The organism is Tenacibaculum sp. (assembly GCF_050290165.1).
Taxonomy (GTDB): domain Bacteria; phylum Bacteroidota; class Bacteroidia; order Flavobacteriales; family Flavobacteriaceae; genus Polaribacter.
In genome coordinates, this window is sequence record NZ_JBNKHD010000004.1 from 57,672 (window position 1) to 173,014 (window position 115,343).

Consider the following 115,343-nt stretch of genomic DNA (forward strand, 5'->3'; position numbering starts at 1 on the left):
GCTGCTTTAGAATTGTTAAAAGAGACGGATCAGTATCATATTATTGATGAAGTGTATCAAAAGTGTAAGCAGCAAGAACATAGTGAAGATAAAGATGTGGTGAACTATGTAAAAGAAGTTTATGCTCCGTTTACTGATGAAGAGATCTCAGCTAAGATTGCTCAGATGTTAAAAACAGAAGAAATCAAAGCTGAAGTAGATGTAATCTTCCAGCCAGTAAGTGAATTACACAAAGCATGTCCAGATAACTTAGGAGATTGGTATTTTACAGGAGATTATCCGACCGATGGAGGTCATAGAGTGGTAAATCAAGCCTTTATTAATTTTTATGAAGGAAGTGATGCTAGAGCTTACTAAGAATAAGTATTCTAGTTATAAATAAAAAAAAGAGCAATCACTGATTGCTCTTTTTTTTATGATATATATGGTGTTTTTTACATAGGAACAACGATAGCACCTGAGAATTTTTCGCGAATTTCATTTAAGGCTCTATCTGCAAGTAAACGTGTTTTATAATTCCCTACCTGTATTTTCCATTCAGGTGCTTTATAGGTCAATTTAGTATAAACACCAGGGTACTCAATTTGAAACCTATTACGTAAACTTTTAGCTGTTCTTTCAAGTCCGTTATATAGCTGAATTCTATATCCGGTACCATTATTTTTGTTGTATTCTCGCTTCTTCTCTAATAAAGAGATGATATCTTTATTATTAGTGTAATTTGTCTGTGCATTTAAACTGCAAATACCTGTAGCAAAGACAATTAAAAAAGTAATAAATAAACTGCTTTTTTTCATTTTGTTTAATCTTTTTACAAAAGTAACGACTTGTCAGTTAATAGATTGTTAAGGGTTGTTATTTAGAATAAATATAAATTATAAATTAGCAATCTCTTAACATTTCACAATTTAGACAGAAGTAGTACTTTTGTGCAACTTTCTGTATACTGTTTTTTGAATAGTGTAATAGAAACAATTGTACCAAAATAGATACAAAACTTATATTTTATAGTATGAAAAGTGTGAAACATCACAGCAGATTAACCAGAACACTCGTACAGAGTCTAGCTTTCCTTTTAGTTTTCTTAGTAAGTTTTTCGGCGTTTTCGCAAGATATTGACGAAGCACGCCAAAAAGAAGGAAAAAAATTATTCAAATCTCTTTGTGCTTCTTGTCACAAGTTAGATAAAAAACTTGTAGGGCCAGCTCTTGGTGGAGTTGAAGATAGAAGAGCTAACGACTGGTTAAAGTCTTGGATTAAGAACAATGCTGAGTTTAGAGCTTCTGGAGACAAAGATGCGATTGCGATTTTTGAAGAGTATAACGGTTCTAATATGACGGCTTTCCCTCAGTTGTCAGATCAAAATATTGATGATATTCTTTATTATACAACTGTAGGAGAGGTAAAGAGTGCTGCTGATGCAGGTGCTGCGGTTGCTACAGAAGGTAGTAGTAAAGATAGTGCTCCTAAATGGGTGTTGTACATTTTAGCAGCAGCTATAGTAGTAGCATTTTTAATTATCGGTAGTTTATTAAAAACTATTAGTGAATTAAAAGGTGCGCCAAAAACTCCAGGTTTAATGGGGCAAACAGCAGAGTTGTGGGAAGGGATCAAGAAAAACACATTCTTACATGTGTTAACAGTGATTTTTGTGGCTTTAGTTGCGGCTTACTTCTTGTTTGGAACATTGTTTAAAGTTGGTGTTGATCAAGGGTATCAGCCAATTCAGCCAATTGCTTTTTCACATAAAATTCACGCAGGTGATAACAAGATTGATTGTCAATACTGTCACTCGTCTGCAAAACATAGTAAAACATCTGGAATTCCTTCAGTAAATGTTTGTATGAACTGTCATAAAAACATTTCAGAAGTAGCTGATGATACTAAAGTAGTAATGGATGACCATACTCTAGTAAAAGCAGACTTAGATAAGGAGATTGCTAAAATTTACGAAGCTGCAGGATGGGATACTGAAAAATTAGCATATACTGGTAATACAAAGCCTGTAAAATGGGTGAGAGTACATAATTTACCAGACTTCGCATATTTTAACCACTCACAACACGTAACAGTTGCAGGTGTGGCTTGTCAAAAATGTCATGGCCCTGTTGAGGAAATGGAAGAAGTATATCAATACTCTCCATTAACAATGGGATGGTGTATTGACTGTCATAAGGCAACAAAAGTTGACTTAAAGGGTAATGAATACTACGCTAAAATTCACGAAGAATTAGCGAAGAAGTATGGTGTTGAGCAAGTAACTATTGCGCAATTAGGAGGAAAAGAGTGTGGTAAGTGCCACTATTAATCAATTAGAAAGTAGAAAAACACGTATATAAATGGCTTCAAACAAAAAATACTGGCAAAGTGTTGAAGAACTAAAAGGTAGTTCTATTGTTGAAACGCTACGTAATAATGAGTTTGTACAAGAGATTCCTACAGATGAGTTTTTAGGTGACAAAGAAACTTTAGAAACATCATCTACTTCACGTAGAGATTTCTTGAAATATGTTGGATTTACCACTGCCGCTGCTTCTTTAGCTGCTTGTGAAGGTCCAGTAAGAAAATCAATTCCTTATGTAGTGCAACCAAATGATATCGTAGTAGGTGTTGCTGATTGGTACGCAACTACAATTGCAGATGGTTTTGATTTCGCAAACGTATTAGTTAAAACACGCGAGGGACGTCCAATTCAAATCATGCCAAATAAAGAGGCAGGTGGAGTAACAAGTGCACGTACTCAAGCATCAGTTTTATCATTATATGATGAAAAATTACGTTTAAAAGAACCAAGAAAAGGAGAAACTCAAATTTCTTGGGCTGATGCTGATAAAGAAATCGTAGCTAAGTTAAACGAGTTAAAAGATGCTAACGAAGCGGTAGTATTATTAACAGGTACCCTAGCGAGTCCTTCTACTGAAAAAGTAATAGCTGATTTTGTAGCAGCGTATCCAAATGTTAAGCATGTAATTTACGATGCTATTTCAGAAAGTGGTGCAGCTGATGCTTTTGAAGCTATGTATGGTAAAAGAGCTTTACCAAACTACGATTTTAGCAAAGCTGAAGTTATCGCATCTATTGGAGCAGATTTCTTAGGAGATTGGCAAGGTGGATACGAAAAATCGTATGCTGAAGGTCGTAGAGTAGAAACTGGTAAAATGTCTTACCATGTTCAGATTGAAAGTAACATGTCTTTAGCAGGTGCAAATGCCGACAAAAGAATTGTTGCTAAACCATCTGAGCAAGTTTTTGCTTTAATCAATTTATATAATGCAATAACTGGTAGTTCACTTCCTACGAAAGCAACTAAGTTTGATGCTGAAGTTAAAACTTTAGCAAACGATCTTAAAAAAGCTGGTTCAAAAGGAGTTGTTGTTACTGGATTAAATGATAAAAATGCTCAGTTAATTGCATTAGCAATCAACAAAGCATTAAATAGTGAAGTAATCGATACCCAAGCATTGAACTTAAAACGTCAAGGTAACGATACTGAAGTTGCTCAATTAGTAGCAGATGTTAAAGCTGGAAAAGTAAAAGGTTTAATTACTTATAATGTAAATCCTTTATACAGTTTAGCAAATGCAGCTGATTTAGCAGAAGGAGTTAAGAATTTAAAATTATCTGTAGCTATTTCTATTCAAGATGACGCTACAGCTAATGCTACACAATATACGTTACCTGCACCTCACAACTTAGAAAGTTGGGGAGATGTTATGGTAAAAGAAGGTATGTATGGTTTAATGCAGCCTACTATTCAACCATTATTCAATACACGTCAGTTACAAGATGTGTTATTAAAGTGGACAGGTAGTACTGTAAATTACTATGATACTTTAAAAGAGTTTTGGAGTACTAATGTGTTAGGAGGAACTTCATGGAATCAAGCATTACATGATGGATTCTTTAAAGCTGAAGTTGTTGCGGGAGAAACTACTTTTGAATCGACAGCTGATGTAAACGCAGCAGCAGTTCAATTAGTAAGAGCAGCAAGTAATTCTTCAAAATTCGAATTAAATTTATATTCATCAACAGGTTTAGGAGACGGTAAGCAAGCAAATAACCCTTGGTTACAAGAATTCCCAGATCCTATTACTCGTGCTTCTTGGGATAACTACTTAACAGTGTCTATGTCAGATGCTAAAGAGTTAGGTTTTGAAAATCCAGTACAAGATAATGGAGCTATTGATGGAAATTATGCTAATGTAACGGTTAATGGAGTAACAATTAATAACATTCCAGTAATCATTCAACCAGGTCAAGCTAAAGGATCAATTGGTTTAGCATTAGGATATGGTAGAAAGCAAAACTTAAAAGCAGAAATGCAAGTAGGGGTAAATGCTTATCCATTCTACCAAAACGGAAACAATATTCAGTATAACGTTTCTATTGAAAAAGCTTCTGGATGGCATAAGTTTGCTTGTATTCAGGTACAAAGTACACTAGCTGGTCGTAATGACATTTTAAGAGAGGCTACGTTAAAAGAAATAAACGATAAACATTTAGATCCTAAACATACTTGGAACAAACCATACATGGTTTCTTACGATCATCAAGAAAAAGAAGGTAGTAAGATTGATTTATGGGATGATCATGATAGAAGTTTAGGACATCACTTTAATTTATCTATCGACTTAACATCTTGTACAGGATGTGGAGCTTGTGTAGTAGCATGTCACGCTGAAAACAACGTTCCTGTTGTTGGTAAACACGAAGTACGTGTAGGTAGAGATATGCACTGGTTACGTATCGATCGTTACTATTCTTCTACTGTTGAAGATAAGCAATTTGACGAGAATGTTGTAATGACTATGGAGCAGTTTAAAGCTGAGAATCCTAAAATTGCTGAGAAAGACATCGAAAGACGTTATACAGAGAAAGTTTTAAAACTAAGCAAAGGAGATTTATTTGATGCATTAGAAAATCCGGCTGAAAACCCACAAGTGGCTTTCCAACCAATGATGTGTCAACACTGTAACCACGCACCATGTGAAACAGTATGTCCTGTAGCTGCAACATCTCACGGACGTCAAGGTCAAAACCAAATGGCTTACAACCGTTGTGTAGGTACTCGTTACTGTGCAAACAACTGTCCATATAGAGTTCGTCGTTTCAACTGGTTTAACTACGCTGAAAACAACGAGTTTGACTTCAATATGAATAACGAATACGGTAAAATGGTATTAAATCCAGACGTAGTTGTTCGTTCTCGTGGAGTTATGGAAAAATGTTCTATGTGTATCCAAATGACACAAGCTACTATCTTAAAAGCTAAGAAAGAAGGTAGAGCTGTTAGAAAAGACGAGTTTGAAACAGCTTGTTCTGCAGCATGTTCTACAGGAGCAATGGTGTTTGGAGATGTAAATAACTCTGAAGATACAGTAGCAGCATTAAAAGAAGATAGAAGAGCTTTCCACGTGTTAGACTATATTGGTACAAAACCAAATGTAGTATACCAAGTGAAAGTAAGAAATACAAACGAAGCTTAATAGTAAAATTAATAAGTATATAGATTTATGTCGTCTCATTACGAATCATCTTATAGAGAGCCTTTAGTGTTAGGTAACAAAAGTTATCATGATATCACTGAAGACATTGCCAAGCCTATCGAAGGTAAAGCAAACAAAAATTGGTATATAGCATTCTATATCTCTTTAGCAGCAATGTTATGGGGATTTGGATGTATCTTTTACACCGTAGGAACAGGAATCGGTGTATGGGGTTTAAGTAAAAACATCGGTTGGGCATGGGATATTACCAACTTCGTATGGTGGGTTGGTATTGGTCACGCAGGAACTCTTATTTCTGCAGTACTATTATTATTCCGTCAAAAATGGAGAATGGCAATTAACCGTTCTGCTGAAGCGATGACAATTTTTGCGGTATTCCAAGCAGGATTGTTCCCAATTATCCACATGGGTCGTCCATGGAACGGATACTGGGTATTACCAATTCCTAACCAATTCGGATCATTATGGGTTAACTTTAACTCGCCATTATTATGGGATGTATTCGCAATTTCTACGTATTTATCGGTATCATTAGTATTCTGGTGGACTGGTTTATTACCTGATTTTGCAATGATTCGTGATAGAGCAGTAAAGCCTTTCCAAAAGAAAATTTACGCTTTATTATCTTTCGGATGGTCTGGTAGAGCTAAAGACTGGCAACGTTTTGAAGAAGTGTCGTTAGTATTAGCAGGTTTAGCTACTCCATTAGTACTTTCTGTACACACAATCGTATCGATGGACTTCGCTACTTCTATCAACCCAGGATGGCACTCAACAATATTCCCTCCATATTTCGTTGCTGGAGCGATCTTCTCAGGATTCGCAATGGTACAAACCTTATTAGGTATTATGCGTAAGGTTACAAATATGGAAGCATATATTACACGTTTACACGTAGAGTATATGAACATCGTAATTATCTTAACAGGTGGTATTGTAGCTGTAGCTTATGCAACTGAATTTTTCATCGCATGGTATACAGGATCACCTTACGAAAATTACACTTACTTATCGTTTGGAGCTGAAGCAGGAGCTTACGGATGGGCATTCTGGTCATTATTAATCTGTAACATTTTCACTCCTCAATTATTGTGGATTAAGAAAATAAGAAGAAGCTTCATTTGGTCTTTTATCATTTCAATTGTAATTAACATTGGTATGTGGTTCGAGCGTTTCGATATTATCGCAATTGTATTAAGTAAAGGTCAATTACCATCAACATGGTGGCGTTTTGAGCCTACGTATGTAGATGTAGGTATCTTCGTTGGAACTATAGGATTCTTCTTTGTATTATTCTTATTATATGCAAGAACTTTCCCAGTAATAGCACAAGCAGAGGTTAAAACAATCTTGAAATCTTCAGGAGAGAATTTTAAAAAATTAAGAGACGAAAACGATGAGCACTAATAAAGTAATTCACGCATTATATAATGATGATGATATCTTAATGGATGCCGTTAAGAAAGTAAAAGCAGAACATCATCATATCGAAGAAATATTTTGTCCATTTCCAGTTCACGGACTAGACAAAGCAATGGGATTAGCACCAACACGTATAGCCATTACGTCTTTCTTATATGGTATTACAGGTTTATCAGTAGCAATTTGGTTAACTTGGTATACAATGATTGCTGATTGGCCACAAGACATTGGAGGTAAACCAAATTTCTCTTGGGGAGTTAATATGCCTGCATTCGTGCCTATCTTATTCGAATTAACAGTGTTTTTTGCAGCGCACTTAATGGTAATTACTTTTTATATGAGAAGTAAGTTATGGCCATTTAAAGATGCTGAAAACCCAGATCCAAGAACGACAGATGATCACTTCTTAATGGAAATTCCTGTACACGGAAATGAAGAGGAGTTAAAAGCGTTGTTAGAAACAACAGGAGCTGTAGAAATTAACGTAGTAGAAACGCACTAATAAAGAGATATGAAGAGTTTTAAAATAATTATCGCTTTAGCAGTAGTTGCAAGTTTAGCTTCTTGTAACAATAAACGTAAACCACAGGTACAATATATGCCAGATATGTACGTGTCTGTACCTTACGATGCTAACGGAGTTGAAGGAATCAACAAAGAAATGGTAAACAAATTACCAGTAGCTGGTACAGTAAGTAGAAATGGTGTGGTAGCTTATGATATTCCTGATACTAATGAAGGATACGAAAAAGCAAAGGCTGAGTTAAAAAATCCATTACCAGCAACTGAAGCTAATTTAGAAAAAGGTAAGGAGTTATTTGGAATTTACTGTGCTGCTTGTCATGGGACAAAAGGTGATGGTAACGGAGTTTTATCTCAGAGAGATAAATTCAACGGTATTCCAAATTACAAAGACAGAGATATCAATGAAGGAACTATTTATCATGTAATTATGTATGGTAAAAACTTAATGGGATCTCATGCCTCTCAGTTAAGATACAATGAGCGTTGGCAAGTTGTACAATACGTAGAAAAATTAAGAAGCGAATTAAAATAAGTCTATAATAGATAGTTAAGATATGTACCAGTTTTCAGGAAAATTAAAAATGCTTGCTATTGCTCTTATGATCTTAGGGGCTTTAGGTACTGCCTATAATTTTATGTCGGCACCTAAAACAATAGAAGAAGCAAAAGAAATTTTAGCAAAACAAGATGCTCATCATGGAGGTCATGAAGCTGCAACAGCTACGCATGCAGCAGAAGAAACTCATGCTGAAGAGGCTAAAGTTGAAGAACATGTAGAAACTGTAACTACAGAAGAGCACGAAGTAGCTCAAGATAGTACTGCAGCACATGTTGAAGAAAACCATGCTAATGAGCAAGAGCATGCTGAAGAAGTTGCAGAACATGCACAAGATACAACAGCTGTTCATACAGAAGAGAATAAGCACGAAGAGGCTGCTGCTGAAGAAGCACACGAAACAACAAATGAAGAGCATGCAGAAGTTGCACAAGCACATCACGGTGAAGACCATGGTGATGCCCATGCAGAACACGCTTTACACCAAATGCAAAACAGACCTTGGTCTGCATTTTATGTAGCTTTATTATTCTCGTTAGGAATTACATTATTAGTATTAGCATTTTACGCTTCACAAAGAGTAGCACAAGCTGGTTGGTCAGTAGTGTTATTTAGAGTAATGGAAGCTATTACTAACAACATTTACTTTGTAAGTGCTATTATGTTAGCATTTTTAGTGATTACTTTTATGCACGGTAACCACTTATTTCCATGGATGGCAGAAGGAGTTGTAGATCCTGCAAGTCCTAACTACGATGCTATTATTGATGGAAAAAAATGGTTTTTAAATACTCCAGGATGGTTAATTAGAGGTATTATCTATTTAGCAGGTTGGAATGCTTACCGTTTTTTAATTAGAAAAGGATCATTAGCTCAAGAGAATGGAGATTTAGGTCTGCACAAGAAAAACTACAATATGTCTGTTATCTTTATTCTATTCTTTATGATTACTGAAAGTATGGCATCTTGGGATTGGATTATGGGAATCGACCCACACTGGTTCTCTACATTATTTGGATGGTATGTATTAGCTACTTTCTTAGTATCAGCTTTAACAGTAATTGCTATGGTAACTATATACTTACGTTCAAAAGGAGCTTTACCATTAGTTAACGATAGTCATATTCACGATTTAGCGAAGTTTATGTTTGGTTTCTCTGTATTCTGGACATACTTATGGTTCGCTCAATTCATGTTAATATGGTATGCAGATATGCCAGAAGAAACTACCTATTTCTTATTACGTTTCAACGAATATAAAGTACCTTTCTTAGGAATGGTAGTGTTAAACTTTGTATTCCCAATCTTATTATTAGTCAATAGCGATTTCAAGAGTATTCCTTGGTTAGTAATTATTGGAGGTGTTGTTATCTTAATAGGTCACTATGTTGATTTATTCATCATGGTAATGCCAGGAACTGTAGGTGCTCAATGGGGATTCGGAATTGGAGAAGCAAGTGGATTGTTATTCTTTATCGGATTGTTCATTTATGCGACATTTACTGCATTTGCTAAGGCAAGCTCAGTAGCAAAAGGTAACCCATTCTTACATGAGAGTGAAACCTACCATTACTATAATATCGAACATAGAGGAGAAGATAGTAATCATCATTAATAAAAAGAATTAATAAACAAATAGTTTAGATAATATGCTCGCTTTATTTTATATTTTCATAGCAGTTGCAATTGGAGTAAGTTTTTGGCAAATTACTCGTATCATGAATTTACGTTCTGTAATTGCCACAGATAAAGACAACGAAACACAAGGTAAATTAGCATTAGGATTTTTAGTTTTCCTTTATGCAATGATGATTTACTGCTTAATAGCCATGAACGTAATTATGTTACCAGAATCTGCTTCTATCGAAGGAGAACATGATGATAATTTATTTACAATCACATTCTGGTTAATTGGAATTGTTCAGTTTGCAATGCAATTCTTAATTTTCTTCTTTACCTATAAGTATAGAGGAAACAAGAATAACAAAGCATTGTTTTATGCTGATAGCCACAAATTAGAATTAATTTGGACAACAATTCCTGCGGTAACAATTGTATTGTTAATCGGATACGGTTTATGGGCTTGGAACAACGTTATGTATGTTGGTAGTGAAGAAGATCCAATCGTTATTGAGGTGTATGCTCAACAGTTCCGTTGGGATGCGCGTTACGCAGGAGAAGACAACCAATTAGGGTTAGGTAACGTAAACTACATCAAAGGAATCAACACTATGGGAGTTGACATGTCAGACCCAAGTGCACAAGATGATAAACAAGTAACTGAGTTATATTTACCAAAAGGTAAAAAAGTATTATTCAAGTTCCGTTCACAAGACGTGTTACACTCGGCTTATATGCCTCACTTTAGAGCACAAATGAACTGTGTTCCAGGTATGGTTACACAATTTGCGTATACACCTAAGTATACTACTGCAGAAATGCGTGAGAATGCCGAAGTTAAAGCTAAAGTTGAAGGAATCAACAAAATTAGAAGCGTAAAAGGAGAAGATCCTTACGAGTTTAATTATTTGTTATTATGTAACAAAATTTGTGGGGCATCTCACTATAACATGCAAATGAAAATTACTGTTGTAGAAGAAGCTGAGTACAACAAATGGATGTCAGAACAAAAAACATTAGCTCAAGTTATTAAATAAGATATTTTTTAAAGCATATAAAATATAGATTATGTCAGATCATCATCACAAAGAAACATTTGTAACTAAATACATCTTTAGTCAAGATCATAAAATGATCTCTAAACAGTACCTAGTTACAGGTATATTTATGGGTATCATAGGAGGTTTTATGTCTATGTTATTCCGTTTACAAATTGCATGGCCAGATACATCGTTTTCAATTGTTGAAGCGTTTTTAGGAAGCCATCAAACAGATGGAATTATGAACCCAGATATGTACTTGGCATTAGTTACAATTCACGGTACAATCATGGTATTCTTTGTATTAACGGCAGGATTAAGTGGTACATTCTCAAACTTATTAATTCCGTTACAAATTGGAGCCCGTGATATGGCTTCAGGATTCTTAAACATGGTATCATACTGGTTATTCTTCCTATCATCAATAATCATGGTTATTTCATTATTTGTTGAAGCAGGACCAGCATCTGCAGGATGGACAATTTATCCTCCATTATCTGCGTTACCACAAGCGATTCCTGGTTCAGGAACAGGTATGACATTATGGTTAGTATCAATGGCGATATTCATTGCATCTTCATTAATGGGATCATTAAACTATATTGTTACCATTTTAAACTTACGTACTAAAGGAATGAAAATGACAAGATTGCCATTAACAATGTGGGCATTCTTCATTACAGCTATTATTGGTGTAATTTCATTCCCAGTATTATTATCTGCAGCATTATTATTAATTTTTGATAGAAGTTTTGGTACGTCTTTCTACTTGTCAGATATTTTTATTTCAGGAGAAGTATTACACTACCAAGGAGGATCACCAGTATTATTTGAACACTTATTCTGGTTCTTAGGTCACCCAGAGGTATATATTATCTTATTACCAGCATTAGGAATTAGTTCAGAAGTAATTTCTACGAATGCTCGTAAGCCAATTTTCGGATACCGTGCAATGGTTGGATCTATCATGGCAATTGCGTTCTTATCAACAATTGTATGGGGTCACCACATGTTCGTATCAGGAATGAACCCATTCTTAGGTTCTGTATTTACATTTACTACGGTATTAATTGCAATTCCATCAGCAGTAAAAGCATTTAACTATGTAACTACGTTATGGAAAGGTAACTTACAATTAAACCCAGCAATGTTATTCTCTATCGGATTAGTATCTACATTCGTAACTGGAGGTTTAACAGGATTAGTTTTAGGAGACTCTGCATTAGATATTAATGTACACGATACGTACTTTGTTGTAGCGCACTTCCACTTAGTAATGGGTGTATCTGCCTTATTAGGAATGTTTGCTGGTGTTTATCACTGGTTCCCTAAAATGTACGGTAGAATGATGAACAAAACATTAGGATATTGGCACTTCTGGTTAACTATTATTACTGCTTATGGAGTATTCTTCCCAATGCACTTTATAGGGTTAGCTGGTTTACCACGTCGTTACTATACAAACACAAACTTCCCAATGTTTGATGATTTAGCTGATATTAACGTGTTTATGACGGTAATGGCTATTATTGGAGGAGCTGCTCAGTTAATATTCATTGCAAACTTCTTTATCTCTATTTACAGAGGTCAAAAAGCATCTCAAAACCCTTGGAATGCAAATACTATGGAATGGACTACCCCAGTAGAGCATATTCACGGTAACTGGCCTGGAGCTATTCCAGAAGTTCACAGATGGGCTTACGATTACAGTAAAACAGATGAAAATGGTGAGTATGTACACGGACAAGATTTTGTTCCACAAACAACACCTTTATTAGATGGAGAAGAGCCATCTTAAGATATAATTCAATAATAAAAAGCCTTCCAATTTTGGAAGGCTTTTTTATTTGTTGTAAAGTTTTATTTTAGAGTTTTAAATTTGCGACATGAAAAAGAAAAGCATTATCTTATTAATAATAATATTAATAGTTTTTTCCACATGGGTATATAAATCAGAAGAAAAATACATACCAACAGATTATGAAATAAGTGTAATAAATTATTTTAATGAGATTGCTATTAAATCTGAGTATTTTGATAATCCTGAAAGAGTTACTAAGTGGAGAAAACCGATGAATCTCTTCATTTATAAAGAAGCAGAATTAAGTAAGCAAATGGAATTAATTTATTCTACTATTAAAACCATAAATAGTATTGCTTCTGATGGCTTTAAAATTGAAATAATAGAGGATTATAAGGATGCTTCCGCTGTTTTATACTTATGTGATAAAAATAAAGTAAAAGAACTGGCTCCTAACTTTTATAAATTAATAGAAGATTCTGTTAACTATGAATATACAGGATTCTCCTATATTGAATTTAAATTGACAAACTTTGTAATAAATAAAGCTTTGATTTTTGTTGATACAGAAGTTTCAATTAACGAACAAAAGCATTCTATAGTAGAAGAATTAACACAAAGCCTAGGTTTATCAAATGATTCTAATAAATACTCAGATAGTATATTTTATGAGTCAGATAGCATACAAGAAAAGACAGGTTTTAGTTATTCTAAAATGGATATTGCCTTAATAAAATATTTATATGCCCCAAAAATGAAGCCAGGGTTTAAAGAAAAATCGGCTGAAATTGTGATTAAAAAAATTATGAAATCTGAAAAGAATTTAGAATAATTCAAGTAAAGATGCCATGCAAAAAGGTACAGCTTCTGTAAAAAAGAATGCACCAAATGCTATTGTAGAAGAGATTTCTTAGTAGTAAATTAAATAGTTAAAACAAGCAAGAAGATGGACTTAGGTTCATCTTTTTGTTTTACGAGTTATTTCAACTCTTCATAATATGTATCTTAGCTATTTAAAATTGGCTAAGTAACAATTATTACATAACAAGCGTTTTATTTCAAGTATATTTGCAATAGTATGAATGAAAACTTAAACCCTGAGAATACCCATTATTCAAATGAAGAATTAGATGTAGAAAAAAAACTACGTCCACTCTCGTTTGAAGACTTTACGGGGCAAGATCAGGCAATAGATAACTTGAAAATTTTTGTTGAAGCAGCCAATCAAAGAGGAGAAGCTTTAGATCATGCACTGTTTCACGGACCTCCTGGGCTAGGAAAAACCACGTTGGCTCATATTTTAGCGAATGAGTTAGGAGTGGGAATCAAAGTTACCTCTGGGCCTGTATTAGATAAACCAGGAGATTTAGCAGGGTTATTAACCAATTTAGACGAACGCGATGTGTTGTTTATTGATGAGATCCATCGATTAAGCCCCGTTGTTGAAGAATATTTGTATTCGGCTATGGAGGATTATAAAATCGATATTATGATTGAATCTGGTCCCAATGCTCGTACAGTTCAAATCAACTTAGAACCTTTTACTTTGGTGGGAGCCACCACACGTTCAGGTTTGTTAACAGCACCTATGCGTGCACGTTTTGGTATCAGTAGCCGACTACATTATTATTCAACAGAACTGTTAACGAACATTGTACAACGAAGTGCTTATATTTTAAAAGTACCTATTTCTATGGAAGCAGCTATAGAAATAGCAGGAAGAAGTAGAGGTACGCCTCGTATCGCCAATGCATTGTTACGACGAGTACGCGATTTTGCACAAATAAAAGGCGATGGAACCATTACCATTGAAATAGCCAGATATGCCTTAAAAGCATTAAATGTAGATGCACACGGATTGGATGAAATGGACAACAAAATTTTAGCTACGATTATTGATAAGTTCAAAGGAGGTCCTGTAGGAATTACGACTTTAGCAACAGCTGTAGCTGAAAATGCTGAAACTATTGAAGAAGTTTATGAACCTTTTCTAATTCAGCAGGGATTTATTATGCGTACACCGAGAGGAAGAGAAGTAACGGATTTAGCATATAAACATTTAGGAAGAATTAAAGGAACCACACAAGGAGAGCTTTTTTAAAAAATGAAGCTATTAAAGAAACTCATACCAATATTAGAATGGTTGCCCAACTATAAAAAATCGCAATTAAGAGGCGATATCATAGCGGGTATAACCGTAGCAATAGTACTGATACCACAAGGTATAGCCTATGCGTTAATTGCTGGTTTGCCGCCAATTTATGGGTTATATGCAGCGTTAATGCCTCAAGTTATGTATGCCATTTTTGGTACGTCACGTCAAGTAGCTATTGGTCCTGTAGCCATGGACTCGCTTATTGTTGCCACTGGGGTTTCTACACTTGCATTAACAGGTTCAGAAAGTTATATATCCATTGCTATTTTCTTGGCATTGATAGTAGGTTCGATGCAGTTTTTAATGGGGATTTTCCGTCTAGGATTTATAGTAAACTTTTTATCAAGACCTGTAATTACTGGGTTTACATCAGCAGTTGCTTTGATTATTGGATTGAATCAATTTAGAAATTTATTTGGAGTTGAGTTTTTACAAAGTGACCAGATTCACATTTTATTGGAAGATATTTTTGAAAGAATAAAGTATTTCAAAATCCATACAACAATTATAGGCTTACTTGCTTGTGTTATCATTATAGTTTTTAGGAAAATTAATAGAAAGATTCCAAATGCATTAATAGTAGTGGCATTAGGAATTATAACCATACGTCTTTTTGGGACACAACTTTCAGATGTGGCTATTGTAAAAGATATTCCTTCGGGTTTACCTAAATTTTCAATGCCAGTTATTGATATAGCTTTGATACGAGAGTTAATGCCTATCGCAGCTACCTTGGTAATGGTAGGATATTTAGAAACCATATCTATAGGTAAAACCTTGGAGGCGAAACAAGATGATTATAGGATAAGACCAAATCAAGAGTTAGTAGCGTTAGGGTTGAGTAATATTGCAGGATCTTTATTTCAAACCTACCCATCAGCATCGAGTTTTTCACGTTCGGCAATTAATCAAGAATCAGGAGGAACTACAGGAGTTTCAGCAATTGTTTCTGCTATTTTGGTAGTTTTTACATTACTTTTTTTAACTCCCGTTTTTTATCACTTACCAAAAGCCATTTTATCAGCCATTATTATAGTAGCAGTGTTTAATTTGATAAATGTACGAGAAGCAAGAAGGTTGTGGAAAGCTAATAATCTAGATTTCTGGTTGTTATTAGCGACTTTTTTAGCGACTATTATTTTTGGAATAGAGTATGGGATTTTAATAGGCGTAGGTTTATCATTAGTCGTTTTAATTTTTAGAACATCAAGACCGTATGTTACCGAACTAGGAAAAGTACCAAATTCTGATTTTTATCGTAATAAAAATAGGTTTAAAGAAGTTATTATAGACGATGAAATTTTAGTGTTCCGTTTTGATGCGCAGTTGTTTTATGCCAATTCCAATTATTTTCGTGATAAACTGGATGAAATGGCAGAAGAAAAAGGGAAAGCACTAAAACTAATAGTACTAGATGCAGAAAGTATTAATAGGGTAGATAGTACAGGAATAGAGATATTAAAAGAACGCATTCGTTATTACAACAAACATAAAGTACAGTTTTATTTTGCGGGAGTTAAAGGTCCTGTAAGAGATGCGTTTTTTAGAGGAGGTTTATTAGAAGTAGTAAGCTTAGATCATTTTTTTATGCGTGCCAATGGCGCCGTAAATTTTTTTAAAACAGGAGATAATCAAAATCAAAAGAAATACGCACAATACATACATCAAGCGTATAAATAATTTAATATTATGAAAATAGAGCAAATTTATACAGGTTGTTTAGCACAAGGAGCCTACTATATTGAAAGTGAAGGAGAAGTAGCAATTATTGATCCATTGCGTGAGGTAGCTCCATATATAAACAGAGCTGAAAAAGATGGCGCTAAAATCAAATATATTTTTGAAACTCACTTTCATGCCGATTTTGTAAGTGGTCATGTTACCCTTGCTGAAAAAACAGGAGCAACTATTGTATACGGACCTACAGCAAAAACCAATTACGAAGCTCATATAGCTACAGACGGTGAAGTGTTTACCTTAGGAAACATAACGATAACAGTGTTACATACTCCTGGACACACTATGGAGAGTGCATCGTTTTTACTAAAAGATGAAAATGGTAAAAACCATGCGATTTTTAGTGGAGATACCTTGTTTTTAGGAGATGTTGGTAGTCCAGATTTGGCACAAAAAGCGACAAACTTAACACAAGAAGAGTTAGCAGGATTGTTATATGATAGCTTACGCACAAAAATAATGACTTTAGAAGATGAAGTAATTGTGTATCCAGCTCATGGGGCAGGTTCGGCGTGTGGTAAGAATTTAAGTAAAGAAACGGTAGGTACTATTGGAGAGCAAAAGAAAACCAATTATGCACTTCGCGCGAATATGACCAAAGAAGAGTTTATTAAAGAAGTTACAGACGGATTATTACCTCCACCTGAGTATTTCCCTCTAAATGTGAAAATGAATAAAGAGGGATATCAACCAATTGATGAAGTGATCAAAAGCGGAGCTAAAGCCTTATCTGTAGCTGATTTTGAAAAGATAGCCAACGAAACGGACGCGTTAATATTAGATGTACGTCACCAATCAGAGTTTATCCAAGGTTTTATACCTCAATCAATTTTTATTGGTTTAGGAGGTACTTTTGCCCCATGGGTAGGAGCATTGATTAAAGATGTGACACAACCTATTTTATTGGTAACTCCTGTAGGAGAAGAAGAAACGACTATTACACGTTTATCACGTGTAGGTTTTGATAATGTTTTAGGGTATTTAGAAGGAAGTTTTAATAGTTGGAAAGAAGCAGGAAAAGAAATTGATACATTGCGTTCAGTTTCTGCAGAAGATTTATCCAAAGCGATAAAAAATAATGCCCCTGTTTTTGATGTTCGTAGACCAGGAGAATATGCTAGTGAGCATATAATAAAAGCACCAAGTACACCGTTAGATTTTTTAAACGAGCATATTGAGGAATTTCCGACGAAAGAAGATTTTTATGTACATTGTGCAGGAGGATATCGTTCGGTAATAGCATCCTCTATCTTAAAAGCAAGAGGCTATCATAATGTGATTGATGTAACAGGTGGATATAAAGCTATCAAAGAAACGGATATTCCTAGAACTGATGAAGTGTGCCCATCAACTTTAAAATAAGTAAGATGAAGAAAAGTGTTTTTTTAATAGGACTATTTTTGACCATGGTAATGGCATGTAAGCCACAAGCCAAAGAGGTGAAAAACATTACGGTGGAAGATTTAAAGGTGGTCTTAGCAAATGAAGATAAGGTACAGTTGCTAGATGTTCGTACTCCTAAAGAATGGGAAGAGGGAGCTATTGAAAATTCAATTAAAATAGACATAACTGCTGGTAATTTTGAGAAAAATGCATTAGAGAAGCTAGATAAAGATCAACCAGTATATATTTATTGTCGTTCTGGAGGTAGAAGTAGACTAGCTTCTGAAATGTTGTTAGAAAAGGGATTTCAACCCTATAACATTGTTGGAGGTTATCTAGAATGGAAAGAAAAAAACAAAGAGTAAGTTCAAACATAAAAAAACCGAGACAAGTGTCTCGGTTTTTGTTTTTCTAGCATTTTCCCACTTAAAATTTTAACGTTGCACCGACTAAAAAGTTTCTAGTAGCTTGTGGGTAGTAACCTTGTACTTCAAAAGAAGCTGGTCCTGTCCAGTAATCTAAATATGTGTATCCTCTGTCTACATATTCTTTATTAAATAAGTTGTTAACCAGTCCAGTAAATACAATTGACTTGAAAATTTTATTCATTTCAAGTTCATAACTAACATTAAAATCACTTATGTAATAGCTATCTAACTTTGAAGCTTCAGTATCAGTATTACTCAAATATTGTTCGCCTACAAACTTAGTCAGTAAAGCTAACTGCAGTCCTTTTGCTGGTTTGTAAACCAAAGCATTACTAGCAATAATGTTAGGAGAAAAAGCAATATTCGTAGTGCTAATATTACGTTGAACCCCATCACGGTCTAAAATAAAATTCTTGATTTTATTGCTACTTACCGTTAGGTTTTGATTAATACTAAACTTGTCTGAAACATTAAAGTTGGCATCAATTTCTATTCCTAGACGATAACTGTCTTTAACGTTTTTTCGTAAGTATTCCCCTACATCATTTAATCCACCAGTTTGAATTAATTGATTGTCGTATAACATGTAGTAGATATTAGTATTCAACTGAACTGTTTTATTTTGTAAACGCCACCCCAATTCAAAATCATCTAAAGTTTCGTGTTTTACGTTAGTACCATTTTGGAAGTCATCACGATTAGGCTCTCTGTTAGCACGAGCATACGATGCATATATACTATTTTCTTTATTGATAGTATAAGTAACACCTAACTTAGGATTAAAGAAGCTAAAAGAGGTATCAATGTTTAAAGGATTTCTGTCAGAAGTTAACCCGTTAGTTTGGTAATCGATAAATCTACCTTGTAAATCAATAAAAGCTTTTAGGTTATCTAAAACATTAAATGTTGCCTTAGAAAAAACACTAAAATCATTCTTTTTAGCATCACTAAAATAATAGCGATCTCTAATGTTAGCTCCATCTGCAAATTCTTTAGCCCAAATAACCTCGCCAAAATGATCTCCAGTGTAGTTACTATATGAAGCACCTGATATTAACTCAAACTTTTTGATTTTATAAGTAACATTAATATTAGCTACATAAAAGTCATTATCTAACCAACGGCGAACAATTAAATCTGTAGCAGGAGAACCATACCAGTCAGTTCCAGTAGCTTCAACAATACCATTATATTTTGATACGGCACTATCTTCTTTAAATTGTTCAAAATATCCTTTACCTTTAGTGTAATTCACCCCAAGGTTTATTGACCAATTCTCAGATAATTTCTCATTCCAATGTAATTGGTAGTGATCTTGCCAATAGTTATCTGTTTCATTATCGTAGGTGTACGGATTTTGACGGCGGTCTTCTTTTAACTCTTCAGCGGTTAACCCGTACCAAGCTTGATATGTTTTCTCTTTTCCTCCAAAAGCTAAAGCTTTAATCAAGGTGTTATTATCAGTATAGCTACCTTGTAAAAAATAGGATTTTAAATCAGTAAAAGCTCTGTCAACATATCCATCAGAATAAATGTTAGATAGTCGTCCCGCAAATTCAAAATAATCGTTTAGTTTTCCTGTGGTGAATTTTACAGTATGTTTTCTTGTTCCGTATGAACCAAAAGCATTTGAAATTTCTCCACCAGCTTCTTCTGAGGTAGCATCTGTTAAAATATTTAAACTAGCACCAAAAGCTCCTGATCCATTAGTAGAAGTACCTACACCACGTTGTAATTGTAAGCTTTGAGTAGATGAAGCAAAATCTCCCATATTTACCCAAAAAGTTCCTTGACTTTCTGCATCGTTATAAGGAATTCCGTTAATAGTAACATTTACACGAGAAGCATCCGAACCACGTACACGAATATAGGTGTAACCAACACCAGCGCCAGCATCAGAAGATGAAATAACCGAAGGTAAATAGTTCAACAGTACAGGAATATCTTGTCCTAAATTACGTTTTTCAATTTCCTTTTTGGTAAGATTTGAATGCGTTACAGGTGCATCAGCTTTTACACGAACGGCAGAAACTAACACTTCATCTAACACTGTTTCATTAGAAATTAACTGAAAAGTAATTTGTTGATTGTTGATAAGGTCAACTTCTTGTGAGGTCGTTTTAAACCCCACATAAGAAACCTCAACAAAATAGGTTCCTTTGGTTAAATTCAATTTAAACTCACCGTTAACATCGGTAGAAGTTCCCTTGTTTTGATTGGTAACAGTAACGGTAGCACCAATTAATGGTTCTTGATTTCCATCAATCACTTTACCTGATAAAGTAAGTGTTTGCGCACTTGCTGCTAAGGTTGTGAATGCTATGAGTAAAAAAGCTACTATCTTCACTTTCTTTATAGCAGGGCGATAGCCAAACATAATTTTTTTCAGACTTGTTTTTAAGCTGTTTTTAGCAAAATAACATTCTGCATCATTTATTGATTGTGATTGTTGTTTGAAAGACATCGGTCTCATTTTATAAAAAACAAAATCGAATAAAAAGAGGTAGTTATTCTTTAGTTAAAAATTGAATAATTAAAATTTGTCATTACGAGGAGTTTAGGACAAAGTAATCTTTTCATCAATAAACAGATTACCACAGTAATTTTCCAAATTACTTCGCAATGACGATAAAATCCCTAAACAGCATTACCTGTTCTAGGTTCGTTGGGTATGATCTCAGCCGATATTTTGGCACCCCTTTGTGAGAACAGGGCAAAGGTAAAACAGATTTTTAAAATAACGATGCTATTGCGCTATTAAGTAAAACTAATTTTTAATGATTTTGTACCATATGTCGCTAGTCATGGTGTACCAGTAAAAACATCCTGATTAATTTACGAGTTTCCCCATCCGTTCCATGTAATTTTAATATTTTAGTGCTGAAAATATCAATTGTTTATGAGCAAATCTTTTAAAACGAGCGTTAATAAAACGCATGATTTTGATTTTACTGAAGCGCAGATAAAAGCACTAGACGTAGTTGAAAAATCAAAAAATAATTACCACGTACTTGAGGGTAATGAATCGTATCAAGCTACTATTCTTCAAGCAAATTTCAATAAAAAAACATATACCATTCAAATCAACGGAAATTCGTATGAAGTAAATATTTCTGACGAACTAGATATGTTAATTGATGAGCTAGGTTTAGAGGTTGCAACAGAGAAAAAAGAAAACGATATCAAGGCACCTATGCCAGGGTTAATTGTTTCTGTAGATGTTGAAGTTGGTCAAGAAGTAAAAGAAGGAGACGGAATTTTAGTGTTAGAAGCCATGAAAATGGAGAATACTTTGCAAGCACCTAGAGACGGAATGGTGAAATCAGTAGCAGTGCAATCAGGAGATAAAGTAGAAAAGAACACAGTTTTAATAGAAATGGAGTAATATGAAGAAGATATTAATAGCCAATAGAGGAGAAATTGCGTTGCGCGTGATGCGTACCGCGAAAAAAATGGGAATTAAAACCGTAGCTGTTTTTTCTGAAGCAGATAGAAATTCACCACATGTAACTTTTGCTGATGAGGCAGTATGTATAGGACCAGCACCTTCGAATCAATCCTATTTATTGGGAGATAAAATTATTGAAGTAGCCAAGGAGTTGGATGTTGACGGAATTCATCCTGGATACGGATTTTTAAGTGAAAACGCTGAGTTTGGCGAAGCTGTAGCTAAGGCAGGAATTGTATTTATAGGACCAAAAACACATGCCATCAAGGTGATGGGAAGTAAGCTGGCAGCAAAAGATGCTGTAAAAGCCTATGACATTCCAATGGTTCCTGGTATTGACGAAGCAGTAACCGATGTAGAGTATGCTTCAAAAGTAGCGAAGGAAATAGGTTATCCAATCTTAATCAAAGCATCGGCAGGTGGTGGAGGAAAAGGAATGCGTGTCGTAGAAAAAGAAGCAGATATTAAAGAACAAATGCAACGTGCTATTTCAGAGGCGGAATCAGCTTTTGGTGATGGTTCTGTATTTATTGAAAAATATGTGGGCTCACCACGCCATATTGAAATTCAGGTATTGGCAGATGCCCATGGTAATGTAGTGCATTTATTTGAGCGTGAATGTTCGGTGCAACGTCGTCATCAAAAAGTGGTAGAAGAAGCGCCATCAAGTGTGTTAACTCCAGAAATTCGTGAAAAGATGGGAGAAGCTGCGGTAAGAGTAGCCAAAGCTTGTGATTATTTAGGTGCGGGAACCGTAGAGTTTTTATTAGATGAAAACAAGAATTTCTACTTTTTAGAAATGAACACGCGCTTGCAAGTTGAACACCCAGTTACCGAAATGATTACGGGAGTAGACTTGGTAGAACAGCAGATAAAAATAGCGAGAGGAGAAGAATTATCATTCACTCAAAAAGACTTACAAATTAACGGACATGCATTAGAATTACGTGTATATGCAGAAGATCCGTTAGACAATTTTGCGCCGAGTATTGGTGTGTTGGAAGTGTATCAGCATCCAAAAGGAGCAAATATTCGAGTAGATGATGGTTTTGAAGAAGGAATGGAAATCCCTATTTATTACGATCCGATGATTGCGAAGTTAATTACTTATGGAGATACTCGTGAAGAAGCCATTGAATTGATGAAACAAGCCATTAGCGGATATAAAGTGAAGGGAATTGAAACAACCTTGCCTTTTGGAAAGTTTGTATGTGAGCACGAAGCCTTTACTTCAGGAAATTTTGACACCCATTTTGTAAAAAAATACTATACCCCTGAATTGTTAGAAGCGGGCTTTAAAGCAGAAGCAAAAATTGCAGCACAAGTTGCTTTACAACAGTATTTAAAAGAGCAACGTATTTTAAAAACCTGTTAATTATAATAAATGATTTGCGTTAGGGATTAAAGCGGCATCCTTTTTTGTGTTAGTAAATCCGTCATTACGAGTGAAACGAAGTAATCTCATCAATTTAAGAGATTGCCACAGCAAATAATTAGTTGCTTTGCAATGACCCACAAAAAAGATATAGCGTAAAGCCCGACCGAAGGGAACGCCCAAAAAAAGAATATACATGAAATCTAAAATAGAAGAATTACAACATAAAATAACTGAGGCGAAATTAGGAGGTGGACAAAAGCGTATCGATCGTCATCATCAAAAAGGAAAATTAACAGCCAGAGAACGTATTGATTATTTACTAGACGAAGGTTCTTTTGAAGAAGTAGGAATTCTGGTAACACACAGAACAACCGATTTCGGAATGGAAAATCAACAGTTTTATGGTGATGGTGTGGTAACCGGATATGGAACTGTAAACGGACGTTTGGTGTACGTGTTTGCACAAGATTTTACCGTGTTTGGAGGATCATTATCAGAAACGCATGCCGAAAAAATTTGTAAAATTATGGATTTGGCAGTGAAGGTAGGAGCTCCTTTAATTGGGTTGAATGACTCGGGGGGAGCTCGTATTCAAGAAGGAGTGCGTTCATTAGGTGGTTATGCCGATATTTTTTATCGTAATGTACAAGCATCGGGAGTAATACCGCAAATTTCTGCGATTATGGGACCTTGTGCCGGAGGTGCGGTGTATTCACCAGCGATGACCGATTTTACCATCATGGTAGAGAATTCGAGTTATATGTTTGTAACAGGACCTAACGTGGTAAAAACGGTAACCAATGAAGAAGTTACTTCGGAAGAATTGGGTGGTGCGAGTGCACACTCTACCAAATCGGGAGTAACGCATTTAACGGCTGCGAACGATGTACAATGTTTGGAGGACATTAAAACCTTGTTGAGTTATATGCCTCAGAATAATCAAGAAACTACCCAAAAATTACCGTTTGAATTAGGGGATGAATTCCGTGAAGAGTTAGCTAATATCGTTCCTGATAATGCCAACAAACCGTATGATATGCGAGCGGTAATTGACGGTATTGCAGATGCTGATTCGTTTTTTGAAATTCATAAAGATTATGCCGATAATATTGTAGTTGGATTTGCTCGTTTAGGAGGAAGAAGCGTAGGAATTGTTGCCAACCAACCGATGAGTTTAGCGGGATGTTTGGATGTAAACAGTTCTAAAAAGGCAGCACGATTTACGCGTTTTTGTGATTGTTTTAATATTCCGTTGTTGGTATTGGTAGATGTACCAGGATTCTTACCAGGAACCGACCAAGAGTGGAACGCCATTATTACCAACGGAGCGAAATTATTGTATGCGTTGAGTGAAGCTACAGTGCCAAGAGTAAGTGTGATTACCCGTAAAGCTTATGGTGGAGCGTATGACGTAATGAACTCAAAACATATTGGAGCTGATATGAACTTTGCATGGCCTAGTGCAGAAATTGCGGTAATGGGAGCCAAAGGAGCGAGTGAAATTATCTTTAAAAAAGAAATTGCTGAAGCTGAGGATCACGAGGCGAAACTAGCCGAAAAAGAAGCGGAGTATGCTGATAAGTTTGCAAACCCATACCGAGCAGCAGCACGCGGATTCATAGATGAGGTAATTTTACCAGAGGAAACCCGTAGAAAATTGATTAAAGCCTTTGCCATGTTAGAAGGTAAAAAAGTAGAACGACCGAATAGAAAACATGGGAATATTCCGTTGTAAAAAATAAAGATTACACATTTTTTTAAAAGGCGCTTCTTTTTAGGAGCGTCTTTTCTTTTTTATAAGGCCTTTGTTGCACTTGATTTAAACTACATTAATGATTAATAAAACAACTTTTATGACTTAAATATTTGAGCTTATGGGATTCCGTAAGAATGTATGGTGGAGTTTTTTTAGGTTTACGAGAGATTGTAAAATCAATTAAATATGAAAAACAAACTACTCTTTTTAATTTCAGCGATAGTACTAACAGGATGCTATTCAACTAAAAACACAGCAAAAGTTAAAACTGGAGTAACAGCTGCTTACATTGCGCCAAAAGGATTTAGTGAGGCTACTGGAATAGGTAAAGACAAGAATACCAAGACTAATCTTTCAAGTGGAGCTTATTTTTTTGATGGGAGTATGAGAATGGGGGTTTCTAATGTGATAAAGAAAACAGGTGGAGAGAATGATTATGATGTGAAATATTTGGCAGAAGAACAACCAGATGTAGCCAGAGAATTTGTAAGAACATTAACTGCAAAAGCTAAAGCGGATATTGAAAGTGGTAGTGAACCTGCTGTCAAAGCCGAAGCACAATTATTAACATCTTTGACTAATAATGTTGAACAGCTAACTTCTAAATCTTCTTCTCTAAATCTTTCAAGAAGCATTCTTTATAGACTAAACGAAAGCTTGTACAATGATGTTCCAAAAGAAGAAATTGAGCTTTTTCAAAAAATTGCTGAAAAACTAATTGAATTACAAGAAAAAGAATTCGAAGCGAATGTATTGAATGAAAAATCTAAAGTATTGGATGAATTGAAAAATACTGTTTCTGAATTACAAAAAGCAGGTTTTGATAAAGACAAAATTTTAGAAATAATTGAAAAATTGATATCTAAAACAGAATAAGAACCAAAGGTAACAATGGCAATAAGTAATAGTTTGTTCTCACCTACTTCTGAAAATTCGCGAGGATTTTCAGTTTGGTGTGTACTTGCTAAGTTAACTGTTAAACTACGTAACTACTCATATTCGAGATTGCTAGATGCAATTTAAACCAACCAACAGATGAATTTAAATAATCTTTATTCCTCAAAAAGAACAGGTGTTGACCATAAAGATGACCAAAACGACCCTCGTTCTGGTTATCAAAGAGATTACGATAGAATAGTATTCTCTTCGGCATTTAGAAGACTTCAAAATAAAACACAAGTATTTCCATTACCAGGAAGCGTTTTTGTACATAACAGACTAACACATTCTTTAGAAGTTTCTTCAGTAGGTCGTTCACTAGGTTCTCTTGTTGGCAAATACATTTACGAAAACTATCAGGATGAATTGAATTCCGACAGTAAAACATTTTACAGAAATCATTTGAAAAACGTATTAGCATCTGCTTGTCTGTGTCACGATATAGGAAATCCTGCTTTCGGACATTCTGGAGAAGATGCTATGGTAAGTTTTTTCAAAAAAAACAAAAAAGAACTTAAGGCAAAATTTGGTGAAAAAGAATATTACGACTTAATCAATTTTGAAGGTAACGCAAACTCAATTAGAGTATTAACACAGCAGTTAAATGGAAAGTCAAAAGGAGGTTTAAGACTTACTTACTCAACATTAGCTGCAATAGCTAAATACCCTTGTGAATCGATTGCTCAAAATGGAGGGTTTACTCATAGAAAAAAGTTTGGATTTTTACAATCAGAAAAAAATACATTCATAGAAATAGCATTGAATACTGGGATGAAAAAAGATAATTCAGTCTCTGATTTGTCCTATTTTAGGCATCCTTTTGTTTGGTTAGTTGAGGCAGCAGATGATATATGCTACAATATTATTGATTTGGAAGATGCACAAAGACTAAAAATTATTGGAACTTCTCATTGCGAAAGTTTATTAGATAATTTAATTCGTTGTTTGGGGATAGAAGATGTTGATAAGATGGACAAAACTTTAGCTACGATTAAAGACAAAAATGAACGCATCAGTTATTTAAGAGCTAAATCAATAAATAGTTTAATATTTAAGGCATTTGAAGTATACAAGTCAAACCTAGAGGATATAGTTAATGGTAAGCATGAAACATCCTTATTTGAGTTGATATCAGAGGGTTGTGGGGCGGTTCAAGAAATTGTAGACTTTTCTGTTGAGCATATATATAATGAAAGGTCGGTTGTGGAAATTGAAAATGCAGGTTATAATGTGATGTATGAATTATTAAATCATTTTGTCCATCCAATCTTAAAAAACAAAAAAGATAAGTCTGATAAAAAAGCATTAAGATTAATTCCTAAACAATATAGAACAGAAAGCGAATCGAATTATGATAAGGTAATGGGTATTGTTGATTATCTTTCTGGAATGACTGACATCTATGCGACTGAATTATATAGAAAAATTAAAGGTATTGACATAGGATTAAAGAGCTAAAAACTACACCTAACAACACTCTTATGAAAAGTAGTAGTAAAGTTTCTTGTAGTTACTATTTTTAATTATAGCATATTAATAATTTTATAACCCTAAAACCGAATTTTTTTTCGGTTTTCTTTTTTTTCAGCCTGTTGTTTTTTTTCGTCTAAACGTTTGGCAACCGCTGCTTTTTTAGGTTTGGTAGCCTTTCGTACTTTAGGTATAACTAAGGCTTGTTCTATTAAGTTAAAAAAGCGTTCAATAACGAGTTCTTTATTGCGGTGTTGCGAGCGACTTTCTTGAGAGTTTAGAGTTAATGTATTGTCTTTAGACAATCTGTTTTCTAAGTTTTTAAAAAGCAGTTCTTTTTCTTCATCAGTGAGCCCTTCAGAATTTTCAATAGTAAAGGTTAGTTCTACTTTAGAGGATACTTTGTTTACATGTTGTCCGCCCGCACCAGAGCTTCGTACGGCTTTAAAATTGAGTTCTTTTAATAGTTGTTCTTTGTTCATGATTTTCAATGAGTACCTCAAATATAGGGAATCTACAGCTGTTTGTAAAGGTTCCTTGATAATAGAAGTTACTCCGCTTGATGAGATTTAGCCCCGCTGAACCTTGCGGTTTCTCTCTTTGGTCGAAATGAAGTTTAAGATTGTTTATGTCAAGTTATAATAATTAATAGCTGTCATTTCGAAGGAGGTTACGACTGAGAAATCTTAAAGTTTGGCGTTAGGAGTTTTAAAGAACAGAAGTTACTCTTGTTAATGAGATTCCTCCTCCTTCGTCGTTCGGAATGACGTTTAGCGATAGTAGTAATGAAGGGATGGTATGTTTTTAGGTTCGTCATAACGAGGAGTGTTTACGACGTGGTTATCTTTTTCTCGATAAACAGATTGCTTCGCCAACGCTCGCAATGATGCAACTCGTCATTACGAAGGAGGTACGAAGGGGCTAACATAGAGACCTCTCACATACGTTCGAGGTTACATGTATAAATAAATGTCACATTAATGACAATTCACACGTCATTTCGAACTGTAGAGGAACGGAAGTGAGAAATCTTAAAGTTTGGTGTTAGGAGTTTTAAAGAACAGATGTTACTCTTATTGATGAGATTCCTCCTCCTTCGTCGTTCGGAATGACGTTTAGCGATGCTTACAAATCGTAATTGGGAGCATCGGGTGATTGATGCATAAAATGCATGTCTACATCGGTAAGGGTGTCGGAAAAAGAGTATAAGTTTTCTTTTTTAGACAGCAATTCGTCAATTACTGCTACTGCTTTTCGTAAGCGTGTTTCTTTATCTCCTTTTAACAACACATACGGTCTGTTGTATTTTTTTAACGCATTTTCAAAAGCTTGGAACATTTCTAAACGTTGTTCGGGTCTGTCACGTAAATCATCTTCCTCCCAAGGTGTATCGATGTAGGTTAAAAAATACATGTCGTAGCTATTTTCAACAGCAGCTTCATCTAGTTTAGGATCTACAAAACCACCATAATATTCTTCAGAATACACTTTGGTTTCTAACAAATCGGTATCACAAATCAATACCTTATCGGCTTTTTTTGCCAATTCGTTTTCTAAGCCAATTTGTCCTTTAGCAATTGGAATCAAATCACTTTGCTCGCAGGTTTTACGTTCGTTATTCCACTTGTCTTGTAAATACTCTCGCGCGTATTCTGGAGTCCAAACCGTATTGTAATGACGTGCTAATTGACCAGAAAGCGTTGTTTTTCCTGTACTTTCTGGACCGAATAATACTACCTTTATAAGGTTGATAGGTTGTTGTTTAAGTGTTTTCTCCATGCTATATATCCTGCTATTGCAATAAAGGTAAAAATTAAATATTGAAAACTGGTAAAGGTAAAACCTTTATAAAAGTATAAGGGAACTGAAATAATATCTCCAATAATCCAGTACACCCAGTTTTCTATTTTTCGTTTCGCCATCAACCACATTCCAACAAAAAATATGGCAGTGGTAACTGTGTCAACATATGCTGTCCAGCTATTCCATTTATCAAAACTTGTGTAAACAATGTATACAAACAACAGGGTTGCCAAAAATATGAATACACTAATTTTTTTCTCTTTGGCTGTAGTTCTTGCTATTGGTGTTACATGCGTTGCATCTACTTTACGTGTCCAAATATACCAGCCGTATACACTCATAATAAAGTAGTAACCGTTAATCATCATGTCGCCCAACAAGCCCCATTTAAGTAATAAGTAAACAAAAATTGCGGTACTAATCATTCCCGTAGGGAAAACCCAAATTTTATTCTGTTTAGAATACCAAACCGATAAAAAACCAAAAATTACCGCAATAATTTCTAGCCAAATATCAATAGGGTTGTAGTCTGCATATTGACCAAAAAGGAAATCAAAAAGTTGGTTCATAATCGCTACGATCCGTTTTTACAATTTTCATAAATAGCAATCCGTTGTCTATTAATTCAAACGTATTTTTTAACTCAGAAGTAATCAAATTCATTACGGTGTCATAGTCACCATATACTTGGGTACTTAACGGGTTTTCAAGTACCGTTAAACCAGAAGCACGTAACTTTTTAATGAAGTTGATAATAGGTTCTTCAAATTCGTTTTGAAGCGGACTTAGGGTAAGTTCTACAGAGATTTTCATCGTTCTTTTTTGTTGAAAAGAAACAAAGTTACAAAGTTTCAAAATTGTTTAAGCTGTTTTAAAGGAATTGTTCTTTAATAGGCATACACACAGGTAAACCCTTCCATTTCTAAGAAGCGAATATCGTAGTCAGAAGTCTCCCCTTCGTACAAGATTTTACCCGTAGTTTCATTTGTATCAAAAGAGAAATCTTCGATATAAATATTTTCTAAAAAGAGTAGTTTTTTCTTTCCGTAGATTTTATACAAACTTTCTTTAGCGCCCCAAACAATAGTTAATTTACTTACCAAAGCTTCGTGATTAGCGATTGATTTGTATTCTTCAATAGGAGTGAACTTATGGGCAATTTTCACAATTTTGTCACGCTGCATTTCAATGTCTATCCCCACTGGTTGCTGGGTTGAAACAATAACCGCAGAAAAAATATACGAATGCGTTATTGAAATAAAATTACCATCTCTTAAATGCGGTTTTCCATACTCATCGTATACCAAATCGTTATCGGTATACCCAAATTCTTTTAACAAATGACGTACACTTAAAAAGCCTCTTTGATGTAAATCGGACTTCATGTTGTTAACACGTTGCTGATTTTCATCGGTAAGAATTATCCCTTTCGAAAGTTCTTCAAAAGGTTCATCAATCTTCCAAATCAGTGCTTTAGCGTGTTCGTTAACCGTTAATGTTTTGTAAAGAGGCATATTTTAGAAAGTTATTTCGTAATTTTGCGACTCAAAATAAGATATATAAATATACAAAAATATGAGCACAAAAACCGTTACATATGTTCCTTACAAAGTTAAAGATATTTCTTTAGCCGATTGGGGAAGAAAAGAGATTGAATTGGCAGAGGCAGAAATGCCTGGGTTAATGAGTTTACGTGAAGAGTACAAAGAGGAGCAACCTTTAAAAGGAGCAAGAATTGCAGGATGTTTACACATGACGATTCAAACTGCGGTTTTAATTGAAACATTACAAGCTTTAGGTGCTGAGGTTACTTGGAGTTCTTGTAATATTTTCTCTACTCAAGATCAAGCTGCTGCGGCAATTGCTGCTGCAGGTACTCCTGTTTATGCTTGGAAAGGAATGAACGAAGAAGAGTTTGATTGGTGTATCGAGCAAACGTTGTTCTTTGGTGAAGATCGTAAGCCATTAAACATGATTTTAGATGATGGTGGGGATTTAACCAACATGGTATTAGATAAATATCCTGAATTAGCTGATGGTATTAAAGGTTTATCAGAAGAAACAACTACTGGAGTACACCGTTTATACGAGCGTGTTAAGAATGGAACTTTACCAATGCCTGCAATTAACGTAAACGATTCGGTTACAAAATCGAAGTTTGATAACAAATACGGATGTAAAGAATCAGCAGTAGATGCGATTCGTCGTGCTACAGATGTAATGTTAGCAGGTAAAAGAGTAGTGGTTTGTGGTTATGGTGATGTAGGTAAAGGTACCGCAGCTTCATTTAAGGGAGCAGGAAGCATTGTTACTGTTACTGAAATTGATCCAATTTGTGCGTTACAAGCTGCAATGGATGGTTTTGAAGTGAAGAAATTAGAAACTGTTGTTGGAAATGCTGATATCGTAATTACTACTACAGGAAACAAAGATATCGTTCGTCCAGAGCACTTCGAGGCAATGAAAGATAAAACTATCGTTTGTAACATCGGTCACTTTGATAATGAGATCGATATGGCTTGGTTAAATGGAAACTACGGAGATACTAAAGTTGAAATCAAACCACAAGTTGATAAATACACCATTAAAGGTAATGACATTATTGTATTAGCTGAAGGACGTTTAGTAAACTTAGGTTGTGCTACAGGTCACCCAAGTTTTGTAATGTCTAATTCATTTACCAACCAAACATTAGCGCAAATCGAATTATGGAAGAATTCAGAAGCGTATAAGAACGAAGTGTATATGTTACCAAAGCATTTAGATGAAAAAGTAGCAAAATTACACTTAGCTAAAATTGGTGTTGAGTTAACAGAGTTACGCGAAGACCAAGCGAAATATATTGGTGTAACTGTTGAAGGACCATTTAAGCCAGAACACTATAGATACTAGTTTATAGAATCTAAAGAATAAAGACAAAAAATCCCGCAACTACGTTGCGGGATTTTTTTATTGTAAGTTTTTGATATACACAATTTTTCCTATTTTTAAAGGAAAAATTTACTATGACTGATATTCATGCTGAAAAGTTTGATGATGCAACTCAAGTTAAACTTCTTCTTTTACAAGAATATTTAAAAGAATGGTTACCAGTTTTTTTAAAATCTAAAAAAATTTGGTGGAAAGATATTTTTATTTACGATTTTTTTGCAGGAGAAGGTTATGATAAGGAAGGAAACCCTGGTAGTCCTCTGATAATTCTTAAAGAAATATCAAATTATAATGAGGTAATTTATAGTAAAGGTTTTAGATTAAAGGTTCTTTTTAATGATTATGCACCCGATAAAATTAAAAGATTGAAGGAGAGTATCAACTTAAATAACTATAAATTTAGTATAGAAATCAAACAAGAAAATTTTACAGAACTTTTTAATAGATTGTATCCATCTATGCTAATTAACGGAAGGAGTGGTTTACCTCGTTTTATGTTTATTGATCAGTATGGCGTTAAGTTTGTAACAAAAGATATTTTTTATAAATTATCTTATTTAAAAAGAACTGATTTTCTTTTTTTCATTTCATCACATTTTATAAAAAGATTTTCAGAACTATATGAATTTAAAAAATACATTCAAATAAGTAAAAAAGATTTTGATTTGACAAAACCTTATCAGTGTCATAGAGTGGTTTTTGAATATTTTAAGAATATGATCCCTGAAGGGAAGGAACTATACTTAGCTCCTTTTTCTTTACAAAAACAAAACTCAAATAATGTTTATGGATTAATATTTGGAACTCATAACTTACTTGGAATTGAAAAATTTTTAAAACTAGCATGGAAGCAAGACGGAAATGCAGGAGAAGCAAATTTTAATATAGATGAAGCAATACTAGAGGGAGATACTTTTGATTTATTTAATTCGGATACAAGAGCAAAAAAACTACAATATTTTGAGAAGGAATTAAAAGATTTAATTCAAGAAAATAAATTAAAAACTCTAAAAGAAGTTTACATTTACACATTCAATTATGGTTGTTTACCAAGTCATGCAAATAGTTTACTTAAAGAGTTAAAAAAATCAGGGAAGGTAAATAAAGACTTAAAATTAGTCTTGTCAAACATTCATAAGTTAGATGACAATATCCTTTTGAAATGAAAAAAACAAATATAGAATGGACAGAAGCAACATGGAACCCTAGTACAGGTTGTACAAAGGTTTCAGCAGGGTGTAAGAACTGTTATGCTGAGACAATGTCTATTAGGTTAAAAGCAATGGGAACACCTGGATATGATAATGGATTTGAGTTTTCATTAATGCCAGAAAGACTAGATCAACCTTTAAAAATTAAGAAACCAACGCGTTTTTTTGTAAATTCTATGAGTGATTTATTTCATGAGAAGATGCCTTTTGAATATTTAGACAAAGTGTTTGAGGTAATGGAGCAAACACCAAGACATGAATACCAAATTTTAACCAAAAGAGAAGATATTTTAGCAGATTATTTTAAAAATAAAAGAGCACCAAGGAATGTTTGGTTAGGGGTGTCTGTAGAAAATAAAAAAACAAAACATAGGATTGATGTTTTAAGAAATATAGATGCTTCTATCCGTTTTCTTTCTTTAGAACCATTATTAGAAGATTTGGGAGAACTTAATCTCAGAGATATTCATTGGGCAATTGTTGGAGGTGAAAGTGGAAACAAAGCAAGGCCAATGAAAAAAAGCTGGGCAATAAACATTAAAAATCAATGTTTACAACAAAATGTTGCATTTTTCTTTAAACAATGGGGAACTTGGGGCGCTGATAATATAAAAAGAAGTAAAAAAGCAAATGGAAGATTGTTAGATGGTGAAGAATGGAATGAATATCCTGAGTTAGAACATATATAGGCCTTTATTTTTTCTTCAATGTATATAAAAAATCCCGCAACATCGTTGCGGGATTTTTTTGTAATATATTTTTATCTTAAATGATTACATTTTTAAAGACTCAAATAGCTCAATTAATTTAGGGCTAGAAGGTCTAGGTGCATTTGCGTCTACAATGTTTCCTTCTGGGTCTAATAAAATAAATCGAGGAATACTGTTTACTCTATATGCATCAGCAAAAGTTTTATCTCCTTTAGAGTATAATTGAACTCCTACTAATTCCATATCAGTTACCATTTTTTTCCAAGTTTCGTAGTCTTTTTCTCTATCAACAGAAATACTTACAAACTCGATGTTTTTTTTACGATATTTTTCTTCTACAGTCTTTAAAAAAGGAATTTCGTTTTTACATGGTTGACACCAAGTTGCCCACATATCGATATATACATACTTACCTTTTAAATCATCTAAAGAAGTAGTGTTTCCTTTGTGGTTTTCGTAATCAACAAATTTTGGAGACTCTTTACCAGTCGCTAATGTTTTAGCTAAGTATTGTTTATCGTTGTACACCTTTGTTAAGTACTTTTCTAAACCAGTAATACTTTGCTTTTGGTTGGCAACGAAAGTTGAATCTAAAGATGCTGCATCTATATTTTTATTAAATCCATCAACAAAAGAAGAAACTTTAGCTCTAAAATCCAATTCAGGTAAATCCATTAATTCTTTGTCTCCAAATAATTCTTCTTGTTTTAAAGAAGCTTGAGCTAAGAAAGCACTTTCTTTAGAACCTTCACCCGTAAAGTTGATTGTTTCATCAAACTCATTTGCATCTAGAGACATATTAATATCGGCTCCATTTTTTAAATACAAAGTCGCATATTCTTTACCATCAAAAAATCTATAGAAACCACCTTTTACATTCATGGTGTCTTTAAACATCCCGTTTTCATCAACTTTTATAACTCTGTTAAATTGAAATTGTGGATTTGATATTACAACAGAATCTGAATTTTTATTGGTTATTTTTCCAGAGAAAGTGACGTAATCTTTTGATTCTTTGCTACATGCTACAAGAGCTAATGCAAATAGTGATGTGTAAATAAATTTTTTCATCTATAAAATTTTTCTAGTAAACGGTAAATTTATAAATATTATTCAAAGAATACGTGTTAAAAAAATATTAATACTCACTGCAGTGTTCTTTGCGTAAAATATTGATAGTTTTTAGTGAGATTTCTTTACCATTTTCTTCGTATTGAGATTTTACTCCAGGAAAAATAAAGGCAACTATGCGAACAATAACAATTAAAAAAGAAACACAAAATACAACAACAAAAATGAATAAGATGATTTTAGAAACGATATCAGCTTTTTGGTATACTTCGTTTTTATCATGACAGTAAGCAACAAAGCAATGCTCAATACCATCTATAGGTTTAAAAGTGAAATTAACTACGCTTTCTAGTAGCTCCCAAAATTTAGAAGGGTCTCCTTCTTCGTGATGCATAAAAAAACCAATGCGAGCAGAAATTGTATTGTCGGGATTTCCTTTGGCAAAAGCATTTCCTAACTGATCAAAAGCAATAAGTATGTTTAAAAACCAAGTTGGTTTCCTTTTAATGTTTTTATCGTTAATAGCTCTACAGTATGTTTCTTTTTTTTTCATGTTAATTAAGCCAACCTTCACGGTCTAAACTTCTGTATTGAATTGCTTCGGTAATGTGTTCTGATTCGATATTTTTTGACTGTACTAGATCAGCAATAGTGCGTGATACTTTTAAAATTCTGTCATAAGCACGTGCAGAAAGGTTCAATTTTTCCATGGCTATTTTTAACAACTCTTTACTCTCTTGAGAAAGTTTACAATACTCCCGTATTTGTTTTACATTCATTTGTGCATTGTAGTGAATGTTTTCAAATTCTTTAAATCGTTCTGTTTGTATTTCCCTAGCATCCGTAACACGTTTTCTAATATCAACACTGCTTTCACCATTTCTACTCTCTGATAATTTATCGAAAGGAACAGGAGTTACTTCAATATGAATATCAATTCTATCTAACAACGGACCAGATATTTTACTTAAATAGCGTTGCATTTCTGCAGGAGAGGAGGTTATAGGAGAATCGGAGTTGTTAAAGTATCCTGATGGACTTGGATTCATACTTGCTACTAGCATAAAACTACTGGGGTAGTTTACCGTAAAGCGAGCTCTTGAAATGGTAACCTCTCTATCTTCTAAAGGTTGTCGCATAACCTCTAAAACAGTACGTTTAAATTCTGGAAGCTCATCTAAAAATAAAACACCATTATGTGCTAATGATATTTCACCTGGTTGAGGATATTGTCCTCCACCTACTAATGCTACATCAGAAATTGTGTGATGAGGTGAGCGGAAGGGGCGTTGGTACATCAACCCCGTATTTTTAACTTTACCAACTACAGAGTGTATTTTGGTTGTTTCTAGCGCTTCATGCAAGGTCATAGGAGGTAATATTGAAGGAAGTCGTTTTGCTAACATAGTTTTTCCAGCACCAGGAGGTCCAATCAAAATAATATTATGACCACCAGCCGCGGCAATTTCCATACAACGTTTAATAGATTCTTGCCCTTTCACATCAGCAAAATCAAATTCAGGAAAATCAATATGTTTGTAAAATTCAGCGCGAGTATCCACCACTGTAGGTTCTATTAGCTCGTCACCATTAAAATGATTAATAACTTCCATAATGTTATCAACTCCTAACACATTTAGGTCATTTACAATAGCAGCTTCTTTGGCATTTTCTTTTGGTATAATGAGATGTTTAAAACCTTCTTCACGAGCTTTAATAGCAATGGGTAAAGCTCCTTTTATGGGCTGTAAGCTTCCGTCTAATGAAAGCTCTCCCATAATGATATACTCTTCAATATTTGATGATTGAATTTGTTTAGAAGCAGCTAATATTCCTAGAGCTAGTGTTAAATCATAGGCAGCACCTTCTTTACGGATATCAGCAGGAGCCATATTAATAATGATTTTTTTTCCTGGAAGTTTGTAGTTGTTATTGGTGAGTGCTGCTGAAATCCTATAAGAACTTTCACTAACAGCTTTGTCAGGTAATCCAACCAAATGGTAGCCTATTCCTTTATCGATGTTTACTTCTACAGTAATGGTAGTTGCTTCAATACCAAAAACAGCACTTCCATAGACTTTTACTAGCATATTTTTCTCTTTCTGTTAAAGATAGGAAAAAATGAGAAAAAAGTAGTTCGATGTGGGATGTATAAGATGCAGTAGGCAATAAGTTATGTTTTTTCACAGTATAAAAAAAGCCTCTTTTTAAAGAGGCTTTGTAGATATTATAAGTACTATTTATTAGTTGTTGTTAAAACGGTCTAAACCAGTTTTTAACCAATTATAGTAAGTTGCGTGATCTGTATACTGTTGAGGTGAATTTAATACCTCTAATTCAGGACTCATTAACACATAAAATGGTTGAGATGCTGTTTTAAAATTAGCAGCTTGTAATGTAGCCCACTTATCACCATAAGTTCTAATTCTTTTTACCTTTCCGTTAGATTTGATAAAATCGAATTGTTCTTCTTCAGGTAATAATCTTTGATGGTCATCAACGTATAATGAGATTAATACATAATCGTCATTGATTAAAGAATAGATATTAGGTTGACTCCAAATATTTTCTTCCATTTTACGACAGTTTACACATGCCCATCCTGTAAAGTCTAACAAAACAGGTTTGTTAACTGATTTTGCATAAGCAATACCTTCTTCAAAATCTTTGAAGCAATTTAAGTTTAATGGACAGTGGTTGTCTTGTTGATAGATACTATGGAATTGAGGTGGTGCAAAACCACTTAATAATTTATTTTGATTCCACATCGGTTTTTCTAAAACACCTGGAGCTAAATATACAGCTAATCCTAATGAAGCAAGACCCATTAACACTCTAAAGAATGTTAATTTTCCATATCGTTTTCCTATAATACCAAATAAGTATAAAGCAACTAATAATGCTATAAAAGCCCAGATACCAATAAAGATTTCTCTTTTTAATAATCCCCAGTGACCAACTAAATCTGCATTTGATAAAAATTTGAAAGCAAAAGCTAATTCAATAAATCCTAAAACAACTTTAATTGAATTTAACCAACCTCCAGATTTTGGTAAAGTATTTAACCAGTTAGGGAACATTGCAAATAAAGCAAATGGTAATGCTAAAGCTAAACCAAAACCAATCATTCCTACTGATAATTGCATAGCTCCTCCACTTAAAGAACCTGCTAATAAAGAACCTAAAATAGGACCTGTACATGAGAATGATACAATAGCTAAGGTTAAAGCCATAAAGAAGATACCAATAACTCCTCCGATATTAGATGCGCTATCCGCTTTGTTACTCCAAGAACTAGGTAAGGTTAATTCGTAAAAACCAAAGAATGAACCCGCAAAGAATATTAAAATAACGAAGAAGAATAAGTTTAACCAAATATTAGTTGATATACTATTTAAGATTTCTGGATCTAACGTATCTAAGAAATGGAAAGGAAGACTGATTAATCCGTAGATTAATACAATAAAGAAACCATATAAAATTGCACTACCAACTCCTTTACCTTTCTTTTCAGTACGCTTTGTAAAAAAAGATACAGTTAAAGGAACCATAGGGAATACACATGGAGTTAAAAAGGCTAACAATCCACCAACAAACCCTAATAAGAAGATGTTTAATAAAGTATTGTCTTTTTCATCTTCTGATGATTCAGTTGAGCTTTTTAATAAAACAGTATTTTTTAAGTCTAAGTTTAAAGACTGAGATAACTCTTTACTTTTATCGTCTACTTCTGCAACTGTTTGAGAAACTTTTTCACCAGTTAAAGAGAATGTAAAATCTTCATCAAAAGGTAAACAATACTCTTTACAAACCTGAGCTTTAAAGTTTAAAATTACAGTTGTTAAAGAGGGATCCTCTACAGTTATTCTTTGGACTAGTTTAGCTTCCTCAACAAAGAAAGTTTCATCCATTCCCCAAATTTCACTGAATTCTGTTTCAGTTTCGCTCTCCTTAGCTTTTCCATTTAAACCATAGCCAGTTTGCCCTTCAGCTGGGGAAATAACCATTGGTAAAGAAGCACCATCTGGGTTATATTGAGAGTATAAGTGCCAGTCTTCTGCTACTTGCACGTTAAAAATTAAATCATATTCTGTGTCCGAGATTTTCTCGACAGAAGGAGTTACAACTACCGGGTTATCGTCGGATTGAGAATAAACCGATAAACCTACCAGTAATAAAAATAGAGTAAAGAATTTTTTCATTCTATGTAGTTTGATGGGGTTAATTAAATACTAATTTTCAATAATTCGGTTGTTTCCTCTGTTGGTAAAAAGCGTCTGTCTTGTCGTTTTCCAATTATCCAAATAATTTCATTTTTACTTGAACAGAGTAACCAAATTTTGTTTTTGTCTATTACAGATATCTTTTCGTCTTTAAAATACTTACTAATTTTTTTTCGTCCTAACATTCCTTTAGGATAAAAAAAATCTCCGGCATTCCATTTTCTAAGGATTAATGGATAACTAAGTAATTTATTATCAACATATATACTGTTATTGTCGATAGTCGTTTTTGTGTGAACGTTCTCGAACAACAGTTGAATTGGCGTTGTAATTTTATTGTTTCCCTCCCTTAAAATGAAATGCTCATCAGTTAATGAACTTTTTTCATTAGTGCGTAAAAGTAATAAAAAATCTCTGTCTTTCAACAAAGTATAAAATTTTGTTAAAATCCGTTTACCAGATTGCGCATAAATTAAGCTATAAACATCGTCCCATTCCGTGAATTTATAAGGCTTTAGTAGCTGGTAGAGGTACGCTTTTGGATCTGAAAATTTTAACAGTTTTTCAATATTTATTTTTAACAAATCATCCTCTTTTGTGAGGATTTCAGTACTAATTTCTTCTATTTTATCATTGATAATTTGCTGAGATTGATTCAAATGGTCAATCGTTTTATTAAAAGAGGTTAAGATGTTGGGGTTCAGTTCTTTTAATGTAGGAGATATCTGATGTCGTATTTTATTTCTTAGATATTTTGTTTCTGCATTACTTTTATCCTCTCTCCACTCAATATTATTCTTCTTAGCAAAGTTTAAGATTTCATCACGAGAGAAAGTAAGCATAGGTCTAACAATGTTTCCGTTTATGGGAGGAATACCTGTTAAGCCTTCTAAACCTGTACCTCTAGTAAAATTGATTAAAAAAGTTTCTAAATTATCATCAGCATGATGTGCTGTTAGTATATAGTCAAAGTTTTTTTCTTCAATTAATTGCTGAAACCAAGTGTAACGTAACTCCCTAGCTGCTAACTGTGTTGATAATTTATTATTGATAGCAAATTCATTAGTGTCAAAACGGGTTGTGAATGTGTTAATAGATAGTTCTTTCCCTAAGTTTTTGACAAATTCTTCATCTAAATGACTTTCGTCTCCTCGTAATTGGAAGTTACAATGAGCTAAAGCAATAGTAAAACCCAGTTTATGAAATAGATGAGTTAATACAACACTATCAACACCACCAGAAATAGCAATAAGCAGTTTTTTCTCTTTTAAAAAAGGAAAATAATTATCAATATGTTTTGCTAATTCTTCAGTCATAAAAGAGGGAAAATAACTGTTATAACTGAGAGTTTAACCAGTTTACAACATCTTGTAACATTTCTTCCTTACACAGGTCGTTTTGTAATTCATGGTATGCATCATCATAGAGCTTTAAACTAGCTTTAGAAGTATTGTTAGCAAAGGTTTCGGTACCTTTATAATCAATAATTTTATCACCAGTACCATGAAGTAGTAGCATAGGAGTTTTTAATGATGAGGCATTTTCAATAGCCCATTCTCCAGCATCAATAAATGACAAGGAAAAGTTAGGACTAACTTGATCATGAACTAGCGGGTCGTCAATATACTTTTTTACTTCTACAAAATCACGAGATACATCATTGGCATCCAACTCATTTCCTAAAGTTATGGATGGAGCTATTTTTTGCATGACTTTACCTAAAGACAATTTCCATGCAGGTGGCTGAAATGCTAATCGTAAAAATGGACTTGTAGCTATTGTACCTTTTAAGTTATGCTCTTTTCTAAGCGTGTAATTAATTACAGCGTTACCTCCCATGGAATGACCGTATAAGAAGATAGGTTTATCACCAAAAACTTCAATAGCTTTATCAATCAGTTTAGAGATACTTTCTAAGACATAATCAAAACCTGGATTATGCCCTCTTTTCCCTGCTGTTTTTCCATGCCCAAAATGGTCAAAAGCAATTACACCGTATTCGTTGTCGGTCAATTTAGTGGCAACATGTTCGTATCTTCCAGAATGCTCACCCATTCCGTGAACAATAACAACTACGGCTTTTACTGTTTCAGGTTGCCAATATTGCCCAAAAAACTCAGTTTTATGGAAGTTGAATGTAAAAATGTTATGTGTCATTATTCTCTAGTAATATTACCATCTTCTAATATATTAAAAATAATAGTAGAAGGAGTGTCTGAAATATATTCAACTAACTTAATGTTGTTTTTATCAAGAGTCGAGGTAGTTTTAAGCATACCTTCAGCTATTTCATCATAAGCCAATATTTGACTGTTAATGATATTAAACTGGTCATCATAATTAACCAACATCGATATAAGTTCGTTGTTGTTTGGGTAAAAATAGTATACTATTGATTGAAAGTTTTCTGATAATTTCGGAAGATATGAAATACCAATTTTCGCATTTTCATCGTTGAGTTGCTCTTCAAAAATAGAAGGAAGTTTTAAAAGTTCTTGCTGTTGTTTGGTTAACAATTTACCTTCTACATGATTACTGAAGTTGGTACTGTCGATTAACGGAACTGTTTTAGCTGGATAATCACTTAAAAAAGAGTATTTATTTACTTTACAAGAAGCTACAGTTGTAATAACAGTAATAAAAAGTATAAGTTTGATAGTATTTTTCATTTTTTGGAATAGTTTGTTCTTTTTGTTTAATTGTATAAATATAGTTAACTTTTATTAGTATGTGTTAGTACATACTTCATAGCTTTGGCTTTTAATAAGCATTCTTCGTATTCTTTTTCTGGTGTAGACTTTGAAGTTATCGCTCCTCCTACAGAATAAGAAATATACTTATTTTCGGCATTATATAAAATACTTCGTATAACTACATTGAAATCGAAATCACCATTAGGAGTAAAGTAACCCACAGTTCCAGAGTATAAACCTCGTTTAGTTTCTTCTAAAGTTTCAATAATTTCCATAGCGGATATTTTGGGTGCCCCTGTCATGCTTCCCATAGGAAAAGTGTCTTTTATAACATCTACCGGGTGTGTGGTGTTTTCAATTTCTGAGGCTACAGTAGAAATCATTTGATATACCTGCTTAAATGGATACACTTTGCATAACTCCTCAACTTGAACGCTTCCTTTTTTAGCAGTTCTAGATAGGTCGTTGCGTACCAAATCAACAATCATAATATTTTCTGAACGTTCTTTTTCATCGCGTGCTAAATCAAATGCAATTTTTTCATCTTCAATAGGGTCAATTAAACGTTTTGCAGTTCCTTTAATGGGTTGTGATATAATTTTTGAACCTTCTTTTCTAATATATCGTTCTGGTGTTGCAGATAGCAAGTAAAGATTTTCATTTCTGAAAAAGGTAGCAAAAGGAGGTTCTGATATTTTATTCAAATGAAGGTATACCTCGTACGGATTAATAATTGTATTCTCTGCATAGAATTCTTGACAAAAGTTAGCCTCATAAATATCACCTCGATGAATATGTTCTAAAATTTTTTCAACCTTTTGATGGTACTCATCTTTATGAATACGAAGTTTTATTTTGATGTCGTTTTCCTGTGGGAAATTATTGTTTCTGTTTGAAGTAAGATTTGGATTTGTTTCAATAATATCTTCAAAGTCTTCCTCCAACTCATCATCAACCATATGTAAATACTGAAATTCAACAGTATCTCCTTTGATAAAGATTAGTTTTTGAGGTTGAAAAAAATACAAATCTGGAAAATGCAATCCGTCAAAATTAGCAGAAGATAGTTTTTCAACATCGTTTTTAACATCGTATGAAATATATCCAAAAATATAATCTTTAGTATAAGATTGGTATTCTTTTAGTTGATCGAAAGCACCATGATAATCAGTTTTGATCGAGGTGAATTCTTCTACAGCCAAAGCACAATCGAAAGAACTGTATTGTTGCTCATAATTGTTCGAATCTAGCCAAATAGCAGTTTCAAATTGTTGTGTCCAAACAAAGAGTTTTTGTTTAAACACCTCTGGGTCATCTATAGAAAAAATACGGATAGTTCTTGACATCGTACAAAAATAAGAAACCCGATAGAAATACTACTATCGGGCTTAGGTTTTATAAGAGTTGAGTGCTATTCTTTTTTCTCAATTTCTTCTATTTGTTTTACTACTTTTTTAACAGTTTTGTTTTCTGTTCTAGCATTTTCGTAATCTTTAATTTTGTTTTCTACTTCTTCCAAAGTACCTTCAAAAATTTCCTCTGTGATTACTTCTTCACCATTTTCAATTGTTGTAGTAGTTATGGTAGCTTTAGCGGTTCCGTCTTCATTTTTTTCAATAGTAACTTTTACTATATTCTCGGATAGTACTTCTGTAGGGGTAACAGCATCAGTTGTTAAGGTTATTTCATGTGTTTCAGTCTCCTCAGGTATTTCAGAAGAAGTATGTCCGCCTAAAATAGGAGCAATTACCAATCCAACTAAACATGTCAATTTAACTAAGATATTCATGGATGGTCCAGAAGTATCCTTAAAAGGATCACCTACTGTGTCACCTGTTACAGCGGCTTTATGAGCATCGGAACCTTTGTAGGTCATTTCGCCATTAATTTCTACTCCTGCTTCGAATGACTTTTTAGCATTATCCCATGCACCACCAGCATTGTTTTGAAAGATCGCCCACATTACACCAGATACACAAACTCCAGCCATGTATCCACCTAAAGGTTCTGGTCCAAAAACGACTCCGATAAGAATAGGAGTAATAATAGTGATTAATCCTGGTAATAGCATTTCTTTTAAAGCTGCTTTGGTAGAAATGTCGACACATTTTGCATATTCAGGTGTGCCAGTTCCTTCCATAATTCCAGGGATTTCTCTAAACTGACGACGTACTTCATGTACCATTTCCATAGCTGCTTTTCCCACTGATTGCATTGCCAAGGCAGAAAAAATTACAGGAATCATTCCACCTACAAATAAGGCTGCTAATACATTTGCTTTAAAAATATTGATTCCATCAATACCAGTAAAGGTTACATACGCAGCAAAAAGGGCAAGTGCTGTTAATGCAGCAGAGGCAATAGCAAATCCTTTACCGATTGCAGCAGTTGTATTTCCTACCGAATCTAGTATATCGGTGCGTTCACGTACATGATCTTCTAATTCGCTCATTTCGGCAACACCTCCAGCGTTATCGGCAATTGGTCCAAATGCATCAATAGCTAATTGCATGGCGGTAGTAGCCATCATTGCGGATGCAGCAAGTGCCACCCCATAAAATCCTGCGAAATGGTAGGAACCATAAATAGCAGTTGCAAATAATAGCACTGATAAAAATGTAGATTTCATTCCTACAGCTAAACCCGCAATAATGTTAGTTCCAGCTCCTGTTGCGCTATTTTGAACAATATTTAATACTGGTTTCTTGCCTAAACTTGTGTAGTATGAAGTAACTACAGAAATTAAGGCACCAACAGCTAGACCAATACAAGCGGCCCAAAAAACATTTATAGAAGAAACGTCTTTGATGCCTTCTCCAAAGAAATTCATTTGTAAGGTTTCTGGTAACATCCATTTAATCAAAAAGAAACTTGCTATTAAGGTTAGTAGAATAGCTGTCCAGTTGCCTGTATCTAATGCCCTTTGAACTTGGGCTTCTTTTGCAGAGTTGTCTTTGATTTTCACTAAAAAAGTACCTATAATAGAAGCAATAATTCCTACTCCTGCAATTACTAATGGAAGTAATATCGGTCCCATACCGTTAAAATCATCCGAGAATTGAGCTGTTGCAGACATGTCTCTAATTACATAGTTTCCAAGAACCATAGAAGCTAATACGGTTGCTACATATGAGCCAAATAAATCGGCACCCATACCAGCAACATCACCTACATTATCTCCAACATTATCCGCAATGGTAGCGGGGTTACGAGGGTCGTCTTCAGGTATTCCAGCTTCAACTTTACCAACTAAATCAGCACCAACATCGGCAGCTTTGGTATAGATACCTCCACCAACACGGGCAAATAAAGCAATGGATTCAGCTCCTAAAGAGAAACCAGCAAGTGTTTCTAATACAACGGTCATCTCATCGTAAAAAATACCTTCATTAGAAATAAATTGTCCAACAAATAAAAGAAAGAACAGGCTCAAGCCTAAAACAGCCAATCCAGCTACACCAAGACCCATAACGGTACCTCCACCAAAAGATACTTTTAAAGCTTGTGGTAAGTTGGTTTTGGCAGCTTCGGCAGTTCTAGCATTAGCATCCGTAGCGATGCGCATCCCTATGTTTCCAGCTAAGGCAGAAAAAATAGCTCCTACAATAAATGCAGGAACAATCATAATACTTGTGGTGTCTACAAATTGAGAAATTCCAAATAAGGCTAAGGAGGCAATAATTACAAAGATTAATAACAATCGGTATTCGGCAGCTAAAAAAGCAAGAGCTCCTTCTTTAATACTTTTTGAAATGGATTTCATTTTATCATTTCCAGCATCTTGTTTTCTAACCCAGACCATTTTTGTGTACATAAAAATGAGTCCTAAAAGTGCCAATATTATTGGCACATACATCATGTTTTGTTTCATGTTTTTGTTATTTGATTAGTTATAAGTATTCGTAAATATAACAAAATCAATAACTAAACAAAAAACCTCTCAGAACTAACTGAGAGGTTTTAAAGTTTTTATAGTAGGTTTTACTATTAAATAGTAAAGTTTCCGTTTGCTTTGTGTTCGCTGTTTTCGTAACGCTCAAGACACTTGTCTAAAATTTCATAAGCCTCATCAGCATTACCCCAATCACCAACATCTACTTTCTTTTTTTCTAAGTCTTTGTAAACTTGGAAGAAGTGAGTGATTTCTTCTTTACGGTGTGGGTTTAAGTCGGTAATATCATTGTATTTATTCCAAATTGGATCTGACATTGGTACACAAACGATTTTTTCATCTGGACCTTTTTCATCAGCCATGTGGAAAACACCAATAGGTTTTACTTCCATAACACACATTGGAAATGTTGGTTCAGCACCTAAAACTAATACATCTAATGGGTCACCATCTAATGCTAAAGTTTGAGGAATAAAACCGTAGTCTCCAGGGTACATCATTGAAGAAAATAACATTCTGTCAAAACGAATTTTTCCTAAATCAAAATCGTATTCGTACTTGTTTCTACTTCCTTTTGGTATTTCAATTAAAACATCAACTGTTTTTCTTTCTTTTGCTGTCATATATTCTATCCTATTAACTTTTCTTCGTTTCTAAAATCGGTGTGCAAAAGTAGTGATTTATTAGCTTTTCAAAGAAAAAATACAGGTTATTTTATGGTTAATTACATGATTATAAGCCGGGTCTAATTCCTATGCGAATTGCAAATTTTGGAGTAGGAGCAACTACTGAACCAGCAGGAGGTGTATAATTGCTTCTCCAAATAGCATCAACTCTAAGGAAACGTAAATTTCCATATCCAATATTTTCTAGTCCAACACTGTACTCATAGTAAAGTTTATTAGGGGCATTATAATTAATATTAGATTCATTAATAGCTATATTTTCTTTAGATATGTTACCATAAGCAGCTCTAAACGTAACTAAGCTTCGAAGTTTTAGTTTTTTTAGTAAAGGGATTTTATTTAAAATATATCCATTAAAATGATGTTCAAAATGTCCTGCTAAATATTCATCAGTAACAAAATCGTAATAATTAAGTAGTGTAAAAGTATCTTTAACTAAAGAAAAAGATTGGTTGGCAGGTATAGGACTTAATAAAGCTATCGGTACAGTTCCAAAGGTCTTTCCGGCTTCAAAAGTGGCATCTAAGATTCCAAATTTACTAAGTAAGATAGGTTGGTTGTATTTGAACTGTATTTTATCATACTCATGAGTTCCGTTAAAGAAACCTTTGTAGCCTCTTTTGTAATTTAAAACGAATGTAGGAAAAACATTAGTTCCGAATCGCCTTTCTACTCCTAAACCATATACAAATCTTCCAGGAGTATAAGAAACATATATGTCTGAGTTTACATCGGTTACTTGTGACTGAACGACTCCACTTTTATCAATATAATCCATAGAGAAGTTTTCTTCGGAAGCAGACTTTATACTTGCGTGTGTAAAATTGAATCCAACGTGTAAATTGTTTTGAATTTGGTAATCAAAATTAGAAGCTATTTTTTCAATATTTGATAAAAAGAAGTTGTCTCCTCTTGAAAATAATGCTGTAGTACCAAAACTTCTACCTAAAAGTTGTGAAGTGTTAAATAGTGTGCTTCCAAGTTGCTCTATATCTTTTTGGTAAGCTGCAGCAATAGCAATTCTAGGTTTGTAAGATAAAAGATAACGAGCCTCTGCTCCATACTTTGTTTTCTTGTCTTTAAACCCATAAGCAATATGGCCACTTAAACGAAAACGGTCGTCTTTAGTAACAAAGGTTCTAAATCCCATCTTGGTTCTAAACCCTTCTATTTGGTTGTTGGCAAAAGCAGTCCATAAAGGTCCAATTTGAACACCAGCGTTAGTGTTAATGTAGCCACTAGCAACTGTGTTTATAAGTCCTGTAAGATGTTTTATTTGCTTTTTCGATTTAACATTTTCAATCAGTTTGTGGGTCTTTTTACTTTCGTTACTTTGAATTGAGTCCCAATACGTATTTTCTTTTTTATACTGATCGGGTCTTATCTTGACTATTTTCTGTGTGTAAAAAGCTTCAGGGTAGGGGTTGTTTAGAATATAATCTTGATATGTGATATTCTTTTTGATAGTCAATCCTTTGTTGCTTTCATTTTTGTCAATAAAAGTAAAATCACCTTCATAGGCATTTTTTGTAGGAATGTAAATGCTATCATTTCTGACTTCAAATTCTTTTTCAAAAGATAAGCCTCTTACAAAGTTCAAATTGATACTTTTATGAACTTTCATTTTTAATTTCTTGATAGAGAAATTTTTATCTACTACCCAAAAGTTTCCTTGGAATGCTAAATCCCCATCACGTCTTGGGAAAAAGTAAATATTGTATAGTTTTTTATCATTGTCTACAATACTATCATATAGTACATAATCATAGGTGTCAAAACCATTGGTGGATAAAGGACTGATAAAAGGTTTTTGAAGTAAATTGATGTTGTTCTTAAATACATCAACATTTTGAAAGGTGTTCGACATTCGATCAAAAACATACCCTTGAGCACCTAATCCGTCTGATTTTTCTGCTTCTACATCTTCTCGAATATGGTCATTTTTATTATCGCCATAAACCTTGGATACTTGTTCGCTTAAGAAGATAGGGATATAGTAATTAACACCATCACTGTCGTATTGAACTTCTTTAATTGCTTGTTTGTATTCGTTCTTAAAAATTTTCTTTAAAAAGAGAGTGTCTAAATTGTTTAGTCCAATTTCAATAGATGTGTTCTTTTTATATTGATAGTGGTCAACTAAATCTAATCCATTTTTTCTTTTACGTTTCCAAATTTCTTTTAAAATACGATAAGCAGGATTTTCTTTTTTCTTTAAACGTTTTTTAGGTTTTGAAACAATAATAACTTCCTCTAATTCATTACTTCCTTCTTTTAAAACAACGTTTAAAAATTTAGTTTTTTGGCTAACTTTTATGGTTTGTGTTTGAAATCCTACAAATGAGATTTCGAGAAGACCTCTATATTTTTTGGTTTTTAGATAGAATTTACCATCGTCATCGGTAGTAGTACCATAATTGGTGTTTTTTAAAATAACATTTACATAGGGTATAGGAGTGTTAAACTCATCAACTACTTTTCCTTGTAATGTTAATTGAGCATATAAGGAGCTGGTTATTAATAGTAATAATAAAGCTAGCAGATTTTTCATTAATTTATTTACTACAAAATCCTTTTGGCGAAAGCCAAAAGGATTTTAATTTTATTTTCAATTTCTTTTTTCTTTAATTATTTGCGGTACAATACCTCTTTTACAGCTTCGATAACATCGTTTGCGTTAGGTAACCACTCTTCTAATAGTACAGGAGAATATGGTGCAGGTGTGTCAGCAGTTGTAATTCTCTTTATTGGTGCATCTAAATAATCAAATGCTTCATCTTGTACTCTAAATGTAATTTCTGATGAAACACTTCCAAAAGGCCATGCTTCTTCTAAAATTACTAATCGATTTGTTTTCTTTACAGATTCTAAAATAGCTTTATGATCCATTGGACGAACTGTACGTAAGTCGATAATTTCTATTGAAATTCCTTCTTTAGCTAATTCATCGGCAGCTTTGTAAGCTTCTTTGATAATCTTTCCGAAAGAAACCACAGTTACATCAGTACCTTCTCTTTTAATATCGGCAACCCCAATAGGAATGATGTATTCTCCTTCAGGAATTTCCATTTTATCACCATACATTTGCTCAGATTCCATGAAAATTACTGGATCATCATCACGAATAGCAGCTTTTAATAAACCTTTTGCATCGTAAGGGTTAGAAGGAACAATTACTTTTAATCCAGGACAGTTAGCAAACCAGCTTTCAAAAGCTTGTGAGTGTGTTGCTGCTAATTGACCTGCAGAAGCAGTTGGCCCACGAAAAACGATAGGACAGTTAAATTGTCCTCCACTCATTTGACGAATTTTTGCAGCGTTGTTAATGATTTGATCAATTCCAACTAATGAGAAATTGAAAGTCATATATTCAACAATAGGACGGTTACCATTCATTGCAGATCCTACAGCGATACCACCGAAACCTAATTCGGCAATAGGAGCATCGATTACACGCTTCGCTCCAAACTCGTCTAACATTCCTTTACTGGCTTTATATGCTCCGTTGTACTCAGCAACTTCTTCACCAATCAAATAAATGCTTTCATCTCTGCGCATTTCTTCGCTCATTGCTTCGCAAACGGCTTCTCTAAATTGTACTGTTTTCATACGTTTTATAAGTAGTTGTTTATCAAGAGTGCAAAAATAATAAAAATACGAGTAATATTGTAGCTTTAAAACAACAAATGATTAAGTGATAATAATACCTTAAATTTGAGGCAGATTAAGGTTAGGGAAAAATTTTATTATGCACGCATAATAAATTAAAAAAAATCCTTAACTTCGTCGCACAAAATTAAGTTTCTTTAAAACAACGATATATGAAAATATTAGTTTGTATCAGTCATGTACCTGATACTACTTCAAAAATCAACTTCACTGATAACGATACAAAGTTTGATACTAACGGAGTTCAATATGTTATTAATCCATACGATGAGTTTAGTTTAACACGTGCAATGTGGTTTAAAGAAAAACAAGGAGCAAGCGTAACGGTTGTGAATGTCGGAGGGGCATCTACAGAGCCTACTTTGCGTAAAGCATTAGCAATTGGAGCGGATGATGCTATTCGTGTAAATGCAGAACCAACTGATGGATTAATGGTTGCTAAAGAGTTAGCTGAAGTTGTTAAAAATGGAGGGTTCGATTTAGTGTTAGCAGGAAAAGAATCTGCAGATTATAACGGGCAAATGGTTCCAGGGATGTTAGCGTCTTTATTAGATTTTAACTTTGTTAATGGATGTGTTGGAGTTGAAGTAGATGGAACAAATGTGACATTAAGTAGGGAAATTGATGGAGGAGAAGAAAAAGTGTCATCAACTTTACCAATGGTAATTGCAGGACAAAAAGGAATTGTAGAAGAAAAAGATTTACGTATTCCTAATATGCGTGGAATTATGATGGCTCGTAAAAAGCCATTGAGTGTAGTTGAACCAACTGGAGCAGCAGCGGCTACATCAACTCAAAACTTTGAAAAACCAGCACCAAAAGGAGCAGTAAAGTTAGTTGATAATGTTGATGATTTAATCAATTTATTACACAACGAAGCAAAGGTAATCTAATTTAAAATTAACATCATGTTGTTGGGACTTGTTCCTGATGACAATTAAAATATAAAAATATGTCTGTATTAGTTTTTGCCGATTCATCGGAAGGAAAATTCAAAAAAACAGCTTTTGAAGTTGTTTCATACGGAAAAAAAGTAGCAGAACAATTAGGAAGCGATTTAGTAGTATTGACTATTAATGGAGGAGATGCTTCTGAATTATATACTTACGGAGCAGAGAAAGTAGTTGAAGTAAAAAACGATTTATCTTCGTTTAATGCTAAAGCATATGCTTCAATTATTAAACAAGTTGCTGATGCAAAAGGAGCGAACACTGTAATTATCGATTCTAGTGTTGACGGATTAACATTGGCACCATTAGTAGCAGTAGCTTTAGAGGCAGGATATGCTTCAAATGCAGTAGCTTTACCAAGTAGCACGAGTCCTTTTGTAGTTAAGAGAAAAGCATTTTCTAATAAAGGATTTAACAATACCGAAATTTCAACAGAGAAAAAAGTAGTTGGTGTTGCTAAAAATTCTTACGGAGCGCATGAAAATGCAGTAAGTGGATCAACTGAAAGCTTTGATGCTGCACTACCAGAATTAGGAGTAAAGTCTGAAAGTATTAGTAGAGCGACAGGAAAAGTAACAATTGCCGATGCTGATATCGTTGTTTCTGCAGGTAGAGGTTTAAAAGGACCAGAAAACTGGGGGATGGTTGAAGAGTTAGCAGAGGTTTTAGGAGCTGCAACAGCATGTTCTAAACCAGTGTCAGATTTAGGATGGCGTCCTCATAGTGAGCACGTAGGGCAAACAGGTAAGCCAGTAGCCTCAAACTTATACATTGCCATTGGTATTTCAGGTGCAATTCAGCATTTAGCTGGTATTAATGCATCAAAAGTAAAAGTAGTTATCAACACAGATCCTGAAGCACCTTTCTTTAAGGCTGCAGATTATGGTATAGTTGGTGATGCTTTTGAAGTAGTACCTCAATTAGTAGAGAAATTAAAAGCGTTTAAACAAGCATAAATTAGTGGTATTTTTTTCTTTTTCTAGAAATTAGAGCTCAACTCATAATTTTTAGTAAATTGTGCCCACTTAAGAAGGCTGTCTAAAATTTTAAGCGAAGAGCCTAAATTTAGACAGTTTTTGCTTTTATGATTGATTGTAAATGAGCTTGATAAGACTAACTATAAAAGGAATTTCGTATAGCCAAACACAGAGTGGGGCATATGCTTTAGTGCTAAGCGAAATGGAAGGAACTAGGACATTACCTATTATAATAGGGGCTTTTGAAGCACAATCAATTGCCATTGCCTTAGAAAAAGAAATTAAACCACCAAGACCTCTTACCCACGATTTGTTTAAAACATTTGCGGATAGATTTTCTATTGTAATCAAACAAGTAATCATCCATAAATTGGTTGATGGCGTGTTTTATTCAAGCTTAATTTGTGAGCGAGAAGGTGTTGAAGAGGTGATTGATACACGAACATCTGATGCAATTGCACTAGCAGTTCGTTTTCAAGCGCCAATTTTTACCTATGAAAACATTTTAGATAAAGCAGGTATTTATTTAAAAATGGATGAAGAATTAACTATTGAAGAGGATTTGGATTCAGATGATGAAGAAGACGAAATAGAATTTTCTTTAGACGAGGGGCAAGAAAAAGAAGACGATTATTATTCACACTTATCTTTAGAAGAATTACACGAACAACTTAACGATGCTGTAGCTAATGAGAACTATGAATTAGCGGCTAAAATTCGTGATGAAATCAGCAAACGTTCTTAATAAAAATCATTTATAATGAAGAAACTATTTACTTTCATAATGCTTTGCGTTACGATGATAACTTTTGGTCAAAGCATTGAAAAAAAGTGGAATTTCTCATCAATCACAACAACTGAAGGAGACTCAATTGTTACGATACATCCTGCAGATATTCTTAATCTGTCAGAAGGAAACTTTAACTACTCATTAGTTGAAAAAGATAGTTTACAAGCTTCAGGAAACTATATTCACCAAAACAACCTGTTAATATTTAATTACAAACAACCAAACGATACCGTTCGTTATTATAATGTGGTAGAGTTGACAGAGGAAGCATTAACACTTTCTGAAAAAAATGTGTTGTATAAGTTTACAACAGAACCTCAAGTGGTTTCAGATATTGTTTCAGCAGAAGCAGAGCAAAAGGCGAGTGAAATAATTCCTAGTCAAGGGTTTTCTATGCATAGTTTATGGCGAGGAGTATTAGGAATGGTTTCGTTGTTAATTATAGCATTTTTATTTAGTGCCAATCGTAGAGGTATTGATTGGAAAACGGTTGGGATAGGATTAGCTGTTCAGTTATTGATTGCTATTGGAGTTTTAAAAATTCCTTTTGTGCAAAAAACGTTTGAATTAATAGGAAGCTTATTTGTAAGTGTGCTAGACTTTACAAGAGCAGGAAGTGAATTTTTATTCAGCGGATTGGTAGCTGATATGGATTCTTTTGGATTCATTTTTGCTTTCCAAGTATTGCCAACAATTATTTTCTTTTCTGCATTAACCTCTTTATTATTTTACTTAGGTGTTATACAAAAGGTTGTAAAAGGATTAGCTTGGTTATTATCGAAAGGATTAAAAATATCTGGAGCAGAAAGTTTATCAGTTGCAGGAAATATTTTCTTAGGACAAACTGAGGCACCTTTATTAATTAAGGCGTATTTAGAAAAAATGAACCGTTCTGAAATCTTATTAGTAATGATAGGAGGAATGGCAACGGTTGCTGGTGCGGTATTAGCTGCGTATATTGGCTTCTTAGGAGGTGATGATGAAGCATTACGATTGTTATATGCAAAACACTTATTAGCAGCTTCTGTAATGGCGGCTCCAGGCGCAATTATTATTTCTAAAATACTATATCCACAAACAGAAGAAGTAAATACCAATGTACAGGTATCTTCAGAAAAAATAGGGTCAAATATCTTGGATGCGATTGCTAATGGTACCACTGAAGGATTGAATTTAGCAATGAACGTTGCGGCAATGTTATTAGTGTTTATTGCTTTTATTGCAATGATAAATGGAATTTTAGGTACTCTTGGAGGATTTGATGGAATTGAATCTATTAGTTGGAAGTTTACTTCTTTAAATGAATTGATAGCTGGTGCAACTCCTTACGAAGCGTTGTCATTAGAATTTATTTTAGGATACGTTTTTGCTCCGTTAATGTGGTTGATTGGTGTTGCTAAAGAAGATATGGCGCTTATGGGACAGTTATTAGGAGTTAAATTAGCGGCAAGTGAGTTTGTTGGCTATATTCAATTAGCTGAGTTAAAAAATGCAGCTAGTGCTACACACTTAACGTTTAATAAGTCGGTAATTATGGCAACTTACATGTTGTGTGGTTTTGCAAATTTTGCCTCTATTGGAATTCAAATTGGAGGTATTGGTTCATTAGCTCCAGGGCAACGTAAGAATTTATCAGAATTTGGGATGAAAGCTTTAATTGGAGGAACTATTGCTTCTTTAATGTCGGCAACTATCGCAGGAATGATTATCGGATAAAGTAATTTTAATAATCCGTTTTTTGTAAATCATTGTTTTTTAGCGGTATAGTTTTGTTTGTATTGTTTTTTTGATATATTTATGTCAATATTAACCCTCGAAATTTAATCTATAATGAAAAAACTAAAAGATTTAAACGGAATTAAAATTTTATCAAAAAACGAACAAAACGAAATTAATGGTGGAGGTTACACCTATTGCAAAGGAAATAACATGTGTTGCACAAGGTTTGCAAGCGGTTTTGAATTTTGCGATTATGGTTATTGCCAAAGTAACGGAAATTGTATTTGGGCGTAATCATAGTTGATAACTTCTTAATATAAATTTTAAAAGCATTTACTTTTTTAGTAGATGCTTTTTTATTTTTACCTTGTTAAGTAGTTCAACATTTTAACGATTAAACGAAGAAGGATGAAGCAGTATTTAGATTTGGTAAAACACGTTTTAGATAACGGAAACGAAAAAGGAGATAGAACAGGAACAGGAACCAAAAGTGTTTTTGGATACCAAATGCGATTTGATTTAAGTGAAGGTTTTCCGATGGTAACAACAAAAAAGTTACATCTAAAATCTATTATTTATGAATTGTTGTGGTTTATAAAAGGAGATACAAATGTTAAATATCTGCAAGAAAATGGTGTGCGTATATGGAATGAATGGGCAGATGAGAATGGCGATTTAGGTCCGGTATATGGTCATCAATGGCGTAATTGGAACAGTGATGAGATAGATCAGTTAAAAGAAGTTATTGAAACCTTAAAAACAAATCCGAATAGCCGTAGAATGTTAGTGTCAGCATGGAATCCTTCGGTATTACCAGATACTTCCAAATCATTTGCCGAAAATGTAGCGAATGGTAAAGCAGCACTCCCACCATGCCATGCTTTTTTTCAGTTTTATGTAGCTGACGGAAAACTATCATGCCAATTATACCAACGTAGTGCAGATATCTTTTTAGGAGTACCATTTAATATTGCTTCATACGCATTATTTACCATGATGGTGGCCCAAGTTTGTGGTTACGAAGCAGGAGAGTTTATTCATACGTTTGGTGATGCACACATTTATAATAACCATATGGAACAACTAGAGTTACAGTTATCTCGTGACCCAAGACCGCTTCCAAAGATGAAAATCAATCCAGAAATTAAGAATATAGAAGATTTTACGTTTGGAGATTTTGAGTTGATTGATTATAATCCACATCCGCACATCAAAGGAATAGTAGCTGTATAATTTAACTTTATTTTTTATAGTTAGTTTAGTAAATTTGTAAGAAACCAGCTAAATTCTATAAAAAATGACCACAGACATTGATGTTTTAAAAGATGCTCTCTACGAAAAAATAGCAGACATACATGATGAAAATGTATTAAGAGCCATCCATACCCTAGTAGATAATATTAAAACGGAAGGGCTAGATGAAGCTGTTACAGAGAAAAGAGACCTTACAGGATACATTAAAGAATGGGTTAAAAGTATGTAAACCCTTCAATGAAAATTTATGATTACACTTATTGCTGCAATTGCAAAAAACAATGCTTTAGGAAAAGATAATGATTTAATTTGGTACTTACCTGCCGATTTAAAACGCTTTAAGGAAATTACTTCTGGGCATCATATTTTAATGGGGCGTAATACTTTTGAAAGTATTGGAAAACCATTGCCAAATCGTACATCAATTATTATTACTAGAAATAACGATTATTTTAAAGATGGATGTTTTATAGCCAATAGTATTGAGCATGCAATTGAGTTAGCAGAAGGGAAAGATGCATTTATTATTGGAGGAGCACAAATTTATAAACAAGCCTTGGAACAAAACTTAGTAGATCGATTGGATATAACTATAGTGCATCAAGATTTTGAGGCGGATGCTTTTTTCCCAGAAATAGATAAGACTGTTTGGAAAGAAGTGGCTCGAGAAGATTTTAAAGCTGACGAAAAAAATAAATACGATTATAGTTTCGTTTCTTATGAGAAAAGGTAATGGAATTCAAAGAAACGAATCAATTAGACTCTTTTTATAAAGAACAAGTTAGATTACTTTGGAATCAAGAGTATCCATTTATTATTTGTCAGAAAAGTACTGAAGATTTTGAGAAGTATTTATCTTCGTTGAAAGACAAAAACCATATTCTTATTTTAAAGAAGAATAACCTTTTAGGTTGGTATTGTGATTTTAGAAGAGAAGGAGAACGTTGGTTTGCAATGATACTTGATAAGAAAATTCAAGGAATAGGGATAGGAAAAAAGATAATTGAAAAAGTAAAAAGAAAGCATAAAGAGTTAAATGGTTGGGTTATTGTAGAAGAAAATTATCTTAAAGAAAATAATGAAGTATATAAGTCTCCCGTTGGTTTTTATAAAAAATTAGGCTTTGTTATTTTTGAAGATAAAAAGCTCGATTCGTCAATTTTAAAAGCTGTTAAAATTCAGCTGAAATCAGAAAAATAAATGTCAATACAACTTACTGAAATATCAAAAACTTACGGAACACAAAAAGCAGTAAACGCTATTTCTTTTGAAGCTAATAAAGGAGAAATAGTAGGTTTTTTAGGGCCTAATGGTGCTGGAAAATCAACTACGATGAAAATCTTAACAGGTTTTATTCAACCTTCGGCAGGAAGTGTTTTAGTGAGTGGGATTGATGTTACTTTAAATCCTATCGAAGCTCAAAAAAAGATAGGATACTTACCAGAACATAATCCGTTGTACTTAGATATGTACGTAAAGGAATATTTACAGTTTCAGGCATCGTTGCATAAGGTTGATAAGACTAAAGTAAATGAGGTTATTGAGCAAGTAGGTTTAACGGTTGAAGCACATAAAAAGATTAATCAACTATCAAAAGGATATCGTCAACGTGTAGGATTAGCGGCGGCTATATTACACAATCCAGAAGTATTGATTTTAGATGAACCTACTACTGGGTTAGATCCTAATCAATTAGTTGAAATTCGCCAATTAATAAAAGAGTTAGGAAAAGATAAAACAGTATTATTATCCACGCATATTATGCAAGAGGTAGAGGCAGTTTGTGATCGTGTAATAATCATAAATAAAGGCGAGCTAGTAATAGATAAACCTCTTAAGGATCTTAAAAAAAGTAACGAACAGGTAATTAAAGTTACTTTTGATTATAAGTTAGAAGAGCAATTTATCAAACGATTACCTAACATTACTTCCTTTAAAAACACTTTAGAAAATAATTGGACACTTGTCTTTAACTCAGAAGAAGATATGCGTCCTGTAATTTTTGATTTCGCTCAAGAAAATGGGTTGAAAATTCTAGGATTAAACACAGAAAACAAAGATTTAGAGAGTTTGTTTAGAGAGTTGACAGCATAGATATTAGACTTCAAAGTATCTTTTTTAAAAGCTTAAATTACTTCGTGTTATTAAAATATGTGGGTATATTCTTATGTATGTTCATAGTGTATTCTCATGTTCAATTGCAAGGGGGATTTTCCCCTTTTTACTACCTGTAATTCTATTTAAAAATTTTTAGGAGAAACTACTTTTTTAAAAGAGTTTTTCATTGCGGTTACTCTTCGTATGAGAGGTTAATTTTACAATGTCTGATTGCGCACCCCTCAATCTACACGCAAAAACTAACCAAACTTATTATCAATGATTTTTGAGATATTACAAATCATTACAGAAGAATTAAATGATTATTTCGACGAAAAATCTGTGGATTTATCTAATATAGCCATGGCTGAAGGAGATGGTAATTCTCCAGGAAATAATCCAGATATTTCGCTAACATTAATTAATACACAAGAAGAGTTTGCTTTAAAAAACACTTCTAATAACCGTATTAATGGCACTACGGTTAGTTACAAAAATCCAAAAGTATATTTAAACCTTTATATCTTATTCAGTGTAGATAAATCTAGTTATTCAGAATCATTAAAGAGCTTAACTAAGATATTAGCCTTCTTTCAAGGTAAAAAAGTATTTACACATAAGAATACAAATTTTGAAGCTATAGATGGGTTAGGAGATTTAAAGACCTTTAAATTTATTACACAATTATATACACCATCATTTGAAGAACTCAACTACATATGGGGAACTTTAGGAGGAAAACAATATCCTTCAGTACTCTATAAAGTAACACTTTTAGAAATAGAAAGAGATATCATAACTAAAGAAGGTACTGTTATCTCTGGTATTGAACAAAAACCAATAATTAAAAATTAAAGGATTATGTATAAAACGTTGTTCAATATCAATATATATCACTCTTATTTTTTAGACGAAGGAGAACGAATGTTTTTTGAGTTTGGAGGGGGAAATAATGGAATAACACCACTTACTGATAAAGAAAAACAAAGTTTAGAAGCGCAATATAATGTCAATGATTTTTTAAGAATAATTCCAACTAAGGAAACTAAAGAAGCGTTAAAAAATCACAGATTATTATTTAGAGAGCATAAAAAAGGAATACGAGTTTTATCTGAAACTCTAACAGAAATAGCAGAAGAAGGAAATCAAGAGGTTACTAGGTATAGCCCAATATTAAGATTACCAAACTCATTGATGTTAACTTTTTATTTAAAAGTACATCATACGTACTTCGAGAATTTTTCTAAAGTAATAGAAAAGAATGAGAAGCAACTTTACTATCTATCAAACAAAGGCTCATCAGCCCTTAATTTATTTGAAACAATTGCAGAAGTAAAAAAGTGGAGTTCCTTTTTAATCTCAGACAGTGAAACAAGAAAGTTATTGCATCAGCTCGAAAGTGAAAAGGAGTTTCAAACAACGACTCCAAACTTAGTAACCATAGCAAATATAGAAGATTCAATAATAGATACTATAGAATCTAAAATAACTAATACTATCCCTTTAGATGAAGATGAGCAAAAAGTATTAGACACTATGAATGATTTTGTATCAAGAGTAAAGAATACAGGAATAATAGGCATTGTGCAAGTTCAGGTATCAGGAGATAATAATACCAATCTAACAGAAGATATTTTGGTTAAAAATAAGCAGACACAATTGTTTGATGTACCTAAGCAATGTTTGTTAAAAGAGTTTCCTCAGTTTGCTATTTGCATTGAAAATAGAACCACATTTTGGCGCTATACAAAAGTTAGCGAGAACCTAATTATGACAACATCTGAAGAGAAACCTCTAACAATGAATGGACGTGTGGAAATAGCGAAACAAGATGTTTCTCCAGTACCACAAGAAGATTATTATTTCCCTAATCCTACTCCAGAAAGCATTAAGAAAGAGGCACAAGATTATTATTCGGAAGTATTTATATAAACAAAAAGTTAAATTAAAAACTAGTAATTATGTCAGCGTACAAAACACCAGGAGTCTACGTAGAGGAAATCGTTAAGTTTCCCCCTTCAGTAGCTCAAGTAGAAACAGCAATTCCAGCTTTTATTGGATATACAGAAAAAGCTAAAAAGAAAGAGGATGATGACCTATTGTTAGAGCCAAAAAGAATTACTTCAATGTTGGAGTATGAAACTTATTTTGGTTTTTCTGAAAAAGAAACAACGATTGGAGTCAATGTAATTAATGCAAATGAAGCAAATGAAGAAATTATAGTAACACAACCAAGTACTCCTTCTCCTTTTAAAATGTATTATAATATGCAGATGTATTTTGCAAATGGAGGAGGTCCATGTTACATAACTTCAGTTGGAACCTATTCATCAGCAAGAACAAACAACAATGTAAACCCAGTACTTCTTGAAGAAGTAGGAAATAATGGATTTAAAGGTTTAAAAGAAGGGTTAGAAGAAGTAGAATATATAGATGAAGTAACCTTGCTTGTATTTCCTGATGCAACTTCATTAACGTCAGATGCAGATTTTTATAGTTTATATTCTTTAGCACTTACTCAATGTAACAAACTACAAGATCGTTTTACAATTATTGATACATATTCAGATAAAGAATACGATGATGGTGGAGGAGATGTAGATCCGGTAGAAGCTCTTAGAGACAAAATTTCTTTAGAAAAAGATTACTTAAAATATGGAGCGGCTTATTACCCGTATTTAAATACGATTTTAGACTTTTCTTATAATGAAAGTAGTATTGAAGTTCAAGGACTTGAAGAGAGTTTATCAGTACAAGCAGACAATGTAATAGACGGTATCGATTTAACAAAATTAGAAGATTTATTAACTGTATTGGTTGATACTAAAATTGCTATTGAAGGAGCAGCTGATAATACTGAGGCACTTTCTTTTAAGAACAATGCCATTTCAAATGTTAAGAACATCATAAGTTACTTAGAAGATATAACTTCATCAATCAACGATTTGATTTCTGCTGCAGAAGATTCAGAAGAAGCTTCATTAGTAACACCAAGTGCAGATATGACAGCTTGGATGGATGGCAAGTTAGAAAGTATTTTGGCAGGTTTACACGGTAAACTTTTTAAGCTTCAGCAAGATGATACTAAAACTAAATTATCAAATACATTTACATCTACCTCGCCAAATATATACGACTTATTAGGAATTACTGATGAAGCAGATATGACTAATAATGGAATTTACACAGACTTAGAAGAGCAAAAAACAGTAGATAAATTATTTGCGTTAAAAGGAGCAATAGATCTTTTAGGAGGAGTAACAACATTACCTTCATTAGCTGACTTAAAAGCAGAGAACAACGCATTGTACAACAAAATAAAGTCAGAAATCGGTTTATTACCTGTAAAGCTTTCGCCTAGTGCAACCATGGCAGGAATTTATGCTAAAGTTGATGCCGATAGAGGAGTATGGAAAGCACCAGCAAATGTAGGTTTAAACTATGTATATGGACCATCTGTTATAATATCACATGATGAACAAAAAGATTTAAATGTAGATACCAAAGCAGGTAAATCAATCAATGCTATTCGATCGTTTGTAGGAAAAGGAAACTTAGTATGGGGAGCAAGAACTCTTGCAGGAAATGATAACGAATGGAGATATATATCTGTAAGACGCTTCTTCAACATGGCAGAAGAGTCAATTAAAAAAGCAACTGAGCAGTTTGTTTTTGAGCCTAATGATAAAAACACATGGGTACGTGTAAAAGCAATGATCGATAATTTCTTAACGCAACAATGGAGAGCAGGAGCCTTAGCAGGACCTACACCAGAAAAAGCATTTTATGTTAGTGTTGGGTTAGGTGAAACTATGACAGCTCAAGATGTTTTAGAAGGAAATATGATTATAGAAATCGGTATGGCAGTAGTACGTCCAGCTGAATTTATCATTCTAAAATTCTCTCACAAAATGCAAGAAGCATAACCTCAGATCAAGTTCATGAGGTGTTAGCTTAAAGACCAAAAAGCATTTCGATGCAAAGTCAAACTATTTAAATACTCAATTAGTGAGTAAACTAATTAAAAAAACATAACCAAAAAATAAAGAATCATGGCAGAGTCATATCCAATTCCAAAGTTTTCCTTCGAAGTAACCTTTGGAGATACGAAATTTAATTGTACAGAAGTATCTGGGTTAAGTTTCGATAATAAAGTAATAGAATATCGCGGAGGAGCAGATAAAGAATATCATAAATCAAAACAACCAGGATTGTTTGAGTATAGTAACATAACTATGAAGAGAGGAACCTTTGTAGATGAAAGTAAACAGTTTTATAAACAATGGGCTAAAACGGTTTATTTTCAAGAAGGAGGAGAGCAATTTAGAGGTGATCTAACAATTAAGTTATTAGATGAAAATGGTGATCCAGCAGTAGTATGGGAAGCTCAAAATGCATACATCACGAAAGTACAGCCTACAGATTTAAAAGCTGATGGTAATGAAATAGCTATTGAAACTGCAGAGTGGGCTATTGAGAAGTTAAAAATGTCATCGTAATGAGCTATCACCCACCAGTAGGATTTAGTTTTAAGGTTGAGTTTGAAGATATTTCAACTTCAAATGGCGACAATTCATTTCAATCAGTTTCGGGTCTCTCGGTAGACCTTGAAACTGAAGAAATAGCCGAAGGAGGAGAAAACAGATTCAAACATAAAATTCCAGTACGTTCTAAATATCCTAATCTAGTTTTAAAGAGGGGAATGCTTGTTGATTCAGAAGTGATTAAATGGTGCAAAAAGGCATTAGAAAACTTCGAAATACAGCCCGTAAACATCAATGTAATGTTATTAGGTGAAGATCAGCAGACAATACAAACATGGAATGTAGTACACGCATATCCTATAAAATGGAACGTGGGAGACTTTAATGCTGAAGAAAGCAAACTGGTTATAGAAACACTTGAATTAACCTACAACTATTTTAAAGTAGCCTAACATGCCTATTACTATTAAAGAATTGCATATCAAGATTAATGTAGATGAAAAATCGGAACCACAAGGAAGAACTAGTGGTTCAAAAAATGGTAACACAGCAGCTATTGTAGCAGCATGTGTTGAAGAAGTAATGGACATTCTTGAAAGACAAAAACAACGATAATGAGTCAAGGAGAGTTAAAAAAATTAGTTATAAAAGCTTATAAGGACGATAAGTTTACCGATGAGGTTGCTGATGGGGAATTTACAACATTGGTTAACCCAGAGAAATACTTGATCGCTTATAAACCTGAATATACTGAAGAACAAGGGCAAGGTACAAGTGCAACACAACCAAGTTTTACTAGAATTGCTCCAAAAGAACTAGATTTAGATTTATTATTTGATAGTAGTGGTGTTATAGATGGCGATTCCAATCTAAAAGATGGAATTATAGATAAGATTGATACGTTTAAAAAAATTGTATTCGATTACAGTGGAGAAGAGCACAAGCCTTATTACTTAATGATTAAATGGGGGGCGTTGCTGTTTAAAGGTTCTTTAGTAGATCTTACTATTGAATACAAATTATTTGCTCCAGATGGAACCCCATTAAGAGCTAATGCAAAACTAAAGGTAAAAGGAACTGTTGATGACGATTTACGAGTAGCAAGAGAGAATAATCAATCACCAGATTTAACGCACTATCGTAAAGTAAAATCAGGAGACACCTTACCACTAATGTGTCATCGTATTTATGGAGACTCTAAATATTATTTAGAAGTTGCTCGTGTAAATAAAATCATACAGTTCAGAAAATTGCAACCTGGGCAAGAAATCTTTTTTCCACCCTTACAAAAATTTGCTTAGATGAATAATACAGGAACCATACAAACTTCAAAAAGTGCCGATTTAGTCACGTTTAAAATCTTGATTGAAGGAGAAGAACTTTCAAAACAATATGAGGTAAAAAATATTACTGTTTCTAAAGAGGTAAATAAAATACCAACTGCTCAAATTGTTTTATTAGATGGAGATGCTTCTCAAAGAGATTTTAAGTTGAGTAATGAAGAGTTGTTAATTCCAGGAAAAGAAATTGAAATAACAGCAGGGTATCATTCTGATGAAGAAACTATTTTCAAAGGAATTGTTATTAAGCACAATCTGAGAATTAGAGCCAACTCAGCACAACTAATAGTTGAATGTAAAGATGAAGCTGTAAAAATGACGGTAGGTAGAAAAAGTAAATATTTCTACGAGAGTACTGATAGCGACATTTTTGAAGAAATTATTGGGAACTACGGTTTAGCTAAAGAAGTAGAAGTTACAAATTATAACCATGCTGAATTGGTACAATACAGTGCTTCAGATTGGGATTTTGTTGTTTCAAGAGCACAAGCCAATGGGAAATTGTGCTTTGTAGATGATGGAACGATAACTATAGCCAAACCAAATATAAGTCAGTCTGAAATAGAAACGGTAACCTTTGGGGGTTCATTATTAGACTTTGATGCAGAAATTGATGCACGTCATCAAGTAAAAAAAGTAGCTGCCTATAGTTGGAATCATGCTGACCAAGAGGTTATCGAAATTGAAGGAAAAGATCCTAATGTAAGTTTGAATGGAAATTTATCTGTTTCAGATTTAAATGAAATCATTGGTTTGGAAAGCATGGAGTTACGACATGGTGGTGTAGTAACCGATACCGAATTACAAGATTGGGCAGATGCCAAATGGTTATTTCAACAATTAGCAAAAGTAAGAGGTCGTGTAAAATTTCAAGGAATTCCATCCGTGAAACCAAACACCATCTTAAAATTGGAAGGTGTGGGCGATAGGTTTAATGGAAATATATATGTAACGGGAGTTCAACATGTAATTTCAGAAGGGAACTGGGTTGTTAATGCACAATTTGGGCTTTCAACCGAATGGTTTTCAGAAACCTTTGAAATTTCTGCAAAACCAGCATCAGGACTATTACCCGCTATTCAAGGATTGCAAGTAGGAATTGTTTCTCAATTAGAAGAGGATCCCGATGGAGAAGATAGAATTCTAGTACAAATTCCTATAATAAATAACGAAGAAGAAGGTATTTGGTGTAGAGTAGCTTCACCTGATGCTGGAGAGAATAGGGGAATTTTCTTTCGTCCTGAAATAGGTGATGAAGTCATTGTAGGGTTTATAAACGATGATCCTAACGATGCTATTGTTTTGGGAATGTTACATAGTAGCGCAAAGCCATCTCCAATTACGGCAACAGATGATAATCACGAAAAAGGAATCATTACCAGAAGCGAAATGAAAGTGTTGTTTGATGATGATAAAAAAATAATCACAATTGAAACACCCGTAGGAAAAATCATTTCACTAGATGAAGATGAAGGAGCGATTACTATTAAAGATGATAACTCCAATACAATAACCATAAACAGTGATGGAATATCAATGGAAAGTGCCGGAGATATATCATTAAAAGCATCTGGAGATGTAAATATAGAAGGTACCAATGTAAATATTACAGCCAATGCAGAATTTAAAGCAGAAGGTAGTGCTGGAGCAGAAGTCTCAACAAGCGCTATAGCTGTTTTGAAAGGCTCATTAGTTCAAATAAATTAAAAAATGGGAAACCCAGCAGCAAGAATAACAGACATGCATGTATGTCCAATGGTAACAGGTGTAGTTCCACACGTAGGAGGTCCAATTTTACCAGCAGGAGAACCTACGGTATTAATAGGAGGCTTACCTGCAGCAAGAGTAGGTGATATGGCTACTTGTACAGGACCACCAGATAGTATTATAGCTGGGTCAGGAACTGTGTTAATAGGAGGTATACCTGCAGCAAGAATGGGAGATAGTACAGCACATGGAGGGACTATAGTTTTAGGAGAACCAACAGTTTTAATAGGATAACAATGGAAAATAAAAAAGCATTTTTAGGAATAGGATGGGGTTTTCCTCCTGAGTTTTCAGAAGACCTGAGCGAAGTAGTAATGATTTCTGATGAAGAGGACATTAAAAGCAGTTTAGAAATACTGTTAACGACTCGATTAGGAGAACGAGTAATGTTACCTAATTACGGTTGCAGTTTACAAGAGTTACTTTTTGAACGCCTAGATAGAACATTGATAACTTATACAAAAGAGTTGATTGAAACAGCCATTTTATATCACGAACCTAGAATAGATGTTATCCGAATTGATGTTTCAGAAACAGATCCTTTAGAAGGAATGTTGATTATAAAGATTGAGTATAGAATTAGAGCTACTAATAGTAGAACCAATGTGGTTTTCCCTTTTTATAAAGGAGAAGGAACCGATATAAATTAAGATACACCATGAGTAAAATCATTTCTAGCATATTACAACGAAACGGAACAGGACAAGAGCTGCGTTATATTGAAGCGTTAAATCCTGAAAATTTCGAACTTCACGATTTTACCATAGAAGATTGGATATTGTTTGCCTATAATTTTGCTAAAAAGCTCAATTATTTTCCTACAGAAAATCACGAAGTCACTTCAGGAGATTGGCAACATTTTTTCAAAAAACTAACCACTGAAAATATTCCTTTTAGAGGAACAAGAGAGTACAATAAGTTAAAAGAAAATATTCAGGCAACTCTTGAGGGATATACCAAAGAAGGAAAATTAAGTCCGCACTTAACTTTATTCGTATGTTTTTTAAAGTTATTAGAACTTTCAAAAGAACGATTTAACAACTTAACCAAACGTCATTTAGACTTTTACTACAAAGAAATACTTCAAGTTCAAAAAAGAGAACCAATCCCTGATCAAGCGCATGTGATTTTTGAGCTGGCTAAAAAAATAACGGATGAACAAATAGGGGAAGGAACTTTATTAGATGCGAAAAAAGACAGTCTTGGAAATCCATTAGTATACGAAACAGAAGAAGAGTTAATTGTCAATAAAGCATCAGTAGGAGCTATAAAAACAGTTTATAATAACAATACAGCAGAATTAAAAAAGATAAAAGCAAGTGAAGTAGCTAATACGAAAGATGGAATTGAAGAGGAATTACCAGAAGAGGCTCCGTATTGGTATCCTTTTGGATATCCAGCAAGTAAAGAGAATGCTACTGAGTTGGCAGATGCTGAACTTGGATTTACCATTGCTTCACCGATGTTGTGGTTACAAGAAGGAGAAAGAACTGTAACCGTTACCATTAAGTTTAAAAACAATTTTGAAGCATCTTCTTTTGAGGTGAGTGATTTGATTTCAACCATTCAACTTTTTGGAAGTGGAAATGAAAAATGGATAACACCTACATTAACTGCCATTAACCATGTGAGCGAAGGTAATTTAGAAATTACCAATCAGGTAAGTTTTACATTCACATTAGGACTTGATTCAGAAGCGTTGGTAGCATATAATGAAGAGTTTTTATTTAAAAAATATAATACATCACATCCATTAGTTCGTTTCGTTTTTGATGTTTCCAACACGAATGGATACGATTTTTATAGGTTGTTGGCAGGAAATACACTTGAAAAAGTAACTATAAAAACAGACGTCAAAGGAGTAAAATCAGCAACCGTTGAGAATGATAATGGAGAGGTAAGAACCAAGAAGCCATTTTATCCATTTACAACACGACCTATTGAAGGATCGAATTTTAGTGTGGATTATAACGAAGCTTTTTCGAAAAAATGGAAAGATTTTACAGTAAACCTCCGCTGGAAAAATACTCCAGAAGATTTTAAAGATTGGTATCAAGCATACGTGCAACCGTCTAGCTATTCTTCAATTAATACATATAAAAACCAGCTTATAGAAGATATAAGTTCAAGAGCTATCTTAGTTCAAGATGAAAATTATTTTAAAGCGGAAAAGAGACTGTTACATGCCGCTGGAGAAACTAAAGAAACGATAGGCGAAATTGTAGAACTCTTTAAAAAAGAAGTTTTTGAAGATGGAGATAATGAAGAGATATTTTATACCGCTGTTTTTACAGTAACTAATTCAGGAAATTCATATGAAATTGATAAGGCAGGACCTTTACAATTATCGTTACAGCAATCATTTTTACACGAATTATATCCTAAGTTGTATGCGTTGGCGGTAAGTGCAAATAATAAAAATATCAATCTTCCTAATGAACCTTATACTCCTTTAGTGGAATCTATTTCTGTGGATTATTTAGCAGAAGAGACCATGGTAATGGAAGAAATGGATTTGAAAGAAAATCGCATTCAATTGTTTCATGAACATCCTTTTGGGCAACATGAAGAAAACTATGCAGAAAAGAAATACTTACAAGAAGAAAAAGGTATTATAGATGTTTTTGATAAAGATACCATTCAAACTTTTTTAGTGCCTAAATACTGCTTAGGAGGACATTTATTTTTAGGAATAGAAAACTTAGAACCTCAACAAAATCTGTCATTATTAATTCAGGTTTTGGAAGGAAGTGAAAATCCACTAGCAGAAAGTTTTGAAGAGAATGAAAAAATCCAATGGTCAATTCTTTGCAGCAATAAATGGAAAACGCTTGAGAATAATATCATTGTAAACAATACCGATAATTTCTTAAAATCAGGAATTGTTAAATTCTCAATTCCTAAAGAAGCAACTACTAATAATACTTTATTACCATCAGGCTATACTTGGATTAGAGCTCAAATGCATAAGTCATATGACGCAGTATGTAAAGCAATTGGAATTCACGCTCAAGTAGTATTGGCTACCTTCAAGAATAACGATAATGAGGTAAGTCATTTAAAAAACGGGTTGCCTAGTGAGACCATCAAAAAAATGGTGACACGCATTCCGCAAATAAAATCAGTTTCGCAGCCATACAATGCATTTGGCGGAAGTACAGAAGAATCTGATGCCAATTTTTATAGAAGAATAAGCGAGCGATTACGTCACAAAAACAGAGCTATAACTTTATGGGATTACGAACACTTAATCCTTCAAGAGTTTCCAGAAATTTATAAAGTGAAGTGTTTAAATCATACTTCAGAAACAAGTTTTACTGCAGCTGGTCACGTTACTTTGATTGTGGTACCAGATACCGTAAATAAGAATGTATTTGATATTTATCAACCAAGAGTTAGCAAAGCTACTTTAAACAGTGTTACTACCTATATTAATTCTTTAAACACCTTGCATGTAAATGCTGAGGTTATCAATCCTAATTATGAAGAAGTAACAATTGGGTTAGAGGTTAGTTTTTATGAAGGATATGATGAGAACTATTATAAGAATCAGCTAAAAACCGATATCACGAAATTCCTATCACCTTGGGCGTTTGACGAAACTAAAGAAGTAACCTTCGGGATTATGCTGCACAAAAGCATATTGATTGACTACTTAGAAAAACTATCCTATGTAGATTATTTACAAAATGTAACCATGAATGGTGATGCAAAAGTGTACAAAATAGAACCAAGTGACCCAAAATCAATATTAGTTTCAGCAAAAGAACACAACGTAAGTACTGTATTAACTACCTGTAAAGGAACTAAAAAAATCATAGAACAAACATGTCAGCTATAAACGAACATATAAGTATTCCTAAGAATATATCTACCAAAGATGACTTAGATTTTTCTTTTTTAAGAAAAGAAGGAATCTCTTATTTGGAAACATTAGGAGGTAAGTTATGGACTGACTTCAATTCGCACGATCCAGGGGTTACTATTTTAGAAATGCTGTGTTATGCCATTACCGATTTAGGGATGCGTATAGATACCCCATTGGAAAATTTATTAGCATCCAAAGATTCCAATTTATCGCTACAAGCACAATTTTATAAAGCTTCAGAAATTTTTCCAACCAAACCAGTTAATGAATTAGATTATAGAAAGCTGTTTATTGATTTAGAAGGGGTAAAAAATTGTTGGTTACGAATTTATAATAAACAGGTGTTTGTTGATTGTAAAAATAACAAATTAGGGTACAAAAAGTTTGAAGGTATTTTACCAGAATTTCAAAAAGATTTTAAACTAAAAGGATTGTATTCATTATTAGTCGATTTAGAAGAAGGCTATACAAAAGAACAAGTTTTTCCTCACATAAAAACTGCATATCATAAAAATAGGAACTTATGTGAAGACTTAATAGAAATAAAAGAAGTAGACACTCAACCGATAGCTATTTGTGCTAATGTTGATGTAACTCCTGAAGCAGACGAAGAATGGGTATATGCTAATATTTTATTTCAAATAGAAAACTACCTATCACCATCTTTAAAGTTCTATTCAATCCAACAGATGTTAGATAAAGGGTATACAACCGATGAGGTTTTTGATGGACCTGTTTTAAAAAATGGATTTATTGATGTAAAAGAGTTGAAAAAAGCTGAGTTGAGAAAAGAAGTACGTCTTTCTGATGTGATGAAAATTATCATGAACATAGAAGGGGTAAAATTAATTAAAGATATCTCTGTAGGTTTTTGTGATGAAAATATTGTTCAAGAAAACAAATGGGTTGTTTGTATCAATCCTGATAAAAAACCTGTGTTATGTGAAAAGAGCACTTTTAATTTTAGCAAAGGATTTCTTCCGCTGAATTTAAACTACAATAAAGTAGACGAGTACTTAAAACAGTTAAAAGAGGATGAGATTGAATCGCAACAAATAACAGATGAAGACAAGGTTTTATCGTTGCCAAAAGGAAGTTCTATAGAAGCTAATGAGTACACCACTATTCAAAATGATTTTCCCGATACATATGGGATTGGTCAGGAAGGGTTAGCTATGCATGTTACCAATGAAAGGAAAGCAAAAGCGAAGCAATTAAAAGCCTATTTAACGTTTTTCGATCAAATTTTGGCGAGTTATTTCAAGCATTTATCAGAAGTAAGAACGTTACTTTCTGTTAATGGACAAGAAATGAGCACTTTTTTTACACAAGCTGTTAAAGACATCAAAGATTTTGACGAACTCGTTAGTGAATATCCACAGTCAGATGATGATGAATTAACAAAGCTATTATTCAATCAGTTTGATAATAATATAGAGAGAAGAAACTCCATTTTAGACCATTTATTGGCGCGTTTTGCAGAACGATTTGGAGAGTATACATTTATTATGAAAGCGCTTTATGGAACAGCTACTGATGAAATCGTATTGTCAAACAAAGAAGCCTTTTTAAAGGATTACAAAGTGATAAGTAGCGAAAGAGGGCTTGCTTTTAATTATTACAAACAAACCCAAGATAACTTATGGGATACTAGTAATATATCTGGATTTCAAAAGCGGGTAGCACGTTTAATGGGAATTGCTAATGAGAAGCGAAGACACTTAACAGAAACCAATGTAGAAATATACGAACTAACAGACAGTGATAATCACACAGTATATAGATGGAGGTTGAGAGATAATGAAGGAAACATACTTTTATCTGCTACTGAAAATTATGCAAAAGTAGCTTTCGCTATTGAAGAATTGTATTTCGCAGTATTACAGGTTGTACAAACAAAAGAAAAAGACATAGAAAAAACTTTTCAGAATGGGTTTGTAGATAATATGCAAGTAGGATTTATAGGGATTCATAAATCTACTCCTTCCAAACCATCCATTCCTGTTAAATATTCTTTTGATGTAATTGATCCAGAGCAACCTGTTAGTAGTACCGATTATATCATAGCCAAACAGTACAAATATTATGCTGATATCAATGATTTGAAAGAAGCATTATTGGAGGTAATCTCTTTTCTAAAAAAAGATTTTACTGAAGAAGGGATGTTTTTAGTAGAGCATATGCTATTGCGTCCAGATGTTACTAATAACGAAGCAGAAAACTTCTTGCCTATTTGCGCAAAAGACTGTGAAGATTGCGGAACTATAGATCCTTATTCTTATAGAGTTAGCATTGTTTTACCAGGATATACGTATCGCTTTTCAAATCCAGATTTTAGACGCTATATGGAAGATGTTATCAGACAAGAACTTCCAGCACATATATTACCTAGAATATGTTGGGTAGGAGAGCGAAAAGGAATTGTGCCTGATAATGAAAATGATTTGTTACAGTTCGAAAACTCTTATAAAGAGTACCTATTTGCTAAAACAAATTTAGAGCAAGAACAACCAACAGAAAATGGTGAATTACAAAATTTGATACACGCAATGCATCAGCTAAATACAATTTATCCGGTAGGAAGATTAACTGATTGTAGTGCAGAGGATGAAGCCCTAGACGGAAGAATCATTTTAAATCAATCCAGTATAGGAAGCATTGGAGCAGAAAAAGAAAATAATAACGAAGAAAACTCATAAAAATAGTACGTGTTTATTTATTAACACAGCCAAAACATAATACGTATGGAAACGACTAACCTAAAACTAAAAGAAATTACAACTGAATATAGTAAGTTTAATGCCAATCAAGTATTAACAGAAACACAATTAAACACATTTATTGATTATTTCGATGATCAAAACCGTTTATCGAGGTTAGGTTTGAGTGGTGTTGGTTTGGTTTGTGGTTTTAAAGTAACTCCTCAGTTTACTATAGATAAAGCTGCTGTTACAAGTATTGAAATAACGCAAGGAACTTCAGTAACTACTGACGGAGATTTAGTTCAGTTTTTTGATTTAATAGAAGAAAACCTATCATCAAAAACATTTTCATTCTATAAAAAGTTTGAAGACACTGATGGTAATTATGAGCGTTTTAAAGATTCTCAAGAAAAAAAGTACAACTTATGGGAATTACATACGGAAGAAGATGAGTCGCACACCAATTTAGTTGAGTTTCCTGAGATACAAAAAATGGCTGTTTTGTTGTACTTAGAGCAGTATTCGAATGAAGATGAATTGTGTAGTAAGTTGACATGCGATAATCAAGGTATCGAACAAATTAATAAGCTGCGAGTATTACTTATTAGCGTTGAAGATTTAGAAGCAATTGCAATAAAGGATACTATATTTTTAAAGCACAATTGGTATAAAATTAATGATGAGTTACCTGTTGTAGAAGCAAAAAGAGTTGTATTAAATGAAAATAACACGCAAACATTTGCAGAGTTAAAAGCGCAGTTTGATAGTGTTGTTAAAGATGAAAGTATTAGTGTAGATCTAATAAAAGGATTCGATGCAATATTCTCAAAATTTCAAAAATCCTCAATAGCTACTAAAATAAAATCATTATTTAGTTTTAGTTCTTTGGCTGTTCCATTAGATTTTCAATATCGATATGATGTTATAAAAGATTTGGTAGATACTTACAATGAGATTAAAGAATTACTTCTTCACATCAACGTAAACTGTTGTCCAAACATAGGTGCTTTTCCAAAGCACATCATGTTGGGAAAATTGAAGCAAACAGAAGATTATCCTGAATTACGTCACCGATTTTATAAATCAACTATTGTAGGTCATGAAAATGAAAACCTTCAAAAAGTACAATTGTTAATTAATAGAGCAATTGCAATGGTGAATAGTTATATAGGAAAAACAAAGTCAGAAGAAGTTATTATCACGCCATCACAAGCACATACTCCTTTAAGCGATAAAGCAATTCCTTTTTATTACAATGTTTCTTCACAGTTTTTAAAGAATTGGGACTTTAACAAAACAAAAAATTACAGAGCAAATCAAAACTTAAGCTATCATAAAGAAAACCTTTCCAGCTCCTTGGCAATTCAAAAGCCATTATCATACAATATTGATAAAAATGATTTCTACAGAATTGAAGGACATCAAGGAAAAATGTACAGAGATGCATTGGCAAAAATTTTAAAACTTAAAAAAGATAACGGATTGAGTTTTGATGTTAAAACACTTTCTATCAATGCTACTGAACAAACTATTAATATAAATAATTACGAGTGTGAGTTTGAAGACTTAAAAATGTTGTTGAACGCATGGAGAGCAGAACAGAATTGTATTTTATCAGAGGTAAGTAAAACATTTTCAGCATTCAAGTTAACCAATCCAAAAGTAAATACAGTTGTAGATGAATTTATTCCATTAAAAGATAGAGGTATCATTATTGAAAAAGGAGATGTTATTGATGTTGTTTCGATGGATAAAGAAATAACAAGTAAAATGGATATACTTTCAAAGACAATCAATACTCAAGAAGAAAATATCTATAAATACGATGTTACCTACGATAAAAATTATACAAACTTATTTGATAAAGAAAATATAGTTAAAGAGAGTTTAACAAAAGAAGACGATTCGTTAGGGACTTTAATAGAAAAAGTATTTGATAAGAATAAAGATGGATCGGCTAGTGATATTATTGTAGAACTTAATAAAGAAACTGAGGCTATAAAAGAAAAAGAAGTTTGGAAAGAAGAACCAACGCTTAGCGACTTTATTTTAACAGATCTTACTGAAACTTTGGTACATGCATATATCTTAGATACCAAAGTGCCACTATACATAAGAGACATAGATAATCTTGTGTTAACAAGTTATAAGCTAACCATTGCTGAGCTATGTAAAAAAGTAAAAAAACTACAAGCAAAGTATAACAGTACTTCATTAGAACTATCAACTAAACAAATTTTAGGATTATTAATTAATCAACTATCAATTGTTTGTTGTTCAGGAAAAAAATTAGAGACACTACTTGCTGAAATAGATAAAAGAAAGAAAAAGATTTTAGAAAGAATACAACTTTCAGAATTTGTAAAACAACATCCAGGGCTTGAACATAAAGCGGGAGTTGTTCCAGGAGGAACTTTTGTAATGGTATATGTTACCGAAAATGCAGCTGATAAAAATACATTTGATGATGTAGTGTTAGATGTTGTATTTAAAAACCAGCCGATATTATCGGATATAGGGATTGTAAAAGACGAGTTCTTATCTTCAAAAGAGACCTTTTTGGGAAAAGAAGTGTTGTATAAAAATGGTGGAGTAATCAATTTATGGGATAGAAGTTCAAGCATTAATTTTTCATTTGTAGATGGAAGTTATTTCAATCTTAAAGACAGGCTGTTTTTTGAACAAGATGTTGTTTTGGTTGGAAAAACATTAGCAGAAACCGTAAGTAATTTTACAGCATTCCTAAATAGAACTTGGTTTAGAGCGGGTGTTTCTAAAATTCTTAGCGCAGAAGAAACTACTATGTATAGAGATGGATCAGTTGGAATGCGCATTACTATTAAAGATCACTTAGTACCAAAAGGCGAATACTTTTTCCAGATTTATAATCCTGTTGTTTTAGAAACTACCAAACGATTGTATTTCGACGAAAATGAAGTGATTAGTGAAAATGAAACATTAAAAAACACCGTAGTAGCAGATTTTTCTCTGCCATATATGTGTTGTTCAGATTGCGCGCCAGTGAACTTCATCATTCCTAAAGAACCACCATTTTTAAGCTTACCAGTAAGTACTATTTGCTTGCAAAAAGATATTGTAATTGAACCATTAATTTTTACCGTGAGACCTGTGGATGGAGAAGTAAAAGCAATTGCTCCTGAAGGAGTAATATCTGGGGTGTTTAAAGATCCAGAAGATGAAAAATGGAAAATAGATATTACTAAAATAGACAAAAGCTTATTAGGTAAACCGATGAAGTTTACAGTAAACGATGAACCTACCGATTGTGAACTTACGGTATATCCAGCATTAGAATTGGTAGTAGATGTAGAACAGCCTATAGAGTATAATGATGATAAATCGCAAGCTAGAGTAACCTATGTATTACATTGGAAAGATGCTGATTTTGTCAATGCTGATTTTTTTGCAAATATTAAGTACTCTTGGGATTTTATGGGAGACGGTACCAAAATAGAACGTACTCCTGTAAACAACAAAGTTTTCCAAAACTATACATTACCAATTGATGATGTTAATAACGAAATACATCCTTCATTAGAAATTTCATTGGGTCCGTGTAAGAAAATAGTAGCTATTAATTCTATAGTTTTTGATACACTAACACCATCAGAGTTAGCCATTCAACCATCATATTGTATAGATCTTACCATAGAAAAAGTAGCTATAATTCCATTTAACAATGTAAATGGAGTGGTAACAATAGCTGGAGGAGCTATAAATGGAGTTACTATTGAAAATAATCAACTAGTTATTAATGTAGCTAGTTTTGAGAATTATGATCAAACAATTGAATTTTTAGAAGATGGACAAACAACAAATGCTAGAATTACTATTCACGAAGTAAAACAAATAAGTATTCGTGAACGAAGTGAATCGAGGTTTGTTTGGAAAAATGGACAATTATTTTACGAGGCTGCTTTTGAAGTAGTATTACCTGATGGGGTAAAACCAGATGGATTAAAGTATCAATGGAACGTAAATGAAATTGAAGCGACTACCGAGTTATTTAACCCTCAATTATTAGTTAAGGAAGGAGCTGAAAATTCTTATACAGTTACATTAACCATTATTGATGGTGGAGGTTGTACTTCCAATACTGAGATATTAAAAAAGATTTCATTTCCAGATTTCACTATAAGCTTGGATGATACTACATTTTGCTTAAATGATAGATCACCACATTCTGTAATGGTACGACCACAGTTTGAGGGAGTCCAGTTAACGGGAGGAAATGTTAAGTTGAATACAGCAACTAATTTGTGGGAATTTGTTCCTGCAAATTCAGGATTAACAGGTTCAGGTATTGTGAGCATTGGTATTGTAGGAACATTTGTTACGCAACCGGTAAGTTTAATCACAACACCTCAAGCAAATTTTACACATAGTTTTGATGAAACAACAAGAATATTATCACTGACAAATACGTCAGAGATAGGAAAAGAATACTTATGGGTTATCAATGGAGTTGAAAGAGAACCACAAACTAAAAGAGTTACAATTACCGAAGATTTAAGCAATTTTGATGGAAGCACTATAGAAGTATCCTTGTCGGTTGTAAGTACTTGTGGTACGAATACTAAGAAAGAAGCCATTGATATTAATAATACACAAGACAAGACATGTGAGGATATTACTAAAGATACTGTAATAAAAGACTTTGAACTGCTAAGTAGAAAAGATGCTAACTTGGGAACAGTGATAAGTACTAATGTGGTTATACCTACCAATGATATTTATGAGGAAATTGTAAATGATGTAAGTAATTCTTACTTAAGTGGAGATAAGAACAATCAATTACCAGTTGTTTTTCCAGACCTATTAAGAAACACATCAGTATTACTTGTAAAAGATATAGAAAACAGAACCTTATTAGTAAAATATTATAAGGCTCAAGTGAAGCTGTTCTTTAATATACTTCATTGTCAAGAACAAACAGTTTTGGAAACAGACGAGAATCATGGAATTATTTCAGAATTGATAGATGCTATTAATAATGAATTTATAATGTTTAAAGAAAATCAAATAAAAGTAGCTGATGAGGCTTTTATACAGTTTTTAAAACTATATGCTGTTGAAATTCAAGCTTCATACATTTCTAAATTGATTAATGAAAAATTAATGCAAAACTTATAATGTTAGAAAAAGAACATAGTATTCAAAAAGTATTTGCTGAGGTAAATACGAGAAGTAAAAAGATAGCTGATGAGTATAAAAACTCGCTAGAGAGCTTTTTACAGGATGAGGTATTTCCAGAAATTGAAAAATACTTTAACTCTCAAGAGTTGGAGAATGAAGAATTCATTCAACAAGTAGAAAATTTGAGTATTGAAGTTACTATGTCAAACAATAATAAGACCATAAGTTTTAGTAGTGTAAAACAAGAAATTAAAGAACAAATAGTAAAAAAAATAAAAGCAGTTTTTAGTAACCCAGAGTTACATGAAGTAGCTGTTACTACAGTTCCTATTATACAATCTAAAACAGACTCCTTCTTTCATTTTTTGCAGCATGGAACAATTGCGTGGTGGAATACAACAAAAGAAGAGAGTTTTACTAACAAAGAGCTGTTTGAAATTACTGAGAGCTCAAATTTTGAAGAGAGATTTTTAAGAGCTTTAAGTAATCCTATCCAAAAAAAGCGATTAATTCAGCAATTTAAAGATGAAGAACTTCAGATTTTATTTCTGGGTATTATTGATAAGACAACAGGATATGTAGAGTTTTTATCATCTATTAAAGAGATAAATTTATTGGCTTATGAAACAAAAAATAAAATAAGGGAACTCTTTATCGATGCTATACTTAGTAAAGACTTTTCGAGAATAATAGTGGAGATTCAAGAGGTAATAAAGATTTCAAAAAGTGAAAGCATTTCAAATAGCGACCAAAAGAAACTAACAAGCTTTTTAAAATTATTGGCTTCAAAAAGTGCAGTGTTTGTTAATCAATTTGATAGTGAAAGACTCAAGGGAAGTGAAGTTAAAAGTAATAAGAGAAGTGTTGGAGTTGCTGTAGAAAAATTCAATGATAGAAAAGAGGAAAGGGTTAGTATAGATAATGAAGATGGAGTAGATAATAAGGCGTATGCTAAGAATGAAAAGATAAATGAAGAACCTATTTCAGTGGAAAAAGGGATAGATCGTTTTAGTTTAACTAATGAAATTAAAGGAGGAGAGAGTCAAAACAAAAAAAATAGTTTAAAAGAAGAAGCATCAGATAAAGAAAAGAAGTTAGTTGAGAAAGAAGAATTAAAAATAAATGAGCAAAAAGAAAATAAAAGTATTGATGATAATGTAGAGAGAAACTCAATAGAAGAAAAAACACTTAAAGAACAAAAAAGAGCAGATTATCAAAGAAGACATCAAGAAGCGTTAAAGAATACATTTTCTAAAGAAAAAGAGGTAGTCAGTGAGTCAAAATCTCATATTGTTAAAAATGCAGGTTTAATACTGCTGCATCCTTTCTTAAAGCAATTTTTCTATTCATGTGGTTTTTTGAATCAAGAAAACCAAATCATCAAACCTGATGAAGCAGTTCACTTATTACATTATGCAGCCACTAAAAAAGAACAGCAGTATGAGAGTAATCTAGTTTTTGAAAAATTTCTGTGTAACATACCAATTTACCAATCTATAGAAAGAAAAATAATATTGAGTGATGAGGTAAAAGAAAAATCAGAAGAATTATTAAAAGCGGTACTACAAAATTGGGAAGTTTTAAAAAACTCTTCCCCAGATCTTCTTCGTAATGAATATTTACAAAGGGAAGGAAAGTTAGATTTAACCAAGGATAATCCTACACTAACAGTTGAGAGAAAAACACAAGATATTTTATTGGATACCAAACTTCCTTGGAATTTAAGCTTATGTAAACTTCCTTGGAAGAAGGAATTGATTTTTACGAATTGGTAAAATATATAACTAAACTTTAGAAGCCATGTTTAAAAGAGATAAAAAACCAGAGGCGAATAATCCGTTGAAAAGAGATGAAAAAAAGAATCCTTTTATTCAACCAAAGTTAGCATTTGGTCGTAAAGGAGATCAATATGAAGTTGAAGCAGATAAGATGGCTGATAAAGTTGTGGGGAATAGTACAGACTCTAATTCAGTACAAAAGAAAGAAAAAGAGGAAGAGATTCAGCAAAAACCATTAGCTTCTGAAGTAAGCTCTCTTGTACAAAAAGTTGAAGCGTCAGAAGAAGAAGAACCCGTTCAAAAGAAGGAGGAAGAAGAAGCAGTACAATCCAAGGAAGAGGAAGAGCCTGTGCAAATGCAGGAAGAAGAGGAGGCTATACAATCCAAATGTGATGATTGTGAAAAAGAAGAACAAGTTCAAAAGCAGGAAGAGGAAGAAGCCGTACAATCGAAATCAGAAAATAGCAGTCCAACTAATAATTCTACTTCATTTGAAGGTAAATTAAGAGGAGGAAAAGGAGGTCAAAAAATGGACGCAGGAACACTAGGTGAAATGGAATCGGGTTTTGGAGCCGATTTTAGTCGTGTAAACATCCATAACGATTCAGAAGCCGCACAAATGAGCCAGGAAATAAGAGCACAAGCCTTTACTCATGGAAACGACATTTATTTTAATAAAGGGAAATATAATCCGAATTCTAAAGAAGGAAAACACCTCTTAGCACATGAGTTAACACATACCATCCAGCAAAGTGGAGCTATTCAAAAATCAGTTGCAGAAGATTATAGTGAAAATTTAGAAGCAAACCGGTTTAGAGGTGACTATTTATTAGAGAAAGCACACGATCACGCATACTTAATCCGTAAAGGTTGCAAAGGGAACTCGGTTAAAAAATTACAATTAGGACTCATAAATCTAGGTTTTGCACTTCCTGTCTATGGACCTGATGGTGATTTTGGCAATGAAACACACAATGCTGTAGCTTCTTTTCAACAAAGTTACGATCTAGGAGTAGATGGTATTGTTGGTTCAGAGACTATGGGAGCCATGGATGATATTTATTCTGGAAAAGGGGTTAAAAAGCAAGATTCTTGTGAAGATACCATACCTTTTAGTGGAACCTTTTCAAATCTATTACCTATTCCTTTTTTTAGTACCAAAAACTGTCCCAATATCACATTAACTTTTGAGCATAAAGCAAATGTTCATGGTTTTCAGTCTTGTGTAAGTTTTGGTGTAAATATAGATTTCGTGGTCTTCAAAACTATACAAACCAAAGATAAATTTCAGAAAACAATCCTCAAATTTAAAATGAAAAATGCTGTTAAGCACAGATTAAATTTCACAATGCACCCAGACTGTGCAGGATTGAGTATTACAATCAAAAATGGAAAGTTAAGAAGACATTAAATAAGGTATGAAAGCTTTACCTAAAAATACAAGTCAAAAAGGAACTTCTCATGCTACTATACAAAAGAAGGAAGAGAATCCTTATTCTGGAATACAGATTAGTAGTAAACAATGTGCTACCATATTTGTTAACGTTTAAAAAGAATATAAGATATAAAACAAATAAGTAATTATTTATGTTTTCACCAAAAACCCAGCATAGTACAAAACCAACTTCTTCAAAACCAACTGGAGAAGGAAATTTTATTCAGCCTAAACTAAACGTTGGGAAACCGGGTGATAAATATGAGGTAGAGGCAGATAAGGCTGCTGACCAAATTATTGCTAGAGGAAATGAAACTCCATCTTCATTTTTTGCGCCCACAGTGCAAAAGAAAAGTGAAGAAGAGATTCAAAAACAAGAATCAAATGAACAAGAAATTCAGCAAAAACCACTAGTTGACTCTATAAGTCCAGTGGTTCAATTAAAATCAGATAATAATCTTCAAAAGCAAGAAGAAGAATTACAACAAAAGGAAGAGGAAGACGTCCAAAAACTGGAAGAAGAGGATGTGCAAAAATCTCTTGAAGAGGAAATCCAAACGAAAAAAGAAACAACGGAGTCCCCATCTGCTGGAGAAGTAATTCAGCAAAAAGTAGAAGAAGACATTCAAGAAAAAGAAGAGGAAGAGATTCAGGAAAAAGAGGAAGAAGAGTCTCAACAAGTACAGATGTCTGGTGGGGATGACACTTCTTCATTAGAAAGTAATCTCAGCAGTTCAAAAGGAGGAGGAAGTCCGTTAGGCACAGATACAAGAAACGAAATGGAATCAGGTTTTGGAGCAGATTTTGGAGGTGTTAGAGTTCATAACGATAGCAATGCGGTTCAAATGAATCAAGAATTAGGCTCTCAGGCTTTTACCAATGGAAATGACATCTATTTTAATGAAGGCAAATACAATCCAACATCAGAGTCAGGAAAGCACTTATTAGCGCACGAGTTGACTCATACCGTACAGCAAGGAGTCTCACCTGCTTCCAATAGTGTTCAAAAATCAGAAGGAGAAACAGGTACAGTAACCTTAGTGGCTCCTACCGAACCAGTAGATATCACAAATGGATTACAGTTATCGGACGATTGGCTAGCTTATATTGAGCAAGAATCAAGAACAACTAACTTTGATGTAAATGTTAAAATAGGTGCACAATTCGAAGGAACCATTAAAATCCGAAAGTTGGGAAGACCTGCAGAAGGAGAATCTCAAAAATTTGAGCTTTCTAGAAATAGAGGAAATAAACATTTAGATGTCCGTGGAATGTCATTTTTAAATCCGTTGAGAGAAGCTGGGGTATTTCCTGTATTAGTATTAAATAGCTTTGGAGAAGAACAAAATACAACAGGTTTTTTAAGTATTCGAACAGGAGAGAACGTTTTTACTAGAGATGCACTAGGAATTATCCATAAAATTAATGAAAATCTTGAGGCAATGAGCTTTTTAGGGGTAAGTCCTATTGAAGTAGCAGAAGGCTTAGAAAATAAGTTTGAAAACGGTGGGTTAAATTTTAGAGCAAACAATTTATCAGCAAATATAGATGGCTATATAGAAGCTACGGGTAGTTTAGGAATTACAGATTCTAATTTAAGTTTTGAGCTTAATTCTACCGTAGATATTGCAGGTTTAGCATCTGGAGAATTTAATGTAGCAAGAGGAGCAGATGGTAAATTAAGTGGACAAGTAAGTGTCGCTGCTGATATAGCCAATGTAAGTGCTTCTTTAACTGTTGAATATGATGATGGAGCAGTAACTATTCAGGGTACAGGTAGAATGAATTCAGAAAAGTTTTCTGGTGAAATAACCTTATTAGTTACCGATGCAACCCGTTCTCGTCAAATGATGCACGCTGCATTAGGGGTAGAAAGTATGGATCAAGAAGCAGAGGCTCCTGCTCAGGAGCAAACTGCTGTGCCAAAAACAAAAGATAATCAAGTATTAGCAGGATGGGGAGAAGTACAAGCCACCATAACTCCTTGGCTACAAGGAACTGCTAAAATAGGAATTGACCACTTAGGTCATGTAACTATTGTTGGTGAGGTCGTTGTAACAGAAGATATTGAGTTGATGGAGCAACGAGGGAAAAAGGTGGATATTTTTGAAGTAGAAATACGAGCGGGATATGGTATCCCACTAGTAGGACAAGTATTCTTATTCGCAAGTATTGGAATGTTTGCCAACGCAGGTTTCGGACCTTTGGTTTTAAAAGATGTAGGTTTTACAGGAACCTATTCTACAGATCCATCGGTTTTACAGAATTTTAGTATTACGGGAACTTTAGGAATCAATGCTTTTGCGGTACTAGGGTTAGAAGCCGAAGCAGGAGTAGGTGTTACTTTAATAGGACACGATGTAAAAGCTGGGGTAAACGTAACAGCAGCTGCAGGGTTGAGAGCGTATGCAGAAGCTACACCAACTTTTGAGTATAAAGAAGAACACTCACCAGAAGGAGGGAAAATTGGAGAATCAAGGTTGAAAGGACATTTTGAAGCAGCAGCTCAGCTGTTTTTACAATTATCAGGAGCATTATTTTATGAGTTAGATAGTCCTTGGTGGTCTCCAGCACCCGATGGACGAGAAGAATTCCCTTTAGGAGAAGTACAATACCCAATTGGAGATAGTTTAGGAATAGGTGCAGATGTAGATTGGTTAGTAGGAGGAGAAGAGCCACCAGAGTTAAAAATGTCTCCTGTAGAGTTTGATCCTGATAAGTTTACTGCTGATGTGATGGCAGATCCACCACCAAGAACTATGGGGGATAGTGAATCAAACCCAGATGGAGAATGGCAAGGAGAAAATCCAAATAGCAGTCAAAATGAGAATCCAGAAATTACGGGTGAGGGAGAAGGGTTACCACCAGGAAGAAGAGAAGAAGATTTAAGCACTCTTACAGAAGAGCAAAAATATATGCGTGCTTTAGATGAACTCTCACAAATGGAAAATGCCAATCCGAAACCTACTATTGGAGTAGTAGAAGATAAAATCAATAGGGTGAAACGCAGATATGGTATCCGTAGAATTCAAACCAGAAACGAAGAAGCTGAAAGCGTATCGATTTATGTAGAACATGGAGAAGAAAATAATTCAAGACACTTACTACAAATACCGTTAATGAGTGAGGCGGAACGTTTGAGAATACTAGGAGAAGCTTTACAAGATTTGAGAAGAAAAGAGAGTCGTGCTGCTAATGAAGATGGAACTATAGAAGAATCTGCAGCAGATTCTATGTTACAATTATGGAAAAGAGAACATCTTGTTATTGAGAATGTAAGGGCTGTAGACGGAGGTAATACTTGGGATTATTTTATTGATTATGGGAATGAGAGTAGAACAGAGACAGGTAAAATAAAATCAAGTAGTTCTGATGAGCAAGGAGTTGAAGAGAATGGAGGAAATACAAACTCAGAAGAAGTAGAAAGTATAATAGGTATGTCTAAATCTATTAACGTAGATGGAGGACACACGTTAAAAATAGAAGGAACAATAGAAAGGGTAGAAATTAATGTTTATAGTGAAAAACAAACTTTAAATGGGCTACTTAATGATAAGAGACAAGAAATTCACGAAAATCGTGAATCGGATTCAGAATATGAAGCTAAGTCGAGAGCAATAGAAAACTTGTTCAATGAGAAAAGAGTATTAGGAACCAATATTGGTGCTTATAAAAGAGCAGTAGATAATGCTTACACAGCAGGTCATGGTAATGAACCGATAAGGAGTGCATATAACTTAATAGTAACAAATTTAACTAATATAGCTGCCGATTTAGTAATAATAGGTGTACTTGAGCATACAATTGAACTCCCAATTTCTCGAGTTTCTTTTGAAACTGACAGTAAGGGTAGAGCATATATGTTAAGAGCAGCGCCATTATCTAAAATACCAGGGAATACTAGAGGGTCTACACCTACGCAAGATCCGCAAGGATGGACTAATATTCCAGTTTCTTTGAGAAGAAGTGGGGCATGGGTAAGAGCACATATGTTGAACCATAGATTACATGGACCGGGTACTAGAGAAAATCTTTTTCCAGGAACTAGAGATATGAATTTAAGGGACATGGAGAACCAAGTAGAACATTTTGCTAAAGAAGCAGTTTGGGATAATAATCAAGTTATTTACTACAATGTAGATGTTTCTTATGGTAATACAGGTGTATTTGAAGATATACCAACTATTGTGGTAATGAGTTTTGGACCTTACAATACAGAGACGAATTTACCAGAAAGTCCTACAAAAACAAAAAGGTTTACCCAAGCACCTCCAACAACAAGTGTAAAAGTTACAATTAATGAATCAAGTTCTGGATCTTTGAATTCAAAAGCTCTAGCCGAAGGTGGTAGCAATGGAACAGGTTTATCAGGTTTTTTTGATAGGTTAGTTAGTGGAAGGCCATCAGGAGGGTACCAAAATATAGTACAGGTAAGGTCTGTTGTTTCGGCACTATATACTAATCAAGATGCATTTATGTCTGCCTTTACTAAGTTTAATAATTTAATTAATGCAAATGTTTTAGAATATGACTAACATCAAAGAATTGTTTTTATTTAAAATGTTAGAAGAAGTTGGTAATGCTTTTGAACATGGAGTTAGTATAAAAACACCAGTAACGTATGCATTACCTTCTCACAAAATAGAGAATATTCAGTTGGATATACCTAAAGATTTAATTGATTTTTATGAGCAAACATCAAAGCTAGAACTTTTGTGGGAGTTACAGAATACAGAAGAAAACACAAAACAGTTTAAAGAAAATAAGTATTTAAAAGAAAAATACTTTGAAAATAATTACGATTGGAGTGTTGTACATGAGTATTTAAGTGGATTTATAAATATAACTAAAGTAGAAGATATATTTAATCCAATTTTTTGTAGAGAGCAAGGATATTACTACACATTATCTAATTTGGAAGAGAATCAAGATGATTTTTACCCTTTTGATATCTGTTGGAGTTTAACAGCTTGTTTAAAAAAAGAAGGAAATAAAATAGTAGATAATATATGGTTAGTTCATACAGATGCAAACGCTATTTATAATATGAAAATTACCATAGAAGTATATTTAAATCTTGCATATCAAGCTAAGGCACTCCATTATTGGCAGCTGATATATTTATTTAAAGAGAAGTCAGAATACTTTGAATTAATGAAACGGTTTTTACCAAAAATACTACCCCATATCAAATTGGATTTAAAACCTTTTGGAATAGAGTAAAACTCTTTTCAACTTTAAAAAAAATAGAAAGTTATGGAAACATTGATAAACGATATAGAAACAAAAGAAGATTTACAACAAGCGATTTCTTTTTTAAAAGAAATAATTTATGCTAGATTATCTTCAGAATTTCATGGTGATGATTTTTTAAAACTAGATATGAGTTTTGAAAAGAATGATTCTTATATAGCTTCTTTCATTCGAGGTAATGAACTAAATTATTCCGATAAGATATTATTACTCTTAAGCATAATACCTCATATTTTACCCAATTTCTTTAATAATATTATTTCTGATTTTTTGCCCAATGGAGGTGAACTACCTGAGTTTGGAGGAGTAAAAGGGAAAAACCATAGAGGAATTATTCCTACAGTAGAGACTGCTTTATACATATTAGCAGGCAATAATATAGAAGAGCGCAAGCTGGTGTCAAACTTTATATTATGTGAGAGCAAACTAATTAGAAAAGCTATAATTGAGATAGAAAAAGTTCCCTATGGAGAACCACAAATGAGTGGAAGATTAATTCTTATCCAAGAGTATATGTACTTTTTTATAACAGGGAAAAAACTTAAACCACAATTAAGTCAAGATTTTCCAGCAAGTTTAATTACTACAGATTTAGAATGGGAAGATTTAGTGTTACAAGAAAAAACATTAAATGATGTTAAAGAGATTGAAAGTTGGCTAGCCTACAAAGAAATATTGATGAATGATTGGGGGATGTCGTCAAAAATAAAACCGGGGTATCGCGTATTGTTTTGTGGGGCGCCAGGAACAGGAAAAACATTAACTGCAGGGTTGTTAGGAAAGCATACAGGAAAAGATGTGTATAGGGTAGATTTATCAATGGTAGTGTCAAAATATATTGGAGAAACGGAGAAAAATTTATCCAAACTTTTTGACAAATCAATCAATAAAGATTGGGTATTATTCTTTGATGAGGCAGATTCCATCTTTGGGAAACGAACCAATGTGAGAGATGCTCATGATAAGTATGCAAATCAAGAAGTATCATATCTGTTACAACGAATAGAGATGCACCCAGGACTTATAATTCTAGCTTCCAATTTTAAGAACAATATAGATACCGCATTTACACGTCGTTTTAATAATATTATTGAGTTTGAAGCACCAAACTATGATGAAAGACTTATGTTGTGGAAAAATAACTTACCTAAAAATATAGAGTTAGAAAAGGAAATTACTATAGAAGAATTAGCGAAAAAGTTCAATATAACTGGAGCTAACATCGTAAATGCAGTTCAATATGCATGTTTAAAAACGATAGCGAATAAAGAAAATAAGATACAGAGACAATATATTTTAGAAGGAGTAAAAAGAGAGTATACAAAAGAAGGAAAGACGACCAATATCACAATTTAAAAAGAGAGTGTTATGAAAACAATAAATCAAATAAACGGAATCCCTTTGCATTATGCACGACTAACTAATCACCCTTATGGAACAAGGGGTGAACAACGTAATTTTTTAATTGAAGAAAGTTTTTTGGGTGTATTAGAAAATGCTTTTCAAGAGGTTTTTAATAACTGTCCATTAGGAATTCCCGAAGTAATTACAACAGCAGGGATTTTTGTAGACAAACCAGGGCAGCACGGACATGGAAAAGCATTTGATATAGATGCTATTTTTTGGAATGATGAAACGTTGGTGACTGCTAATTTTATACATCAAAAAGAACTGTATTTAGGAATAGAATCTTTCTTAAGAAAGCATTTTGGGATTGTATTAAACTATTACTATCCGAACCATAAAGATCATTGGCATATGGATATTAGTGTTCCTGTTGATTATAATGAAACATCAAAATCTGAAACTTTGTATTTACAATTAGTTCTAAAATATATTTATAATGAAGAAATTTTGGTGGATGGTATTTGGGGGCGCCAAACTTCTGGAATAGTAAATGAAGTTTTTGAAAAGCTGGGAATTGATACGCCTATTACTACGAAGGCAAATTATTTAAAGTTTTTAGATATCACAGGTAAAATAGCATTTAAATTGTTTGAAGAAAATACTTCTCCCAAGCATTTATTAAATAATTTAAAGGAGGTTGTAGAAGATTTACCGCAACAAAATAGAATAGTTGTTAGAGAAGCATTGAATAGCTTTTTGGATCATGGAGAAACAGTAAGCTGGTTACATAATTTTGAAGGGGTGCATAACTTAGAAACTATAATAAACGAGGTTATAGCGTAAAGAGCAAACTACCTTAAAAATTGCTGTCTAAACCATACTTTTTTCCAAACTCTTTTTAAAATTAAAAAAGTAGCATTTTCAGTATATATATCAATATCGTTTGATTCAATATTTTGTACTTCTTTTTCAGAAACATCAATGCGATATAAAAGGTTTGAGTATGAGCTAAAGTCATGCAGTAGTAGTTCTTTTACCATTTTTTGTAGCTTTTCTTTTAAAATTAGAGGCGTGCTATTTTCTGAAAAAGTGAAATCAATACCTACTAAATTTAAGTCTTTGTTAAGCTGAATTATAAGCTGATGATATAATTTTTGAGTAGCTACATTGGTAAGTAAATCGACACTATTTTGATAACTAGGTAGCATTTTAAAATTAATTCAATTTGTAATTAATAAATTGCTCATCTAAGGCTTTTAAAAACTGACTTGACACTTTAATTTTAGTCGTTCTACTAGGTAAATTCAATTCAATTTTCTCTTCAGCATCCCAAATAGTAAAATGTAGATTTTGTGATCCTTTGTTTGTAGCAAATAAGTGTTGTAATTCTTTAATCTTATTTTCCTTCACTTCTTGCAACGGGATTTTAATAGTTAGTTTTTTACACATTTTGTCCATAATATCATGTAATAATAAAAACTCATTAAAACCTATTCTAGGTTCACCTTTAACACCTTCATTGTTTGTCCATCCGGGTTTGATTGTAGTTTTGATAAATAAGAATGAATTAGGAACTAAAAAGTGCTTGAATTTTAGATAATCTTCCCCAAAAATTCTGAACTCGTAGCTGTCATTATAATCTTCCATAGTAAAAGAAGCCCATCCTTTTCCTGCTTTTGACACACGATGTTGTACATCGGTAACAATACCGGCAAAAGATAATCCTAAACCTTCGTATTGAGCAATATTCTTAAAGTGTGCAAGGGTAGCGTTGCAAAAATTCATTTCATTTTTAAAGTCATCCAACGGATGTGCAGAAATATACATTCCTACCACTTCTTTTTCACGAGCTAAGAGTTCCATAGTTCCCCAAGTTTCACATTCTGGAACTTGAGGTTCTGGTAAATCAACTTCTGAGGCTTCTCCAAATAGAGAAACTTGAGAGGAATTTTGATTCTCCTGATATTTATTTCCAAAACGGATAGCTCTTTCTAAAAATGTTTGCCCTTTTTCGTCTTTCACATAATACTGAGCACGGTGTGTACTGGTAAAAGAATCAAACCCTCCAGCTAAAACCAATCCTTCAAAAGCTTTTTTGTTGGCCACACGTAAGTCGACACGTTTAGCTACATCAAAAACAGAAGAGTAATGTCCATTTTCTTTACGCTCATCAATAATGGCCTTTACAGCAGAACCTCCAACTCCTTTTATTGCCGCCATACCAAAACGAACGGCTCCGTCTTTGTTTACCGAAAACTTAGCATACGATTCGTTTACATCTGGTCCTAATACTTCTAAGCCCATACGTTTACACTCTTCCATAAAGAACGAAACTTGTTTAATGTCATTCATGTTATTTGAAAGCACTGCAGCCATATACTCAGCAGGATAGTGTGCTTTTAAATAGGCAGTTTGATAGGCAATCCAAGCATAACAAGTAGAGTGCGATTTGTTGAAAGCATAGGATGCAAACGCCTCCCAGTCTTTCCAAATCTTTTCTAAGGCTTTTTCATCATGTCCGTTAGCTTTAGCTTGATTCACAAACTTAGGCTTCATTTTAGCCAGTACCGCAGCTTGTTTTTTACCCATGGCTTTACGAAGTACATCGGCTTCACCTTTGGTAAAATCAGCTAGTTTTTGTGAAAGTAGCATTACTTGCTCCTGATATACCGTAATACCGTAGGTTTCTGCTAAATACTCTTCCATGGCTGGGAGATCATATTGAATCTCTTCATCACCGTGCTTTCTTCGAATAAAAGAAGGAATATATTCTAAAGGACCTGGACGATATAGAGCGTTCATCGCAATTAAGTCGGCAAAAACCGTAGGTTTTAACTCTCGCATATACTTTTGCATTCCAGGAGATTCGTATTGGAATATCCCGACTGTTTCTCCACGTTGGAACAATGCGTATGTTTCTTCGTCATCAATAGGAAAGCTTTCTGGATCGAGTTCTACTCCGTGGCGTGCTTTTACAATTTTTACAGTATCCTTAATAAGGGTTAAGGTTTTTAACCCCAAGAAATCCATTTTTAATAATCCCGCACTTTCTACTACCGAGTTATCAAACTGGGTAACATACATGTCGGAATCTTTCGCTACAGATACTGGTACAAATTTGGTAATATCATCAGGAGTGATAATTACTCCACAGGCATGAATTCCTGTGTTACGAACAGAACCTTCTAAAATTCGAGCTTTGTTAATGGTTTCCGCTTCCAATCCATTACCATCGGCAATAGCTTTTAGCTCGTTTACCATTTCTATTTCTTCTGAACGAAGTTTTTCTTTCAATCCTTTCTCATCTAGTGAGAAGATTTTTGCCAATTTCATTCCAGGAATTAACTTGGCAATTCTATCTGCTTCAAATAGAGGTAAATCTAATACACGAGCGGTATCTCTAATAGAAGATTTTGCAGCCATGGTACCGTATGTAATAATTTGGGCTACTTGATTGGCACCATACTTTTGGATTACATAATCCATTACACGCCCACGACCTTCATCATCAAAATCAATATCAATATCGGGCATCGATACACGCTCAGGGTTCAAGAAACGCTCAAAAAGTAAATCGTACTTAATCGGATCAATATTGGTAATCCATAAACAATACGCAACTACCGAACCGGCGGCAGAACCACGTCCAGGGCCCACCGATACATCCATATTTCGGGCTTCTCGAATAAAGTCTTCAACAATTAAGAAATATCCAGGATATCCTGTTTTGGCAATTACGTCAAGCTCAAAATCTAAACGTTCGCAAACACTTTCTGTAAGCTCACCATAACGTTTTTTAGCTCCTTCATAGGTTAAGTGACGTAAAAAATTATTCTCACCACGTTTTCCTCCATCTTCTAAATCTTTAGCATCTCTAAATTCCTCAGGAATATCAAAGGCGGGTAATAATACATCACGAGCTAAACCAAAAGGTTCTATTTTATCAACAATTTCTTGAATGTTGATAATAGCTTCGGGTAAATCGGCAAAGAGTTTTTTCATCTCTTCGGTAGATTTAAAGTAGTATTCGTCGTTAGGTAAACCATAGCGATACCCTCTTCCTCTACCTTTTGGAGTGGCTTGTTTTTCGCCATCTTTTACACACAATAAAATATCGTGCGCATTGGCATCTTCTTTATCTAAATAAAAAGTGTTGTTAGTGGCAACAACTTTTATATCGTGTTTTTTTGAGAATTCTAAAAGAGTTTCGTTTACAACTCTTTCGTCTTCTTGTCCGTGACGCATCAATTCGATATAGAAATCGTCTCCAAATTGTTCTTTCCACCAAAGTAAGGCTTCTTCAGCTTGAGCTTCACCTACATTTAATATTTTACTTGGAACTTCTCCGTATAAATTTCCAGTCAAAACAATAACGTCTTCTTTGTATTGTTCAATAACTTTTTTGTCAATTCTTGGAACATAGTAAAAACCATCAACAAAGGCAATAGAAGACATTTTTGCCAAATTGTGATATCCGTTTTTGTTTTTTGCTAATAAAACAACTTGATATCCATTGTCTTTTTGACTTTTATTGGTATGGTCTTCACAAACATTAAATTCACAACCTACTATAGGTTTTAAAATACTCTCAGTTGGTTTTTCACCTTTTTCTATAGCTTCGTTATTAGCGGCTTCAGCAGCTTTGTTGTGTCCTATAATTGCTTGCACAAAATGGAAGGCTGCCATCATATTTCCACTATCAGTCATTGCAACTGCAGACATGTTGTCTTTTGCAGCAGCATTTACAATATTTCCAATTTGGATAGTAGATTGTAAAACAGAGTATTGTGTATGGTTGTGTAAATGTGCAAATTGAACACCTTCTAATTCAGCTAATCCTTCAGCAGTAGAAATGGTATTGGCTTCTTCTGTTTCTGAGGATTTTCTTTTTCGGATTTTATCACTTTCCTTTTTTAGATTCAAGTGCGTAAGCCCGATAACTTGAATAGGATTTGGGTTTGCTTCCGTGTAGCGTTGAAAGTAGTCAGAAGAAACATCTAATTGTTCTTCGGTATACTGACGTAAACGAATCAATTCTAAAAAACATCGAGTAGTTGCTTCTACGTCTGCAGTAGCATTATGCGCTTCACCAAAACCTACACCGAATAAATGATTGTGTAATTCAGTAAGTGTAGGAAGTTTGAATTTTCCTCCACGACCTCCAGGAATTTGACACATTTCGGCTGTGTGCTCGGTACAGGTATCTAAAACAGGTAATTCTGTTAAATTGTTCTCAACACCCAAGCGATGAAATTCACATCCCATGATGTTAACATCGAACCCAACATTTTGACCAACAATAAACTTTGTTTTTTGAAGGGCTTCATTAAATAATTTTAGTCCTTCACTTAAAGCGATACCTTGCTCGATAGCTAGATCGGTTGAGATTCCATGGATGCGTTCTGCATCATATGGGATATTGAATCCGTCTGGTTGAATTAAGAAATCGTTATGTTCAATAAGGTTTCCAAGTTCGTCATGTAATTGCCATGCAATTTGTATGGCTCTAGGCCAGTTATCGGTATCGGTTATTGGAGCATTCCAGCTTTTTGGTAATCCAGTAGTTTCGGTATCGAAAATTAAATACATGGGCAAAAATGACTTATTGAAGTGTTGTATAAAACAGATTGTAAAAATACGAAGAATTTAGGTTGCAATTAAGAGAAGTTATTAACGGGTGTTTTTTGTTGTAAGTAAAGGGTTTGAGGCCAGTTAGAGTAAAAAGGAGGTGTTAAGTATAGGTTAATTTTTAAATAAATATTAAAAAAAGTGATTGATACTCAATTAATAAGATTACATTTGTACTTTAATATAATATTTTTTACAATGAAAGAAGGAACAGTAAAGTTCTTCAATGAATCTAAAGGTTTTGGATTTATTACAGAGTCAGGATCAAACACAGAACATTTTGTACACGTATCAGGTTTAATCGATGAGATTAGAGAAGGTGATACTGTTGAGTTTGAACTTAAAGAAGGAAAAAAAGGATTAAACGCAGTTAGCGTTAGAGTATTATAATAATATATCTCACAAATTTATTTTTCTTAAGAGCCTGTTAAACAGGCTCTTTTTTATTGTGTTTAAATAGTTTTTTTACTTTTAAATGAAAAATATTTTATAAATTTGCGCCCACTTATCACGAGATGATAAGATATATTAATAATCAAGGTCGCGAACCTTAAAAATTAAAAATTATGCCTGTAAAAATTAGATTACAAAGACACGGTAAAAAAGGAAAACCATTTTATTGGGTAGTAGCTGCTGATTCAAGAGCTAAAAGAGACGGACGTTTCTTAGAGAAAATTGGAACTTATAACCCAAACACTAACCCTGCAACTATCGATTTAGATGTTGATGGAGCTGTAAAATGGTTACAAAACGGTGCTCAACCAACTGATACTGCTAGAGCTATCTTGTCTTACAAAGGAGCTTTATTAAAGAATCACTTAGCTGGTGGAGTAAAAAAAGGAGCTTTAACTGAAGAGCAAGCTGAAGCTAAATTCAACGCTTGGTTAGAAGGTAAAGCAGCAAAAGTTGCTGGTAAAGCTGATGGTTTAGCGAAAGCTGAAGCAGATGCAAAAGCAAAAGCTTTAGAAGCTGAAAAGGCTGTAAATGAAGCACGTATTGCTGCTGCTGTTCCTGCTACTGATAGCGAGGATGCTGCTGTTGCTGAAACAGGTGCTGATAGCGAAGAATAAAAACGTGTAGCACGATGATGCAAAAAGAGAATTGCTTTTATCTTGGCAAAATCGTTAAAAAACATAGTTTTAAGGGTGAGGTAGTTATTAAGTTAGATACTGATGAACCCGATCTTTACGAAAATTTGGAATCAGTTTTTGTCGATTTAGGCAATAATCTGGTTCCTTTTTTTATTGAAAAATCTTCATTAAGTAAAGGGACTATGTTTAGAGTGAAGTTTGAAGATGTAGATACTGAAGCGGATGCCGAAGCTATTTTGCGAGCAGGGGTTTATTTACCTTTAGACTTGCTTCCTAAGCTTTCTGGAAATAAGTTTTATTACCATGAAATTGTTGGTTTTACTGTTGTTGATACAGCTTTTGGAGAGGTAGGAATAGTTGTTGGTGTTAATGACTCTTCTGCACAGCCTTTATTTGAAATAGATAGAGACGGTAAGGAGATATTCATTCCAATGATTGATGATTTCATTAAGAAAGTAGATAGAGAGCAACAAATAATAGAAGTGGAAACCCCAGAAGGATTAATTGATTTGTATTTAGCTTAAAAAATTGTATTACTTTTTTGAACTAAGATAAAAAGTAAAAAACCAGAAGATATCATCTTCTGGTTTTTTTTAAACCGCTTTTTTTAGAACTTTTAATTTACTTGAGGTTTTGTTAATCTCGTTATTTATCAAATCTTGTGTTCTTATAATGTCAGTAATTTGAAAACTTCTTCCATTAAAGTTCTTTTTGATAATAACTCTTTCTAACCAGTACATTTCTCCTTTAAAAATCAAAGGAAAAAATAAAAACCTACTAGTTTTAGTTTTTGATGTCCTCTTTTTTTGAGAGGGTTTTAGCTTAATTTTCATTTTCTTGGTTAATTTAAACAAAGGTCATGCAGGCTTTGGTGTTAAGCTTGGGTAAACTTTGTGTTTAAAAATAAAAATGGGGAAAAAGTTGTCGCAAATGTATACTTTTTATCCTAAGTGATATAAGGAAAAGGTGTTTAAAATTAAAAGATGTATTCAAAAATACAATCTTCAGTATTTTCGAAAATCTGTTGCATTCCAATAAACTCAAAACCTAAGTTTTTTAATAGTTTTTGAGATTTTTCATTTCCTGGCATTGTTAGGGCTAACACTTTCTCTTGTTTAAATTGCGAGCGAACATATTCTATAATTAGTTTTGTGGCTTCTGTGGCATAACCTTTGCCTCTCCCAACAGGTAAAAAAGCATAGCCAATATCAATAAAATCTAATTTTTCTCTTTTTAATGCAGTAGATGTGCCAATAGGTTTGTTAGTTTCTTTTAAAATGACGGTAAAAAAGCCTAGACCTCCTAATTGTATATTCTTAAACAAGGTTTCTTCTAGATAAACCTCAGTTTCTTGAATAGATTTTAAGCTTTTGTCGCCAATAAACTGAATCCAATCAGGGTCATTGAATAGCTCAAAATAAAATGGAGCATCGCTCATTTGAGCTTCTCGTATAATTAATTGTTCGCTTTCTAATAACATGGTTTAAATATAAATTAAAAATGTATTTTTGCGAAGCAAAAAATAACAAAATGAGTTTACTACAAGAATTACAAGATAGAAGCGGAAATCAATGCGAATTATGTGCAGCAAAAGATAATTTATCAATTTATGAAGTGCCTCCAATTTCAACAGGTGGAGTTGATGGTAGCATATTGGCTTGTAGCACTTGTATTGAGCAAATTGAAAACCCTGAAGCTACAGATGCAAATCACTGGCGTTGTCTAAATGATAGTATGTGGAGTGAGTTTAGAGCAGTAAAAGTAGTCGCGTGGAGAATGTTGCATCGTGTAAAAAAAGATGGTTGGTCACAAGATTTACTGGATATGATGTATTTAGAAGATGAAGAATTGCGTTTTGCTGAAGCTACAGGAGATCATTTAGATGAAAGTGAAAAAATTATTCATCGTGATGTGAATGGAGCTATTTTACAAGCGGGAGATAATGTGGTATTGATTAAAGATTTAAAGGTAAAAGGTTCGAGCATGGTTGCAAAACAAGGAACAGCGGTACGTAGAATTTCGTTGGATCCTGAAAATGCTAAATACATTGAAGGTAAAGTAGAAGGAACACAAATCGTTATTATTACCGATTACGTAAAGAAAATGGCTGAGAAGGAGTAAAATTTTGTTCAGTTGAGTCTATAAAAAAGCCATTCTAATGAATGGCTTTTTTTATTTTTCAGTGTTATAAAACACTTTATAGAATTTCATTTTTTTCTCCTCGTCATACCCTTGTTCTAAGTATTCAGCAGAAGCATCTGGAGCATCTACATCAATTTTAATTTGTATGTTGGTGTCTAACTTTATTTCAGTTTTAAACTTACTTTTTTCCTTTTTTAAGACAACATCTGAAACCTCAAAGTTATTGCGGATTAATACGTCGTTCAATTTTTCAAAGTGTTGTTTGTAGTCCTCAAATAAATTTTTGTGTTTATCTTCTTCAAAGATTTCATCTTTAAAATTGTGGTAATCTACACTTTCGTGTTCTTTAAAGTAATCAACGGTATTGGCTAAAAAATTACTTTGTTCTTGTTTTCCAAATTCAGGCTTAATCACTTCTTCAGAAAATTCTTTACACATTTCAAGGTAGTTTTGAGTGTGTAAATTACGATCATCTGCATACTTTACACTTAAAAAGTTTTTAATCCAGTATTGTGCATCGTAATTGTTATTATCTACTGATAAAACTACCGTTCCTTCTGTATCAGAAGAATTCAAAATCAAACAACCTTTATCCAATCTTTTGGTAGAAATTCCTTTTTGAACCACAACGTCAAAACTATCATCGTCTAAATAGGTTTGGAAAAAATCTACTTTGCTTTCAATTTTAAAAACCCCAACAGCCTCTGTTAAAACATCTTTGTACTCGATGCCTTCAAAATAAGCAACAATCACATCACCAGTTTTTATATTGGCAGAGTTTGATTGTTCATAAAGATGGTTAACTATGTTTTTAGAATGTTGAATAAAAACCTCATTGCTATCATCTTCAAAAATATCTGAAGTGTATTTGTTGATTTCGTTTAGACGAACATCTGCATGATGACTAAAACGATAGCTCTGCGTAACCGCACCAAAAGGCTTTAGTAAAAAAGGGAGTAACAATTCGTAACTTTCTTCATCAAAACGAACTAAACTTTCAGAGAAAGCATTTTGCCCACTATTGTATTTGTTAGCTACTTTGTGAATGATACATTTGTTAATTTCGGTACGAGTTCTTTTAATCATCTTCTAAAAAATTGGAAGACAAAAATAGAAAAATTAAAGTTCCAATTTTAATTGTTCAGGTAACAATTTAAATGATTTTCTGTGGTAGGGTGTTGCGCCAAATTTACGGATAGCTTCGCGATGTTCTTTGGTAGGATATCCTTTGTTTTTTTGCCAATTGTATTGTGGAAATTCTTGATGAATTTTCTCCATATATTCATCTCTATAAGTCTTTGCTAGTATAGATGCCGCGGCAATACTCATAAATTTAGCGTCACCTTTAACAATAGTTTGATGTGGAATTTCTTGATACGGTTTGAACTTATTTCCATCAACAATAATAAATTCTGGTAAAATGTTTAATTGTTCAATAGAACGATGCATACCTGTTATTGAGGCTTGCAAAACATTTAGTTCATCTACCTCTTCTTGATGGATAAAGGATACACCAAAAGCTAAGGCACGCTCTTCAATATACGGACGAAGTTCTTGTCTTTTTTTCTCTGAAAGTTGCTTGGAGTCGTTCAGTAATTCGTGTTGAAAATTATCAGGTAAAATTACGGCGGCGGCAACTACAGGCCCTGATAAACAACCTCTACCAGCTTCATCAGTGCCAGCTTCTAATTTATGCCCACTATAGTTTAATTGCAACATGCTACAAATTAACAGTTTTCAAAGAAATTAAACCTAAAATTAATCGTTAAATTATTTTACTTTTGTCGTTATGAAGAAAAATCTTTTAATGTTTTTTTGTTTGGTAAGTACTCAGATAATGTTAGCTCAAATAAGATCTATTGATGGTAATTTTGGTAGAACAAACGGAGGACTTAATCAAAATTTAGATTCGTTGCCTGAAAATGAAATCAATGTAAAGCTTAGTGGAAAAACAAAGTACACAGACTATAAAATAATATCACATAAAAACGATACTACGATTGTAGATACGACCCTTACAATTCAAAAAGAATACAAGTTTAACTTTTTACGAAAAGATAATTTTGAATTGTTAGCTTTTCATAACCAAGGGCAAACATTTAATAACCTAGCATACGATTTTACGAATATTTCACAGTTTCCAGATATTGGTTTTAGAGCGAAGCTATTTAATTATTTCACTATTGAAGATGTGAATTATTATCATGTACCTACACCCACTACTGAAATTATGTATCGCACAGGTTTGGAACAAGGGCAGGTAGTTGATGCACTTTTTACTACAAACTTTTCTAAACGATTTAATTTAGCAATTGCCTATAAAGGACTTCGTTCTTTAGGTGCATATAGAAGGTCATTAGCTAGTACTGGTAATTTTAGAGTGAGTTTTAAGTATGAAACACCTAAAGGACAATATGCTATTAAAGGTCATGCAGTAAATCAAGATTTTTTTAATCAAGAAAACGGAGGATTAACAGCTGTTTCATTAGAAGCTTTTGTAAATGATGACCCAAATTTTAGCGGGAATAGAGGTAGAATGGATGTTAATCTTGACGATGCAGAAAATACTTTTGATGCTAAACGTTTATATTTTGAACATACTTTTAAGTTACTTTCTTCAAAAGATAGTTTGCAAGATAGAGAGTTCTCTAATTTGAAGTTAGGTCATTCATTTATTAGAGATTCTAAATTTTACCGCTTTAAACAAAAAACAGCAACTACAGTTATTTTTGGTGATGTAAACTCATTTGGGAGCATCAGTAATAAAACAAATTATTTGCTGTACAATAATCAGTTTTTTTTAGACTTTAACTCAAAATATATATTGGGTAGATTTCGAGTAAAGACAGATTTGTCAACATATAATTATGGTTATGAGAATCTACAAAATAATACAGCAGGAATTACTAAAAATAAACTAAAGGGTAATGCTGTTTCGTTTGGTGCAGATTGGAATGGTAGAATTGGTAATTTTCATGTGAATGCTAATGGGAGTTTAACTCCTGGTAGTGGACGTTTGTCAGGAAATAGATTGTCTGGAGAAGCGTTTTATAAGAAAGACAGTGTACTTACTGTTAAAGGTAGGATAGGCATTAGTAATAAGTATCCTAACTTTAACTTTTTATTACACCAAAGCACGTATAATGATTATAACTGGGAAAAAGATAAGTTTGTTCAAGAAGGAACACGAACTTTAGGAGGAGTTATTGAATCAAAGTGGGGGAATGCATCTGTTGATATTACAAATATCAGTAACTACACATATTTTGATGAAGACGGACAGCCGAACCAATTTTCAGGAGATGTAAACTACTTAAAGGCAAAAGTGTCTAAAGAATTTACCTTAGGAAAATTTTCGCTGGATAATACTTTAATGTATCAAAAAGTAGCAAATGGAAGTGATGTTTTTAGAGTACCAGAATTTGTAACCCGTAATACACTGTATTATACAGATGAATGGTTTAAAGGAAAACCTTTATTAGTACAAATTGGAGCTACGTTTAAGTATTTTTCTAAATACAAAGCGAATGCGTATAATCCGTTGTTATCAGAGTTTACTTTACAAAACGATACGGAGATAGGTTATCCTACTGTTGATTTATTTTTTAATGCAAGGGTACGAAGAACACGAATTTATTTTAAAGCAGATAACATAAGTTCTTTTGCGCTTGATAAAAATTATTTTTCGGCACCAAATTACCCTTATAGAGATTTCGTTATTCGTTTTGGAGTAGTGTGGAATTGGTTTATATAATGGGATAAAAAAGTTATTTTTTACTACATATTTTCAGGGAATAATAATTCCATTTCAGGTAAAAAACGACCTTTAATACTACTTTCTTGTTTGTTAATTACCCTAAAACCATGTTTTAGGTAAAAGGATTCCGCGTTTGGATCAGCTAAAACATTTAAAACAGTGCAAAATTCTTTTTTACAGTATGCTTTTACATGCTCAAGTAATTTGGAGCCGATACCTTGATTTATAAAATTGGGAACAACAAATAAAAACTCTAAAATACTTGTTTTAAGATTAGTTCTGTTTAAAATATAAAATCCACCTATTGTGTCGTTGATTAGGTACTTGTATATACGCCATTCTTCAAACATTTTAGGTTTTACAGTTAAATCTTCTCTCCATTTTTCTATCTGTTCTTCTGAATATCCCCAATAAGCCTTGGATTGTAAAGCGATTGTTGTTAATAATTCTTGGTCTTGTATTTCAGCTTTTATGATCATAAAAAAAGCCTCACTTTAAAGTGAGGCTAGATATTATTTTGTAGCTAATTGTCTTATTTTAATTTTAAATGCTGCAAAAATTAAGGTCATGATTGGACTTAAATAGTTAAAAACAGCGTATATAAAATATTCTCCAACGCCAACACCTAAAACTCCCGACTGATAAGCACCACAAGTATTCCAAGGAATTAAAACAGAAGTAACAGTACCGGAATCTTCTAAAGTTCTACTTAAGTTTTCAGGAGCTAGTCCTTTATCTTCATAGGCTTTCTTAAACATTTTACCAGGAATTACAATTGCTAAGTATTGATCTGAAGCAATGGTATTTAATCCTAAACAGCTTATAACAGTACTAGCAAATAATCCAAAAATTGAAGAAGCAACAGATAACAAAGCTTTAGTTAGTTTAGCTAAGGCACCTATAGCATCCATAACCCCACCAAAAACCATTGCACAGATAATTAAAAAGATAGTCCATAACATTCCATTCATACCACCAGAACTGAACAGTTCTGTTAATTTTTCATTATCTGTTTGTACTTGAGTGTCAGTTAAGATCGAGTTTATGATTGATTGAAATTTTGATTCAGCTAAACCTGCTAATACATCTGCTTGAAAGATAAAAGCAAAAACACCTGCTAATACAACTCCTGTTCCCAAAGCAACTAGTGGTTTAGTTTTTAGTAAAATCATAATAATTACGACTGCAGGAACTATAAATAACCAAGGTGAAATATGAAAAGTATTTTGAATTGAAGTTAATAAGTTACTAACATCCGCATTACCAGTTGTATCAATAGTACTGCTTAAAATAGCGAATACTATAAGAGTTATTGTAAAAGTAGGTACTGTAGTGTATCCCATATATTTAATATGAGTAAATAAATCTGTACCCGCCATAGCAGGAGCTAAATTGGTAGTGTCAGAAAGCGGTGACATCTTATCTCCAAAATAGGCACCAGAGATAACAGCTCCTGCAATCATACCTGATGGAATTCCTAGGGCAGTTCCAATTCCAACCAATGCAATACCTACTGTAGCAGAGGTGGTCCAAGAACTACCTGTTGCTATTGATATAATAGCAGCGATAATAACCGAAGCAGGTAAAAATATTCCAGGACTTAATACTTGTAGTCCATAATAAACCATTGCTGGAATAATTCCACTTACTAACCATGTTCCTGCTAAAGCACCTACTAAAAATAAAATCATAATAGGAACAAAAACACTTTTCCAGTTTTCCCATACCTCTGCAGCCATTCTTTGTAAAGAAACTTTGTTTAAAAAGCCTACTATAGCTGCAATTACTCCTCCCATCAATAAAATATATTGATTTGAATAGTCACCTAACCATGCACCATCTGCATAAAAAATATTGTAAGCTAATAGTCCCATTAAAATAATTACAGGAGTCAGCGCTTCCCAAATATTCAGTTCTTTATTGTCAATTATTTTTTGTTCTTCTATTTGAATTTCAGATAAATTTTTTTCGTCTCGCATGTATGGTATTTTTCGGCATGTAATGTTACGATTTTGTATAGAATTACACAAATGGAATTAGTTTACCCTATTTTTTAGAAAAAATTGAAAATAAATGGTAGATAAACTAAAAAGTCACCTCATGCAGTGTAAAAAAATGAATTGATATTTTCACGTTGCTTGAGATGACAAAATTTATATATAAACTGTTTTTACAGTACGTCGACTTCTTTCATACACGCTTTCATCATTTGATAAGTACGTTCTATATCATTGTCTAATCCAATAGAAAAACGAATTAATCCATCAGTTAAACCCATTTCTTTTTGTTCTTCCAAAGGAATTTCAGAAGAAGTTGAAGTACCTGGAGCAGAGAATAAGGTTTTGTAAAAACCTAAACTTACGGCTAAGTAACCTAAGTTTTTATCTTGCATTAACTCCATTAAAGCATTGGCTTTATCTAAAGATCCAGCATCAATAGTTAGCATTCCTCCAAAACCATATTCTTCATTCATCATCGATTTGAATACTTCGTGAGATGGATGTGATGGTAATCCTGGATATACAGTTTTTAATCCGTCTGCTTCAAATTTTTCAGCTAAATAACTAGCATTTTTACTGTGTTGTTTTACACGGATATGTAAGGTTCTCATGTTTTTTAGAATTGATGAGGCGCGTAAAGAGTCCATAGAAGCTCCTAATAACATACTTGCTCCGTCAATTACACTTTTTTGAGAATTGATAAAATCTTTTGTTCCGCAAATTACACCTCCCATCGTATCAGAAGAACCGTTGATAAACTTTGTTAAACTGTGAATAACGACATCAGCACCCAATTGGGCTGGTGAAATTGATAGTGGAGAAAATGTATTGTCAACCACCAATTGTAAATTATGTTTTTTAGCTAATATCGAAAGGGCTTTAATGTCTGCAACCTCTAATAATGGATTACTTACAGTTTCGCAGTAAATCATTTTAGTGTTTTGGTTAATAGCAGCTTCTACTGTATTTAATTTTGTAATGTCTACAAATGAAGTTTCAATTCCTATTCTTGGAGTAAAATTTTTAAGAAAGGCATACGTTCCTCCATAAATAGTTCTACTAGAAACAATATGATCACCTGCGCTACAAATTTGTAGAATAGTAGGAGTAATGGCTCCCATTCCTGTTGCAGCAACGTTAGCAGTTTCTGTACCTTCCATAGCGGCTAACGCTTCAGCTAAATATAAATTTGAAGGTGAAGAGTGACGAGAGTATAAGTGGCATCCGTCTGTATTGCCTTCAAAAGTATCAAACATGGTCTTTGCTGATAAAAAAGTATAGGTAGAAGAATCTGAAATAGATGGATTAACTCCTCCGAATTCTCCGAAATATTGTAAATCTTGTATGTTGTTTGCTGGTTTAAATTTCATATTAATTAGAATTAGTTGTTAAAAGACTACTAAAATCAATTTTATATGGTTAAAAATCAATATAAATTATCTTTTGTAGATATTTATGCTAAATTTGTGTAAATAATTAGTTTTTATTGCTGGTTATATGTGAAATAAATAAAGTAAGTAGATTTTTTTTCTGATGAAGTTAGATAAGATAGATAAGAAGTTATTAGGATTACTCCAGTTAGATAGTAAACAAACCACAAAACAGTTATCATTACAGTTAGGTTTATCGGTTACAGCAGTTTATGAAAGGATAAAAAAACTAGAAAAAGAAAAGGTTATTAAGCAGTATGTTGCTTTGGTAAATAAGAATAAAATTGAGAAATCTTTTTTAGTTTTTTGCCATATTCGATTAGAAAAACACACCAAAGAATATATTGCTGTTTTTGAAAGGGAAATAAATAAGTTAGAAGAGGTAACCGAATGCTTTCATGTAAGTGGGGATTATGACTATATTTTAAAAATTTATGTAAAAGATATGGATGAATATCGTGAGTTTATGGTAAATAAAATTACGGCGTTAAAACATATTGGTAGTACACATAGTATTTTTACTATTGGAGAAGTTAAGAATTCTATAGCCATTGCATTATAGTATCTCTTGCTGATTCTTATAAAAAGAGTCAGCTTGTAACTTTATTAAGTTACGAGCCATTTTTTGTTTGTAATTGTATAATTCCTCTTCGGTTTTTAAATCAGAATATACTTTCTCGTTGAGATCTATATCGGTCTGTAAAAGGGCTTCTCGTTGATTAATTTGTTGCTGAATCCAGGTTTTAACCAAAGATTCATGGTTTTCTAATTTGTAATCGTACTCGCTTTTTGAACTTATAAGCTTAGCAAAAATAGGAGCTGTTTCTATTGCTAAAAACAAAAGAAAAATGAAGAAAGAAGGTAGCCAAGGAAGTTTGTTTAATGCATTAACTCGAGCCATTAAACCATCAAAATTAGAAATAATAGGTTGTGTTTGTGTTTCTTTCAATTTTTGATTTTCAATTAAATTGGCAATAGCGGTCTCTTTCTGCTGTATTTTATCAGAGTTTTCTTTTTTCAATTGAGCCAATTCGGCTAGAGCTGTATCGTGTTTTTCTCTTTTTTCTTTATAAACCGGACCTTTACCAATTAACTTGGTGCCTTTTCTTCCCTCAGCTTCTGAAATATAGGTTTCGTACAAGGTATTTACCTGGTTTTCTTTCGTAGTAATTTCGTCTTTTAAAGAAGCAATTTCTGAGTTGATTTTTGCTATTTCTGGAGTAAATTGTTGTGCAATTTGTGTTTTGTTGTCTAGTGTCATCTGATTTTTCTCTGTCAACAATACTTGGTTGATTTCCTTTTCAAAGATTTTTAATTCCAATGGTTTAGAAATTACCACAGCAATTATCATGGCAAGTAATAACCTTGGTAATACTTGTACTAGTTCTTTTCGTTTAGAATCACTCTTTTTAATGGTAGAAACGATGAATCTATCTAAGTTAAAAATGAGTAGACCCCAGATGATTCCAAAGAAAATAGAAGTGTAAATGTTATCAAAAACAGTATATAATGCATAAGCAGAGGCTATCGTAGCCATAAGTGCAGTAAAAAAAACAGTGGCTCCAATACCAGCATATTTATTCTGCTCTCCGTTAGCACATTTTTGGAGTAGTACTAAATCTGCTCCAGAACAAAGAAGGAAAAATCGTTTTAACATAAAAATAAGCTTACGCCTTAATAACGAGTGATTTATGTAATTGTTACAAAAAAAGCCTCCTTTAAGAGGCTTTTAACAGAATTAGTTTTTAATAACTATAGGTTTATCAGTAAGTTTAAATGTAGCTTTACCATTTTTATTCGAAACTTGTAAGTTAAAAGCATCGTTTGCTTCTAAAAGTTTTAAAGCTTTTTTATAATTTATTTTTTTTCCGTTGTAGTAATATTCTGAGTTATTGTCTTTGTGTTTTTTGATAAAATCCAAAGGAGGTAATGGTTTTGGAGGTACTGGTATATCTGACATTTTTCCTTCTCTAACAACTCTATAACTATGGGGTGGAGGAGGTGGTATGTCTGATTCTTCTCCTTCTTTAACCACTCTATAGCCTTGTGATGGAGGTGCTGGTTTGTCTGATACTTCTCCTTTTCTAATAACTCTATACTTGTGAGGAGGAGGTGGCGGAAGTTGTTCCTTTTCCTTTTCTGTCAATTCCGAGAATTTTTTAGTTATTTTATTTCCTTCTGCATCATAGTAAGTTATTTCAGCGTCTTCATGATTAACTCTTTTTCTATAAACTGTAACTGATGATGGAATTGAATCTTGTTTTTTGCCAGCGTTCAGATTTAATAAATTTAAATCCTTTGGATCTTTTGAAGTGCTAGAAGAAAATACACGCGTTTTTTCTTCGGACTCATGTTTTTTGGTTACTTCAGCTTTTACTCTTTCAGCAAAGAGAAATGTGAAGCCTGCTAGTACTGGTATTACTGCCAGTTTTTTTAGCAAAATCTTAGTGCGAGAACTTTGTTTAGTCATCATTAATAATCTTTTTTTAGTTAATAAATAATTCAAATTACTGGCCAAGTAATATTCGTTGTTCCAAGTAGCTCTATTTAGTAGTAAATATTGATACTCGGTAGTGTTTTTATGTGTAGTAATTACGTTATTGTCTGCTAAAAACTCATGATTTAACTTAATTGCTTTTTTAAGAAATATAAATGTTGGATTGATCCAAAAAACAATTTGTAAAAACTCAATTAAAAGGATGTCAAAAGTATGTTTTTGCGAAGCGTGTGTTAACTCGTGTGTGTAGAGTTCAGTTTCAATTTTATTGGAGTAGTATTCTTTTTTATTAACAAAAATATAATTCCAAAAGGTGTGTGGACTCATCAAATCGTCAACCAAAACAAGGGTAGCCTTGTCTTTATTAATTTTTTGATGTTGTTTTATCTTTAAGAAGATATCAAATAGGTTTTTTGTAAAACGAATGAATAAAATGATTGCTACAATTGCATATACAACAAATAAATATAGTGCGTAGTTAATTTCCTCAACTGTATTTATAGTCATAGATGTATCTGTAATTAAAGAAGGTGTTGTTCCTAAAGTATTTGGAACAGTCTCTATGTATATTTTATACAAAGGAGCCAAAAATGAAAACAGCACACTTCCTAACAGATAAAATCGGTTGAATTGATGCATTTTTTCTCGTTCTAACACTAAGTGATAGAAAGCTAAAAGCAATACTAAACAAAGCCCTGATTTGATTAAATACGTTACCATTATTGTTGCTTTTTAATTTGCTGATCAATAATTTTTTTCAAATCTTCCAGTTCAGAAACTGATAAATCTGTTTTCTCTGCAAAGAAAGAAGCAAATTGACTTGCAGAATTGTTAAAAAAGTTTTTAATCAATCCGTTCACATGCTTTGAAAAGTAGTCTGATTTTTTGACTAAAGGAAAATACTCTCTTGATTTTCCATCTAATGTATAGTCTACAAATCCTTTATCTTTCATTCTTTTTAGCAAAGTAGCAACAGTAGTTGTGGCAGGTTTTGGCTCAGGAAACTCAGTTAAAAGGTCTTTCATAAAAGCTCTTTTCAATTTCCACAAATATTGCATTACTTGTTCTTCTGTTTTCGATAATTGCATTTCGATAAAATTATAACCGTACTCTACAAATGTAGAAATATTTTTTAATTCTACAAGTGTAGAGTGTAAAAATAATGCAAAAAAAATAGCCTAGAGGAAGTTTCTAGGCTATTTTATTGATGTTATTAAGAATGAATTATTTTGATAACTCCGTAAAATACTGATAGAAATACGGGATAGTTTCAATTCCTTTCAAGTAATTCCATACTCCAAAATGCTCGTTTGGTGAGTGAATAGCATCAGAATTTAATCCGAAGCCCATTAAGATAGTTTTACTCTTTAATTCTTGCTCAAACAAAGCTACAATAGGAATACTTCCTCCGCTTCGTTGTGGAATAGGCGTTACTCCAAATGTTTCTTGGTACGCTTTGCTAGCTGCTTGGTAACCAATATTATCTATAGGAGTTACATAACCTTGTCCTCCATGATGGGGTTTTACGACTACTTTAACCGATTTAGGAGCAATGCTCTCAAAATGTTTTTTGAACAACTCAGTAATTTCTTGCCATTCTTGTCCAGGTACTAAACGCATTGAAATTTTTGCATATGCTTTAGAAGCAATTACAGTTTTTGCGCCTTCACCAGTATACCCTCCCCAAATTCCATTTACATCTAAAGTAGGACGAATAGAGTTACGTTCGTTAGTAGTATAACCTGCCTCTCCATGAACATCATCAATATCTAAAGCTACTTTATAATCTTCTAAAGAAAATGGTGCTTTTGCCATTTCATCGCGCTCTTCACGAGATAATTCCTCTACTTTATCATAAAATCCTGGGATGGTAATATGATTGTTTTCATCGTGTAATGAAGCAATCATTTGCGTTAAGATGTTGATTGGATTTGCTACCGCACCTCCATATAAACCAGAGTGTAAGTCTCTATTAGGACCAGTAACTTCAACTTCTACATAACTTAAACCGCGTAAACCAGTGGTAATAGAAGGAATGTTGTTTGCAATCATTCCTGTATCTGAAATTAGAATTACATCATTAGCAAGTTTCTCTTTATTTCTAGGAACAAACCATGCTAAGCTTTCAGAACCTACTTCTTCTTCACCTTCAATCATGAATTTTACATTACAAGGCAAGTTTCCAGTATGTGTCATGTACTCTAATGCCTTTACGTGCATATACATTTGTCCTTTATCGTCACATGCACCACGTGCAAAAATGGCTCCTTCAGGATGAATGTCTGTTTTTTTGATAACAGGGTCGAATGGAGGAGAAGTCCATAAGTCGACAGGATCCGCTGGTTGCACATCGTAATGACCATATACCAATACTGTAGGTAAATTAGGATCTATTATTTTTTCTCCATAAACGATAGGATATCCTGGAGTTTCACAAATTTCTACTTTATCACAGCCTGCTTTTTCTAAACTTTCTTTTACAGCATCAGCAGTATTTAATACGTCTTGATTAAAGGCAGGGTCTGCACTTACTGATGGAATTTTTAATAAATCGATAAGCTCATTAATAAATCGATCTTTATGTTGAGCTATATAATCTGTTACGTTTTGCATGTGTTGTGTATTAATAAGTTTCAAAAATAATAAAAATTGTATACTTGTTCTTGGTAGTTTGTAAGTATTGTTTATATTTGCATCCACAATTTCAAAAGTACGCGGGCGTGGTGGAATTGGTAGACACGCTAGACTTAGGATCTAGTGCCGTGAGGTGTGAGAGTTCGAGTCTCTCCGCCCGTACTGATTTAAAAATGAAAGCTTTAGAAAAATCTAAAGCTTTTTTATGCACTTAATTTTAAAGAAGTACATAAAATTAAGAGTTCAAAACCATAGCAATTTTACGCTAAACTATTTGTTTTTAGTGGTTTGTGTTTTTATTTACTCTAAACATTAGATTTATAATTTTAATTTCAAAGCTCTTTATATCCTTGTACTAAAAGATCGGTAATTTCAATCTTGTTACTTTCGTGAAATATTGTGTCACAAGTAACAATGTTGGCTGTTCCTGCATCTTTAAGTCGTTGATAAGCATTATCTACAAATACTGCATGTATACCAATACAAACAGGATTTTGCATACCAACTCTTTTTAAATGGTTGACCGTTTCAATCATGGTTTGTGCGGTAGAAATAATGTCATCTATTAACACAGGTGTATGATTTTTGTATTCTTTTACTTGTGGTATAGATATTTCAACATTTTTATCACCATGCCTAATCTTTTCAAGGATTATGAATGGCGCCTCTGCATTTTTGGCAATTTCAGAGACCCATTGTTCACTTTCTCTGTCAGGTCCTACTAATACCGGGTTCTTAATGTTGTTTTGTATCCATAGAGAGATACGGTTTGCTGCGTGAATAACTTTACTGGGGATGGTATAGATTTCTGATAATGAGCTTCTGCGATGTAAATGAGGGTCGACTGTAATCAATGAATCTGCAAATTGAGAGATTAATGCTCCAAAATGTTTTGAAGTGACTGATTCTCCAGGATGAAAACGTTTATCCTGTCTCATATAGGATAAATAGGGGGCAATTAAACAAACCGATTCAGCCCTTAATTCTTTGACTGTCTTTGATAAAAAATACAAAGGCAATAATTTTTCATCGGGTTGATGAAGAGTACAAACCAACACAACTTTTTTGCCTTTTACATCCGACTTTATTTGAATATAAGTTTCTCCATCAGGAAATTGCCGAATAACGGTTTCTCCTATTTCAGCATTCATTTGTTGGGCTAAGTTCTCCGTTAGCGATTCATTTCCTGGTAAAGCAAAAAGTATGGTTTTAAAAATTTTCATATAAAATTTTAAACTAATTATTATTGTGCAGTCCAACCTCCATCAACAGTCATTGCATTTCCTGTTACAAAAGAGGCATCATCAGAACACAACCAAGTTGCAACTGCAGCAACTTCTTCTGGCTGCCCCATTCGTCCAATAGGTTCCATATTTTCAAATTGTTTTTCAACTTCTTTAACTTTTCCAGTAATTCGATCGACCATAGAAGTTTTGATAACCCCAGGACAAACGGCATTTACACGAATTCCTAACTTAGCATACTCTAATGCAGCAGTTTGTGTTAACCCAATTACTCCATGTTTACTTGCAACATAAGCAGGTAAACCTTGAAAACCAACTAATCCGGCTACAGAAGCCGTATTTACAATAGCTCCTTTACCTTGTTTTAGCATCTGTTGAATTTCATATTTCATACAAAGCCATATTCCTTTTAAATTAATATTTATAGTATGGTCCCAAATTTCTTCAATGCATTCATGAGTGACTGCGGAAAGCCCTTCTATTCCAGCATTATTAAAGGCATAATCAATAGTTCCAAAAACTTCTATTACTTTTTTAACCATTTCTTTTACTTCAACGTTCTTAGACACATCACATTTAATAAAAATGGCATCGCCTCCTAATGATTTAATCAAGTTAAGAGTTTCATTATCTTCTATATAATCAACAATTGCAACCTTGGCTCCTTTATTTGCAAATGCTATGGCTGTTGCTCTACCTATGCCAAAACTCCCACCTGTTACAATAGCGGTTTTATCTTTAAATATTTTTTCCATGATTCATTATGTTTTTTGTGTTGATTTATTTTCTGACTTACTTATGTTTTCTATCCCTTTTATCAAAGCATCTGGGCTGAATGAAATACTGTCGATACCACATTCAACTAAAAATTTGGCATATTCAGGATAATCGCTTGGTGCTTGTCCACACAGACCTATTTTTACTCCTGCTAAATTTGCCTTTTCAATGGCCATTCGAATCAGTTGCATTACAGCAGGATCAAAAGGATTAAAAATATGGCTGAGTAGAGCAGAGTCGCGGTCTGCACCTAATGTAAGTTGTGTAAGGTCGTTGGAACCGATGGAAAATCCATCAAAGTGTTTGGCAAATTCTTCAGCTAATATGACATTGCTTGGAATTTCAACCATCATGTATAGTTCTAGCTCATGTTTTCCTTGTTCTAGTCCATGCTCTTTCATTATTCCGCTTACTTTTTCGGCTTCTTCCACCGTGCGACAAAATGGAATCATAAGTTTTACATTGGTAAATCCCATTTCTTCACGTACCCATTTCATGGCTTTGCATTCCATTTCAAATCCTTCACGGTAAAGAGGATGATAATACCTTGAAGCACCTCTGAAACCTATCATCGGGTTTTCTTCATCCGGTTCAAATTGCTGCCCTCCAATCAAATTGGCATATTCATTCGATTTAAAATCGCTCATGCGAACAATAACATCTTTTGGATAAAAAGCTGCTGCGATGGTTGCAGTAGACTCTGCCAAGCGTTTTATAAAATAATCTTTTTTATCTGGATAGTTATGTGTCCATTTTTCTATCAATTCTTTTGTTTTTGGGTCGGTCAAGGATTCAAAATGATGTAAGGCCATTGGATGAATACCAATTGCATTATTAATGATGAATTCCATTCTCATTAACCCAACTCCATTGTTAGGAAGAAAGGAATATTTGAAAGCTTGTTCAGGATGCCCCAGGATAAACATTACCTGTGTTTTAGGCATTTTAATATTACTGATATCTGTTGTTTTTTCTTCCCAGTCCAGTTTACCTTCGTATACATAACCAGTGTCACCTTCTGCAGCTGAAACAGTAATCATTTGCCCATTTTTAATGGTAGTTGTAGCATTTCCAACTCCAACAATGGCTACTGTTCCTACTTCTCTAGCAACGATTGCTGCGTGAGAGGTTCTTCCTCCCTGATCGGTAATGATGGCTGCTGCTTTTTTCATTACGGGATCCCAGTCAGGATCGGTACGTTCGGTTACCAGTATTTCTCCATCCTGTAATTTTGATATTTCTGAAGCAGAATGAAGAATTCTTGCTTTTCCTGATGTGATACGGTTTCCTAATCCAACTCCCTTACAAAGTACTTTTCCTTTTTCTCGTAAAGAATATTGATAGAATAAATTTTTATTTTTACTGCTATGAACTGTCTCAGGTCTTGCCTGTACTATGTATAATTTTCCAGTTTCTCCGTCCTTGGCCCATTCAATGTCCATGTGTGTTTGGTAATGATCCTGAATTTTACATGCCCAATCTGCCAGTTGAATTATTTCATTATCTTCCAAGATAAACTGTTCTTGTTTTTCAATAGGTGTATCTGTATTAATGATAGCATCTTCGGGTTTTAAAATACCACTCTCGCTTTTTGTGGAATAGATCATGGTTTTCATTTTGCTTCCTAATTTATGGGAGATAATGGGCTGTTTAGTTTTATTTATAAAGGGTTTGAAAACCAGAAATTCGTCTGTATTTATATTTCCTTGAACCACATTTTCACCTAATCCCCATGCTCCAGAAACTAATACCACATCTTCAAAACCTGAATCAGGATCGAGGGTAAACATAACGCCAGAACTTGCTAGGTCGGAACGAACCATTATTTGCACACCAATGGACAAGGCTACTTTCATGTGGTCAAAACCATTGTCTGTGCGATATTTTATAGCTCTATCAGTAAAAAGAGAAGCATAACAACGTTGGCATGCGTGTATTAAATTTTCTTCTCCTTTTACATTTAAGTAGGTTTCCTGTTGTCCTGCAAAACTTGCATTGGGAAGGTCTTCTGCTGTGGCGCTGCTTCTTACAGCAAGAGAAGTATTTCCTGAACGATTACATAATTCCTTATAAGACTGAATGATTTCTTTTTTCAATTCATTAGGAAAAGGTACTTGTAATATTAATTTTCGCGCTTGAGTACCAATGTTTGATAGGTTATTGAATGTATGTGTATCCAATTGCGAAAGAATATCGGTTAACTGGGAATAGATATTATTGGAATTCAGAAAATACCAGTAGGCATTAGCTGTAACGGCAAACCCATCTGGAACAGTAATACCTTTTGCAGATAGTGTACTGTACATTTCGCCCAGAGAAGCATTTTTTCCACCAACTGTTGGAAGATCCTGCAGTCGAATTTCAGAAATTTTTTTAATCCATTCATTAGTATCCATATCTTCAAAATTTAGTGTCAAGTTCTATGGTAATAATATCTTTTTTTGTGCTATGATATTCCAATGCATATTCTAATTCACCTCTAGACTCTGCGTGAATAATATAGAGTACTTGTCCTTTTTCTATTTTAGTTCCAATAGGCGCTAAAAAATCTAATCCTGCAGTTTTATTGTTAGGAGCTCCAGCTAGTTTGGCAATTTTGGCCAATTTTCTGTTGTCCACCTTAATTACCGTTCCTGAATGTTCTGATTTAATTTCATGTTGATATTTTGCCAATTTAGGTTTTGAAAATCTACCTTGTGCTTTACAGATTGAGCAGAATTTATTGTATGCGTTACCAGATTCAAGAATTTCTCTAGCTTTGTTATTTCCGTCTCCGGATTCTACTTTTCCAGACAATTCGAGTAATTCTCCTGCAAGTAATAAAGCCCTTTCTTTTAAGTCTTGTGGTGCATCAGGTTTATTTTTTAATACAGAAAGGATGTCTCTTGCTTCTAGTGCAGGTCCAATACCTCTGCCTACTGGTTGAGTACCATCAGTAATTATAATTTTGATTTTGATACCAATAGCATGTGCTACTTTTTCCATTTCGTTTTTTAATTGGGTAGCGGCATCTATACTTCTCAGTTTGGCAGTTTCTCCTATAGGCATATCAATGATAACATGGTTAGATCCAGCTGCAACTTTTTTAGATAATACAGAAGCAATTAACTGACCTTCGCTATCAATATCCAAAGCTCTTTCTACCCTTATGAGAATGTCGTCAGCTGGACTTAAACGGGCAGTGTTTCCCCAAACAATACAGCCACCTTCTTTTCCTACCACTTTTTTAATTTCTTTGGCAGTAAGATTTACTTTTGTGATTACTTCCATAGTATCTGCTGTTCCAGCTGGAGAGGTAATAGCACGAGAAGAGGTTTTAGGCATGGTAAGTCCAAAGGCAGTTACAATAGCTACGACAATAGGTGTCGTTCTATTTCCAGGTAGCCCGCCTATACAATGCTTGTCTACTATCATTGATTTGCCCCATGTAATCTGTTTACCCGAATTGATCATGGCTTTTGTAAGTCCAATAATTTCTTTAGACTTCATTTTATATCCAGCGCAGGCTGTTAAAAAAGCTGACAGGTGTATAGTGGAATAGTTTCCTGCAACGATGTCTTTTATAATCTCTTGTAATTCTTTGTCTGTAAGGTCATTCCCATATATTTTGGAACGTATAGCTCTCAAAGAGTCTATTGGATGTAAATGGGAAACAGTAATTTTCTCTTCTTCTTTAATATTTAGGGCAAGAACTGCACTTTCTGAAAGACTGACCTCTCCCTGTTTTAAAATGTCGGTAGTAACTACATTTAGGCTGCCTACAATGGATTTGTTGTCGTTGGTAATACGAACGCGAGTTAAGGCTTCAAAACCCTCTGAAATACATACATGACAATCTTCTCGCATATAGACAAAGTGTTCATTTTGGGTGTGGATACCTAGACGTTTAAAGATCAACTCATTTTCTTTTTGGTGTTTTATCATTTTTTCAACCGATTTCTTTATTGAATTATAATCCAAGTTTATTTAATAGTTTAATTTCCTTAGGAAGGAATAACAACTAATTAAATTTCTATTCACTAATGAACGGACTCATAAAACTTAAAAAGATGAAGATAAGGGATTTTTAGCGCCTCCAGAATACCAAGAATACCACTCGCACTCTGTGTGTGATCAATAATATAATTATGAGTGTTATGGTATTGTGTTTTGTAATGTCCATGCTGTAAAGAGTTTTATTTTTATATCGATACAGTTTCTGATATGTCTATTCAATTTTTAATCTGTTTAGTCAATTTTTGCAATTATTTTATAGTTCATTCATTTCATTATATAAGTTTACGCTTAATATAGGAACGGATGCATGATTTACTAAACTTTCCGTAATACTTGGCGAAATCATTCTCATAAATCCTTTTTTGCCATGGGTAGTTAAAGCAATCATATCGGCTTTAATGCTTTTGGTAAATTTTTTAATACCTCTCTCTTCGTCTAGTGCATTAAATATGTTAATAGAGTAGGTGTCTTTTGGATATTTTTTCAGGAAATTTTCCATATTAGCTTGAATTTCATCTGTTTCTTTGAATAGGAAAGGCATATTCACATACAACAAGTGTATCTTAGCTTTTACAATGTCAGCAAAATTCTTTATTTGTAAGAATGGTTTGTGTACATCTTCTTCAAAGGTAGAAGCAAATACAATGTTTTTTATATCAATATTTTTGAGGTCATCTTTTACTACTAATACGGGAGCGTTAGAATAACGAACAACACGTTGTGTGTTGCTTCCGATAATAGATTTTATGCCATTAGCGCCATGAGAGCCCATCACTACAAAATCATGCTTGTACTGTTTAATATGCTTATGTATTTCTTCTCTCCCTTTGTCGAAGATGAGAAAGGATTTTGCTTTTAGGCCAAGTTTTTCGGCCCGGTTTTTTAATTTTTTTAGTTCGCTGTCAGCATATCCTATTTGTGCCTTGGTTTCAGGGTAGTTTTTCTCTTTTTCTAAAGGTAACTTTTCCCAATCTATGGGAGTCATTAGTAGGTGTAAGAAATGGATTTCTGCATTTGCTTTTTTAGCAATTTTCAAAGCGTAATCTTCTGCAGCTCTAGCACAATCTGAAAAATCGGTTGGTACTAATATGTTTTTCATGTTGTCTTATTTTAAGTGTTTGGTATTCATCTGAGATCACATGTCTGATTCATCAAAAAATGATTTTGTTTCGTTT

General features: G+C 33.4%; 95 protein-coding genes, 1 tRNA gene and 1 pseudogene (1 of these 97 only partly in view). 60 read left to right on the plus strand and 37 right to left on the minus strand.

The features are described from left to right. Positions 1–357 carry the final stretch of an amidophosphoribosyltransferase gene (locus ACQY6M_RS05405; protein WP_428741425.1) on the plus strand. The gene continues 1,542 nt to the left of window position 1, outside the view, so the window shows 357 of its 1,899 coding nt (coding positions 1,543–1,899); the start codon falls outside the window, past its left edge; its stop codon occupies positions 355–357. 77 nt (positions 358–434) lie between these two features. Here ACQY6M_RS05405 and ACQY6M_RS05410 read toward each other — a convergent pair whose 3' ends face one another. After that, positions 435–797, minus strand: a complete 363-nt coding sequence (locus tag ACQY6M_RS05410) for an SPOR domain-containing protein (RefSeq protein WP_428741424.1) — start codon at positions 795–797, stop codon at positions 435–437. A gap of 215 nt (positions 798–1,012) precedes the next feature. Here ACQY6M_RS05410 and ACQY6M_RS05415 point away from each other — a divergent pair, with 215 nt between their 5' ends. The 14 genes and pseudogenes from ACQY6M_RS05415 to ACQY6M_RS05480 all read left to right on the plus strand — a co-directional run bounded on the left by ACQY6M_RS05415 (position 1,013) and on the right by ACQY6M_RS05480 (position 18,111). Next, positions 1,013–2,308, plus strand: coding sequence for a c-type cytochrome (locus tag ACQY6M_RS05415; protein ID WP_428741423.1), 1,296 nt, complete (start codon positions 1,013–1,015; stop codon positions 2,306–2,308). A 31-nt stretch (positions 2,309–2,339) separates the two neighbouring features. After that, positions 2,340–5,486 carry a TAT-variant-translocated molybdopterin oxidoreductase gene (locus ACQY6M_RS05420; RefSeq protein ID WP_428741422.1) on the plus strand — a complete coding sequence of 1,049 codons (3,147 nt, stop codon included), beginning with the start codon at positions 2,340–2,342 and terminating at the stop codon, positions 5,484–5,486. A 27-nt stretch (positions 5,487–5,513) separates the two neighbouring features. Next, entirely contained in the window at positions 5,514–6,914 is a 1,401-nt protein-coding gene (gene nrfD / locus ACQY6M_RS05425) for an NrfD/PsrC family molybdoenzyme membrane anchor subunit (RefSeq protein WP_428741421.1), read from the plus strand. After that, on the plus strand, positions 6,904–7,431 hold the full coding sequence (locus ACQY6M_RS05430; protein ID WP_428741420.1) for a DUF3341 domain-containing protein: 528 nt from the start codon (positions 6,904–6,906) through the stop codon (positions 7,429–7,431). The genes nrfD and ACQY6M_RS05430 overlap by 11 nt, the downstream gene beginning before the upstream one ends. Positions 7,432–7,440: 9 nt before the next feature. Further along, entirely contained in the window at positions 7,441–7,986 is a 546-nt protein-coding gene (locus ACQY6M_RS05435; protein ID WP_428744926.1) for a c-type cytochrome, read from the plus strand. Between the two features lie 22 nt (positions 7,987–8,008). After that, on the plus strand, positions 8,009–9,625 hold the full coding sequence (locus ACQY6M_RS05440; RefSeq protein ID WP_428741418.1) for a quinol:cytochrome C oxidoreductase: 1,617 nt from the start codon (positions 8,009–8,011) through the stop codon (positions 9,623–9,625). A 34-nt stretch (positions 9,626–9,659) separates the two neighbouring features. After that, positions 9,660–10,667, plus strand: coding sequence for a cytochrome c oxidase subunit II (locus tag ACQY6M_RS05445; protein WP_428741417.1), 1,008 nt, complete (start codon positions 9,660–9,662; stop codon positions 10,665–10,667). Between the two features lie 31 nt (positions 10,668–10,698). Beyond that, positions 10,699–12,468 carry a cytochrome c oxidase subunit I gene (locus tag ACQY6M_RS05450; protein WP_428741416.1) on the plus strand — a complete coding sequence of 590 codons (1,770 nt, stop codon included), beginning with the start codon at positions 10,699–10,701 and terminating at the stop codon, positions 12,466–12,468. Between the two features lie 88 nt (positions 12,469–12,556). Beyond that, complete coding sequence (locus ACQY6M_RS05455; protein ID WP_428741415.1) at positions 12,557–13,303, plus strand: DUF2927 domain-containing protein; 747 nt, start codon at positions 12,557–12,559, stop codon at positions 13,301–13,303. Between the two features lie 10 nt (positions 13,304–13,313). Further along, positions 13,314–13,385 (plus strand): annotated as a pseudogene (locus tag ACQY6M_RS05460) (YegP family protein); the annotation flags it as partial. Between the two features lie 164 nt (positions 13,386–13,549). Beyond that, positions 13,550–14,572, plus strand: coding sequence for a Holliday junction branch migration DNA helicase RuvB (ruvB, locus tag ACQY6M_RS05465; RefSeq protein WP_428741414.1), 1,023 nt, complete (start codon positions 13,550–13,552; stop codon positions 14,570–14,572). A 3-nt stretch (positions 14,573–14,575) separates the two neighbouring features. Continuing rightward, positions 14,576–16,306: a SulP family inorganic anion transporter gene (locus ACQY6M_RS05470; protein WP_428741413.1), complete on the plus strand. Its 1,731-nt coding sequence runs from the start codon at positions 14,576–14,578 to the stop codon at positions 16,304–16,306. Positions 16,307–16,315: 9 nt separating this feature from the next. Continuing rightward, positions 16,316–17,725 carry an MBL fold metallo-hydrolase gene (locus ACQY6M_RS05475; protein WP_428744927.1) on the plus strand — a complete coding sequence of 470 codons (1,410 nt, stop codon included), beginning with the start codon at positions 16,316–16,318 and terminating at the stop codon, positions 17,723–17,725. A gap of 5 nt (positions 17,726–17,730) precedes the next feature. Beyond that, entirely contained in the window at positions 17,731–18,111 is a 381-nt protein-coding gene (locus tag ACQY6M_RS05480) for a rhodanese-like domain-containing protein (RefSeq protein WP_428741411.1), read from the plus strand. A gap of 61 nt (positions 18,112–18,172) precedes the next feature. Here ACQY6M_RS05480 and ACQY6M_RS05485 read toward each other — a convergent pair whose 3' ends face one another. Next, on the minus strand, positions 18,173–20,551 hold the full coding sequence (locus tag ACQY6M_RS05485; RefSeq protein ID WP_428741658.1) for a TonB-dependent receptor: 2,379 nt from the start codon (positions 20,549–20,551) through the stop codon (positions 18,173–18,175). Positions 20,552–21,073: 522 nt separating this feature from the next. On the opposite strand from ACQY6M_RS05485, the gene ACQY6M_RS05490 reads away from it, so the two are divergent. The 5 genes from ACQY6M_RS05490 (at position 21,074) to dgt (ending at position 27,153) form a co-directional block, all read left to right on the plus strand. Beyond that, on the plus strand, positions 21,074–21,559 hold the full coding sequence (locus tag ACQY6M_RS05490) for a biotin/lipoyl-containing protein (RefSeq protein ID WP_428741410.1): 486 nt from the start codon (positions 21,074–21,076) through the stop codon (positions 21,557–21,559). Between the two features lies 1 nt (position 21,560). Next, positions 21,561–22,997 carry an acetyl-CoA carboxylase biotin carboxylase subunit gene (gene accC / locus ACQY6M_RS05495; RefSeq protein WP_428741409.1) on the plus strand — a complete coding sequence of 479 codons (1,437 nt, stop codon included), beginning with the start codon at positions 21,561–21,563 and terminating at the stop codon, positions 22,995–22,997. A 196-nt stretch (positions 22,998–23,193) separates the two neighbouring features. Then, positions 23,194–24,735, plus strand: a complete 1,542-nt coding sequence (locus tag ACQY6M_RS05500; RefSeq protein WP_428741408.1) for an acyl-CoA carboxylase subunit beta — start codon at positions 23,194–23,196, stop codon at positions 24,733–24,735. Positions 24,736–24,942: 207 nt separating this feature from the next. Then, positions 24,943–25,632: a hypothetical protein gene (locus ACQY6M_RS05505; RefSeq protein ID WP_428741407.1), complete on the plus strand. Its 690-nt coding sequence runs from the start codon at positions 24,943–24,945 to the stop codon at positions 25,630–25,632. Between the two features lie 159 nt (positions 25,633–25,791). Further along, positions 25,792–27,153 carry a dGTP triphosphohydrolase gene (gene dgt / locus ACQY6M_RS05510; RefSeq protein WP_428741406.1) on the plus strand — a complete coding sequence of 454 codons (1,362 nt, stop codon included), beginning with the start codon at positions 25,792–25,794 and terminating at the stop codon, positions 27,151–27,153. Positions 27,154–27,245: 92 nt separating this feature from the next. On the opposite strand, the gene arfB is transcribed toward dgt, so the two are convergent. The 5 genes from arfB to ACQY6M_RS05535 form a co-directional block, all read right to left on the minus strand. Continuing rightward, entirely contained in the window at positions 27,246–27,647 is a 402-nt protein-coding gene (gene arfB, locus ACQY6M_RS05515; RefSeq protein ID WP_428741405.1) for an alternative ribosome rescue aminoacyl-tRNA hydrolase ArfB, read from the minus strand. A gap of 643 nt (positions 27,648–28,290) precedes the next feature. Further along, positions 28,291–28,944 (minus strand): AAA family ATPase, encoded by a 654-nt coding sequence (locus tag ACQY6M_RS05520; RefSeq protein WP_428741404.1) that lies wholly within the window; start codon positions 28,942–28,944, stop codon positions 28,291–28,293. Then, a complete protein-coding gene (pnuC, locus tag ACQY6M_RS05525; RefSeq protein ID WP_428741403.1) occupies positions 28,905–29,537 on the minus strand; it encodes a nicotinamide riboside transporter PnuC in 633 nt (210 codons plus the stop codon). The genes ACQY6M_RS05520 and pnuC overlap by 40 nt, the downstream gene beginning before the upstream one ends. Then, a complete protein-coding gene (locus tag ACQY6M_RS05530; RefSeq protein WP_428741402.1) occupies positions 29,521–29,781 on the minus strand; it encodes a hypothetical protein in 261 nt (86 codons plus the stop codon). Before ACQY6M_RS05530 ends, pnuC begins: the two co-directional genes overlap by 17 nt. A 74-nt stretch (positions 29,782–29,855) precedes the next feature. Then, entirely contained in the window at positions 29,856–30,482 is a 627-nt protein-coding gene (locus tag ACQY6M_RS05535) for a 4'-phosphopantetheinyl transferase family protein (protein ID WP_428741401.1), read from the minus strand. Positions 30,483–30,543: 61 nt separating this feature from the next. Between ACQY6M_RS05535 and ahcY the strand changes: the two genes are divergently transcribed. From ahcY to ACQY6M_RS05550, 3 genes are all read left to right on the plus strand, one after another. After that, positions 30,544–31,860, plus strand: a complete 1,317-nt coding sequence (gene ahcY / locus ACQY6M_RS05540) for an adenosylhomocysteinase (RefSeq protein ID WP_428741400.1) — start codon at positions 30,544–30,546, stop codon at positions 31,858–31,860. Positions 31,861–31,973: 113 nt separating this feature from the next. Beyond that, positions 31,974–33,065, plus strand: a complete 1,092-nt coding sequence (gene tcmP / locus ACQY6M_RS05545; protein ID WP_428741399.1) for a three-Cys-motif partner protein TcmP — start codon at positions 31,974–31,976, stop codon at positions 33,063–33,065. Further along, positions 33,062–33,799 (plus strand): DUF5131 family protein, encoded by a 738-nt coding sequence (locus ACQY6M_RS05550; protein WP_428741398.1) that lies wholly within the window; start codon positions 33,062–33,064, stop codon positions 33,797–33,799. The genes tcmP and ACQY6M_RS05550 overlap by 4 nt, the downstream gene beginning before the upstream one ends. A gap of 84 nt (positions 33,800–33,883) precedes the next feature. Here ACQY6M_RS05550 and ACQY6M_RS05555 read toward each other — a convergent pair whose 3' ends face one another. The 12 genes from ACQY6M_RS05555 to ACQY6M_RS05610 form a co-directional block, all read right to left on the minus strand. After that, positions 33,884–34,891 (minus strand): TlpA family protein disulfide reductase, encoded by a 1,008-nt coding sequence (locus tag ACQY6M_RS05555; protein ID WP_428741397.1) that lies wholly within the window; start codon positions 34,889–34,891, stop codon positions 33,884–33,886. A gap of 67 nt (positions 34,892–34,958) precedes the next feature. Next, a complete protein-coding gene (locus ACQY6M_RS05560; RefSeq protein ID WP_428741396.1) occupies positions 34,959–35,444 on the minus strand; it encodes a hypothetical protein in 486 nt (161 codons plus the stop codon). 1 nt (position 35,445) lies between these two features. Further along, positions 35,446–36,981 (minus strand): YifB family Mg chelatase-like AAA ATPase, encoded by a 1,536-nt coding sequence (locus tag ACQY6M_RS05565; RefSeq protein ID WP_428741395.1) that lies wholly within the window; start codon positions 36,979–36,981, stop codon positions 35,446–35,448. 153 nt (positions 36,982–37,134) lie between these two features. After that, positions 37,135–39,093, minus strand: a complete 1,959-nt coding sequence (locus tag ACQY6M_RS05570) for a protein-disulfide reductase DsbD family protein (protein ID WP_428741394.1) — start codon at positions 39,091–39,093, stop codon at positions 37,135–37,137. Positions 39,094–39,116: 23 nt separating this feature from the next. Further along, positions 39,117–40,430: a tRNA lysidine(34) synthetase TilS gene (gene tilS, locus ACQY6M_RS05575; protein WP_428741393.1), complete on the minus strand. Its 1,314-nt coding sequence runs from the start codon at positions 40,428–40,430 to the stop codon at positions 39,117–39,119. Between the two features lie 19 nt (positions 40,431–40,449). After that, positions 40,450–41,271: an alpha/beta hydrolase gene (locus ACQY6M_RS05580; RefSeq protein WP_428741392.1), complete on the minus strand. Its 822-nt coding sequence runs from the start codon at positions 41,269–41,271 to the stop codon at positions 40,450–40,452. Beyond that, positions 41,271–41,783 (minus strand): hypothetical protein, encoded by a 513-nt coding sequence (locus ACQY6M_RS05585; protein WP_428741391.1) that lies wholly within the window; start codon positions 41,781–41,783, stop codon positions 41,271–41,273. The genes ACQY6M_RS05580 and ACQY6M_RS05585 overlap by 1 nt, the downstream gene beginning before the upstream one ends. A 44-nt stretch (positions 41,784–41,827) precedes the next feature. Then, positions 41,828–43,153: an anthranilate synthase component I family protein gene (locus ACQY6M_RS05590; RefSeq protein ID WP_428741390.1), complete on the minus strand. Its 1,326-nt coding sequence runs from the start codon at positions 43,151–43,153 to the stop codon at positions 41,828–41,830. A 65-nt stretch (positions 43,154–43,218) separates the two neighbouring features. After that, positions 43,219–45,678 carry a sodium-translocating pyrophosphatase gene (locus ACQY6M_RS05595; RefSeq protein ID WP_428741389.1) on the minus strand — a complete coding sequence of 820 codons (2,460 nt, stop codon included), beginning with the start codon at positions 45,676–45,678 and terminating at the stop codon, positions 43,219–43,221. A gap of 116 nt (positions 45,679–45,794) precedes the next feature. Next, positions 45,795–46,322: an inorganic diphosphatase gene (locus ACQY6M_RS05600; protein ID WP_428741388.1), complete on the minus strand. Its 528-nt coding sequence runs from the start codon at positions 46,320–46,322 to the stop codon at positions 45,795–45,797. 109 nt (positions 46,323–46,431) lie between these two features. Further along, a complete protein-coding gene (locus tag ACQY6M_RS05605) occupies positions 46,432–48,936 on the minus strand; it encodes a DUF5686 family protein (RefSeq protein WP_428741387.1) in 2,505 nt (834 codons plus the stop codon). Positions 48,937–49,013: 77 nt separating this feature from the next. Beyond that, a complete protein-coding gene (locus ACQY6M_RS05610; protein ID WP_428741386.1) occupies positions 49,014–49,994 on the minus strand; it encodes a pyruvate dehydrogenase complex E1 component subunit beta in 981 nt (326 codons plus the stop codon). Positions 49,995–50,206: 212 nt separating this feature from the next. On the opposite strand from ACQY6M_RS05610, the gene ACQY6M_RS05615 reads away from it, so the two are divergent. From ACQY6M_RS05615 to ACQY6M_RS05760, 30 genes are all read left to right on the plus strand, one after another. Continuing rightward, positions 50,207–50,947 (plus strand): electron transfer flavoprotein subunit beta/FixA family protein, encoded by a 741-nt coding sequence (locus ACQY6M_RS05615; protein ID WP_428741385.1) that lies wholly within the window; start codon positions 50,207–50,209, stop codon positions 50,945–50,947. A 59-nt stretch (positions 50,948–51,006) separates the two neighbouring features. Then, the gene (locus ACQY6M_RS05620) at positions 51,007–51,960 is read left to right on the plus strand and encodes an electron transfer flavoprotein subunit alpha/FixB family protein (protein ID WP_428741384.1); all 954 of its coding nucleotides are present in this window, start codon (positions 51,007–51,009) and stop codon (positions 51,958–51,960) included. Between the two features lie 142 nt (positions 51,961–52,102). Further along, positions 52,103–52,726, plus strand: a complete 624-nt coding sequence (locus ACQY6M_RS05625; protein ID WP_428741383.1) for a bifunctional nuclease domain-containing protein — start codon at positions 52,103–52,105, stop codon at positions 52,724–52,726. A gap of 15 nt (positions 52,727–52,741) precedes the next feature. Next, a complete protein-coding gene (locus ACQY6M_RS05630) occupies positions 52,742–54,487 on the plus strand; it encodes a NupC/NupG family nucleoside CNT transporter (protein ID WP_428741382.1) in 1,746 nt (581 codons plus the stop codon). Between the two features lie 114 nt (positions 54,488–54,601). Next, positions 54,602–54,784 carry a hypothetical protein gene (locus ACQY6M_RS05635; protein WP_428741381.1) on the plus strand — a complete coding sequence of 61 codons (183 nt, stop codon included), beginning with the start codon at positions 54,602–54,604 and terminating at the stop codon, positions 54,782–54,784. A 114-nt stretch (positions 54,785–54,898) separates the two neighbouring features. Continuing rightward, the gene (locus ACQY6M_RS05640) at positions 54,899–55,723 is read left to right on the plus strand and encodes a thymidylate synthase (protein WP_428741380.1); all 825 of its coding nucleotides are present in this window, start codon (positions 54,899–54,901) and stop codon (positions 55,721–55,723) included. A gap of 64 nt (positions 55,724–55,787) precedes the next feature. After that, entirely contained in the window at positions 55,788–55,973 is a 186-nt protein-coding gene (locus ACQY6M_RS05645; protein ID WP_428741379.1) for a hypothetical protein, read from the plus strand. Positions 55,974–55,991: 18 nt separating this feature from the next. Continuing rightward, on the plus strand, positions 55,992–56,477 hold the full coding sequence (locus tag ACQY6M_RS05650; protein WP_428741378.1) for a dihydrofolate reductase: 486 nt from the start codon (positions 55,992–55,994) through the stop codon (positions 56,475–56,477). Next, positions 56,477–56,944, plus strand: a complete 468-nt coding sequence (locus ACQY6M_RS05655) for a GNAT family N-acetyltransferase (RefSeq protein WP_428741377.1) — start codon at positions 56,477–56,479, stop codon at positions 56,942–56,944. The genes ACQY6M_RS05650 and ACQY6M_RS05655 overlap by 1 nt, the downstream gene beginning before the upstream one ends. Next, the gene (gldA, locus tag ACQY6M_RS05660; RefSeq protein ID WP_428741376.1) at positions 56,945–57,838 is read left to right on the plus strand and encodes a gliding motility-associated ABC transporter ATP-binding subunit GldA; all 894 of its coding nucleotides are present in this window, start codon (positions 56,945–56,947) and stop codon (positions 57,836–57,838) included. Between the two features lie 282 nt (positions 57,839–58,120). After that, positions 58,121–58,696, plus strand: a complete 576-nt coding sequence (locus tag ACQY6M_RS05665) for a DUF4255 domain-containing protein (protein ID WP_133537628.1) — start codon at positions 58,121–58,123, stop codon at positions 58,694–58,696. Positions 58,697–58,702: 6 nt separating this feature from the next. Next, positions 58,703–59,773, plus strand: coding sequence for a hypothetical protein (locus ACQY6M_RS05670; RefSeq protein ID WP_428741375.1), 1,071 nt, complete (start codon positions 58,703–58,705; stop codon positions 59,771–59,773). A 29-nt stretch (positions 59,774–59,802) separates the two neighbouring features. Further along, a complete protein-coding gene (locus ACQY6M_RS05675; protein ID WP_428741374.1) occupies positions 59,803–61,767 on the plus strand; it encodes a phage tail sheath family protein in 1,965 nt (654 codons plus the stop codon). A 126-nt stretch (positions 61,768–61,893) separates the two neighbouring features. Continuing rightward, positions 61,894–62,340 carry a phage tail protein gene (locus ACQY6M_RS05680; RefSeq protein ID WP_133537634.1) on the plus strand — a complete coding sequence of 149 codons (447 nt, stop codon included), beginning with the start codon at positions 61,894–61,896 and terminating at the stop codon, positions 62,338–62,340. Further along, positions 62,340–62,777 carry a phage tail protein gene (locus ACQY6M_RS05685; protein WP_133537636.1) on the plus strand — a complete coding sequence of 146 codons (438 nt, stop codon included), beginning with the start codon at positions 62,340–62,342 and terminating at the stop codon, positions 62,775–62,777. The genes ACQY6M_RS05680 and ACQY6M_RS05685 overlap by 1 nt, the downstream gene beginning before the upstream one ends. A 1-nt stretch (position 62,778) precedes the next feature. Continuing rightward, entirely contained in the window at positions 62,779–62,940 is a 162-nt protein-coding gene (locus tag ACQY6M_RS05690; RefSeq protein ID WP_166627794.1) for a DUF5908 family protein, read from the plus strand. Further along, positions 62,940–63,626 carry a CIS tube protein gene (locus ACQY6M_RS05695; protein ID WP_428741373.1) on the plus strand — a complete coding sequence of 229 codons (687 nt, stop codon included), beginning with the start codon at positions 62,940–62,942 and terminating at the stop codon, positions 63,624–63,626. The genes ACQY6M_RS05690 and ACQY6M_RS05695 overlap by 1 nt, the downstream gene beginning before the upstream one ends. Then, positions 63,627–65,372 (plus strand): type VI secretion system tip protein VgrG, encoded by a 1,746-nt coding sequence (vgrG, locus tag ACQY6M_RS05700; protein ID WP_428741372.1) that lies wholly within the window; start codon positions 63,627–63,629, stop codon positions 65,370–65,372. Between the two features lie 3 nt (positions 65,373–65,375). Continuing rightward, positions 65,376–65,666 (plus strand): PAAR domain-containing protein, encoded by a 291-nt coding sequence (locus tag ACQY6M_RS05705; protein ID WP_428741371.1) that lies wholly within the window; start codon positions 65,376–65,378, stop codon positions 65,664–65,666. A gap of 2 nt (positions 65,667–65,668) precedes the next feature. After that, positions 65,669–66,082 carry a GPW/gp25 family protein gene (locus tag ACQY6M_RS05710; protein ID WP_428741370.1) on the plus strand — a complete coding sequence of 138 codons (414 nt, stop codon included), beginning with the start codon at positions 65,669–65,671 and terminating at the stop codon, positions 66,080–66,082. Positions 66,083–66,090: 8 nt separating this feature from the next. Continuing rightward, positions 66,091–69,273 (plus strand): baseplate J/gp47 family protein, encoded by a 3,183-nt coding sequence (locus tag ACQY6M_RS05715; RefSeq protein ID WP_428741369.1) that lies wholly within the window; start codon positions 66,091–66,093, stop codon positions 69,271–69,273. Continuing rightward, positions 69,261–71,999, plus strand: a complete 2,739-nt coding sequence (locus tag ACQY6M_RS05720) for a hypothetical protein (RefSeq protein ID WP_428741368.1) — start codon at positions 69,261–69,263, stop codon at positions 71,997–71,999. The genes ACQY6M_RS05715 and ACQY6M_RS05720 overlap by 13 nt, the downstream gene beginning before the upstream one ends. Before the next feature lie 45 nt (positions 72,000–72,044). After that, a complete protein-coding gene (locus ACQY6M_RS05725; RefSeq protein ID WP_428741367.1) occupies positions 72,045–77,156 on the plus strand; it encodes a hypothetical protein in 5,112 nt (1,703 codons plus the stop codon). After that, entirely contained in the window at positions 77,156–78,934 is a 1,779-nt protein-coding gene (locus tag ACQY6M_RS05730; RefSeq protein ID WP_428741366.1) for a contractile injection system tape measure protein, read from the plus strand. Before ACQY6M_RS05725 ends, ACQY6M_RS05730 begins: the two co-directional genes overlap by 1 nt. A gap of 25 nt (positions 78,935–78,959) precedes the next feature. Next, the gene (locus ACQY6M_RS05735; RefSeq protein WP_428741365.1) at positions 78,960–80,348 is read left to right on the plus strand and encodes an eCIS core domain-containing protein; all 1,389 of its coding nucleotides are present in this window, start codon (positions 78,960–78,962) and stop codon (positions 80,346–80,348) included. Between the two features lie 7 nt (positions 80,349–80,355). Next, entirely contained in the window at positions 80,356–80,487 is a 132-nt protein-coding gene (locus ACQY6M_RS05740) for a hypothetical protein (protein WP_428741364.1), read from the plus strand. A 37-nt stretch (positions 80,488–80,524) separates the two neighbouring features. Next, complete coding sequence (locus ACQY6M_RS05745; RefSeq protein ID WP_428741363.1) at positions 80,525–84,907, plus strand: eCIS core domain-containing protein; 4,383 nt, start codon at positions 80,525–80,527, stop codon at positions 84,905–84,907. Then, positions 84,900–85,595 carry a hypothetical protein gene (locus ACQY6M_RS05750; protein WP_428741362.1) on the plus strand — a complete coding sequence of 232 codons (696 nt, stop codon included), beginning with the start codon at positions 84,900–84,902 and terminating at the stop codon, positions 85,593–85,595. The genes ACQY6M_RS05745 and ACQY6M_RS05750 overlap by 8 nt, the downstream gene beginning before the upstream one ends. A gap of 33 nt (positions 85,596–85,628) precedes the next feature. Then, positions 85,629–86,981 (plus strand): ATP-binding protein, encoded by a 1,353-nt coding sequence (locus ACQY6M_RS05755; RefSeq protein ID WP_428741361.1) that lies wholly within the window; start codon positions 85,629–85,631, stop codon positions 86,979–86,981. Positions 86,982–86,993: 12 nt separating this feature from the next. Further along, the gene (locus tag ACQY6M_RS05760; protein ID WP_428741360.1) at positions 86,994–87,815 is read left to right on the plus strand and encodes a hypothetical protein; all 822 of its coding nucleotides are present in this window, start codon (positions 86,994–86,996) and stop codon (positions 87,813–87,815) included. Positions 87,816–87,823: 8 nt separating this feature from the next. Here the strand turns inward: ACQY6M_RS05760 and ACQY6M_RS05765 are convergent, their stop codons facing one another. Continuing rightward, positions 87,824–88,180 (minus strand): hypothetical protein, encoded by a 357-nt coding sequence (locus ACQY6M_RS05765; protein ID WP_428741359.1) that lies wholly within the window; start codon positions 88,178–88,180, stop codon positions 87,824–87,826. 7 nt (positions 88,181–88,187) lie between these two features. Then, the gene (gene dnaE / locus ACQY6M_RS05770; RefSeq protein WP_428741358.1) at positions 88,188–92,561 is read right to left on the minus strand and encodes a DNA polymerase III subunit alpha; all 4,374 of its coding nucleotides are present in this window, start codon (positions 92,559–92,561) and stop codon (positions 88,188–88,190) included. A gap of 237 nt (positions 92,562–92,798) precedes the next feature. Here dnaE and ACQY6M_RS05775 point away from each other — a divergent pair, with 237 nt between their 5' ends. From ACQY6M_RS05775 to rimM, 3 genes are all read left to right on the plus strand, one after another. After that, on the plus strand, positions 92,799–92,990 hold the full coding sequence (locus tag ACQY6M_RS05775) for a cold-shock protein (RefSeq protein ID WP_028891302.1): 192 nt from the start codon (positions 92,799–92,801) through the stop codon (positions 92,988–92,990). Between the two features lie 176 nt (positions 92,991–93,166). Next, positions 93,167–93,670 carry a 30S ribosomal protein S16 gene (locus ACQY6M_RS05780; RefSeq protein ID WP_428741357.1) on the plus strand — a complete coding sequence of 168 codons (504 nt, stop codon included), beginning with the start codon at positions 93,167–93,169 and terminating at the stop codon, positions 93,668–93,670. A gap of 17 nt (positions 93,671–93,687) precedes the next feature. Continuing rightward, entirely contained in the window at positions 93,688–94,215 is a 528-nt protein-coding gene (gene rimM / locus ACQY6M_RS05785) for a ribosome maturation factor RimM (RefSeq protein WP_428741657.1), read from the plus strand. Positions 94,216–94,284: 69 nt separating this feature from the next. Here the strand turns inward: rimM and ACQY6M_RS05790 are convergent, their stop codons facing one another. Next, the gene (locus ACQY6M_RS05790) at positions 94,285–94,524 is read right to left on the minus strand and encodes a hypothetical protein (RefSeq protein ID WP_428741356.1); all 240 of its coding nucleotides are present in this window, start codon (positions 94,522–94,524) and stop codon (positions 94,285–94,287) included. Between the two features lie 143 nt (positions 94,525–94,667). After that, on the minus strand, positions 94,668–95,171 hold the full coding sequence (locus ACQY6M_RS05795; protein ID WP_428741355.1) for a GNAT family N-acetyltransferase: 504 nt from the start codon (positions 95,169–95,171) through the stop codon (positions 94,668–94,670). A 50-nt stretch (positions 95,172–95,221) separates the two neighbouring features. On the opposite strand from ACQY6M_RS05795, the gene ACQY6M_RS05800 reads away from it, so the two are divergent. Further along, complete coding sequence (locus ACQY6M_RS05800; RefSeq protein WP_428741354.1) at positions 95,222–95,812, plus strand: PhnA domain-containing protein; 591 nt, start codon at positions 95,222–95,224, stop codon at positions 95,810–95,812. 51 nt (positions 95,813–95,863) lie between these two features. Here ACQY6M_RS05800 and ACQY6M_RS05805 read toward each other — a convergent pair whose 3' ends face one another. Together ACQY6M_RS05805 and ACQY6M_RS05810 are read right to left on the minus strand one after the other, a co-directional pair. Then, a complete protein-coding gene (locus ACQY6M_RS05805) occupies positions 95,864–96,919 on the minus strand; it encodes a nucleoid-associated protein (protein ID WP_428741353.1) in 1,056 nt (351 codons plus the stop codon). Between the two features lie 33 nt (positions 96,920–96,952). Continuing rightward, positions 96,953–97,552, minus strand: coding sequence for a ribonuclease HII (locus ACQY6M_RS05810; RefSeq protein WP_428741352.1), 600 nt, complete (start codon positions 97,550–97,552; stop codon positions 96,953–96,955). A gap of 118 nt (positions 97,553–97,670) precedes the next feature. Between ACQY6M_RS05810 and ACQY6M_RS05815 the strand changes: the two genes are divergently transcribed. Continuing rightward, the gene (locus tag ACQY6M_RS05815) at positions 97,671–99,587 is read left to right on the plus strand and encodes a putative porin (RefSeq protein ID WP_428744928.1); all 1,917 of its coding nucleotides are present in this window, start codon (positions 97,671–97,673) and stop codon (positions 99,585–99,587) included. 23 nt (positions 99,588–99,610) lie between these two features. On the opposite strand, the gene ACQY6M_RS05820 is transcribed toward ACQY6M_RS05815, so the two are convergent. The 3 genes from ACQY6M_RS05820 to ACQY6M_RS05830 all read right to left on the minus strand — a co-directional run bounded on the left by ACQY6M_RS05820 (position 99,611) and on the right by ACQY6M_RS05830 (position 102,960). Beyond that, positions 99,611–100,069: a GNAT family N-acetyltransferase gene (locus ACQY6M_RS05820; RefSeq protein WP_428741350.1), complete on the minus strand. Its 459-nt coding sequence runs from the start codon at positions 100,067–100,069 to the stop codon at positions 99,611–99,613. Positions 100,070–100,102: 33 nt separating this feature from the next. Beyond that, on the minus strand, positions 100,103–101,569 hold the full coding sequence (gene nhaC, locus ACQY6M_RS05825) for a Na+/H+ antiporter NhaC (RefSeq protein WP_428741349.1): 1,467 nt from the start codon (positions 101,567–101,569) through the stop codon (positions 100,103–100,105). A gap of 191 nt (positions 101,570–101,760) precedes the next feature. Next, positions 101,761–102,960, minus strand: coding sequence for an aminotransferase class I/II-fold pyridoxal phosphate-dependent enzyme (locus ACQY6M_RS05830; RefSeq protein WP_428741348.1), 1,200 nt, complete (start codon positions 102,958–102,960; stop codon positions 101,761–101,763). 163 nt (positions 102,961–103,123) lie between these two features. Here ACQY6M_RS05830 and ACQY6M_RS05835 point away from each other — a divergent pair, with 163 nt between their 5' ends. Beyond that, complete coding sequence (locus ACQY6M_RS05835; RefSeq protein WP_428741347.1) at positions 103,124–103,582, plus strand: Lrp/AsnC family transcriptional regulator; 459 nt, start codon at positions 103,124–103,126, stop codon at positions 103,580–103,582. Here the strand turns inward: ACQY6M_RS05835 and ACQY6M_RS05840 are convergent. From ACQY6M_RS05840 to ACQY6M_RS05855, 4 genes are all read right to left on the minus strand, one after another. Continuing rightward, positions 103,577–104,677, minus strand: a complete 1,101-nt coding sequence (locus ACQY6M_RS05840) for a DUF4407 domain-containing protein (RefSeq protein ID WP_428741346.1) — start codon at positions 104,675–104,677, stop codon at positions 103,577–103,579. The genes ACQY6M_RS05835 and ACQY6M_RS05840 overlap by 6 nt on opposite strands. An 81-nt stretch (positions 104,678–104,758) precedes the next feature. After that, complete coding sequence (locus ACQY6M_RS05845) at positions 104,759–106,237, minus strand: M56 family metallopeptidase (protein ID WP_428741345.1); 1,479 nt, start codon at positions 106,235–106,237, stop codon at positions 104,759–104,761. Beyond that, entirely contained in the window at positions 106,237–106,605 is a 369-nt protein-coding gene (locus ACQY6M_RS05850; RefSeq protein ID WP_428741344.1) for a BlaI/MecI/CopY family transcriptional regulator, read from the minus strand. Before ACQY6M_RS05850 ends, ACQY6M_RS05845 begins: the two co-directional genes overlap by 1 nt. Before the next feature lie 136 nt (positions 106,606–106,741). Continuing rightward, positions 106,742–108,130 carry a dipeptidase gene (locus ACQY6M_RS05855; protein WP_428741343.1) on the minus strand — a complete coding sequence of 463 codons (1,389 nt, stop codon included), beginning with the start codon at positions 108,128–108,130 and terminating at the stop codon, positions 106,742–106,744. Between the two features lie 101 nt (positions 108,131–108,231). Here ACQY6M_RS05855 and ACQY6M_RS05860 point away from each other — a divergent pair. Beyond that, positions 108,232–108,313, plus strand: a tRNA-Leu gene (locus ACQY6M_RS05860). A gap of 170 nt (positions 108,314–108,483) precedes the next feature. On the opposite strand, the gene ACQY6M_RS05865 is transcribed toward ACQY6M_RS05860, so the two are convergent. The 5 genes from ACQY6M_RS05865 to ACQY6M_RS05885 form a co-directional block, all read right to left on the minus strand. Further along, complete coding sequence (locus ACQY6M_RS05865) at positions 108,484–109,410, minus strand: ribose-phosphate pyrophosphokinase (RefSeq protein ID WP_428741342.1); 927 nt, start codon at positions 109,408–109,410, stop codon at positions 108,484–108,486. Further along, the gene (locus tag ACQY6M_RS05870; protein ID WP_428741341.1) at positions 109,395–110,150 is read right to left on the minus strand and encodes an SDR family oxidoreductase; all 756 of its coding nucleotides are present in this window, start codon (positions 110,148–110,150) and stop codon (positions 109,395–109,397) included. The genes ACQY6M_RS05865 and ACQY6M_RS05870 overlap by 16 nt, the downstream gene beginning before the upstream one ends. A gap of 6 nt (positions 110,151–110,156) precedes the next feature. Next, positions 110,157–112,568, minus strand: coding sequence for a phosphoenolpyruvate synthase (ppsA, locus tag ACQY6M_RS05875; protein WP_428741340.1), 2,412 nt, complete (start codon positions 112,566–112,568; stop codon positions 110,157–110,159). 4 nt (positions 112,569–112,572) lie between these two features. Then, positions 112,573–114,096: a thymidine phosphorylase family protein gene (locus ACQY6M_RS05880; RefSeq protein WP_428741339.1), complete on the minus strand. Its 1,524-nt coding sequence runs from the start codon at positions 114,094–114,096 to the stop codon at positions 112,573–112,575. Between the two features lie 325 nt (positions 114,097–114,421). Then, a complete protein-coding gene (locus ACQY6M_RS05885) occupies positions 114,422–115,267 on the minus strand; it encodes a universal stress protein (RefSeq protein ID WP_428741338.1) in 846 nt (281 codons plus the stop codon). Positions 115,268–115,343 lie beyond the last annotated feature (76 nt).

What these genes read in the sequence shown, in the direction of transcription:
- ACQY6M_RS05765 (WP_428741359.1), bottom strand. Translation starts at nt 88,180, where the DNA reads ATGCTACCTAGTTATCAAAATAGTGTCGATTTACTTACCAATGTAGCT.
- ACQY6M_RS05710 (WP_428741370.1), top strand. Translation starts at nt 65,669, where the DNA reads ATGGAAAATAAAAAAGCATTTTTAGGAATAGGATGGGGTTTTCCTCCT.
- ACQY6M_RS05795 (WP_428741355.1), bottom strand. Translation starts at nt 95,171, where the DNA reads ATGTTATTAGAAAGCGAACAATTAATTATACGAGAAGCTCAAATGAGC.
- ACQY6M_RS05880 (WP_428741339.1), bottom strand. Translation starts at nt 114,096, where the DNA reads ATGATAAAACACCAAAAAGAAAATGAGTTGATCTTTAAACGTCTAGGT.
- ACQY6M_RS05715 (WP_428741369.1), top strand. Translation starts at nt 66,091, where the DNA reads ATGAGTAAAATCATTTCTAGCATATTACAACGAAACGGAACAGGACAA.
- ACQY6M_RS05550 (WP_428741398.1), top strand. Translation starts at nt 33,062, where the DNA reads ATGAAAAAAACAAATATAGAATGGACAGAAGCAACATGGAACCCTAGT.
- ACQY6M_RS05605 (WP_428741387.1), bottom strand. Translation starts at nt 48,936, where the DNA reads ATGAAAAATCTGCTAGCTTTATTATTACTATTAATAACCAGCTCCTTA.
- ACQY6M_RS05820 (WP_428741350.1), bottom strand. Translation starts at nt 100,069, where the DNA reads ATGATCATAAAAGCTGAAATACAAGACCAAGAATTATTAACAACAATC.
- tcmP (WP_428741399.1), top strand. Translation starts at nt 31,974, where the DNA reads ATGACTGATATTCATGCTGAAAAGTTTGATGATGCAACTCAAGTTAAA.
- ACQY6M_RS05440 (WP_428741418.1), top strand. Translation starts at nt 8,009, where the DNA reads ATGTACCAGTTTTCAGGAAAATTAAAAATGCTTGCTATTGCTCTTATG.
- ACQY6M_RS05635 (WP_428741381.1), top strand. Translation starts at nt 54,602, where the DNA reads ATGAAAAAACTAAAAGATTTAAACGGAATTAAAATTTTATCAAAAAAC.
- ACQY6M_RS05870 (WP_428741341.1), bottom strand. Translation starts at nt 110,150, where the DNA reads ATGGAAAAAATATTTAAAGATAAAACCGCTATTGTAACAGGTGGGAGT.
- ACQY6M_RS05415 (WP_428741423.1), top strand. Translation starts at nt 1,013, where the DNA reads ATGAAAAGTGTGAAACATCACAGCAGATTAACCAGAACACTCGTACAG.
- ACQY6M_RS05675 (WP_428741374.1), top strand. Translation starts at nt 59,803, where the DNA reads ATGTCAGCGTACAAAACACCAGGAGTCTACGTAGAGGAAATCGTTAAG.
- ACQY6M_RS05790 (WP_428741356.1), bottom strand. Translation starts at nt 94,524, where the DNA reads ATGAAAATTAAGCTAAAACCCTCTCAAAAAAAGAGGACATCAAAAACT.
- ACQY6M_RS05590 (WP_428741390.1), bottom strand. Translation starts at nt 43,153, where the DNA reads ATGTCAAGAACTATCCGTATTTTTTCTATAGATGACCCAGAGGTGTTT.
- pnuC (WP_428741403.1), bottom strand. Translation starts at nt 29,537, where the DNA reads ATGAACCAACTTTTTGATTTCCTTTTTGGTCAATATGCAGACTACAAC.
- ACQY6M_RS05695 (WP_428741373.1), top strand. Translation starts at nt 62,940, where the DNA reads ATGAGTCAAGGAGAGTTAAAAAAATTAGTTATAAAAGCTTATAAGGAC.
- ACQY6M_RS05410 (WP_428741424.1), bottom strand. Translation starts at nt 797, where the DNA reads ATGAAAAAAAGCAGTTTATTTATTACTTTTTTAATTGTCTTTGCTACA.
- ACQY6M_RS05470 (WP_428741413.1), top strand. Translation starts at nt 14,576, where the DNA reads ATGAAGCTATTAAAGAAACTCATACCAATATTAGAATGGTTGCCCAAC.
- ACQY6M_RS05750 (WP_428741362.1), top strand. Translation starts at nt 84,900, where the DNA reads ATGACTAACATCAAAGAATTGTTTTTATTTAAAATGTTAGAAGAAGTT.
- arfB (WP_428741405.1), bottom strand. Translation starts at nt 27,647, where the DNA reads ATGAACAAAGAACAACTATTAAAAGAACTCAATTTTAAAGCCGTACGA.
- rimM (WP_428741657.1), top strand. Translation starts at nt 93,688, where the DNA reads ATGCAAAAAGAGAATTGCTTTTATCTTGGCAAAATCGTTAAAAAACAT.
- ACQY6M_RS05755 (WP_428741361.1), top strand. Translation starts at nt 85,629, where the DNA reads ATGGAAACATTGATAAACGATATAGAAACAAAAGAAGATTTACAACAA.
- ACQY6M_RS05745 (WP_428741363.1), top strand. Translation starts at nt 80,525, where the DNA reads ATGTTTTCACCAAAAACCCAGCATAGTACAAAACCAACTTCTTCAAAA.
- accC (WP_428741409.1), top strand. Translation starts at nt 21,561, where the DNA reads ATGAAGAAGATATTAATAGCCAATAGAGGAGAAATTGCGTTGCGCGTG.
- ACQY6M_RS05655 (WP_428741377.1), top strand. Translation starts at nt 56,477, where the DNA reads ATGGAATTCAAAGAAACGAATCAATTAGACTCTTTTTATAAAGAACAA.
- ACQY6M_RS05685 (WP_133537636.1), top strand. Translation starts at nt 62,340, where the DNA reads ATGAGCTATCACCCACCAGTAGGATTTAGTTTTAAGGTTGAGTTTGAA.
- dgt (WP_428741406.1), top strand. Translation starts at nt 25,792, where the DNA reads ATGAATTTAAATAATCTTTATTCCTCAAAAAGAACAGGTGTTGACCAT.
- ACQY6M_RS05565 (WP_428741395.1), bottom strand. Translation starts at nt 36,981, where the DNA reads ATGCTAGTAAAAGTCTATGGAAGTGCTGTTTTTGGTATTGAAGCAACT.
- ACQY6M_RS05505 (WP_428741407.1), top strand. Translation starts at nt 24,943, where the DNA reads ATGAAAAACAAACTACTCTTTTTAATTTCAGCGATAGTACTAACAGGA.
- nhaC (WP_428741349.1), bottom strand. Translation starts at nt 101,569, where the DNA reads ATGCGAGACGAAAAAAATTTATCTGAAATTCAAATAGAAGAACAAAAA.
- ACQY6M_RS05560 (WP_428741396.1), bottom strand. Translation starts at nt 35,444, where the DNA reads ATGAAAAAAAAAGAAACATACTGTAGAGCTATTAACGATAAAAACATT.
- ACQY6M_RS05450 (WP_428741416.1), top strand. Translation starts at nt 10,699, where the DNA reads ATGTCAGATCATCATCACAAAGAAACATTTGTAACTAAATACATCTTT.
- ACQY6M_RS05430 (WP_428741420.1), top strand. Translation starts at nt 6,904, where the DNA reads ATGAGCACTAATAAAGTAATTCACGCATTATATAATGATGATGATATC.
- ACQY6M_RS05705 (WP_428741371.1), top strand. Translation starts at nt 65,376, where the DNA reads ATGGGAAACCCAGCAGCAAGAATAACAGACATGCATGTATGTCCAATG.
- ACQY6M_RS05670 (WP_428741375.1), top strand. Translation starts at nt 58,703, where the DNA reads ATGTATAAAACGTTGTTCAATATCAATATATATCACTCTTATTTTTTA.
- ACQY6M_RS05805 (WP_428741353.1), bottom strand. Translation starts at nt 96,919, where the DNA reads ATGATTAAAAGAACTCGTACCGAAATTAACAAATGTATCATTCACAAA.
- ACQY6M_RS05475 (WP_428744927.1), top strand. Translation starts at nt 16,316, where the DNA reads ATGAAAATAGAGCAAATTTATACAGGTTGTTTAGCACAAGGAGCCTAC.
- ACQY6M_RS05455 (WP_428741415.1), top strand. Translation starts at nt 12,557, where the DNA reads ATGAAAAAGAAAAGCATTATCTTATTAATAATAATATTAATAGTTTTT.
- ACQY6M_RS05420 (WP_428741422.1), top strand. Translation starts at nt 2,340, where the DNA reads ATGGCTTCAAACAAAAAATACTGGCAAAGTGTTGAAGAACTAAAAGGT.
- vgrG (WP_428741372.1), top strand. Translation starts at nt 63,627, where the DNA reads ATGAATAATACAGGAACCATACAAACTTCAAAAAGTGCCGATTTAGTC.
- ACQY6M_RS05630 (WP_428741382.1), top strand. Translation starts at nt 52,742, where the DNA reads ATGAAGAAACTATTTACTTTCATAATGCTTTGCGTTACGATGATAACT.
- gldA (WP_428741376.1), top strand. Translation starts at nt 56,945, where the DNA reads ATGTCAATACAACTTACTGAAATATCAAAAACTTACGGAACACAAAAA.
- ACQY6M_RS05730 (WP_428741366.1), top strand. Translation starts at nt 77,156, where the DNA reads ATGTTAGAAAAAGAACATAGTATTCAAAAAGTATTTGCTGAGGTAAAT.
- ACQY6M_RS05815 (WP_428744928.1), top strand. Translation starts at nt 97,671, where the DNA reads ATGTTAGCTCAAATAAGATCTATTGATGGTAATTTTGGTAGAACAAAC.
- nrfD (WP_428741421.1), top strand. Translation starts at nt 5,514, where the DNA reads ATGTCGTCTCATTACGAATCATCTTATAGAGAGCCTTTAGTGTTAGGT.
- ACQY6M_RS05570 (WP_428741394.1), bottom strand. Translation starts at nt 39,093, where the DNA reads ATGAAAAAATTCTTTACTCTATTTTTATTACTGGTAGGTTTATCGGTT.
- ACQY6M_RS05680 (WP_133537634.1), top strand. Translation starts at nt 61,894, where the DNA reads ATGGCAGAGTCATATCCAATTCCAAAGTTTTCCTTCGAAGTAACCTTT.
- ACQY6M_RS05645 (WP_428741379.1), top strand. Translation starts at nt 55,788, where the DNA reads ATGACCACAGACATTGATGTTTTAAAAGATGCTCTCTACGAAAAAATA.
- ACQY6M_RS05490 (WP_428741410.1), top strand. Translation starts at nt 21,074, where the DNA reads ATGAGCAAATCTTTTAAAACGAGCGTTAATAAAACGCATGATTTTGAT.
- ACQY6M_RS05665 (WP_133537628.1), top strand. Translation starts at nt 58,121, where the DNA reads ATGATTTTTGAGATATTACAAATCATTACAGAAGAATTAAATGATTAT.
- ACQY6M_RS05535 (WP_428741401.1), bottom strand. Translation starts at nt 30,482, where the DNA reads ATGCCTCTTTACAAAACATTAACGGTTAACGAACACGCTAAAGCACTG.
- ACQY6M_RS05690 (WP_166627794.1), top strand. Translation starts at nt 62,779, where the DNA reads ATGCCTATTACTATTAAAGAATTGCATATCAAGATTAATGTAGATGAA.
- ahcY (WP_428741400.1), top strand. Translation starts at nt 30,544, where the DNA reads ATGAGCACAAAAACCGTTACATATGTTCCTTACAAAGTTAAAGATATT.
- ACQY6M_RS05615 (WP_428741385.1), top strand. Translation starts at nt 50,207, where the DNA reads ATGAAAATATTAGTTTGTATCAGTCATGTACCTGATACTACTTCAAAA.
- ACQY6M_RS05555 (WP_428741397.1), bottom strand. Translation starts at nt 34,891, where the DNA reads ATGAAAAAATTTATTTACACATCACTATTTGCATTAGCTCTTGTAGCA.
- ACQY6M_RS05830 (WP_428741348.1), bottom strand. Translation starts at nt 102,960, where the DNA reads ATGAAATTTAAACCAGCAAACAACATACAAGATTTACAATATTTCGGA.
- ACQY6M_RS05625 (WP_428741383.1), top strand. Translation starts at nt 52,103, where the DNA reads ATGAGCTTGATAAGACTAACTATAAAAGGAATTTCGTATAGCCAAACA.
- ACQY6M_RS05650 (WP_428741378.1), top strand. Translation starts at nt 55,992, where the DNA reads ATGATTACACTTATTGCTGCAATTGCAAAAAACAATGCTTTAGGAAAA.
- ACQY6M_RS05640 (WP_428741380.1), top strand. Translation starts at nt 54,899, where the DNA reads ATGAAGCAGTATTTAGATTTGGTAAAACACGTTTTAGATAACGGAAAC.
- ACQY6M_RS05600 (WP_428741388.1), bottom strand. Translation starts at nt 46,322, where the DNA reads ATGACAGCAAAAGAAAGAAAAACAGTTGATGTTTTAATTGAAATACCA.
- ACQY6M_RS05840 (WP_428741346.1), bottom strand. Translation starts at nt 104,677, where the DNA reads ATGTTAAAACGATTTTTCCTTCTTTGTTCTGGAGCAGATTTAGTACTA.
- ACQY6M_RS05580 (WP_428741392.1), bottom strand. Translation starts at nt 41,271, where the DNA reads ATGACACATAACATTTTTACATTCAACTTCCATAAAACTGAGTTTTTT.
- dnaE (WP_428741358.1), bottom strand. Translation starts at nt 92,561, where the DNA reads ATGTATTTAATTTTCGATACCGAAACTACTGGATTACCAAAAAGCTGG.
- ppsA (WP_428741340.1), bottom strand. Translation starts at nt 112,568, where the DNA reads ATGGATACTAATGAATGGATTAAAAAAATTTCTGAAATTCGACTGCAG.
- ACQY6M_RS05610 (WP_428741386.1), bottom strand. Translation starts at nt 49,994, where the DNA reads ATGAAAACAGTACAATTTAGAGAAGCCGTTTGCGAAGCAATGAGCGAA.
- ACQY6M_RS05850 (WP_428741344.1), bottom strand. Translation starts at nt 106,605, where the DNA reads ATGCAATTATCGAAAACAGAAGAACAAGTAATGCAATATTTGTGGAAA.
- ACQY6M_RS05585 (WP_428741391.1), bottom strand. Translation starts at nt 41,783, where the DNA reads ATGAAAAATACTATCAAACTTATACTTTTTATTACTGTTATTACAACT.
- ACQY6M_RS05775 (WP_028891302.1), top strand. Translation starts at nt 92,799, where the DNA reads ATGAAAGAAGGAACAGTAAAGTTCTTCAATGAATCTAAAGGTTTTGGA.
- ACQY6M_RS05725 (WP_428741367.1), top strand. Translation starts at nt 72,045, where the DNA reads ATGGAAACGACTAACCTAAAACTAAAAGAAATTACAACTGAATATAGT.
- ACQY6M_RS05885 (WP_428741338.1), bottom strand. Translation starts at nt 115,267, where the DNA reads ATGAAAAACATATTAGTACCAACCGATTTTTCAGATTGTGCTAGAGCT.
- ACQY6M_RS05780 (WP_428741357.1), top strand. Translation starts at nt 93,167, where the DNA reads ATGCCTGTAAAAATTAGATTACAAAGACACGGTAAAAAAGGAAAACCA.
- ACQY6M_RS05595 (WP_428741389.1), bottom strand. Translation starts at nt 45,678, where the DNA reads ATGAAACAAAACATGATGTATGTGCCAATAATATTGGCACTTTTAGGA.
- ACQY6M_RS05445 (WP_428741417.1), top strand. Translation starts at nt 9,660, where the DNA reads ATGCTCGCTTTATTTTATATTTTCATAGCAGTTGCAATTGGAGTAAGT.
- ACQY6M_RS05720 (WP_428741368.1), top strand. Translation starts at nt 69,261, where the DNA reads ATGTCAGCTATAAACGAACATATAAGTATTCCTAAGAATATATCTACC.
- ACQY6M_RS05740 (WP_428741364.1), top strand. Translation starts at nt 80,356, where the DNA reads ATGAAAGCTTTACCTAAAAATACAAGTCAAAAAGGAACTTCTCATGCT.
- ACQY6M_RS05800 (WP_428741354.1), top strand. Translation starts at nt 95,222, where the DNA reads ATGAGTTTACTACAAGAATTACAAGATAGAAGCGGAAATCAATGCGAA.
- ACQY6M_RS05760 (WP_428741360.1), top strand. Translation starts at nt 86,994, where the DNA reads ATGAAAACAATAAATCAAATAAACGGAATCCCTTTGCATTATGCACGA.
- tilS (WP_428741393.1), bottom strand. Translation starts at nt 40,430, where the DNA reads ATGACTGAAGAATTAGCAAAACATATTGATAATTATTTTCCTTTTTTA.
- ruvB (WP_428741414.1), top strand. Translation starts at nt 13,550, where the DNA reads ATGAATGAAAACTTAAACCCTGAGAATACCCATTATTCAAATGAAGAA.
- ACQY6M_RS05480 (WP_428741411.1), top strand. Translation starts at nt 17,731, where the DNA reads ATGAAGAAAAGTGTTTTTTTAATAGGACTATTTTTGACCATGGTAATG.
- ACQY6M_RS05855 (WP_428741343.1), bottom strand. Translation starts at nt 108,130, where the DNA reads ATGCAAAACGTAACAGATTATATAGCTCAACATAAAGATCGATTTATT.
- ACQY6M_RS05485 (WP_428741658.1), bottom strand. Translation starts at nt 20,551, where the DNA reads ATGTTTGGCTATCGCCCTGCTATAAAGAAAGTGAAGATAGTAGCTTTT.
- ACQY6M_RS05435 (WP_428744926.1), top strand. Translation starts at nt 7,441, where the DNA reads ATGAAGAGTTTTAAAATAATTATCGCTTTAGCAGTAGTTGCAAGTTTA.
- ACQY6M_RS05810 (WP_428741352.1), bottom strand. Translation starts at nt 97,552, where the DNA reads ATGTTGCAATTAAACTATAGTGGGCATAAATTAGAAGCTGGCACTGAT.
- ACQY6M_RS05735 (WP_428741365.1), top strand. Translation starts at nt 78,960, where the DNA reads ATGTTTAAAAGAGATAAAAAACCAGAGGCGAATAATCCGTTGAAAAGA.
- ACQY6M_RS05500 (WP_428741408.1), top strand. Translation starts at nt 23,194, where the DNA reads ATGAAATCTAAAATAGAAGAATTACAACATAAAATAACTGAGGCGAAA.
- ACQY6M_RS05620 (WP_428741384.1), top strand. Translation starts at nt 51,007, where the DNA reads ATGTCTGTATTAGTTTTTGCCGATTCATCGGAAGGAAAATTCAAAAAA.
- ACQY6M_RS05845 (WP_428741345.1), bottom strand. Translation starts at nt 106,237, where the DNA reads ATGGTAACGTATTTAATCAAATCAGGGCTTTGTTTAGTATTGCTTTTA.
- ACQY6M_RS05520 (WP_428741404.1), bottom strand. Translation starts at nt 28,944, where the DNA reads ATGGAGAAAACACTTAAACAACAACCTATCAACCTTATAAAGGTAGTA.
- ACQY6M_RS05530 (WP_428741402.1), bottom strand. Translation starts at nt 29,781, where the DNA reads ATGAAAATCTCTGTAGAACTTACCCTAAGTCCGCTTCAAAACGAATTT.
- ACQY6M_RS05835 (WP_428741347.1), top strand. Translation starts at nt 103,124, where the DNA reads ATGAAGTTAGATAAGATAGATAAGAAGTTATTAGGATTACTCCAGTTA.